This window comes from Streptomyces sp. NPDC031445 (assembly GCF_055581365.1).
On sequence record NZ_JBVIJO010000001.1, the window covers coordinates 223,334 to 338,676 of the forward strand.

The window sequence follows — 115,343 nt, forward strand, 5'->3', positions numbered from 1 at the left end:
AGGGTGCGCATGGCCGGGACCGGGGCGAACACCAGGGGAAGGCAGCTCAGCACGCCGCCGATGACGGCCAGCCAGAGCGCGCTGCGCAGCCCCAGCGGGCCGTGGCGACCGGGCGTGCCCCGACCCTCCGGCGCTCAACCCGGCCCGTGCGCCGCCTTCCCCCGTCCTCGGTGAGGCCCTCGAACCGGCGGCTGCGGGTGGGCGGCGTGCGGTTGTTCACTCGGCCTGGTCCGGCAGGGTGCGCATGGCCGGGACCGGGGCGAACACCAGGGGAAGGCAGCTCAGCACGCCGCCGATGACGGCCAGCCAGAGCGCGCTGCGCAGCCCCAGCCACGTGCCCAGACCGCCGGCGGCCAACGCGCCGACGGTGCGCACCCCGTTGATCAGCCCCAGATAGGCACCCTGCACCCGGGACCGGAGGCGGTCCGGTGTCAGGGCCTGCTGGATCGAGGAGCCGGCGATGTCGCAGAGCATCAGGCCCATGCCGGAGAGGAACTCGGCCATGACCACCAGGCCGAAGGCCACCCACTTGTCCTGCGTCGCGAACGGCACCAGGGCCAGCGCCCCGGGGAAGACCACCGAGCCCAGCAGGAACGTCGGCCCGATGCCGAGGCGCCGGGTGAACCAGCCGGTGACGAAGGAACCCAGCAGCGCGCCGACGGCACCGAGGCCGAGGGCCACACCGATCATTCCGGACGTCAGCTTCAGTTCGCGTGCGATGAACAGCAGGAAGAGCGTGAAGTAGACCGTGTAGAAGAGGTTGAGCAGACCCCCGCCGAGGAACTTGGCCCGCAGGACCGGGGTCCGGGAGACGAACCGCAGCCCGTCCCTGATGTGCGAGGACGACTCGTGCTTCTCTGGAGCCGGTTCCTGCGGGGAGATCGACCGCAGCAGGGACGCGGATCCGAGGAAGGACAGCACGTCGGCGAGGAGCGCCCCGGGTGCCGACACGATCTGCACGAGCACACCGCCGACGCTGGGGCCCACCACCCAGGAGAAGGAGAAGCTGCCCCGGGACAGCGAGGTGCCCTGCACGTAGTCCTCGCGGTTCACGAGGGCGGCGAACAGACTGTTGCTGGAGACGTTGAACAGCATGGCCAGCGTGCCCGTCACGAAGGCCACCACCCACAGGTGGGTGAGCGTCAGCGCGTCCAGCGCGTAGGCGACGGGCACGGTGAGCAGCACGGCCGCGCGTCCCAGGTCGCAGAGGATCATCGTGCGTCTGAGCCGGCCGTGGCGGTCCACGAAGCCGCCCACGTGCAGGGCGAACAGCAGGTTCGGCAGGGAGACCAGAGCCCCGAGGAAGCCCATGCCCGCGGCGGAGGCGTTCAGCGCGAGCACCGCGGTGAGCGGGAGCGCGATGGTGGACACCTGGTCCCCGAGGAAGGAAATGGTCTGCGCTGTCCAGAACCTGCGGAACGCGACCTGGTGCAGTAAGCGGGGCAGGCGGTCCATGAGCTGATTGGTCATTCATAACCGTTTCGGTCGCGAGAGGCGGCTGCCGAAGCCGTCGGCCTGGCCGCGACATTGTTCCCGCACAACCAGGTGCAGGCAAACGCGGCCGGGCGCCCGGGCGTCCGACTGAACGGATCGAGCCATCCGGCGCCGAACACCTCGCCCCGGCCGCGCTGTTGGTTAGGGTGACCGGTGGCTCCCGCGCGGGCCGAGTCGGACACGACGGGGGGCTCGTCGGTGGGCGGTGGGCAGCAGCAGAAGCCGGCGGCCGGTGCGCGCGGTCCCGCCCGCCTCCGCCCGGACCGGCCGGCGCCCGAGGTGCTGCCCCCGTCGCTGCGCATGCGGCTCGGACCGGTCGCGGTCCTCGCCGCGCTGGTGGTGGCCGTGCTCGGGGTGCTGTACGCCGGCCACGGCGAGTCCGGCACGGCGGACCGGTGGATCACCCCGCCGACGGCGGACAGTGTGCGGCCGCCGTGGCGGTACGTCGCCCTCACCCTGGACTGGCTGGGGGAGCCCGTGGGAGCGGTGGTGCTGGTCGTGGCCGTCGTGACCGGCTGCCTGCTGCTCCGGCGGCCCCGGGGCGCGGTGCTCGTCGTCGCCGTCGCCGGTGCGGCCGTGGGGACGGCGACCCTGCTCAAGCACCTGGTGGGACGCACCATCCACGGCGACGGCAACCTCTCCTATCCGAGCGGGCACACCGCCTTCGCCACCGCGCTCGCCTACGCGGTGGCGCTGCTCGCGGCCGGCCGTCCCGGCAGGACGGCCGGCGCGTCAGCCGTGCTCGCCGCGGCACTGGTGGCCGGCGCCGCCATGGGGTGGGCGGAGGTCGCCCTGAGCGCGCACTACCCGACCGACGCCCTCGGCGGCTGGTGCACCGGGCTCGCGGTGACACCGGCGACCGCGTGGCTGGTCGACCGGGCGGCCGGCGCCGGCCGGCGAGAGCGTGGCTGACGCCGCGTCAGGCCCGTCGGCGGAACACGGGCTTCACCGGCCGTCCGCCCAGCCACGGGGTGGGGTCACCGGCGTCCAGTGCCTTCCGGTACACCCCGCACGCCTGGGCGACCACGTCGACGGTGTGGTCGATGTCGGCGTCGCTGAGCGCACTGCTCACCACGAACGACGGGGCCAGCACCCCGCCCATGAGGAGCCGGCGCAGGAACAGGGTGCGGTACCGCTGCGACGGCTGCCCCTTCTCGTCGAGGGTGGCGAAGACCAGGTTGCTGGCCCGGCCCCGGACGACGACGTGGTCGCCGACGCCCGTGACGGCCGCGGCCTCGCGGACCCCGGCGGCCAGCCGCTCGCCGAGCGCGTGCAGCCGTGCGGTGACGCCCTCTTCGACGTAGGTGGCGAGCACGGCCATCGCGGCCGCCAGGGAGTGCGTTTCCGCGCCGTGCGTGGTGGACAGCAGGAAGACCCGGTCGCCAAGGTGCCGCAGCCCGCCCCGCTCCATCAGCTCCCGGCGCCCGGCCAGCGCCGAGACGGCGCATCCGTTGCCCAGCGCCTTGCCGAACGTGGACAGGTCGGGGACGACGCCGTACAGGCCCTGGGCGCCCGCCTCGGACCAGCGCAGGCCGGTGATCATCTCGTCGAAGACCAGGACGCAGCCGTGCCGGTCGGCCAGCTCGCGCAGGCCGGCGAGGTAGCCGGGCGGCGGCTCGGTGTGGGTGGCGGGTTCGAGGACCAGGCAGGCGACCTCGCCCGGGTACCGGCTGAGCAGCTCCTCCGTGGCGGCCAGGTCGCCGTAGGGGAACGCCACGGTCAGCTCGGTGGTCGACTCCGGGATGCCGGCGGACATCGGTGTGGTGCCGATGAACCAGTCGTCGACGGAGAAGAACGGATGGTCGGCGCAGAGCGCCACCCGCGGGCGTCCGGTGACGGCGCGGGCCAGGCGCACCGCTGCGGTGGTGACGTCGGAGCCGTTCTTCGCGAACTTCACCATCTCCGCGGTCGGCACCGTGGCCAGGAAGCGTTCCGCCGCCTCGACCTCCACCACGGACGGCCGGACGAAGTTGCCGCCTCGGTCGAGTTCCCGCCGCACCGCCTCCGTCACGCGCGGATGGGCGTGGCCGAGGCTGACCGACCGCAGGCCGGAGCCGTACTCGACGTAGCGGTTGCCGTCGACGTCCCACACGTGGGCACCGCGGCCGTGGCTGATGACCGGGGCCAGGTCCTCGGGGTACTGGTCGTCGCCCTTGGCGTAGGTGTGCGCGCCCCCGGGAACCAGGGCGTGCAGCCGTTCGTTCATGGCCCGCGAGCGGGGCAGGCGGAACTCCTCGGTGTCCAAGCCGGTTTCACCCTTCCATCTGCTTCAGGACCTCGGCGAGGCTCGGCGCCTCCCGGTCCCGCTGGGACATCGATGTGACCGGCAGCGGCCACGGGACGGCGAGGTCCGGATCGTCGAAGGCGATCGTGACGTCCTCGGCCGGGTCGTGCGGGCGGTCGATCCGGTACGAGGTGTCGGCGGTGTCGGTGAGCGCCTGGAAGCCGTGCGCGCACCCCGCCGGGACGTACAGGGTCGCCTGCGTGTCGCCGGACAGCTCGAAGAAGGCCCGGCCCAGGTAGGTCGGCGAGGCGGGCCGCAGGTCCACGACGACGTCGAAGATCCTGCCGTAGGAGCACCGCACCAGCTTGGCCTCGCCGGCGCCGGAGCGCAGGTGCAGTCCGCGGAGCACGCCCCGCACCGAGCGGGACACGCTGTCCTGGACGAAGGAGTCCGGGTCGAGCCCCACCGAGCGGACCAGGCCGGCGTCGAAGGTGCGGCAGAAGAAGCCGCGCTCGTCGGCGTACGGCGTCGGCTCGAACAGGTACGCGCCGGCGATCTGCGGGACTTCGGTCGCTTTCATGAGGCCTCCTGCCGGGCGGGGGTGCGGGCACGGCCGGCCGCCGGGAACAGGGCCGTGGTCAGGGCGGTGAACTGGTGGTCGAGCTGCCGGGCGGCGGCCTCGTTCCGCTCGGCGAGGATGCGCCGCAGCTCGGCCGATCGCTTCTCCAGCTCCCGGAACTGGGCGAGCAGCCGGCCGGCGTCGAGCGCGCGCGCCGGGTGGCAGTACGTGCCGAGGCCCATCCGCTCCATGAGCGCCTCGCTCTTCGCCGCGTAGGTGACGGCGAGCGTCGGTGTCCCGGTCTTCAGCGCGCAGATCAGGTTGTGGTACCGGATCGCCACCATGGTGCCGGCGGCCGCCGTCTCCTTCATCAGGTCGGCCAGGCAGGCCGTCTCGGCGGCGGTGACCAGCGGTGAGTCCACCGCGTCGAGGACCGCGGCGACCACCGGCGCGTCGCACGCGTCGCCGGTGAGCAGCCGGACCGCCCTGCCCTCCTCGGCCAGCGCGCGGACGAACCGGATCGTCCCGTCCAGGTACTGCCGGTGGATCTCCTCGGCCCGGGCCCGGTCGTCGTTGCCGCCGTGGAAGTCCATGACCCCGACGCAGACCGGGCCCGGCGGGTCCGAGGGCGCGTTCGGTCCCGGTGCCGGCAGGACGAACGCGAGGTCCGGGTAGACCTCGTCGCGCGAGGTGTCCACGCCCATCGCCCGCATCGCGTCGCGGGACCGGTCGTCCCGGTACGACCGGTACGCGGCCAGCCGTGCCGACCAGCGCACCAGGGCCCGGGTCGGCCGGTCGCCGATCGTCGCGGCGCCGACGCTGACCAGCGCGACCCGCGTGCCCAGCAGCCGGCCGCTCGCGCAGAGCAGGAACAGCGCGTACGGGAAGCCCCACGGCCGCAGCGGCAGCGTGGCCTCCAGGACGCCCATGCCCGGCACGATCACCACGTCGTGCCGGCGCACCCAGGCGGCGGTACGGAAGACGTCGACGAGCTTGCCCAGGCCCTTGGACACGACCGCGCCCGCGCGCGACGCGGTCCGGTACTCCCCGCGGTACCAGTGCAGCCGCGTCGCGGGGATGCCGAACCGGGCCGTGACGGCCTCGGGTCCGCCGCACAGCGCGTCCACGACCGCTCCCGGGTGCTCGGCGCGCAGGTAGCCGAGCAGGGCCTCCAGCGACCCGTCGTTGCCGAGGTTGCCGGAGCCCAGCAGGCCGAACACCCCGACGCAAGGCCCGGTGTTCATGCCCGCCGCCCCTCACGGCCGGCGACGAGGGCGTCGACCGAGACGGTGAGCGCGGCCGGGTCGACCGGGGCGCGGTCCTCGACCCGCTCGCCGGCGCCCGGCCGGGCCCGGCTGGTCATCCACGCGGCCAGGTGGCGGTAGCAGGCACGCCGGTCGGCGGGGGACAGCGGCGCCCGCCGGATCGCCGAGACGAAGCCCCAGACGTACTCGGCGAGCAGCCGGGGCGTCGGGTGCAGCGGACCGGCCCGGCGCGGGTCCAGGTTGACGCACCGGGCCCGCTTGGACGGGTTGGCCCGCTCGGCGCGGGTGGGGTGGTCGCGACGGAAGTACAGCAGCTCCGGCACCTGGTGGAAGGGCCCGTGCAGGCCGATCTCGGCGACGAACGTGCGGTCCGCGTGGTGGTAGCTGTCCATGGGTTTCACCCGGCGCAGCACGTCGGCCCGGATCACCCCGTAGAAGTCGTCGCCGCCGGGCTCGAACAGCATGCTGCGGAAGCGCTCCGGCGCGTGCGGGGAGGCCGTGGCGAGCGTGTACTCGTACGGCACCTTCACCTGGCCGTCGCCGTCGATGACCGCCTGGTCGGCGTGCGCGAGGATCACGTGCGGCCGCTCGTCCAGCGCCTCGACGCAGCGGCGCAGCAGGTCCCGGCCGTACAGGTCGTCGTGCGAGGCCCACTTGAACAGCTCGCCGCGGCACTCGGCGAACACGAGGTTGTGGTTCGGGGTGGCGCCGATGTTCCGGGGCAGGCGGACGTACCGGATGCGGGAGTCCTTCGCGGCGTACGCGCGGCAGATGTCCTGGGTGCCGTCGGTCGAGGCGTTGTCGGAGACGACCAGCTCGAAGTCCTCGTAGGTCTGGCCGAGCAGGGCGTCGAGCGACTCGGCCAGGTACTCCTCGCCGTTGTAGACGGGCAGGCCGATGCTCAGCCTGGGTCGGTCGGTCATGTGGTCCTCACTTCGGGAACGGAGTGGTGGTGCCGCTCGCGCAGGGCGGACCGCAGGTGCAGCCACCACACGGCCGAGCCGCTGACGGTCGCGGCGGCGACCCCCCAGGCCGAGCCGACCGTGCCCGCCGCGGCCGCCCCGCCGAGCCCGCCGCCGACATAGCAGGCGGAGGCGAACAGCTGGGAGCGCAGGCTGCGCCGGGCCGCGCCGAGCGCGCGCAGCCCGGCCGCGGCGCCGGTGCCGAGGCCCGCACCGGCGACGCTGAGGGTGATCGGCACGATGAGCTGCGAGGCGGAGTGCCAGACGCCGCCCAGCACGAGGTCGCCCAGCCGCTGCGGCAGCAGCAGCAGCGACCCCCCCCACAGCAGCGCGGCGGCGGCCTGCCCGCCGCCGAGCAGCAGGCAGAACGTGCCGAGGCGGTGCGGGGCCTGCCGCAGCACCCGTGCCGCCTCCGGGACGGTCACCAGCGACAGCCCCATCAGCACGGCGAGGAAGGGGCCCATCAGGAGCTCGGCGCCGCGCACCGCGCCCACCGCGCCGACGCCGGCGATCGCGCCGAGCCCGTACGCCCGCAGCTGGCTCGCGCCGCTGAGGCTGACGTTCTCGACCAGGTAGCGGGAGCCGAGGTCGCGGTGCTCGCGCAGCCACACGCGTACGCCGCCCGCCTCGGGCCGGATCCCCGACTGCAAGCAGCCGTACCCGGCGGCCACCGCGGCGGAGACCCCCCAGGCGAGCACGAACGCGGCCACGCTGCCGACGCGTGCCGCCAGCACCATGGCCGGGACGAGCGCCACGCACCACACGAGGTCGTTGACGAAGGCCTTCCGCCCGGTGCCGGCGGCGAAGAACGAGAACCGCCAGGCGTCCTGCAGCAGCAGCCCCGGCAGCACCACGCCGAGGCAGGCGAACGCGGGCCCCACACGGCCGCCGAGACCGAGCCCGGCGGCCAGGCACGCCGCGCCGATGACGGCGCCCACGCCGAGCGCGGTACCCGAGGACCGGGCCACCGCCGTGCGCCAGGACGCCTCCGGCGCACCGCTGAAGCGCACCACGAGGGGGTCGGTGGCAAGGCCGCGCGAGACGTTGAGCACCACGCCGTAGGTCACCCAGGCGAGGCTGAACACGCCGAACGCGGTCACCCCCAGCGAGCGGGCCACGTAGATGCCCACCGCGAAGTTGCTGATGCTGGAGGCCGCCTGGTCGGCGAGCCCCCAGGACAGCCGGCCGGCGACGGCCCGCCGGGCGGAGCGCCGGGCGTGCGCGGCCCGGGCCGCCGGTGGCGCCGTTGTCCGCGGGTTCTCCCCCTCGGTGGTCATCGGCGTCATGCCTTGATCAGTCCGGCGCCGTGCAGGGCGTCGGCCGCGGCGGCGACGGTGTCGAACGGCAGCCCGGACCGCTCGGCGACGTCCAGCAGACCGTGCCCGCCGTCGGAGAGGCTGAGCACCCAGAGCATGGCCATCTGTGCCTGCTTGGTGTCGCTGCGGCCGCCGAGCGCGTCGTACAGTCCCCGCCGGCCCAGCTGTGGTTCGCCGTAGGGGCTGAGGTTGACGTACCGCCGGTTGCGGTCGAGGACGGCGAACGCCTCGCGGCAGACGGCGAGCGTGTCGGCCATCGCCTCGGGGGAGACGAAGTCCAGGTCGTCCGCCGAGGTGTGGTACTCGGGATAGCCCGCGTACGGCGTCCGGGTGAGCGAGCCCACCCCGAGGTCGAAGCCGGGCGAGCAGTACTGCCGCTCGTCGTAGCCGTAGGGCGTGAACTCGGTGACGCGGTGCGGGCGTTCGGAGGCGGCCAGGACGTGCCGCATCACCCGGTCGATCTCCGCGTCGCCGCGCCGGCTCTGCTTGTACGTCAGCCGGCCCGGGTCGCCGGCGCAGGCCAGCACCAGGCCGTGCCTGACCCGGTCCACCCGCTCCGCGTTGCGGGCCAGCCAGGTGATCGCCCCGATGGTGCCGGGCGCGAAGACGAACCGGTAGGTGTAGTACGGCTTCCGCTCCGCCAGCGCCCGCGCCAGGAACGTCGCCACCGCGATGCCGGCCAGGTTGTCGTTGGCCAGCGACGGGTGGCAGACGTGGCAGGAGACGAGCACCTCGTCGGGGACCTGCCCGGGGACCACGTGCTCGGCGTAGCTGAGGTGGCCGTCGGCGAGGGTGGAGTCGATGCGGACCTCGTAGTCGCCGTCCTCCATCGCGTCCAGGGTCTGCTGGGCCAGGCAGAACCCCCAGTCCGGCTTGTAGTAGCTGGTGCGGTACGGCACCCAGGCCGGCTGCTCCGGCAGGGTGTGCAGGTGCCCGCGCAGTTCGGCCAGCGGCATGGTCGCCGACACCGGCACGCTGTAGCCGAGCACGTGCAGGCTGGACGCGGCGAAGTCGACGACCCGGTTGCCGGCGGTGTCGGCGATGTACGCGTCGCGGATGTTCCACTCCTGCGGCACGGTCCAGTCGAGCACCTGCGTGCCGGTCGGCACCTCGTGCCGCTGGAGCGGGATGTACTCCCCGACGATGTCCAAGGTGGCGCGCACACCGTCGCCGGTGATGCTCCGGCACAGCGGGTACATCCGCTCCACCAGCGCGTACATCTCCTCGCCCGCCCCGGTCACGGGCGCCACCGCAGGGTGTCGTCGACGGCACCGGACCCGGACGCCGCGCGCAGCACGGCGAGGCGGGTGAAGCGCTGCTCGAAGTCCTCCCGGGTGAGGCCGCACTTGCGGTAGGCGTCGGCGAGTTCGAGCGCGCCCCGCTTCACCGTCCACGCGCAGTCGAAGCCGGGCACCGCGGCGCGGAAACGGGAGAAGTCCACCCGGTACGACCGCGGATCGGCACCGGTCTCCCCGGTGATCACCACCTTCGCCCCGGGCACCGCCTCGGCGACCTGCCCGGCGATCTCGGCGACGGTGACGTTGTTGGTCTCGCTGCCGATGTTGAACGCCCGGTCGTGCACCGCTTCCCGCGGCGCGCTCAGCGCGGCCGAGAAGGCCCGCGCGATGTCGGCGGCGTGCACCAGCGGGCGCCAGGGGGTGCCGTCGGAGAGCACGAGGACCTCACCGGACAGCAGGGCGTGGCCCACCAGGTTGTTGAGCACGATGTCGGCGCGCAGCCGGGGCGAGAAGCCGAAGGCGGTGGCGTTGCGCATGTACACCGGGGTGAAGTCGCCGTCGGCGAGGGAGTGCAGGTCGTCCTCCACCCGCACCTTGGACTCCGCGTACGGCGTCACCGGGCGCAGCGGGGCGTCCTCGGCCACCAGGTCGTCACCACCGGCGGCGCCGTAGACGGAGCAGGTCGACGCGTACAGGAAGCGCCGCACCCCGGCGTCGCGGGCCAGCCGGGCCAGCCGCACGGACGCGTGGTGGTTGATGTCGTAGGTGAGCTCCGGTGCCAGCGATCCCAGCGGGTCGTTGGAGAGCGCGGCCAGGTGGATCACGGCGTCCACCCCGGCCAGGTGGTCGGCCGTGACGTCACGCAGGTCCACCCGGTGCCCCGGCGGGTCGGCGGGCGCGGGGCCCAGGACGCAGTCGGCGAACAGGCCGGAGTCGAGGCCGACGACCTCGTGCCCGGCGGCCGTCAGGACCGGCGCCATGACGGTGCCCAGGTAGCCCTGGTGCCCGGTGAGCAGTACGCGCAAGGTTCATTCCCCCAGGTCGAGCGTGAGTTTGGTGACGGCGAACGCCTCGGCGTAGCGCTCGTGGCATTCGATGCCGCGGATCCGGGCCAGGCCGAGGAAGGCCTCCCGGTCGTACCAGGGCCGGTGCCGCTGCGAGGGGTAGTGCTCCTGCAGCAGCCGCACCTTCTGTTCGGCGGTCCGCGGCGACAGCGGCTGGTAGGCGGACGGCCGGCCGAGATCGCCGTCCCACTTGACGATCTCGTAGCCGAGGACCAGGTGGTCGCGGAACGCGGTCGGTACCAGCCGCGCCAGGCCGCGGTGGTCCTGGTGCGCGTCGTCGGTGCGCGGGGCGAGGACCAGGTCCGGGTCGGACCGCTCGCGCAGCTCCTCCACCGCGGACTTGGCCTCCTCCCAGTGCGCGGGAAGCCGGCCGTCCGGCAGCTTGTGCACGGTCAGCCGCAGGTCGGCGCCGGGGCAGAAGGCGGCGAGCGCGGCCCGCTCCTCCTGCTCGCGCTCGCCGCCGCCACCGGAGAGCACCAGCGCGTCGACACGGACACCCGGCCGCGCCTGGCACAGCGTCAGCAGCGTGCCGCCGGCGCCGATGGCGATGTCGTCGCAGTGCGCGCCCACCGCGACGATCCGCTCCAGGGGTCCCGCCCCCAGCCGGATCACGCGGTCACCCCCGCGCCGTCCCGCTCCCACACGGCCCACGGACGGTCGCCCCGGGCATAGGCGGCGTCGAGCGCGGCCCGCTCCTTCACGGTGTCGGTCGGCTTCCAGAAGCCGCGGTGCCGGTGCGCGACCAGCCGTCCGCGCTTGGCCAGCTGGGCGCATCCGTCGGCGACCAGGTCCCCGTCCTCGGGGATGTGGTCGAAGACCTCCTGGCGGAGCACGAAGTAGCCGCCGTTCTCCCACAGCGGCAGTTCGCTCACCGCGGTGATGCCCCCCACCAGGCCGTCCTCGCCCAGCTCCACGCAGTGGAACGACGACTGCGGCGGCACCACCATCATCGACGCGCCGGCGTCGCGCCGGGCGAAGTTCTCGACCATCTCCGGCAGCGGGGCGTCGGTGAGCACGTCGGCGTAGTTGGCGAGGAACATCTCGTCGCCGTCCAGGTGGTGCCGCACCCGGCGCAGCCGCTCCCCGATCGGCGACTCGATGCCGGTCTGCGCGAACGTGATCGTCCAGTCCGAGATGTCGGTGGACAGCAGCTCGGTCCGCCCGCCCCGCAGCACGAAGTCGTTGGACGTCGTCTCCTCGTAGTTGAGGAAGAACTCCTTGATGTGGTGGGCCCCGTACCCGAGGCACAGGATGAACTCCGTGTGGCCGAAGTGCGCGTAGTAGCGCATGACGTGCCAGATCAGCGGCCTGGGGCCGACCATCGCCATCGGCTTGGGCACGTCGTCCGCGGCACCGTTGCGCATCCGCATCCCGTAACCGCCGCAGAACAGAACGACCTTCATGCTGTGACCTCTCACGACGCGGCCTCGACAATGCTCAGTTCCGGGATGGGGAAGACCAGCCGGCCGCCCCAGTCGTGCACGTAGGACAGCTGCTCGACCAGTTCGGCCCGCAGGTTCCACGGCAGGACCAGCACGTAGTCCGGCTTGTCGGCGGCGATCCGCTCGGGCGGCAGGATCGGGACGCGGGTGCCCGGGGTGAACCTGCCGTGCTTGTAGGGGTTGCGGTCGACCGTGTACGCGAGCAGGTCGGGCCGGATGCCGCAGTGGTTGAGCAGGGTGTTGCCCTTGCCCGGCGCGCCGTAGCCGACGACCGTCTCGCCGCGCTCGGCCGCCTCGACGAGGAACCTCAGCAGGTCCCGGCGCACCTTGGCCACCCGTGTGGAGAATTCGGTGTACCCGGACAGCTCCTGGAGCCCGGCGGCCTTCTCCCGGTCCAGCACGTCGGCCACCCGCCGGGACGGCTCGCCGGCGGCCTCGGCCGGCCGGGCCCACAGCCGGATGGAACCGCCGTGCGTGGGCAGCAGCTCGACGTCCACCAGCGCGAGTCCGCCGCCGGCCAGGGCCCGGATCGCGGAGGCGACCGTGTAGTACTGGAAGTGCTCGTGGTAGATCGTGTCGTACTGGTTCTCCTCGATCAGGGTCAGCAGGTGCTGCACCTCGATGGAGACCCAGCCGTCGTCGGCGACCAGGGCGCGCAGTCCCCGGGTGAACCCGACGACGTCGGGGATGTGCGCGTACACGTTGTTGGCCACGACCAGGTTCGCCGGGCCGTGCCCGGCACGGACCGCCGCGCCGGTGTCCGGGCTCAGGAACTCCGTGAGCGTGGGCACGCCCGCGTCCCGGGCCGCGGCGCCGACGTTCACCGACGGCTCGATGCCGAGGCAGCGGATCCCCCGGTCCACCACGTGCTTCAGCAGGTAGCCGTCGTTGCTCGCGACCTCGACCACGAAGGCGTCCGGGCCGAGTCCCGCCCGCCGCACGGCGTCGGCGACGAACATGCGCGCGTGCTCCACCCAGGACGTCGAGTACGAGGAGAAGTACGCGTACTCCTTGAACGTCTCCTCCGGCGTGATCAGCGGCGGGATCTGCGCGAGCCAGCAGTCGGTGCAGACCCGCAGGTGCAGCGGGTACGTCGGCTCCGGTTCGTCCAGTCGGTCCGCCGCGAGAAAGCTCTCGCACGGCGGCGTCGCCCCCAGGTCGACGACGCTCACCAGCGCCGCCGAGCCGCAGAGTCGGCATCGTGTCATCCAGTGCCCCCCATTGGTTCCGTCCCCCCTCGATGCGCCCGCCCCGCGATCGCGGCGCGGTACTCCTCTTCCAGGCGCTCCAGCCCGACGGCCGGGCTGAAGCCCTTCTCGTAGCGGCGCCGGGCCGCCTGGCCCATCTCCCGGCCCAGCTCCGGCCCGGTCGCGATCCGGCGTATCCGGTCCGCGAGCGAGACGGGGTCGCCCGGCCGGTGCAGCAGCCCGGTCACCCCGTCCTCGACGAGTTCGACGAACCCGCCGTGACCGGCGGCGACAGCCGGCACGCCCGCCGCCATCGCCTCCGCGACCACCAGGCCGAACGTCTCCATGGCCATCGACGGGGCCACCACGGCGACCGACCGCGCGACGGCCTGCCGCACCTGGGCCGGTTCGAGCAGACCGGCGTAGCGCACGTCGTCCCGGCCCGCCGCCCACGCGGTCACCTCCCGCTCCAGCGGCCCCGCGCCGGCGAGCACGAGCGGCACGCCGACACCGCCGTCCGCCGCGAGTGCGTCCCACGCGGCCATGAGCAGCCCCACCCCCTTGGCCTCCGCCAGCCGGCCGAGGAAGAGCAGGTGCTCGCCGTCGCCCTCCCGGCAGGCGCCGGGATCGGGTACGAAGTTGTGCTTCACCGTCAGCAGCCCGGCCGGCAGGCCCGACCGCACCAGGACGTCGCGCTGCGCCGCGGAGATGCACAGGAACCGCTCCACGCCGGACCACCACCGCCGCCGGTTGACCGACAGGCTCACCGCGAGCGGCACCGTCGCGAGACGGGAGCCCCGGTAGCAGCCGTGCCGGACGGCGGGCAGCGGCACCGCCGGGCCGACGCACTCGGTGCACAGCCGGCCGTCCCGTTGCAGCGTGCCGGGCGGGCAGACCTGGGTGTAGTTGTGCAGCGTCGCGACGACGGGCACGCCCGCGTCGGCGCAGGCGGCGAGGACCGCGGGGGACAGGAGCGGGAAGACGTTGTGGACGTGCACCACGTCCGGCCGCCCGGCGCGGAGCCGGGCGGCGAGCTCCCGGCGCACCGCCGGGTTCCACGGCACGAGCAGCGGCACCGCGGCCTTGCCGGGCAGGGACCGGCCGGCGATGTCGTCGCTGCGCCGCTCGAACACCCCGACCCGGTGGCCGGCCGCGCGCAGCAGCGCCACCTCCTCGTCGACGACCCGGTTCTCGCCGCTCGGCTGCGCCGAGGAGTAGCGGTTGTGCACCACGAGGACGTGCATGGTCAGCTCACCTCCCGGTCCCGGACCCAGCGCGGGACACCTGGCCGGGGCGGCGGGAGCGCAGGCGGCGGGGCCGTGGCGGGCGCCACGAGCAGCGAGGCGGCCAGGGCCAGGTGCAGCAGGTACGGCGAGGCGTCGCCGAGGCCCGCCTCGGTGTACGACGAGATCGCGACGTAGCTGATCAGGAAGATCGCGCAGGCCCTCGACAGCGACGGCGGCCGCAGCAGCGCGACCCCGCCGAGCACGAGGATGACCGCCGCCACGAGGGCGACACCGACCAGGCCCTGCTCGTTGTAGACGGCCAGCCAGCTGTTGTCGATCGGCAGCCCGCCGAACGACTTGTCGCCCAGGCCCACGCCGAAGAACCGCTCCCCGGTCGTCCGGGGCGCCGCCAGCAGGGCGTCCCAGACCTTGGCCCGGCCGGTGAGGCTGGAGAAGTTCTCCTTGCTCTGTCCGCGCAGGAACCACGCCTGGAGCGCGGAGGCGAACCCCACCGCGGCCACCGTGGCGCACAGCACCGCCCAGGAGAAGAAGCGGCGGGCCGCGGCGCTGGTGAGCATGAGCGAGCCGATCGCCAGTGCCAGCCCGGCGAGCAGGCCGACGGTGGCCGTCCGGGTGTGGGTGAGCGCGAGGAGGACGAGTGAGGGAACGATGACGACCACGGCGCTCCTCCTGTCGACCTGGCGGCCCAGGAGCAGCAGCACGGTCAGCCCGGTGATCACCGCCGTGTACTGCCCGATCTGCGGCGGGGTGAGCGGCCACAGCGCGCCGACGAGGCGTCCGCCGTAGAGGTCGGGCATGGCCGCGCCCGGTGAGATGGCCAAGCCCGCGGCCACCGACACGAGCACCGCGAAGTACATGCGGATGTGGTGGCGGACGAATGTCACACTCCCGTCCCACCAGCGGCTCACCAGCCACAGCGTGCCGATGAAGAGGGCCAGCCGGGTGCAGCGGAACAGCGCGCCGAACCCGGACTCCAGGTGCACGCTGGAGAGCACGCTCGGCACCAGCAGCAGGGTGAGCAGGAACACGAAGGCGCTGGGTCTGACGCGCAGCCGCACATTGAGGGCGAGCGCCAGCGCGAACGCGGCGACCAGCGAGCCCATGGTGACCAGCTGGATGAGGGAGCGCGGCAGCTGGACGATGGTCTTCGCCCCGGCGGAGCCGAGCGTGTTGAGGCCCAGCAGCAGCCAGACGATCCCGACGGCCTTCGGTGTGGTGGCGGGGGCACGGTCCATCTCAACCACCGGCCCGCTTCGTCGCGAAGGTGCTGCCCGTGTCCTGCCGGTACGGCGGGCCCTGCCACTGCCACCGGTCGAGCACCCTGCTCGGGTCCTGGACGACGAACTGCCACGGTCCGCGGTAGGTGTTGTCGTGCCAGCGGTTGTGCTGCTCCAGGGTGATCGCCTCGGCCACCCGCTTGCCCTTGTACGGCGACCAGTCCGGATAGGTGCCGTAGTTGGCCAGCACCGCCATGCGGTCGCACTTCTCCGTGCACTTGACGACGGACCTGTCCAGGACGAAACGGTTGTCGTGGATGTCCACGCGCTGCGTCTTCCAGCGGCAGTCGGCGTACAGCGGTGCCCTGGCGATCGCCGGTTTCGCGCAACGGGCCTTGTCCTTCACCAGCAGCGTGCAGTCACCGGAGGAGGTGTTGGCCGGACTGTTGCAGAACCGGTCGGCGTTCTCCCACAGGGTGATCCCGTTCCAGTTGTTCTCCAGCAGGTTCCGGTAGATCTCGATCTTGTCCGTGCGGGCCGCGACCCGTGGCTCGCCGCCGGCCTCCGACAGGTAGACGGTCCCGAACGGGAAGTCGTCGCCGCGCTCGGCGCCGCCGCGGCCCTCGACCCAGTTGTTCCGCCGGATCGTGTTGTTCCGGATGACCGCGTTGTAGCTGATCTCGTAGATCAGCGCCGCGCCGTCGTTCTTCTCGATCAGGTTGTCCTCGAAGCGGAAGTCGTTGTTGTTGGTGTCCGCCCACAACCCGGCCCCGCGGTTGTCGTGCACCCAGTTGCCGCGCACCTCGGCGCCGTCGACCGACCAGAACTTGACGCCTCCGGTGCAGCCGCAGCCGGGCTTGCGCCGCTCCCAGTCGCCGGTGTTGTTGCCGGTGATCTCGTTGCCCTCGACCACCAGGTCGCGGATGGTGTTGCCGGTCTTGTACGCGTTCATCCCGTACTGGCCGTTGTCGCGCAGGCAGTTGGCGCGGACCTGCTGGCGGGCGCCGGCCATCAGCCCCGCGCCGTCGTTGTCCTGGATCGTGCTGTGCTCGATCACCCACCCGTCGGCCATGTCGTGGTTGACCACGCCCTCGTCGGTCGGGGCGACGAAGCGCCGCACGGTCAGGTAGCGGATGGTGACGTCGGGGGCGGTGCCGCTGAACGCGTACGCGTTCTTCCTCCCGCCGTCGAGGACCGCGCCCGGCGCGCCGAGGTAGCGGTCCCCCTTCTTGGGCATGACCTGGGCGTAGCGCTCCGGATCGAGCCGATGCGTGCCCGGCCGCAGCCAGAACGTGGTGCCCGCGGGGCTGTTCCTCGTCTTCTCGGCCAGGTCGCCGACCACGTCGGGGTCGACCGTCACCGCACCCGCCGGAGCCTTCGCGGGCCCGGTGCCGGGCTTCGCGCACACCCGGGCCACGGCTGAGGCGGCCCCGGACCCGGACGGCGCGGCGGCCGGCCTGCCCGGAGTGTCCGGCGAGCTCGTACAGCCGGCCGCCGCCAGCAGGGCCAGCGTCAGCGGTGCCGCGGGCCACGCCCGACGCCGGCACTCGATCCCCACAGGTCCCCTCCCCCCTAGTTGCGGAACGTCAGTACGGTCGTGAACCCCCGCACGCCGTCGGCGACACCGGTGCCGACCAGCGTGGTGGCGGGTTCCTTGCGCCCGAAGCCCGCGGAGTACCAGCCCAGCGGCGGCTCGGTCTCGCCGCGGTGCGCCCGCCAGGACAGTTCCCCCGGCAGCACCAGCACCGCGGAGCGGTCCTCGCCGTCCCGGGTCCAGGTGAGCTCCGCCCGGTTCCCCACCAGCTCCGCGCCGACCGCCGGGCCCAGGTGGAAGGCGAGCCGCACGGGCCGGCGCGGGCCGAGCACCTCGTCGACCACCCTCAACTCCCGCTCCACGGCGCTCAGCTCCACCCGCCGGCGGTGCGTGGAGGGGCGGTAACCGTCGTGCTCGGCGCACCAGCGGGCCGTGCCGTGCGAGGAGGCGCCGGAGGTGTCCGCGGCCAGGACGCGGCTGCGGGCGTGCCGGGTCCACAGGAACGGGCCGCCGGAGACGGACTGGTCACCGCCGTCCAGTTCCAGGGTGTTGTGGCCGAGCGTCGACCGGAAGTACCGCCGCCACTCGGGCTGCCCGTGGTAGCAGTACGTCCCCGGGTCGGCGAGCACGTCGATCCCGTCGTGCCGGACCTCCACGGACAGCGCGTCGGCGTGGGCGTGCGCGGCGATGGACAAGAAGCCGTGCGGGCCGCCGTCGCAGCGGCACCAGATCCCCGCCGGACCGCGCAGGATCGTCATGCCCGCGTCGGCGAAGTGGGCCGGCCGGCTCGCCGGGCGGGACACGGACAGCCGGGCGGGTCCGCAGAGCGCGGCCAGCAGCGGGGTGCGCACGTCGGTGCCGGTCACCTCCGGCCACCAGGCGAGGCGGCCGAACACGGCGTCGCCGGTGGCCAGCAACGAGGCCCAGCGGTCGGTGCCCGCGCCGTCCACGACCAGACCGTGCCCGTCGTCCGCGTCGCCCTGGCGCGGCGGGCGCAGCCGGTCGTCCACGACGGCCGCGAGCGCGTCGGTCATCCGCAGCAGCACCAGGCGGACCGCCGCGGGAACCGGCACGCCCGCGGCGTCCGCCTCGGCCACCGCGGCCAGGCCGAGCTCCAGCACGAGTCCGTGGTACTCGGAGGCCAGCTCGCGGTTGAGACCGGAGGGGAAGGTGTTGGCGCGCAGGTGCCGCTCCAGCGACCGCAGCGCCTCGGCCCGCCAGCGCGCCGAGGCGGGGAACCAGTCGAACGCGCAGGCCGCGGCGAACTGCCCGGCGGCCTCGGCGATCACGTGGTTGTTCGCCGACGACCCCCGGCTGGGGAAGGCGGCCAGCCAGCGCTGGTGGTGCCAGATCTGGTGCAGCGCCACCGGGTCGCCCTCGAACAGGGCGGCCGCGCCCGGCCAGCCGTCGAGCAGCCGGCGGATCCACACCCACGACAGCAGCCGGATGCCCAGCTCGATGCCGCTGGTCCAGTGCACCCCGCGCAGCGGCGGGTTGGCCGCCCACCACGACCGCAGGTGCGCGGCCACGCGTTCGGCGTACCGCTCGTTCCCGGTGACCGCGTAGGCGGCGGCGAGCACGGTGAGGTACTGATGCCGGGACGGCTCCCAGATCTGCTTGATGTCCCCGACCGCGTCCTCGTCCCGGTACGGCACGTCGAAGGCGTAGCCCTGCGGGGCCCGGCGCCCGGTCTTCGGGTCGTACCGCCAGTCCGGGTCGGCCAGGTCGTCGCGGACCACCCCGAAGAACTCGGCGTGCCCGTCCATCAGCCGGTCCGCCTCGGCGACGAGTCGTTTGGCGGCGTCCGGCGGCACCGCGGCGACCGTCCCCGCGGGCAGGACCGCGGTGAACCGGGCGCCGGTCACGCTCGGGCAGTCCGGCGGCGCCGCACGCCACCGCCGTCTGCGCACCGCGTCGCCCGCCCGGCCCGCGACCTCCCGCGGTCCCATCCGGGACAGCCGCCGCAGGTACCAGCCCGCGCTCATGGTCATCGCGCCCGCTCCAGCGTCGCCGGCGCACCGGCGGCCAGAGCGGTCCGCACGGCGAGGGTGGCCGCCGTGGTGGCGGCCAGCGACGGGAGCGGCACCGGCATCGGCCCGCCCGTCCGCACGGCCTTGACGAACGCGGCCAGCTCGGCGTTCTGCCCCTTGTCCCGGGCCTTGGGCAGCCGCGAACTGACCCACCGCTTGCGGTCGTACACGAAGGCGCGGACGAAGTCGTCGAGCCGCAGCGCCTTGCCGTCCGCGACCAGGTCCAGCGTCTCCTTGGGGAAGCCGGCCGGGCCGCCGGTGACGTAGCTGATGGTGGCGGTGGACCCGTCCGGGTAGCGCAGGACGACCTGGAGGTCGTCGTTGCCGGGCGAGGCGACCGCGTACACGGAGACCGGGTCGGCCCCGAGCAGCCAGCTCGCCGTGTCGATGAAGTGCCCGCCCTCGCCGGCGAACCGCGAGCCCTCGGTGTCCTGCCGGAGGTACCAGCTGGTGTGGTCCAGGCGGCCCGCGTTGACCAGGTACCGCAGGTTCGCCGGGCCGGTCCGGGCGCCGAACCGCGCCCTGGCCTCCCGCAGCAGCGGCGCGAACCGGCGGTTGAAGCCCACCTGCAAGCGGTCGTTGCCGGACTCCTCCACCGCCGCGAGCACCCCGGCCAGCTCCTCCTCGGTGAGGGCCAGCGGCTTCTCCACGAACACGGCCTTGCCGGCCAGCAGCGCCCTGCGGGTCAGGTCGGCGTGCGAGCTGTGCCGGGTGACGACGAACACCGCGTCGACGGACTCGTCACCGAGCACGGCGTCGAGGTCGGTGGTCGCCCGGGCGAAGCCGAACTTGCGCTGCGCGTTGGCCGCGGACAGCGCCGTCGTGGTGACGACGGTCGCCAGCTCGACGCCGTCGCGCTGCGCCAGGTGCGGCAGCAGCATCGACGTCGCGTAGTTGCCCGCGCCGACGAACGCCAGCCGCACCGACGCGTTGGCCGCCCGGACCGGACGCCGCCGCACGTTCACCGCGGGCACGGCCACCGCCGGCGCCGCCGCCTTTTCGGTCCCGCCCTCCTGCCGGGGGTAGCGGAACAGCACGGCCACGGCCTTCAGCTCGCCGTCCTTCAGCCGCCGGTACGTCTCGACCGCGTCGTCGAAGCCGGCGACGTGCGACACCAGGGGCTCCACGTCGACGCTGCCGCGGGCGAGGAGGTCGAGGAAGCACGCCAGGTTGCGGCGCTCGGTCCAGCGCACGTAGCCGATCGGGTAGTCGCGCCCCTCCAGCTCGTACTCCGGGTCGTAGCGCCCGGGGCCGTAACTGCGGGAGAACCGGACGTCCAGCTCCTTCTCGTAGTACGCGTTCCACGGCAGGTCCAGGCGGCACTTGCCGATGTCGACGACCCGGCCGCGGTCCCGGCTCAGCCGGGCGGCCAGCTCGACGGGCTGGTTGCTGCCGCCACCGGCGGCCAGGTACACCTGGTCCACGCCCAGACCGCCGGTGAGTTCCGCGACGGCGCTCTCCACGGCCGCGGACGCGGGATCGCCGCAGGCCGCGGCGCCCAGACGCCCGGCCAGCTCGCAGCGCACCGGGTCGGGGTCGACGCCGACGACACGCACCCCCGACGCGGTCAGCAGCTGCACCACCAGCTGCCCGATCAGCCCGAGGCCGATGACCAGGGCCACTTCGCCGAGCCGCGGCTCACCCTGGCGGACGCCCTGGAGGGCGATCGACCCGACGGTGCCGAAGGCCGCGTGCCGCGGCGCGAGGCCGTCCGGCACCGGGACGTACAGGTTCCTCGGCACCCAGTTCACCTCGGCGTGCAACGCGTGCTCGTTGCCCGCGCAGGCCACGAGGTCGCCGGCCTTCACATCGTCGATCCCGGCGCCGACCTGCTCGACCACCCCGCACAGCGAGTAGCCCAGCGGCGTGTAGGAGTCCAGCTTGCCCATCACCTTGCGGTAGGTGGCGGGCACCCCGTTGGTGGCCACGCTCTGCATGACCTTGGCCACCTGGTCGGGACGGGAGCGGGCCTTGCCCAGCATCGACATGCCGGCCTCGGACACCTTCATGAGCTCGGTCCCGGTGGAGATCAGCGAATAGGCGCTGCGGACCAGCACACCGCCCGGCTTGCACCCCGGCACCGGCACGTCGAGCACCGCCAGCTCGCCGCTCTTGTAGTTCTGCACAACCTGTTTCACCCGAACTCCTCTGAATTCCTAAGCCGTCATCCGAGTGCGCTGGCCGGACCCAGAGGTCGCGTCGCGATACCAGTACTCGAGCGTCAGTACGTGCCACAGATGCTTGGAGAAGTCCCGCTGCCCGGCGGCGTCCTCGGCGACCATCCGCCGCAGCGCGCCGCGGCGCAGGAACCCGGACCGGACGAGCTCCCCGTCGTCGACCACCTCACGCACCAGCGGTGCCAGGTCCCGGCTCATCCAGGCCCGCAGCGGCGCGCTGAACAGGCCCTTGGGCCGGTACACGATCTCCCGTGGCAGGACGGAGGCGGCCGCCTCCTTGAGGACGGCCTTGCCCTGCCGTCCGGCGATCTTGCGGTCGCCGGGCACCGCGAAGGCCGCCCTGACCACCTCGACGTCGACGTACGGGACCCGCACCTCGGTCGACGCGGCCATGCTGGAGCGGTCCGTGTACGCGAGGTTCAGACCCGGCAGGAACATCCGGGCGTCGGTCAGGCACATGCGGTTGACGAAGTCGTCCAGGTCGTTGTCCCGGTAGGTGTCCGCGTGCTCGGTGAGCACGTCCTCGACCGTCCCCGCCAGGTCCGGATCGAGGAGGGCGAGCAGCTCGTCCCGGTCGTACATGGTGTAGCTGCGCCGGAACGCGGTCTCCTCCGGCAGGTCGGCGAAGGAGAGGAACCGCTTCGCGAAGCGCACCGACCGGTACCCCCGGCGGGACGTGGCGACCGGCAGCCGGTCCACGGCCGCGGACACCCCGCGCCGCAGGGGCCGCGGGACGCGCTGGTAGCGCAGCGCGAGCAGGTTGGCCAGGTGCTTGCGGTACCCGGCGAACAGCTCGTCGGCGCCCATCCCCGACAGCAGCACCTTGACCCCGGCCTCCCGGGCGGCCGAGCAGATCAGGAACGTGTTGATCGCGGCGGGGTCGCCGATCGGCTCGTCCAGGTGGTACGTCATCCGCGGCAGCAGGTCGAGCACGTCCGGAGCGATCTCGATCTCGTGCAGGTCGACGCCGAACCGCTCGGCCACCTGCCGGGCGTAGCGCAGGTCGTCGGGCATCGCCTCGAACCTGGCGTCCTCGGCGCGGAACCCGATCGTGTAGGCGGAGATGCCGGGCCGGTGACGGGCCGCCAGCGCGGTCAGGTAGCTGGAGTCCAGCCCGCCGGAGAGGAAGGTCGCCACGGGCACGTCGGACAGCAGGTGGCGCCGGGTGGACTCCTCGACGACGGCGGCCAGGTCCGGCCGCTCGCCGGCCCGGGCCCGCTCCCGGCCCTCGGCGGCGACCTCCCGCAGGTTCCAGAACCGGCCGCGCTCCACCGAGCCGTCGGCCCGGCACCGCAGCCAGCTGCCCGGCGGCAGCTTCTCCGCCTCGCGGAACGCGCACCGCGAGTCCGGCACCCAGTAGTACAGCAGCGAGGCCACCAGCGCCGCGTGGTCCACCTCCAGCGGCCCGCCGGTCACGGCGGCGAGCGCCTTGAGCTCGGAGGCGAACACCAGGCCCGCGCCGCGCCGCAGCAGGAACAGCGGCTTGATGCCGAGCTGGTCCCGGACGAGGACGAGGTCCCCGGTGCGCTCGTCGAAGATCCCGAACGCGAACATGCCGCGCAGCCGGGGCAGGCAGCCGGTGCCCCAGCGCCGCCAGGCCTCCAGCAGCACCTCGGTGTCGGAGGTGCCGCGGAAGCGCACCCCGGCGGCCGCCAGCTCGGCACGCAGCTCCGGCGCGTTGTACAGCTCGCCGTTGTACGTCAGGGCGAGGCCGCCCGAGACCATCGGCTGGGCGCCGGTCTCCGACAGGTCGATGATGGCCAGCCGGCGGTGCCCGAGGTGCACCTCGCCGTCACCGGCCCGGTGGCTGTACCGGCCCGACCCGTCCGGACCGCGGTGGGCCAGGGCGCCGGTGAGCCGGTCGGTCACGACCTTGCCGTCCGGCCAGCGGTACGTACCCGCGATGCCACACATCTCCTACCGTGCCTCCTGGTCGTTGTCCGCGCCCCGTGCGGCCCACATCGGCTGCCGCTCCGTGCGCCGCCGGCCCGTCTGCTGGGCCGGGCGCTCGCTGCGGCCGCGGAGCGCGGTGTGCAGCCCGTCCCACAGCGTGCCGTCGGTCCGGTCGCGCGGATCGGGGTCGATCAGCACCACACCGATCACCGCGATGTGCTGGTCCGCCAGCTGCCGCGCCACGGTGTGCAGCCATGCGGCGCTGCCGTGGCCGGCCCGCACGACGAGCACGGTCTGCGTGCCCAGGTGGCGCAGGTCGGTCCACGCCGTGCCGGGCGCCACCGAGCCGACGCCGAGCCGGCGTTCCTGGGGCGGCACGGCCGCGGCGCGCTCGCCGCTGACCACGGTCGGGTCTCCCGGCTTCGGGCGGCGGTCCGCGAGCTGCGGGCCGGGCAGGGCGTCGACGACGGTCACCGCCCCGTCCGCCGCCATCGCCCTGGCGAGGTCGAGGGCGATCGCACCGGTGGCGCGCGCACAGCCGAGTTCCAGCAGCGACACCGGTTCCGTGGAGCCGCGCACGGTACGGGCGAGGTGCGCGGTGAGCCGTTCGCGCGACAGCCGGGTCCGTCGGCGCTGCCAGGGCCTGCCCGGCCGGCGGGGCAGCTCGGCGATGACCGAGGCGCCGAGGTTCGCCGCGATGTCCCGGCGCAGCACGGGGCGGTCGGCGACCACGACGCCCACGGCGGCGACGGAGAGGCCGAGGACGAGGCCGAGGACGAGTCCGATCGCGGCGTCGGTGGCCGCCGACTTGGGCAGCGAGTGCTTCACCGGGCGCGGGGCGTCCACGATCTCCGTGCCGGCGACGACCTGGGGCGTGCCGACACGCGCCTCCTCGGCACGCTGGTTGAAGTCGGCGATCCGCGTCGTCAGTTCGGCCCGCCGGGCGAAGAGCGACTCGATGCTCGCCGACTCCTGCGGGTCGGCCGCCGTCTGCGGTGACCGGTCGCCGATGTCCTTGTTGACCTGGGCGAGTTCGTCCTTCATGCGGTCACGCTGGTCGAGCAGCGCCTTGGCCTCGGCGTTCGCCGTCGCCCGCATCCTGCGCACGTGGTCCGCGACGAACGCGTCGGCCAGGGCCCTGGCCCGGGCCACCGCCTCCGCGTCGCTGCCGCCGGTGACGGTGATCTCCAGCAGGTTGTTGGTGACGCCGGCGCCCCGGTAGTCCCGCAGGAAGTCCTCGGCCTTCTCGGAGGACTTGAGCGACCGCAGGGCGCTCTCGGCGATCCGCGTGGTCCCCAGCACCTCGACGTCGGTGCGGATCAGCGTTCCGGTGTCGTTCGGCTGGTCCTCCTTGTGCGCGACCAGCACCTTGGTGACCGCGGTCGGCGGCGGTGGCATCAGGACCGCCACGGCCGCGCCGGCCAGCAGTCCGAGGAGTGCCAGGGCGCACCAGAGACGGCGGCGCCTGCGCACCGCGACCACCAGTGCCTGGAGGTCGAGGAGCGGGGTGGTGGCCGACGGCTCCGGTGCCGTGCTCGTCGTCACGCCGAACCCCCCGTCGCGTGGCCGCGTACCGCGAGGGCCAGGGTGGCCTCGTCCGAAGGGCGTGCGGCCGTCTTCGTGGGCCGGGTGCGGACCAGGCCGGCGACGACGATGCCGACGACCTCGTGCCCGCCGTCCGCGCACGCCTCGGCGATGCCGGCGAGCTCCTCCGCGGTCCAGCTCCCCGCGCTCAGGACGACCAGGGCGCCGGACTCGGTGTCGCGGTCCGGCACGACCGGCCGGTCCACCGGGACCCGCACCACCCGCAGCTGCGGGTCGCTCTTGGCCTCGGCGGCGAGCTGTTCGGCGGCCCGGCCCCCGATCTCGTCGCCGTCCGGTACGACGGCCAGCAGACGCCGGGGAGACGGAACCCGGGTCCGGAGCCGGGCGCACACCCGGCGGTAGCGGATCCGCCGGCCGGCCTCGTCGCCGGATGCCTGCGGGGCCGGGAGGTCCCACCGGGTGTCGACGCCGAGGAGCCGGCGGATCCGGGCGCGTGGGCCGCGGCCCTGCGGCCGGTGCCCGCCCCGCCGTTCGCCGGGCACGTCGACGGTGCCGAGGAGCGCCGAGCCCAGCGCCGCGGCGATCTCCGGCTCGGTGCGCAGCCGGCGATCCGCCCGAGCGGCGACGAGATGGCCGATGACCGCGAGCAGGAAGAACAGCAGCGCCCCGGCGACGACGAGCTGCACCCTGGTCGGCGGCGCCTCGCCGGTCGGGCGGGCCGCCGGCCCCATGACGACCATGCCGGCCACGGTGTTCGCCGGGTCGGCCTGGTCCAGCTTCGTCATGGCCTCCTCCAGCGACGTGCGCAGCTTCTCCAGCTCGGTGCGGGCCTGCACGCTCTCCACGGTCTGTCCCGGATCGGCCGCCTTCGCCAGTTCGCTGATGCGGCGGTTGGTCTCCTCGACCTGCTTCCGCAGCGCCGCGGGCCCGGTGGCCGCCTTGACGTCGGTGCCGCCGCCCGCGATCCGCGCCGCGAACTTCACGAACTGGTCGGCCACCTGGTCGGCCAGGTGCTGCGCGCGCTCCGGGGTGTCGGCCGTGCCCGAGATCTTGATGATGTTGCCGTCGGAGGCCTTGGCGGCCACCTGGTCCCGCAGCTCCGTGCCGCTGACGCCGGGCCAGCCGAGCGCGGCGGCGGCGCGGTCGACCACCGTCGAACTGGTCGCGATGTCCACCTGGGTGAGCAGTTCGCGCTCCTCCCACTGACCGGGCAGCAGGACCGAGGCCGACGTCGTGTAGCGCGGCGGGAACAGCAGGGAGGCGCCGTAGCCGGCGAGCGCCCCCACCAGGGCGAGGACGGCGAGGAGCCGCCAGCGCCGGTGGAATATCCGCCCGATCGCGACCAGGCGTATCGTGTCGTCGCTCAACGTCGCGGCCTCTTCCCCGCCCGGACCGGACCGCCCGCCGACACCGGGGCGCGGTCACGGCAGGCAGCGGCGTAGGCGGCGAGCAGCGACGCCTGCGAGTTGCGCCAGGAGAGCGGCCCGCTGATCCGCTCCTGGCCGAGCTTGCCCATCCGGGCCCGCTGCTCCGGATCGTCCAGCAGCAGCGCGATGAGCCCCGCGAACTCGGCCTCGTCGTTGGCGCGCGCGTAGACGGCGGCGTCACCGGCGGAGACCCGCGCCTCGCGGAGGTCGAACGAGACGATGGGCCGGCCCATCACCATGTACTCCAGGACCTTGTTCATGGTGGACACGTCGTTGAGCGGATTGAGCGGGTCGGGGGAGAGGCACACGTCCGCGGTGGACAGGTAGCGCACCAGGTCGGCGTCCGGGACGCGCCCGGTGAACTCCACCTGGTCGGCGAGCCCGAGCCGGCGGGACAGCTCCACCATCGCGTCGAAGGTGTCGCCGGCGCCGACGAACACCGCGTGCCAGTCGGTCCGCCCGAGCTCGTCGCGCAGCTTCGCGAGGGCCCGCAGGGCGTAGTCGACGCCGTCCTGCGGACCCATGACGCCCAGGTAGCACAGCAGATGAGGCTTGCCGCGCTTCAGCTCCGGCTCGGCCGGCACCGGCTGGAACCGCTCGGTGTCGGGCGCGCTGCGTACCACGAAGACGTCCTGCGGACGCCGGCCGCCACGGCGCAGCGCGACGCCCCGGTAGCTCTCGTTCGTGGCGAGCACGACGTCCGCGGCCCGGTAGGTGAGCCGTTCCAGCGCGCACACACCGCGGTAGAGCAGGTCCTTGCCGCGGTCGAACCGGGACAGGTACAGCTCGGGCACCAGGTCGTGCTGGTCGAACACGAACCGCGCCCCGCGCCGCTTCAGCCACAGCGCCGGCAGGAACAGCAGGTCGGGCGGGTTGCAGGCGTGGACCACGTCGACCGGGCCGACCTTCCGGGCCAGCCGGACCGTGTGCCACAGCGCCGATCCGTACTCCCGCAGGTAGCCGGCCGGTCCTCCGGTGGCGGCGCGCAGCGGGTAGCGGTGGATGCGCACCCCGTCGATCTCCGCCTCCGGCTCCGTGTCCCGCTTGGTCCCCCGGGGGCAGATGACGTGCACCTCCCACCCGGCGTCGCGCAGCGTCGTGCACTCCTGCCACACCCGCCGGTCGAACGGCACGGACAGGTTCTCCACCAGGATCAGCGCGCGCCGGGCCGGGCCGGCGCCGCCCGTCATGTCACCAGGCAAGGCCCACGTACCCCGGTTCGGCCCGGCGCGCCTCGGCGTCGGGGAGGCGGACGAGGTCGACGAGCACCGGTCCGCCGCCCTGGGGCAGGGCCGACAGCACGGCCGGGTCCCTGGTGCCGACCAGGCACACCTCGGCGTGTTCCAGCACCTCGCCGACGGAGTCCGCGAGCAGCTGCGCGAGGTGCGGCAGCCGGTTCTCGATGTACTCGCGGTTCGCGCCGATCAGCCGGGACAGGTTCACGTTGGCGTCGTAGATCCGCAGGTCGTACCCCTTGCCGAAGAGCCTCTCCGCCAGCTCGACGAGCGGGCTCTCGCGCAGGTCGTCGGTGCCGGGTTTGAAGGAGAGCCCGAACATGCCTATGCGTCTTCTGCCGGTCCGCTCGACCAGGTCCACCGCGCGTTGCAGATGGTCGGAGTTGGAGGGCAGCACGTGCGCGAGGATGGGCACCGAGACGTCGGCCCGCCGCGCCGCGTGCACCAGGCTGCGCAGGTCCTTGGGCAGGCAGGAGCCGCCGAAGGCGAAGCCGGGCCGCAGGTAGGCGGGGCTGATGTTCAGCTTGCGGTCGGCCAGGAAGACGTCCATCACCTGGTGCGAGTCGACCCCGAGCGCCTGGCACACCGCGCCCAGTTCGTTCGCGAAGCCGATCTTGAGGCCGTGGAAGGCGTTGTCCGCGTACTTGATCGCCTCGGCCGTCGGGACCGGCACCCGGAACACCTCTCCGGGCAGGCCGTCGTACAGCGCCGCCACCGTGTCGCCGCTCGCCGTGTCCAGCTCGCCGATGACGGTCTTGGGCGGGTCGAAGAAGTCCCGCACGCTCGTGCCCTCGCGCAGGAACTCCGGGTTGACCGCGACCCCGACGTCCACGCCGGCCGTACCGCCGACGTACTTCTCCAGGATGGGCACCAGCAGGTTCAGGCAGGTGCCCGGGAGCATGGTGCTGCGGAAGACGACGGTGTGCCGCCCGCCGCGCTCGGCCAGCGCCGCGCCGATCTGCTCGGTGACCCGCTCCAGGTACGTGGTGCACAGACTGCCGTTGGGCTCCGACGGCGTCCCCACGCAGACCAGCGACACCTCGCTGTTCTCGACCGCCTCGCGGACGTCGCCGGTGGCGCGCAACGCCCCCGTCCGCACGACCTCGGCGGTGAGCTCGCCGATCCGCTCCTCGACCACCGGGGCCTTGCCGTCGTTGACCAGGTCGACCTTCACCTGGTTGACGTCCACCCCGATGACCTCGTGCCCCATGCTGGCCAGGCACGCGGCCGACACGCAGCCCACGTAGCCGAGCCCGAAAACGCTGACTCTCATGACCCGTTCCTCCCCCCAGGCAGGCCTGGTGGCCTGCGGTCCGCGCGTCCGGCCGGACGACGGCCCCCGCACATCAGTAGGCGCCCTGCCCGTAGAGCACCGCACGCAGCGTCTTCCACAAGATCACTGTGTCCAGGGCGAGCGACCAGTCCTCCACGTACCGCAGGTCCAGGCGGACCGCTTCCTCCCACGACAGGTCGCTGCGCCCGCTGATCTGCCACAGGCCGGTGAGTCCGGGCTTGACCAGCAGCCGACGCCGGATGTCCGGGTCGTACGCGGCGCACTCCTCCGGCAACGGAGGCCGCGGACCGACGAGCGACATCGATCCGGTGAGCACGTTGAACAGCTGCGGGAGCTCGTCGAGCGAGTACCGGCGCAGCACGGTTCCGACCCGGGTCACGCGTGGATCCCGGCGGAGCTTGAACAGCGGGCCGGCGCCCTCGTTGCGGTGGGCCAGCTGGGCACGCGCCCCGTCGGCCCCGACGACCATGGTGCGGAACTTGTACATGGTGAACTCGCAGCCGTCCTTGCCGACCCTGCGCTGGCGGTAGAACGCCCCGCCCCGGCTGTCCGCCACCACGAGCAGCCCGACGAGCACCATCAGCGGCGCGAACAGCAGCAGCAGGAGCGCCGCGCCCATCCGGTCGACGACGCCCTTGACCGCCCGGCGGCCCCCGGTGAAGGCCGGCATGCTGACCCGCAGCAGCGGGATGCCGAGCACCGCGTCGACGTGCAGCCGGGGACCGGCCACCTCCATCAGCACGGGTGCGACGACCATCTCGGCGTCGCTGCCCTCGAGGTTCCAGGCCAGCCGCTGCAACCGGGCCGGTGACCAGTGCGGGTCCGGTGTGACCGCGACGACACGGTAGCCGTCGTGGTGGACGTGCTTGGCGACGTCCGCGAGCCGGCCGACGACCGGCACCCCGTCCAGTTCGTCACCGTCGAGACCGAGACCGTCCGTCGTGCACACGGCGTCCACGCGCCAGCCGAGGTGTGGGAACTTGCGGGTCCGGGTGATCAGGTCGCGCACGGTGGCCACGCTCCCGGCGGCGAGCACCGGTCGCAGGCACTGACCCTCCTTGCGCTGCCTGTGCAGCCACAGGCGCAGCAGGTACCGCGCGGTCATGGTGACGAGCGCGATCGCGGGGACCGCGACGAAGATCCAGAGCTTGATGTTGCGGGAGGTGAGGGCTATCCCGCCGAGCGCGAGTACGACGGTCGCCGTGAACAGCGAGCGTCCGAGCCGCCGGAACTCCTCGGCTCCCTGGCCGAGTACGGCCGGAGCCCACGCCCGGCTCACCGCGAGCGCCCCGAGCACCAGCAGTTCGGTGCCGAAGGCGAGTATCCCCCACTTCTCATGCCAGTTGGCCGCGTCGCGGGCCCCGAAGAAGTTGCCGATCGCCGCCACCACGCAGGCCGTGGCCACGGTGTCGCTGATGATCACGGTACGGCGGTACCGCTGCTCCCAGTCGGTTATGGACCGGCTGGCCGCCCCGTTCGCCAGACGCTCGCGCGCAGACGGAAACGGGCTGACAAGTCCCCCTTGCCGCACAGAACCCCCCCAGGTCCCAGTGGTTCGACGTGTTCGCCCAACACTGTTCGTCCCCCTCGGGAGGCCCCCGCCTCCCGCATTGTTCCTCCCCCGGGGGCCCCCGCCCCCGCGCATGCCGTCCCGGACTCCCAGAATTGATCATCAATACGTCCGGCACAGGGGACGCGACTACCGGCCTTCCATTGCGCCGGTCTTAAAGATCATTAATTGGCTGCCAAGTGTCCGAACGGCTGAAGCACGGTCAATCTAGACCATCAAGGCCGATCTGAAGAGAGGATGTGTGGAATTTGTGCTCAGGCTTTTGGGGCTCGGTCCACCGCCCGGTGACCGCCCACGGGCGCCTTTGCGCCACCGCGCGCCCAGCGGCTCATCGGGCCCCGGCAGCGGCTTCCACGCGACGTGATCGTGTCGGCGGAGCTCCTCTGACCTGCGGTTTATGTCGCTGACCGAGGGAGGTGGGCGCCGTGCCGATCATGGCGCGGGCCGTCCTGAATGCCGCCGGGCGCCCGTGCGGTGGGCGACCGGCGTGATCGAAACCAGCGCTGCGCGGTATGGCCGGTCTTCACTGGTTACCGCCCGACCCCGCCCACCACTTCAGGAACTGACGTTCATATATCCGCGCGTTTGTTCGCGCCGCGCGCTTCCCCTGATTCCCGGATCGCACACCCGGGTCCATTCCACGGAAGGGATTTTTACGCGGTACCGCCGGTGACCCGTCGTACCGCCGGGTCCCGCCGCGCCGAAGGGACGCGGCGGGCCCGGCGTCGCTCAGCCCTCGGCCGGAAGCGCCGTACGGCCCTCGAAAGCCGCCAGGATGCGCTCCGCCGCCAGCGTGGCCGTCAACCGGCCCTCCCTGACCTGCTGTTCGAGGTCCGGTGCCGTCGCGCGGACCGCTGGGTCGGCGTGCAGGCGGCCGAGGAGTTCGTCGCGGACCATCGCCCAGGTCCAGCCGACCTGCTGGTCCCGGCGTTTGGCGGCCAGCCGGCCGGTGGAGTCGAGCAGGGCGCGGTGCTGCTCCAGACGCTCCCAGACCGTGTCGAGGCCGGCCGGCTCGCGGGCGCTGCAGTGCAGCACCGGCGGGGTCCAGAAGGCGTCCTTGCCGTGCATCAGGCGCAGCGCTCCCGCCAACTCCCGTGCCGCCGCCCGCGCGTCGCGCTCGTGCGGACCGTCCGCCTTGTTGACGGCGATCACGTCGGCCAGCTCCAGGACGCCCTTCTTGATGCCCTGCAACTGGTCACCGGTGCGGGCCAGCGTCAGCAGCAGGAAGGAGTCGACCATCTCGGCGACCGTCGTCTCGGACTGGCCGACGCCGACGGTCTCGACCAGGATCACGTCGTAGCCCGCCGCCTCCATCACCACCATCGACTCCCGGGTGGCCTTCGCGACCCCGCCCAGCGTGCCCGCGCTGGGGGAGGGACGGACGAAGGCCGCCGGGTCGACCGCCAGACGCTCCATCCTGGTCTTGTCGCCCAGGATGGAGCCGCCCGTGCGGGTGGAGGACGGGTCGACGGCGAGGACCGCCACCCGGTGGCCCAGCGAGGTCAGCATCGTGCCGAACGCGTCGATGAACGTCGACTTGCCGACACCCGGCACCCCGCTGACGCCGATCCGCCGCGCCCGGCCGCTGTGCGGCAGCAGCTCGGTGAGCAACTGCTGCGCCAGCGCCCGGTGCTGGGGCCGGGTGGACTCGACGAGGGTGATGGCGCGGGCCACCAGGGCCCGCTTCCCGTCGAGCACACCCTTCACATAGGTGTCCAGACCGATCGCGGCCATCGCGGCCCTACAGCTCGTGGCCGAGGTCGGCCGCCAGGCGCTTGACCAGGTCGTGGGCGGCGTCCGGGATCACCGTCCCCGGCAGGAACACCTCCGCCGCGCCCATCTCCCGCAGGGCCGGCACGTCCTGCGGCGGGATCACCCCGCCGACCACGATCATGATGTCCTCGCGGCCCTCCTCGGCGAGCTTCTCGCGCAGCGCCGGGACGAGCGTGAGGTGACCGGCGGCCAGCGAGGAGACCCCGACCACGTGCACGTCCGCCTCGACGGCCTGCCGGGCGACCTCCTCCGGCGTCTGGAACAGCGGGCCGACGTCGACGTCGAAGCCGAGGTCGGCGAAGGCGGTCGCGATCACCTTCTGGCCGCGGTCGTGGCCGTCCTGGCCCATCTTGGCGACCAGGATGCGCGGCCGGCGCCCCTCGGCCTCCTCGAACGCGTCCACCAGCGCCCGGGTGCGGTCCACGGACGGGGACTGGCCTGCTTCGTTGCGGTACACGCCGGAGATCGTACGGATCTGGCTCGCGTGCCGCCCGTACACCTTCTCCAGGGCGTCGGAGATCTCGCCGACCGTCGCCTTCGCGCGGGCCGCGCGCACGGCCAGCTCCAGCAGGTTCTCCGTGCCGTCGGCCGCGCGGGTGAGCGCGTCCAGGGCGTCCTGGCAGGCCCGCTCGTCCCGCTCCGCCCGCAGTCGGCGCAGCTTCTCGATCTGCTGCGCCCGCACGGAGGAGTTGTCGACCTTGAGGACCTCGATCCGCTCGTCGCTGTCGACGCGGAACTTGTTGACGCCGATCACCGGCTGCCGCCCGGAGTCGATGCGGGCCTGGGTGCGGGCCGCCGCCTCCTCCACGCGCAGCTTGGGGATGCCCGCGTCGATGGCCTGCGCCATGCCGCCCGCCTGCTCGACCTCCTGGATGTGCGCCCACGCCTTGCGGGCGAGGTCGTACGTCAGCCGCTCCACGTAGGCGCTGCCGCCCCACGGGTCGATGACCCGGGTGGTGCCCGACTCCTGCTGGATGAGCAGCTGGGTGTTGCGGGCGATGCGCGCGGAGAAGTCGGTCGGCAGCGCCAGGGCCTCGTCGAGGGCGTTGGTGTGCAGCGACTGGGTGTGGCCCTGGGTCGCCGCCATCGCCTCCACGGCCGTGCGCGTGACGTTGTTGAAGACGTCCTGCGCGGTCAGCGACCAGCCTGAGGTCTGCGAATGGGTGCGCAGCGAGAGGGACTTGGCGTTCTTCGGGTCGAACTGCCGCACCAGCTTCGCCCACAGCAGCCGGGCCGCGCGCAGCTTGGCGATCTCCATGAAGAAGTTCATGCCGATCGCCCAGAAGAAGGACAGCCGGGGCGCGAACGCGTCGACGTCCAGGCCCGCCTCCCGGCCCGCGCGGATGTACTCCACCCCGTCCGCGAGCGTGTACGCCAGCTCCAGGTCGGCGGTCGCGCCGGCCTCCTGGATGTGGTAGCCGGAGATGGAGATGGAGTTGTAGCGGGGCATCCGCTGCGAGGTGTACGCGAAGATGTCGGAGATGATCCGCATCGACGGCTTCGGCGGGTAGATGTAGGTGTTGCGGACCATGAACTCCTTCAGAATGTCGTTCTGAATGGTCCCGGCCAGCTTCTCGGGCGGTACGCCCTGCTCCTCCGCCGCCACGATGTACAGCGCCAGCACCGGCAGCACGGCGCCGTTCATCGTCATCGACACGGTCATCCGGTCCAGCGGGATGCCGTCGAACAGCCGGCGCATGTCGTAGATCGAGTCGATGGCCACGCCCGCCATGCCGACGTCACCGGTCACGCGCGGGTGGTCGCTGTCGTAGCCCCGGTGGGTGGGCAGGTCGAAGGCGACCGACAGGCCCTTCTGGCCGGCCGCCAGATTGCGCCGGTAGAACGCGTTGGACTCCTCGGCGGTGGAGAAGCCCGCGTACTGGCGGATCGTCCAGGGCTGGTTGACGTACATCGTCGGGTAGGGGCCGCGCAGGTACGGCGCGATGCCCGGGTAGGTGCCCAGGAAGTCCAGGCCCTCCAGGTCACGGCCGGTGTACAGCGGCTTGACCCCGATGCCCTCCGGGGTCTCCCACAGCGGCTGCGGGCCCCCGGTGGCCCGCTCCAGGGCCGCACGCCACTCGCCCTCGGTGGCGTCGGCGGCCGGGGTCCCCAGCTCGATGCCGGAGAAGTCGGGGATTCCCATCAGGACACTCCCATGCGGTCGAGGGTCGCGGACAGGACGTCCACGGCGTCACAGCCCGCGAAGACGTACGAGTCGATGCCGGCGTAGTCGCCCCGGCCCGCCAGGAAGACGTGCCGGGCACCGGCCGCGCGCAGCGCCCGCGCGGTCTCCTCGGCCTGTTCGGCGTAGAGCGCGTCGGTGGAGCACAGCACGGCCTCGGTGGCGCCGCTGTCCTCGAAGCGGCCCTCGGCGACCGGCTCGATGCCGCCGGCCTGGAAGAGGTTGGCGGCGAAGGCCGAGCGGGCGGTGTACTCGGCGGCGGAGCCGATCGTGGCGAGGAAGACGCGCGGCCGGGCGCCGGTCGCCGCCAGATGGGCGTCGGAGCGGGCGCGCAGCTCCTCGAACGCCTCGTCGCGGCGCACGCGCGGCAGCCCGCCGGACGGCGGCTCGGGCGCGGGCGCGCGCTCCACCGGCTTCTCCGCCAGCAGCGGGAACTCGCTGACCCCGGTGATGGGTTCGCGCCGCTTGGCGAGCCGCTTGGAGCGCTCGGCCCAGGTCGTCGCCAGGTCGGTGCGCAGCCGGCCGGAGCGCAGGACGGCGGCCTGGCCGCCGTCGCGCTCCACCGACCGGAAGAACTGCCAGGCGGCCTCGGCGAGTTCGTCGGTCAGCCGCTCGACGTACCAGGAGCCCCCGGCCGGGTCGATGACCCGGGCCAGGTGGGACTCCTCGATCAGGATGGAGGAGGTGTTGCGGGCGATCCGGCGCGCGAACGCGTCCGGGAGGCCGAGCGCGTGGTCGAACGGCAGCACGGTCACGGAGTCCGCCCCGCCCACCCCCGCGGCGAGCGTCGCGACCGTCGTGCGGAGCATGTTCACCCAGGGGTCGCGGCGGGTCATCATCACCGGCGACGTCACCACGTGCTGCACCTGCGCGCCCGCGTCCGGGGCCCCGCACACCTCGGCGACCCGCGCCCACAGCCGGCGCGCTGCCCGCAGCTTGGCGATGGTCAGGAACTGGTCGGCGGTGGCCGCGTAACGGAACTCCAGCTGGGCGGCGGCCTGGTCGACGCCGAGCCCGGCCTCGGTCAGCTCCCGCAGGTAGGCCACGCCGGTGGCGAGCGAGGCGCCCAGCTCCTGCGCGGCCGAGCCGCCCGCCTCGTGGTAGGGCAGCGCGTCCACGGTCAGCGCGCGCAGGCCCGGGTACCGCTCGGCGCAGCGGACGGCCAGGGCGGCGAAGGGGGCGAAGTCCAGTGCGGTGCCGGTACGGGCCTCGTACCCGAGCGGGTCGCCGCCCAGGGTGCCGCGGGCGGCCTCGGGGTCGACGCCCTTGTCGTCGTACAGCCGCAGCAGCGCCTCGGCGGCGGCCTCGGTGTCACGGCCCGCGTCCAGGGCGACCGCCGCCAGATCGAGGTAGACGCCGTCGAGGGCGCGGCCCAGCGCGGAGACCGGGATGCCGCCCTCGCCCAGCACCAGCCACAGGGAGGTGCCGCCGTTCTCCAGGTCGGCGAGCACGGCGTCGGCCGTGCCGTCGGCGAGTGCCGTGTGCCGCTGCCGTACGTCCCAGCCGCTCGTGCTGGTGCCCTGCGCGCGGCTGCCCCGCACGAAGGGGGCGAAGCCCGGCAGGCCGGGGTCGGGCGCGCTGTCGCGCGCGGTGTACAGGGGCCGGGTGCGCAGCCCGTCCTCCAGCGTCGTGGACAGGGCGTCCTCGGCTGCCGCGCCGGTCAGTTCCTTGCCGGACTTGCGCAGGACGCCCTCGACCAGGCGTTGCCACTGCTCATGTGTCGCGTCAGGGAACTCGGCGGCCAGTGAGAGCCCGTCGTCAGGCAGGACCGTCATGGCTCGGATGCTAGGGCAGGCTGTCGGAGCAAGCGCGGAGCACGGGCTGTGAGGTTTCTCTTCTTGCGGTGGTGACGTGTGTCTCTCCGTGCCCGGCGGCTCAGCGGGTCCCGGTCTCCAGATCCGGGACGAGGGCGCACACGGCCGCCCGCTGCTCGGGGCCCATGGAGTCGGCGAGGGCCTGACGGACGGTGCCGGCGAGCAGGGCGGAGGTCTCGCGCAGCAGGTCGCGGGCCTTGTCGGTGAGGGCGACCTGCACGCCCCGCTTGTCGCCGCACACGGTCGTGCGGCTGACGAGACCGGCCCGCTGGAGGCAGGCGATCTGGTAGGTGAGGCGGGTCTTGGGGCGGCCGAGGAGATCGGCGACCTGGGTCATCCGCAGTCCGGTGCGCGGCTGCTCCGCCAGCAGACACAAAATCAGGAACTCGTCGTGGGAGACGTCGAGGGTCTCCTTCACGGCCGACCGCAGCCGCTGCTCGACGGCGCCGGTCGCGGCCAGCAGGACCATCCAGGCGCGCAGTTCGCCCGGGAGCAGCCCGTCGCCGTGCCCGAGGGGGCAGGAGGGCTGGTCGGCGGTGTGCGCGTCGGAGGCGGACATGGGTCGAGTCTACCTGTTGTCCAAATTTGTACGAGTGCACCCGGGCGCTGTTGTCCAAATTTGGATGAGGGGCTAGCGTGAGATCCGGTCATCCAAATTTGAATCACCTTTGAGCCCCTGGAGTACGACATGACCGTCGCCGTGGAGACAGGCCTGTGGCAGCTCGACCCGACCGCGTCCACCGTGGGTCTGCGGCACAAGACCCTGTGGGGCCTGGTCACCGTCAAGGGCGCCTTCACCGGCGTCGGCGGCACCGGCGAGGTGCGGCCCGACGGCTCGGCCACCGGCACCGTGACCCTGGACGCGGCCTCCCTCGACACGAAGAGCGCCAAGCGGGACGCGCACCTGCGGTCGGCCGACTTCTTCGACGCCGAGCGTCACCCGGAGATCACCTTCGCCGTGCGCGGCGCGGACCGGCTCGAAGACGACACGGTCCGGGTCACCGGGCAGCTCACCGTCCGGGGCGTCAGCCGGCCCCTGTCCCTCACGGCCCGCCTGACCGGCGTGAGCGCCGACGCGCTGACCCTGGAGACGGAGTTCGGCGTGGACCGCGGGCAGTTCGGCATGGGCTGGAACCAGCTCGGCATGATGCGCGGCCTGACCACGGTCACGGCCGCGCTCCGCTTCACCCGCGCCGCGGACTGAGGCCCAGCGCCGCCCGGGGCACGTCCTGGGTGGACAGCGTCTGCGGGTCCGCCGTGAAGGCGCGCAGCCGGTAGCGGGTACCGGGCTTCACCGGCGCCTGGACATCACCGGACGGCGCCCACAGTACGACGGTCGCCGTGCGGTGCGCGGTAATCGTCGCCGGGCCGCGCATCAGCGACCAGTAACGGCCCATCCCCTGGCCGGCGCTGAGCATGTAGTGCGGGGTGAGCGCGGTGCCGCCCGTGTTGGTGACCCGCAGGGTCAGCCGGGACAAGGTCTGTGCCGGGGTCCGCCGGGCCGCAGTGACGTCCATCCGCAGCGGCGGCGTCCCCGTCACCGCCAGGGCCGCGCTCACCAGCGCGGGCGTGACCAGCGCGGCGCCGGCCACGGCCAGTGCCGCCCGGCGGCGCGGACCGGTGAACGGGCGGGGCCGCGGCTGCCAGGCGTGGGCGAACTCCGGCAGGGGCGCGGTCACCGCCGCCGCCAGCCACAGCGGGGTCATCATCAGGTAGTAGCCGTCCTGGGACCGGGTCGCCAGGTAGAACGCGCACCAGGGCAGCACGGTCGCGGCCGGCCCGAGCCGCCGGACGAACAGCGCGAACACCGCCAGCAGGGCGGCGGCGAGCAGCACGCTCGCCCGGCCGTACCAGTCGAGGCGGTCGCTGCCGTGGGTGAAGTACAGCGAGACGTCCACCAGCCCCTGGCCGTGCAGCACCGCGCCCTGGGTCAGCGGCAGGGCGATGCCCCGCAGCCACCGGCCGGGCTCGCTCACGACGAAGTACACGTTGATCAGCAGCCAGGTGAGCACCGCGGTCCCCGCGATCCGCAGCAGCACCCGCGCCGCCGCCCGGCCGCCCAGCTCCCCGCGCCGCACGGCGTAGATCCCGGCCAGCAGGAACGGCGCGACGAACCAGGGCAGTTGCTGGGCGGCGCACGCGGCGCCCAGACACGCGGCGCGCGCGAGCCCGGCCGCGCCCAGCCGGCCGCGCGCGCCGAGCCGGGGCCAGCGCACCACCACCGGCAGCAGCAGGACCAGGCCGATGATCGCCGGGTAGCCCTGGCGGGCGTACATCGGCAGGAAGCCGAAGCCGAGGCAGACCATCGTCGCCGCCGAGCGCCAGGGCACCGGGAGCAGCCGCCACAGCACCACCGCGCCCACGACCAGCGCGACCGTCGCCGCCGCCGTCGCCGGGGCGCCGCCGTGACCCAGCCACAGCAGGGGCGCGGTGAGCAGCGGGGCCAGCGGGGGGTAGCCGTAGGTGAAGTCGTATCCGCCGCCCATGGTCGGCGTCAGCGCGACGCCCTCGGCGTGGAACAGCCAGGGCCAGGGCTGCTCGTACACCGGGCGCCCGGCGACGAGTTCCCGCGCGGCCTGGGTGGTGAGGACCGCCTCGTCACCGCCGCCGTGGTTCAGGGCCCAGGCGCACAGGGCGAGGGTGACCGCCGTCGCCAGCACCACCAGGTCCAGACGGGCCAGCGAGCGCGTCCGGCGGACGGTGAGGGCGAGCACGCCGGTCACCAGGATCGAGGCGTAGCAGACCGAGACGACCCCCGCGAGGACCAGCTGGTGCGTCGCCGCCTGGGTCCACACCGAGCGCGTGCCGATGAACAGGCTCACGTCGGCGAGGAGCGTCAGTACGCGGTGCCACTGCGCGGGGCCGTCCGGCACCGCGGCGCGGGCCCCCGGATCGGCGGACACCACCGACGATGTCCGCCGTCCGGGTGTCACCTGCTGTGTCTCTGCCAAGTGCACGGCACGCGACGCTAGCGGGGAGGAGTGAGCGGGGCGCGCGGACCGATGAAGAGTCGGGTATGAGCCCGGTAAGAAGCGGGCGTATCCGTACATCTGACGCAGGGTGTGACGCGCGAGATACGGCCGGCCCGGTCGCGCACCGTGTCGTTGTTGGGCCGAACGGGTGACTTGGCGTAAGAATTGGCAGGTGCAGGGAACAAGTGCGAGTCAGGTCAGGGGGAGCCGGTGAGCCGTTACGACGTCACCGATGAACAGTGGGAAGGGCTCGCCCAGGTCGTGCCGCTGCGGGGCCGGGACGCCTGGCCGTCCGCGGTGGACCACCGCTCGCTGCCCGACGCCGAGACCGAGACTAGGCGCCGGTTCGTGGTCCTGCGTGTCAACGTCTTCGCGGACGCCCGGGAAGTCGCCGAGACCCTGATGGCCGGGGCGCCGGTGCTGCTCGACCTGTCCGGCGCGGAGGGCGACGTCGCCAAGCGCGTCCTCGACTTCAGCACGGGCGTCGTCTTCGGCCTGGGCAGCGGCATGCACCGCGTGGACCGCAACGTCTTCCTCCTCACCCCGCCCGGGACGGAGGTCAGCGGACTCATGGAGGGCGCGGCGATCTCGGGCGGCTGACCCCGGCGCCGCGCCCTGCCGGGGGGTGCGGGAGCGCCGCGCGCCGCGCGAGGACGCGTGGCTGGAGTCCCGGTCGTGAAGCCGGAACCGCACTCGTGACGCTGGACCCCACCCGTGCCGCTGGAGTCCGGCAGGGCGTGATGCGGCTCGGCCGTGCGCGTTACGGCCCCCTTGGCGCGCGATGGAGGTATGACGCGGCGCCGGTGCGGGACGTGGCTCAGGCGGTGCGTGACACGGGCGCGGCCATGCGCGACGCGGCTCGGCTCGTGTGAGATGCGGTCCCGGCCGCGCGCGAGGCGGTCGCGGGGATGCGTGGCGGGGCCCTGGCGGCGTGCGAGGCGGCTCCGCCGGTGCGTGACGCCGCCCCGGTGGTGCGTGACATGGCCCCAGTGGTGCGTGACACGGCTCCAGTGGCGCCCTAAGGGCTTGGCGGCGCCCTACGGGCACGGCGCTGCGCCGTGCGCGGCCGTACCCGGTGCGCAGTGATGCCCGCGGCCGCCCCCTGGGGTGGCCGCGGGACGCCTGTGTCAGTGCCGTGCGGCGCCCGCCGCGGGGTTCGGCGTGCGGGCGGTGAACACCCACACGCCGTGCGACTGCGTCGCGCCCATGACGCGTCCCTTGGTCAGCAGCCAGGGGCTGTCCTTCTGGAACGGGGCGAAGTTGTCGTTGGAGACGATGATGCCGCCCACTTCCTCGGCGATGCTGATGACCAACGCGTCACCCCGGCCCTCCGTGCCGGCCGGCGGCTGGACCACCTGGTGCTCCGCGACCGCCTGCTCCACCAGCGGCCGTTCCTCCACGCTGACCTGGTGCCGCAGGGAGGCGTCCACGACCACGTGGATGTCGCGCTGCGGATGCTTGAACCGGAGCGCGGTCACCGCCGCCTGGAGCGCCGCGAAGCTCGGCCGGCCGCCCTGCGCGCGCGGCGGCCTGCCGTTCCATGCGAGGTTGGAGCCGTCCACGACCAGCGGCTCGGTGGACTCGCCGGGCTGCCGCGGCCTGCCCTGCGGGGTCTGCGGATGCGTGGGCTTCGGCACCGGCCGGGAAGCGGGGGACAGGGCCAGCAGCCGTTCGAGCTCCTTGGTCACCTCAGGCTCCACCGCGCCGTCGCCGAACACCTCGACCTCACCGTTGAGCACGACCTCGCCGGTGCGCTGAAGGGTCGCCTTGACCGACAGCAGCCCCTCCTTGCTGTAGGTGAACTCCAGGTCGAAGACGCCCTCGCTGCGGTCACGGCAGGGCTCCGGGTACGTCAGCCGCAGCTCGGTCAGCTTGACGTTGTCCGGGTGCTCGACCGGCCGGTCCGGCGCCCCTTCCCAGACCTCGACCGTCAGCTTGGTGACGTTGTCCTTGTTGGGCTCGTACGACTTCACGCGCTGCTGGGGCAGCCTGAGGTTGCGCGGGATCAGGGTGCTGAACCGCCTGTCGCCGTCGCTCCCGGTCGTGACCGTGCCGAGCGCGTGCGTGTTGACGACCCGGATGACGCTGCTCAGCTCCCCGGCCATGGCGGCGGCGCAGATGGCGGCGCCCTCGGCCACCGCCGTCATCGGGTCGAACGCCTCGACGGACACCGGATCGCGGTCGAGGGCCTCGGCGACCGCGGCGCGTACCGCCGGGATCTGGCTGCTGCCGCCGATCATCAGCACGGCGGTCAGGTCCTCCGGATCGAGCTGCGCCTGGGCGAGACACTCCTCGACGGGCTCCAGCGCCCGGGTGATCAGGTCCTGGATCTCGTACGAGAACTCGTCCTGGCCGATCTCCACCGACGCCCCGTCCGGGGTCAGCACGCTGACCGACTCCTGCTGGGACAGCAGAATCTTGCTGCGCTCGATGTCGAGCCGGAACTGCCGTTTCTCCGACTCCGTCCACGCCCGCCGCGCGGGGGACCGCTCCAGGACCATGCGGCGCAGCCGTTCGTCGATCTCCAGACCGCCGAGCCGGTTGACACCGCGGCTGGCCTTCTCGTCGAAGAAGCCGTCGTCGTGCAGCAGGAGGGTGGCGTCCATGGTGCCGCCGCCCCAGTCGAAGACCAGGAACTCGCCCTCCTCCTCCAGGTAGTGGGCGTAGGCGATGGCCGCGGCGGTCGGCTCGTTCAGCAGGGTGCGCACCCTGATGCCCGCCGCACGGGCGGCCTCCCGGGTACGGAACCGGGCCGCGCCGGTGGCGTTGGCCGGCACGGTGATGACCGCCTCGTCGATGTCCGTGGCCGCCTCGTCCCAAGCGGCGACGGCCATCGAGCGGAACACCGCGGCCGCGGCGGTGGTGGCGGCGAACCGTTCGCCCCCGATGGTGACGAGCGGTTCCTCACGCAGCATCCGCTTGCACGCCTCCACGGCGCGCTCGGAGCGCAGCTTGGCCTCCCAGCCGAACAGCGTGCCGGCGCGCAGCGAACTGGTGCCGACCACGGACGGGTACAGGCGCTCGAAGCCCGGACGGCGCCAGGTGGCGTCCAGTCCGTGGCCGCCGATCTCCAGCACCTCGGCGAACTCGCCACCGGTCCACTGCGCGGCCACCGAGTTCGTGGTGCCGAAGTCGATACCGGTGGCCGTCATGCGTCTTCTCCCGTGGTGTGCTGTGCGGCGTCCGCCGCGATCCGCCGGAGCTGACCGGCGAGGATGACCTTGCCCGTCAGTTCGTCGACGTAGGCGGGGCGGAGCAGTTCGAAGGCGTCGCCCGCCCCCTCCGTGACGACGAACGCCTCCGCCTGCTCCGGTGTGTCCAGCCGCCGGATCCCGAGGGCCTTGAGGTGGTCCGCCATCGAGGCGCGGACGGCCGGGCCGCCGTGGTCCGGCTGGGTCCACAGCAGGGCGTCCATCTCGGCCACGCGTCCGGTGAAGGCCGCGCGGGTGCGGAACTCGTCCAGCACCGCCTTGCGCACGGCGGCCGTGAGCGCGCTCGACGCGGGCGCGTCGCCCGCCCCGGACTCCGCCAGAGCGGCGGGGACGCGTTCGACGATGCCCTTGATCAGCGTGGGCGCGTCCACCGGGACCCGGGCGGGTGCCGGCGCCGGGGTCTCGGCGGGCGCGGACGGTCCGGCGGACTCGACGGGTGCCCCGGCGGGGTCCGGGCGTTTCGCCGCCGCGGCCGGTGCCGGCCGGGCGGTGGCCGCGCGGCCGGCCTGGCGGATGCGCAGACCGGTCGGCTTGGGGCCCTTGGCGCGCCCCTCCGTCCCGGGCTGCACACCGCCGCACGCCGGGCAGATGCGCCCGGGGCGGTCGGCCTTGTCGACCCTCTTCCTGGCGGCGGCCTTCCTCGGCGCGGCCTTCTGGTCGGCTGACCGGCCCCGGGAGCCGGTCGATCGAGAGGGGTTGTTGCTGGGGGACATCGCGGACGGTTACCTCGCAGAGAGGGTGTGGAGCAGGGCGGGGAGAGGCGGCCGGGCGGTGATCAGGCCCGTCGGTCGTGGCGGTCGAGACGCGGTGGCGTGCTGCGCAGGTCCTCCAGGAGCTCCACGGCGGCGCGCGCCCGGATCCGCTCCAGCTCCGCTCCGCTGACCGCGGGCGTGCGCCGGGGCAGCGGCGCCGGCGGCGGTACGAGCGTGACGGGAACCGAGTCCGGCATCAGATAGCGGTCGGGCTCCAGCGGGATGCGGAAGAAGACCGACAGACCGGCGTCGGTGCCCTGCGCGGCGCGGATGCGTTCCTCCGCGTCGTTGATGCGCGCCTGCTCGGCGTGGTCGCCCTCGGCCTCGCGGAACAGCTCCCGGCAGTGCTTCTCCCACCGGAACGAGCCGTGGTCCAGACCGAGTTCGATGAAGGGGTTGGAGACCCGGTCGCGGCTGTTCTTCGGCGTGGCCCGCCAGCGGCGCACCAGCGCCAGATTGGCCTGCGCCTGCTCGCCCAGACCGGTGGCGGCCTCCGCGAACGCCTCGGCCTGAGCGAGGTCGCCCTCGACCGCGGCGACGTACGCCCTGATGACGAGGGCCTCCTGACGCAGTCCGGTGCCCGCCTTCCTGCCGGTGCCGCCCTTCTCGAACCGTGCCGCCTGCTGCCCGGCCTCCTCCAGCCGGCCCGCCTTCAGCAGGTCGTACGCGCGGTTCAGCGCCACCAGCGCGTGGAACGGGCTCAGTTGGGGGCTGACGCTCTCCCGCGGCTGCCACAGACTGGCCATCAGCAGCCACAGTCCCGCGTCGGCGACCGTCTCGCGCGGCCATTCCCCGTTGATCGCCCCGGACCTGAGGTCGCGGAGCTGGATCTGCTGGGTGCGGGGCAGCAGGGCGTCGAGTTCGTCGATGCGCGTGACGTCCCCGTCGGCGACGACGTCGTACAGCAGGTCCCACAGGTCGGCGGGGTCCAGCCGCTCCAGGGGCGCACCGCTCAGGAACGCCTCGCGCCGCAGGTGGCCGGTCCATTCCAGGGCGGCCGCGTCCTGCGGAGCGATCGTGTCCGGCACGAGGCGTGCGCGCAGGTAGAGCGCCTCGTCCGGGTCCCGGTCCGCCCACGGCCGGTCCTCGGGCAGCAGACCGCCGTGGTCCACCAGGTCGTCCAGGACCGGCAGCGGCGCCCAGGGCAGGATGCCGGGCAGATGGCGGGTGGGCACGGGAACGGCGCCGCGGGTGGCGGCGGCGGCGAAGAGGGAGAAGGCCGGACCCCCGGATACGCCGCGCGCCCGGCCGCTGACGAGCAGCAGGCTCGGCGCGCTGGAGCAGATCACCCGGCAGCGCTCCGCGCCGGCGTCGGTCAGCCAGGGTACGTCCGCCTCCCACAGGACCCGTACGTGCGCCAGCACCTCTTCGGGAGCCGCGTGTTCCAGCGCCCTGCGCACCGCCGGGAGGAGCGCCTCGCGGTCCGGCGCGCCGTCGGCCGCGGCCCGCAGGACGGCACGCGGTTCCTCGGGCAGACCCGGTACGGCGGAGAGTTCGTCCAGGACGCCGTGCACGGCCGGGACGGCGTCCCCGGTCACGCCCAGCCAGGCCCACTTGCGGCGCAGGAAGCCGCTGACCGCCGTGCGGTCGCGGGACTCGCGCCGCTCGCGGTCGCGGGCCAGCCGCTCCTTCTCCGCCGCGATCGCCGCACGTCTGCGCGCCGCGGGATCGCCCGTCTCGAACTCCTCGTACACCCCGGCAGAGTAACGGTGGGCACCGACAACGACCACAAGAGCGTCATCTTTTGCAAAATTCCTGGTCCGCGCCGGATGTCCGCCGCGTCAGGTCCCCCGATCGTAGGAACGTCCCCGTAGTGAAACGGTTCGGCGTACGGGCGGAGCCGTACCGTCCGCATATGGCCGTGCCCTCCGTGTCCGCTGAGCCGCCGGCGGCCGACGCCGCCGTCCCCGCGCACTCCCGTCCGTCCCCGGACATCCGGTCCCGGATCACCGAACTGCGGCTGTCGGCCTTCGCCGGGCACCGGCGGGCCGGGTTCCCGCTCGGCCCGGTCACCGTGTTCGCGGGGCCCAGCGGGACCGGCAAGACCACCGCGCTCGCCGCGTACGAGGCGCTGGCACGGCTCGGCGGCGGCGCCCCGCTCGCCGAGGCGTTCCCGGAACCGGTCGCCTGCGTGCCGGAACGGGCCCGCCCCGACGCCGGGGGGCGGCGGGGATTCCGGATCGGCTGCACCGCCGACGGCGCCGAGGGCCCGGTCCGGCTCGACCTCGCCGTGCAGGCCGAACCGTACCCGCGGATCGTGGGGGAGCGGCTGACCGCGCGCGGGGTCGTCCTGCTGGAGACCGCCCTGCGCGACCCCGGACGCCGTACCGTCCAGGCCGCCTGGCACACCGCCGGCTCCGCCCCGGTCACCCGCGCCCCGCTCCCCGACGACCGCCTGGGCACCGCCCTGCTGCCGCTGCGCGTGGCCGGCAAGACGGACGGCCAGCGCCATGTGCTGGCCGCGGCCGAGCAGATGGTCGTCGCCCTGCGCTCCGTCTTCCCCTGCGACCCGCGCCCCGAGCACATGCGCGCCCCCGTCCCGACCGGCTCGGGCCGGCTGCTGCGCGGCTGCGGCAACCTCGCCGACGTACTGTGGCGCACGCGCGCGGAGTGCGGCCGGCGGCACGGCCTGCTGGTCGAGGCGCTGCGCGCGGGCTGCGCCGGGCGGGTGGCCGACCTGGTCGCCGAGCCGCTGGCCGACGGCACGGTACGGGCGCTGATCGACCGCGGCGACGGCTTCCGCAGCGAACTCGCCCGGCTGGGCGACGGCGAACTGCGCTACCTCGCGCTGACGCTGGTGCTGCTGACCGGGCCGGGGGTCCTCGACGTGGACACCCCCGGCGAGGTGCCCGACGCGCTGCGGACCCTCACCGTCCTCGCCGACGGTTTCGACCGCGGCCTGGATCCGCGGCAGCGCCGGGAGGTGCTGCGGACGGCCGCGCGGATGGGCGAGCGGGGGCACATCCGCTGTGTGGCCGCGGTGAGCGACGCGTCATGGGCCACCGGGACCCCCGGTGTCACGGTGGTACACCTGAACCCGTGACCGAACACCCCGATCCCGGCCTGGCCCGACTCCAGCGCCGACTGGCCGAGTTCGCCGCCGCGCGGAACTGGCAGCCCTACCACACGCCCAAGAACCTCGTCGCCGCCCTCTCGGTGGAGGCCTCCGAACTGGTCGAGATCTTCCAGTGGCTGACCCCCGAGGAGTCGGCCCGGGTGATGGACGACCCCGGGAGGGCCCACCGCGTCACGGACGAGGTCGCCGACGTCCTGGCCTATCTGCTCCAGCTCTGCGAGGTCCTCGGCGTCGATCCGCTCGCCGCGCTGGCCGCGAAGATCGACCGCAACGAGCTCCGGTTCCCGCTTCCCGGTGCCGGGCACGGCGGCCTGGACGACGATCCGGACGGGGAAGAGGGACGGAGCCGAGGCCGGGGCCAACAATCGGAGTCCTGAACTCCGCTATTACTCTCCGGAGTCAAACTGCCGGTCGAATCCGAATTGTTGTCCACAGATTTCGGTCTTCCTCTGGCTTTTCGCCCTACCGTCCCTCACGCTGGGTAGTGAACAAGAGAGTTCGGCTGGCCGTATGAGGCGGCGCGGCGGAGGGACGGGGGCACCGTATGGATGCGGTACGGCTCATTCTCACGAGCAGGCGGGCCCTGGCGGGCGGCGCCGACGCGGCGGAGATGATGGCGGAGGTCTGGCAGGCACAGGCCCTGGCGCAGGCGATCGGGAGCCGCCTCGCTGTCTCCGGCCCGCCGGAACTGCGCGGCGAGGCACTGGGACTGACGGAGCTGGCGGGCCGGGGCTGCGGAGTGCTGGACCCGCCCGAACTCGACCCCGGCGACCTGCGCGCCGCCCAGCTCACCCGGCTGGACGACGCCCGCGAGACCCTGCTCTGCCTCGGCGGCCTGCTCGGCGAGGTCGGCATGGCCCTGGTCGGCATGGCCAGCGCCGCGGCCGACGAGACGACGTACTGGCAGTGCATGGAGGCGATCGACGCCGCCGACGAGTCGCGTGACCGCGTCCTGGAGATGCTGCGCAAGCTGGCGGCCCGGGAGGAGATGCTGCCGGGCGGCATCCAGGACAGCCCGTCGGGCGTCTGACCGGCGGCCTGCCGCGTGGTCACCGCGCGCGTCGCCGAGCCGTCCGCCTCATCGCGCCTCCTCGGCCGCGCCCGGCGCCGGCGCCCCGGCCTGGAGGTCCGCCAGGGCCGACAGGTCCGCGTTCAGTGCCGCCATCAGCTCCTCCATCCGCTCCAGCAACCCCTTCGGCCGGCCGGCGGGGCCCTCCGGCAGGGGGACGGACTCTTCGGACATGACGGCCTCCTCGGCCCCGGCCCGCCGGGGCCGGCGCGGTGACGCGCGACGGAGGACACGGTCCGGCGCGGGGCGCCGGACGGTCCGGCTCCGACAGCCCAACGATCACCGCCGGAGCCGGTCACCGGCCCGCGACGGGACCCGCGCGCGGGACGGAAGGATTTCACCCGGCCGGGGACCGCCGTGCCGGACGGGACCGGCGCGGTTGACGCGGACGGCGCCGTGCAGGATAGATGTATGGACCTTCGAATCTTCACCGAGCCCCAGCAGGGGGCCACCTACGACACCCTGCTCACCGTGGCCAAGGCCACCGAGGACCTGGGCTTCGACGCCTTCTTCCGTTCCGACCACTACCTCCGCATGGGCAGCGTGGACGGTCTGCCCGGCCCGACGGACGCCTGGATCACCCTGGCCGGCCTCGCCCGCGAGACCAAGCGCATCCGTCTCGGCACGCTGATGACCGCCGGCACCTTCCGACTGCCCGGCGTCCTCGCCATCCAGGTCGCCCAGGTCGACCAGATGTCCGGCGGCCGGGTCGAACTCGGCCTGGGAGCGGGCTGGTTCGAGGAGGAGCACAAGGCGTACGGCATCCCCTTCCCGAAGGAGAAGTTCGCGCGGCTGGAGGAGCAGCTCGCGATCGTCACCGGGCTGTGGGCGACCGAGGCCGGCAAGACCTTCGACTTCCACGGCACGTTCTACGACCTCACCGACTCGCCGGCGCTGCCCAAGCCCGCCCAGAAGAAGGTCCCCGTGCTGATCGGCGGCCACGGCGCGACCCGGACCCCGCGGCTCGCCGCCCGGTACGCCGACGAGTTCAACATCCCGTTCGCCTCGATCGAGGACAGCGAGCGGCAGTTCGGCCGGGTGCGGGCCGCGGCGGCGGAGGCGGGCCGCGACGCGGACGACCTGACGTACTCCAACGCGCTCGTCGTCTGCGTCGGCAGGGACGACCAGGAGGTGGCCCGGCGCGCCGCCGCGATCGGCCGTGAGGTGGACGAGCTGAAGGCCAACGGGCTGGCCGGTTCCCCGGCGGAGGTCGTCGACAAGATCGGCCGGTACGCCGAGATCGGTTCCCGGCGGATCTACCTCCAGGTGCTGGACCTCGGCGATCTGGACCACCTGGAGCTGATCTCCAGCCAGGTCCAGTCCCAGCTGTCGTAGCCACCCGGCGACCCGGCCCCGGCCCACCGGGGCGGGCGGCGCCGAAAGGCGGGCCAGGGCGGGGGCGCCGGCCGCGCCGGGACTGCCACGGCTGCCCGCGCGGCCCGGCCGACCGGCCCGACGCGGGTGCCGGGGGGACCCGTGGATCCCCCCGGGCCGGCTCAGCCCCGCTGGGTGAAGCCGTAGTCCAGGATCTTCGCCGCGTCCTTGAAACGCTGGTCCGCCGACGTGTCCGCGAGGATCGTGCCCACGACCGTCCTCGAATCACGGGTGGCCGCGAACACCAGGCAGAACTTCGCCTCCGGACCGGAGCCGGTCTTCACGCCGAACGCGCCCCGGTAGGAGGCGAGGAGCTTGTTCGAGTTGTTCCACGGCTTCATGGCGTGCGTTCCGCCGCCGGGCCGGTACGACCGCATGTCGTCGTAGACCTTGGTGCCGACGACCTTCTTGAACGACTTGTTCTTCAGCGCGACCCCGGCCAGCTTGGCCAGGTCGCGCGGCGAGGAGTAGTTCTTCCCGTTGGACACCCCGTCGAAGGAGTCGAAGTGGGTGTTCTTCAGGCCGAGTTCGCGCGCCTTGGCGTTCATCTTGCCGATGAACGAACTGGTCCGCCGGGCCGTCGTCGAGCCCGTGCCGTAGGTGTCCGCGAGCGCGTAGGCCGCGTCGCAGCCCGAGGGGAGCAGCAGGCCGTACAGCAGGTCGCCCGTCGTCATCGAGTCGCCGAGGATCAGGTTGGCGCTCGAGTAGCGCTGGACGTGCGTCACCGGGTCGATGACGTAGTCGGTGTACTCCTTCTTGATCTTCACTTTCTTCCCGAGGTCCACGTTCCGCTGCGACAGCACCACCAGCGCCGTCATGATCTTCGTCGTGGAGCCGGTCCGCAGCCGCCCGTCCGGCGCCTTGCCGAAGAGCTGCTTGCCGGTCGCCGGGTTCATGGCGTACGCGCCCTGCGCCGACACCTGCGGTGCCGCGGCGGCGGTGCGCTGCGCGGAGGCCGCGCCCCGTGCCGTGGCCGCCTGGGCGGGAGCGGTCGCGAGGACGCCCGCCCCGAGGACGGCACCGGCCGCCACGGCGACGGCGGCTCTGCGGCGTACCCGGGTTCCCTGGCCGTTGGTCATGGTTCCCCCTTCTGTCAGTGGTCAGTTGACGGGGGCTCACTCCATCAGACCCGGGCCGGGGCGGCCGTAATGGAGATCACATGGGTCTTCTGTGCGCACCATGTGCCGGAACTATGGCTTCCGTCACAGCGCACATGATCCCTGCCTGGTCATATGACCGCGTGCGTAAAATCCTCCCCCTCGCCCTCACCGGCCTGCTCGCCGTGTCGGCGTGCCAGTTCGCCGGCGGCGACGACCCCGGCGACGAGGCCCACCGCCTCAACACCATGGAGTCGTTCCCGCTGCACGCGTACGTACCGGACGCGACGTCCCGCGACGGCAAGGCCGTCGGCACGGCCCAGTGGATCCTCGCCAAGCGGTGCATGGTCCGGCTCGGGTTCACCGGTTTCAGGACGCTCGACATCAGGACCGTCGAGTCGACCTACCCGGTGCGGCAGGGCACCTTCGTGGGCGGAGGCAAGGTCGGGGACGACAGCCCGTACGGTGTGGACGACCCCGGCCGGGCGGCCGAGCACGGCTACCACAACGTGGTGCGGGACCAGTCCGACGACCAGCCCATGGAATGGCCCGCCGACCAGTACGCGGCCCTCACCGGCACGTTCGAGTCCGGCGACAGCCACCGGGCGCACGGCCACCCCATCCCCGCGAAGGGATGCATGGGCGAGGCCTTCCGCAGCATCTACGGCCCCGAGCCCAAGCCGGCGAAGGTCGGCGGCGTGCGGCTCAGCGGCTACTACTCGCTCCCCGTGCAGTACTGGTACCAGGCGCACAAGCAGGCACGGAAGGACCCCGCCTGGAAGAAGGCCGAGCGCGAGTGGTCCACCTGCATGAAGGACAAGGGCTTCCACTACTCCGACCCGGACCAGGCGTCCACCGACTCCGACTGGTTCCGCGGCGACGAGCCGTCGGAGAAGGAGAAGAAGACCGCCGCAGCGGACGCCCGCTGCAAACTCGACACCGGCTTCATCCAGGCCGTGCACGCCGTCGAGAGCCGCGCGCAGAAGACCGCCATCGGCAAGAACAAGAAGGCGCTGGACGCACGGCTCGCCGACGACCGGCGGGCCATGGCGAAGGCGCGGAAGATCGTCGACGACGAGTCCTGAGCGGGCGGGCCCGGCCGCGCGGCCGGGCCCGCGGGCCATCGCCGCACGGAAAACCTGTGGTCGGCGAGGTCCCGGCCGGGGAGACTCGGCGGCATGTTCCTGACGATCTCCACCACCGGCACGGCCGGGAACCCGGCCACCGACCTCGGGTACCTGTTGCACAAGCACCCCGACAAGGCGCAGGCGTTCTCCACGTCGTACGGCACGGCGCACGTCTTCTACCCCGAAGCCGACGCCGAACGCTGCACGGCCGCCCTGCTGCTGGAGACCGACACGCTCGCACTGCTGCGCCGGGGCAAGGGCAAGGGCCGCGGCGGCGCCCCCGACGCGGCTCTCGCGCAGTACGTCAACGACCGTCCCTACGCGGCCTCCTCGCTGCTCGCCGTCGCGCTGAGCAGCGTCTTCTCCAGCGCCCTGCGCGGTGTGTGCGCCGCCCGCCCCGAGCGGGCGGCGGCTCCGCTGCCGCTGCGCGTCGAGGTCCCGGCGCTGCCCGCCCGCGGCGGAGCCGACCTCGTACGACGGCTCTTCGAGCCGCTCGGCTGGACGGTCACCGCCGACCCCGTGCCGCTCGACACCGCGTTCCCGGAGTGGGGCGACTCGCGGTACGTCCGGCTCGTGCTGGAGTCGGAGCGGCTGACCCTCGCCGCGGCACTGCGCCACCTGTACGTCCTGCTGCCGGTGCTGGACGACGCCAAGCACTACTGGGTCTCCGCCGACGAGGTCGACAAGCTGCTGCGCGCCGGTGAGGGCTGGCTCGCCGGCCACCCGGAGCAGCAGCTGATCACCAGCCGCTACCTGTCCCGCCGCTGGTCGCTGACCCGGCAGGCACGCGAGCGGCTGGAGCTGGTGCGGCTGGCCGAGGCCGACGACAGCGAGGTCGAGGACATCGACAACGCCGTCGCGGAGGAGACCGAGGCGGAGGAGAAGCCGGCCCCGCTCGCCGAGCAGCGCCGGGCGGCGATCCTCACCGCGCTGCACGCCTCCGGCGCCGCGCGCGTCCTCGACCTCGGCTGCGGGCAGGGGCAGTTGGTGCGGGCGCTGCTCAAGGACACCCGGTTCACCGAGATCGTCGGCGTGGACGTGTCCGTACGGGCCCTGACCATCGCGGCGCGGCGGATCAGGCTCGACCGGATGGGGGAGCGGCAGGCGGCCCGCGTCCGGCTCGTCCAGGGCTCCCTCGCCTACACCGACAACCGGCTCAAGGGGTACGACGCCGCCGTGCTCAGCGAGGTGATCGAGCACCTCGACCTGCCCCGGCTGCCCGCCCTGGAGTACTCCGTGTTCGGGCACGCGCGTCCCCGCACGGTCGTCGTGACCACCCCGAACGTCGAGTACAACGTCCGCTGGGAGAGCCTGCCCGCCGGACACGCCCGGCACGGCGACCACCGCTTCGAGTGGACCCGCGAGGAGTTCCGCGCCTGGGCGGCGACGGTGGCCGGACGCCACGGCTACGACGTCGAGTTCGGTCCCGTCGGCCCGGAGGACCCCGAGGTCGGGCCGCCCACCCAGATGGCCGTGTTCCACCGCGACGACCGCGACGACACCGAGAAGGAGGCGAAGGCCGCATGAACGCAACCCGCCGGCCGGGACGGGAGCTGCCCGTCACCGACCTGTCCCTCGTCGTCCTCGTCGGCGCCTCCGGCTCCGGCAAGTCCACGTTCGCCCGGCGGCACTTCAAGCCCACCGAGGTGATCTCCTCCGACTTCTGCCGCGGTCTGGTCGCCGACGACGAGAACGACCAGAGCGCCAGCCGGGACGCCTTCGACGTCCTGCACTACATCGCCGGCAAGCGGCTGGCCGCCGGCCGCCGCACCGTCGTCGACGCCACCAGCGTGCAGCAGGACGGCCGGCGCCAGCTGATCGAGCTGGCCAAGCGGTACGACGTGCTGCCCATCGCCATCGTGCTGGACGTGCCGGAGGAGGTGTGCGCCGCGCGCAACGCGGCCCGCACCGACCGCGCCGACATGCCCCGCCGGGTCATCCAGCGGCACATCCGCGAACTGCGCCGCTCACTGCGCCACCTGGAGCGCGAGGGCTTCCGCAAGGTGCACGTCCTGCGCGGCACGGAGGAGGTGGAGAACGCCACCGTCGTCACCGAGAAGCGCTACAACGACCTCACCCACCTCACCGGCCCCTTCGACATCATCGGCGACATCCACGGCTGCTCCGCCGAACTGGAGGCGCTGCTGGCCAGGCTGGGGTACGCGGACGGGGCGCACCCCGACGGCCGTACCGCCGTGTTCGTCGGCGACCTGGTCGACCGCGGCCCGGACAGCCCCGGCGTGCTGCGTCGGGTGATGTCCATGGTGAAGTCGGGCAACGCCCTGTGCGTCCCCGGCAACCACGAGAACAAGTACGGCCGCCACCTCAAGGGCCGCCGGGTCCAGCCCACCCACGGACTCGCCGAGACCATCGCGCAGATGGAGGGCGAGAGCGAGGAGTTCCGGTCCCAGGTACGGGAGTTCATCGACGGACTGGTCAGCCACTACGTCCTGGACGGCGGCCGGCTCGTGGTCTGCCACGCCGGCCTGCCGGAGAAGTACCACGGCCGCACCTCCGGACGGGTCCGCTCGCACGCCCTGTACGGGGAGACCACCGGCGAGACCGACGAGTTCGGGCTGCCGGTGCGCTACCCGTGGGCGGAGGACTACCGGGGCCGGGCCGCGGTGGTCTACGGCCACACACCCGTGCCCGAGGCCACCTGGCTCAACAACACCATCTGCCTGGACACCGGTGCCGTCTTCGGCGGCAAGCTGACCGCGCTGCGCTGGCCGGAGCGGGAACTGGTCGACGTACCGGCCGAGCGGGTCTGGTACGAGCCGGCGCGGCCGCTGCGCACCGAGGCGCCCGGCGGGCAGGACGGCCGGCCGCTGGACCTGGCGGACGTGCACGGCCGCCGGGCCGTGGAGACCAGGTACGCGGGCCGGGTGGCCGTCCGCGAGGAGAACGCGGCGGCGGCCCTGGAGGTCATGAGCCGCTTCGCGACCGACCCGCGCCTGCTGCCGTACCTGCCGCCGACCATGGCGCCGACGGCCGCCTCACGGGCCGAGGCCCGCGACGGAGCCGCTGACGGACACTTCCTGGAGCACCCCGAGGAGGCCTTCGCGCAGTACGCGCGGGACGGCGTCGCGCGGGTGGTGTGCGAGGAGAAGCACATGGGCTCCCGCGCGGTGGCCCTGGTCTGCCGGGACGCGGAGACGGCGCGCAAGCGGTTCGGTGCGGACGGCCCCACGGGGTCGCTCTACACCCGTACCGGGCGGCCGTTCTTCGACGACGCCGAGGTGACCGAGGAGATCCTCGGTCGGCTGCGCTCGGCGATCGGGGACGCCGGTCTGTGGGACGAACTGGACACCGACTGGCTGCTGCTGGACGCCGAGCTGATGCCCTGGTCGCTGAAGGCCACGGGGCTGCTGCGCGGCCAGTACGCGGCCGTCGGCGCCGCGTCCGGCGCGGTGTTCCCGGGCGCGCTCGCCGCCCTGGAGGCCGGGGCGGCGCGCGGTGCCGACGTGGGCGCCCTGCTCACCCGGCAGCGCGAACGCGCCGCCGACGCACGGGCGTTCACCGCCGCCTACCGCCGCTACTGCTGGACCACCGAGGGCCTGGACGGGGTCCGGCTGGCCCCCTTCCAGCTCCTGGCCGTCCAGGGCCGCAGCCTCGCCGCGCTCCCGCACGACGAGCAACTGGCCCTGATCGACCGGCTGGTGGAGCACGACGGCACCGGACTGCTGCAGACCACCCGGCGGCTGTACGTCGACACCGGCGACCCGGAGTCGGTCCGCGCGGGCGTCGACTGGTGGCTGGAGATGACCGGCCGGGGTGGCGAGGGCATGGTCGTCAAGCCGGTCGGCGCGCTGGTCCGCACCCCCGAGGGGCGGCTGGTGCAGCCCGGCGTCAAGTGCCGGGGCCGCGAGTACCTGCGGATCATCTACGGTCCCGAGTACACCCGGCCGGAGAACCTGGCCCGGCTGCGGCAGCGGTTCCTGAACCACAAGCGGTCCCTGGCGCTGCGCGAGTACGCCCTCGGTCTGGAGGCCCTGGACCGGCTCGCCGCCGGGGAGCCGCTGTGGCGGGTGCACGAGGCGGTGTTCGGGGTGCTGGCGCTGGAGTCGGAGCCGGTCGACCCGCGGCTGTAGCCACCGCACGGCGCACCGCCTCCCGGCACCGGCGCACGCCTTCCCGACGCGCCGGTCACACGACGCCCTTGTGTCGCGCACATCTTCGTCCATATGGTGGACAGCCGTGCGGCGCAGGGGCGTTGGCGTGTCCTGGGGGGAGTGGCGAGCGTGGAGATCAAGAAGATCGTGGTCCGCGAGGACCAGCGGGACACCACCCGCAGGCCGGCGATCCTGGAGAAGCGGCCGACCCGCTGAGCATGCGCGTCCACCTGGTCACGATGCCGTGGCACCCCCTCGACCTGCCCTCGCTGCAACTGGGTCTGCTCCAGCGGATCGTGCGGCGGTCCCGCCCCGGCGACGAGGTGAGCGAGTTCCACGGCTCGCTGCGCTGGGCGGAGTACCTGCTGGAGGGCTCCGGCGGCCGGCTCCGCCCGGGCGACTACGTCGCGGTCGGCAGCGACGCCGTCTTCCACGGCCTCGGCGACTGGGTCTTCTCCGGCGTCCTGTACGGCGACCCCGGCTGGGGCGAGGCCCGGCTGAAGGAGTACGCGGCCGACCGGGACGTCCCCATCGGCACCGCGCTCGCGATGCGCCCGTACGCGGCCGGCTTCATCGACGCCTGCGCCGCCGAGATCCTGGCCGCCGGACCGGACGTGGTCGGGTTCACCAGTACCTTCATGCAGAACGTGCCGTCCCTCGCCCTCGCCCGCGAACTCAAGCGAAGACGCCCCGGGGTGACGGTCGTCCTCGGCGGCAGCAACTGCGACGGCCCGATGGGCCACGCCCTGCACCGCAACCACCCCTTCGTCGATCACGTGGTCCGCGGCGAGGCCGAGTACGCCCTTCCCGCGCTCCTGGACCACCTGGAAGCCCGTACCGCCCCGGCGGACGTCCCCGGACTGTGCTGGTGGGACGGCACGGTGTCCCGGGCCAACACGGAAACCCGGCGGACCGTGGCCCCGGCCGACATACCCTCGCCCGACTACGACCAGTGGCAGGCAGCCCTGGACGCCTCCCCGGTCCAGGAGCACATCCATCCGAAGCTCGTCGTGGAGGGCGCCCGTGGCTGCTGGTGGGGCGAGAAGCACCACTGCACCTTCTGCGGGCTGAACGGCACGGCCATGGCCTTCCGCGCCAAGCCGGGGGAGCGGCTGTGGACGGAGATCGACCGGCTGGTGCGCCGCCACCGCCTCCTCGACGTGGTCACCGTCGACAACATCATCGACATGGCCTACTTCCGCGACTTCCTGCCCCGCGTGGCCGGGAGCGGCTGGGACCTGCGGCTGCACTACGAGGTCAAGTCCAACCTCACCCCCGCCCAGCTCGGACTCCTCGGCGCCTCCGGCGCCGTGCACATCCAGCCCGGCATCGAGAGCCTGGGCAGCCGCGTCCTGGGCCTCATGGACAAGGGGGTCACCGGCGCCCGCAACGTCCGCACCCTGCGCGAGTGCGAGAACCACGCCCTGACCTGCTCCTGGAACCTGCTGTACGGCTTCCCCGGCGAGAGGGCGGACGACTACGCGCCCGTCATCGACCAGCTGCCCGCGCTGGTCCACCTCCAGCCGCCGAGCGGCGCCCACCGCATCCAGCTGGAACGGTTCAGCCCGCACTTCACGGACCCCGGCCTCGGCTTCGGCGAGCGCCGCCCGGCCGCGATGTACCAGCACGTCTACGACCTGCCCGAGGACGAACTCGCCGACCTGGTCTACCTGTTCGACACCGAACCGGCGGGCATCGGCGGCCCGGTCGAACGGCGGCTGAAGGACGCGGTGGCCGACTGGCGGGCCGGGCACGCGGACTCCCGGCTGCTGTTCGAGGAGGACGGCGCGGAGCTGCTGGTGCACGACCGCCGCTCCGGCCGCCCGCCCGCCACCCACCGCCTCACCGGCTGGCGGGCCGCGGCCCTGCGCCTGCTGGAGGACGGCCGGACCGTGCCCGCGCTGCACCGCCTGCTCACCGCCGACGGCCACGAGGTGCCGGCCCGGTCCCTGGACGCCTGGGTCGACCACGCGTACTCCCTGGCCCTGCTGTTCCGTGACGGCACCACATACGTCTCCCTGCCGACCTGGCAAGAGCCGGTCCGGCTACCCGAGGGGGCTGGCTGAGGGGCTGCCGGGGGACGGGGCGAGTGGGCCCATGGTGGGCCCCGCGACTGAGCGGCCGGCCAAGGGAACGGGATGAGCCGGCTGCCGAGAGGGAGGGTGTGAGCGTGCCGATCGGGGGCGTCGGGAGCGTGTCGACCGAGGGGGACCGGGCGAGCGGGCCCACCGGGGAACGCGGGCTGCCCGGCTCCGTTCCGCACCGGCGTGCCGGGCGCCGGGTCGAGGTCGCCGGGGCCCTGGACATGAGCGGCACGGGCCGTGCGACGGCGGAGGCGGTGCGGTTCCTGCGCGAGTGCCAGGGGCTGGGCCTCGGCGTGAGCTGGCGGGCGACGGGCACACCGTCGTACGACCCCCGCCTGCTGTGCCACCTCCCGCCGCCCGCCGAACCGCCCGGCGAGGAAGGCGTGCCGGCGTCCTGGCGGGCCTCTCACGCCCACGGCATCCTCTACCACCGGCGCGGCCCGGACTTCGTCGCCGTCCTGGACCGCAGGGAGCGGGGCACGGCCGTCCGCCTGACCCTGGACCACCCCGCGCTGCACGCCACGTTCCTCCGGCTGCTGGAGCCCACGCCCGTCGCGGAGCTGGACGCGACCGCGCGGGAGGCGCTGGGGCTGCTCACGGCCGAGCGGCTGGTCCTCGCCGCCGGCGGCTGGGCCGTGACCCTGCCCCCGCGCATCCGCCGGTGGCCGGTGCCCTGCACCGCGATCTGACCCCGCCCGGCGCGGCACGGCGGAAACCGGCGGGCGCGGAAACCGCCGGGCGGAGGGTGAAGAGGGGTTCCGGTGGTCAGGATGGAGGCATGGGATTCCACGTCGACTCCGAGGCCGGGCGGCTGCGCCGCGTCATCCTGCACCGGCCGGATCTGGAGCTCAAAAGGCTCACCCCCAGCAACAAGGACGCCCTGCTCTTCGACGACGTGCTCTGGGTGCGCCGGGCGCGCGCCGAGCACGACGGCTTCGCCGACGTACTGCGTGACCGGGGGGTCGAGGTGCACCTCTTCGGGGACCTGCTCGCCGAGACCCTGGCGCTCCCCGAGGCCCGCGCACTCGTCCTGGACCGGGTCTTCGACGAGAAGGAGTACGGCCCCCTCGCCACCGACCACCTGCGCGCCGCCTTCGACCGGATGGCCCCGGGCGAGCTGGCCGAGGCCCTGGTCGGCGGCATGACCAAGCGGGAGTTCCTGGCGGAGCACGCGGAACCGACCTCGGTCCGCTTCCACGTCATGGAGCTGGACGACTTCCTGCTCCGCCCGCTGCCCAACCACCTGTTCACCCGCGACACCTCGGCGTGGATATACGACGGCGTCTCCATCAACGCCATGCGCTGGCCGGCCCGGCAGCGGGAGACCGTCCACTTCGAGGCGATCTACCGCCACCACCCGCTGTTCCGTGACGAAACGTTCCACGTGTGGTCCCGGGGGCAGGCGGACTACCCCTCCACCATCGAGGGCGGCGACGTCCTGGTGATCGGCAACGGCGCCGTGCTGATCGGGATGAGCGAGCGCACCACCCCGCAGGCCGTGGAGATGCTGGCGCACAAGCTGTTCGCGGCCGGTTCCGCGCGCACGATCGTCGCGCTCGACATGCCCAAGCGGCGCGCCTTCATGCACCTCGACACGGTGATGACCATGGTCGACGGCGACACCTTCACCCAGTACGCGGGCCTCGGCATGCTCCGCTCGTACACCATCGAACCGGGCGTCGGCGAACGCGAGCTGAAGGTCACCGACCATCCGCCGGAGCACATGCACCGCGCGATCGCCGCCGCGCTCGGCCTCGGCGAGATCCGGGTGCTGACCGCCACCCAGGACGTGCACGCCGCCGAGCGCGAGCAGTGGGACGACGGCTGCAACGTCCTCGCCGTCGAGCCGGGTGTCGTCGTCGCCTACGAACGCAACTCCACCACCAACACGCACCTGCGCAAGCGGGGCATCGAGGTGATCGAGATCCCGGGCAGCGAGCTGGGCCGCGGCCGGGGCGGCCCGCGGTGCATGAGCTGTCCGGTGCAGCGGGACCCCGTATGAGAGGGCGGGGACATGCGGATCGCATAGAAATGTGAAGGGTCGTATAGACTTACAGGGTCCCTTGCAGTCATACATCTGGAGCGCCCCCCATGGCGACAGTCCCGACCGCCCTCGCCGGCCGCCACTTCCTCAAGGAGCTGGACTTCACCGGGGAGGAGTTCCGCGGCCTGGTCGAGCTGGCCGCCGAGCTGAAGGCCGCCAAGAAGGCCGGGACCGAGACGCCGTACCTGCGGGGCAGGAACATCGCGCTGATCTTCGAGAAGACCTCGACGCGCACCCGCTGCGCGTTCGAGGTCGCCGCAGCCGACCAGGGCGCCCACACGACCTACCTCGACCCCTCGGGCTCGCAGATCGGGCACAAGGAGTCGGTCAGGGACACGGCGCGCGTGCTGGGCCGGATGTTCGACGGGATCCAGTACCGGGGCGACAGCCAGGCCAAGATCGAGGAACTGGCCGCGTACGCGGGCGTGCCCGTCTACAACGGACTCACCGACGACTGGCACCCCACCCAGATGCTCGCCGACGTGCTCACCATGACCGAGCACAGCGCCAAGCCGCTGCGGAAGACCGCCTTCGCCTACCTCGGCGACGCCCGCTTCAACATGGGCAACTCCTACCTGGTCACCGGCGCCCTGCTCGGCATGGACGTACGGATCGTCGCCCCCAAGTCCTACTGGCCCGCCCCGGAGATCGTCGACCGCGCCCGCGCGCTCGCCGGGACCAGCGGTGCCCGCGTCACCCTCACGGAGGACATCGCCGAGGGCGTCCTGGGCGCGGACTTCGTCGCCACCGACGTCTGGGTCTCGATGGGCGAGCCCAAGGACGTGTGGGACGAGCGGATCGCGGCCCTCGCCCCCTACGCCGTGACGATGGACGTGCTCCACGCCACCGGCAACCCGGACGTGAAGTTCCTGCACTGCCTGCCGGCCTTCCACGACCTCGGCACCACCGTGGGACAGCAGATCCATGAGACCCACGGCCTGGCGTCGCTGGAGGTGACGGACGAGGTCTTCGAGTCCGCCCACTCGATCGTCTTCGACGAGGCCGAGAACCGCCTGCACACCATCAAGGCGGTGCTGGTCGCCACACTCGGCCGGGAAAGCCTTGCCTGACCCGCCTCACCAGGCCTTATCCTGACCGGCGGCCCCGAGCCACCCCTTCTCGGCGCCGACGCCGCGCCCCTACGCCGGGCGCCCGCACCACCAGAAACGAGCACCACCCGCATGCCCGCTCCCCGCATCAAGTCCCCGCACCTGCTCGTCGCCGAATCCGGAGCCGACCGCGAGGGACACGGCCTGAAGCGCACCATGGGCCTCTTCCAGCTCATCTGCTTCGGCGTCGGCGCCATCGTCGGCACCGGCATCTTCGTCGGCCTGTCCGACTCCGTCGCACAGGCCGGTCCGGCCGTCGTCGTCTCCTTCGTCCTCGCCGCGCTGACCTGCGTCTTCACCGCCTTCTCCTTCGCGGAGCTGGGCGGCGCCATCCCGGTCTCCGGCTCCTCGTACTCCTTCGCCTACGCCGGCCTCGGCGAGTCCACGGCCTTCCTGGTCGGCTGGTGCCTGCTGCTGGAGTACGGCATCTCCATCTCCGCCGTCGCGGTCGGCTGGAGCGAGTACGTCAACGAACTGCTGCACAGCCTCACCGGACTCCAGCTCCCGGCCGCCCTGTCCGCCGGCCCCGGCGACGGCGGTCTGGTCAACCTCCCCGCCGTGCTCGTCATCGCCATGGCCTCCGTGCTGCTGGTGCGCGGGGTGCGCGAGAGCGCCCGCGCAACCGCCGCGATGGCCGCCGTGAAGCTCGCGATCCTCCTCGCCTTCTGCGCCATCGGCTACAGCGCGTTCAAGCACGGCAACCTCACGCCGTTCTCCCCGGCCGGGCTCGGCGGCATCGGCGCGGGCACCACCGCCGCGTTCTTCTCCTACATCGGCTTCGACGCGATCACCACCGCCGGCGAGGAGGCGAAGAACCCCCGCCGGGACATCCCGGTCGCGATCATGGTGTGCATGGGTCTGGTGACGCTGCTGTACTGCGCGGTCGCGCTCGCGGCGATCGGCGCCATCGGCGGCGACCAGGTCGCCGGCCGCCCCGCCGCCCTGTCCTACGTCGTCAACGAGGTCACCGGCTCCACCGTCGGCGGCGGTGTCATCGCCTTCGGCGCGGTCGTCGCCATCGCCTCCGTGGTCCTCGCCGTGATGTACGGCCAGACCCGCATCCTGATGTCGATGTCCCGGGACGGCCTGATCCCGCGCGTCTTCGAGAAGGTCAGCCCGCGGACCTCCACGCCGGTCGCCGGCACCCTGATCGTCGCGGTCGTCTTCGCGCTCCCGGCGGCCTTCGCCTCCCTCGACGCCGTGATGAACCTGTGCACCATCGGCACGCTCGCCATCATGGCCGTCGTCAACATCGTGGTGATCGCCCTGCGCCGCCGCGAACCGGGCCTCGCCCGCAGTTTCCGGGTGCCGCTCTACCCGGTGGCCCCGCTGCTCGGCGTCGCCTTCTGCCTGTACCTGATGTACGAGACCGGCTGGCGGACCTGGCTCCAGTTCGCCGTGTTCCTCGCGGTGGGCCTGCTGGTGTACGGCGTCTACGGCCGCCGGCACTCCACGCTGGCGCGACCGGCCGCCGAGGTCACGCCGGCCGTCGCTGAGCGGGAATCACAGGCAGTCTGAACCACACCGCCTTGCCCGAGGGGGTGGGGCGGTGCCCGCAGGACGAGCTGAGGGCGCGGATCAGCAGCAGCCCGCGCCCGCCCTCCTGCCAGACGTCGGGCTCCTCGATCACGGGCCGGGTCAGGTGCCCGGGCGGCGCCGGGTCCGGGTCGTGCACCTCGACCTGGCAACCGGTCGGCGCCAGCTCCACCACCAGCTCTATCGGGCCGTGCCCGGCGGTGTGCTCCACCGCGTTGGCCACCAGCTCGGCCGTGAGCAGCTCCGCCGTGTCGCAGTCGGCCACGTGCTCCACCTCGGTGAGGGCCGAGCGCACCAGGGCACGCGCCACGGGCACCGCCGCCGCGGTGTGCGGCAGGGCGATGCGCCAGGAGGCCGATTCGGCGGGGCGTTCGTGCAAGGCGAGTCCGTTCATGGAGCAGGCTGTCCTGCTTTCGACTGTAGGAATGGTACGGGCCCGGCCGTCCAGGGCCGTCGCCGGGCTTCGTCCGGGACCCCCAGGCCCCGGCACCAGGCGGCCTACCCAGGCGAACGGCCCGCCTCGCCCGCGCGGCCGCACTGTTACGGCGCTGTCGACGACCGGTGACCCGCGTGCCGACTGCCTTGTCGCGCCCTGGTGACGACAGTCACAAACAGGTGATAACTTCGTGGGACAGAGCAACGTACGGCACCGCCGCGCTAGGAGGCCGCACGTCATGAGTCCCTTCACCGGCTCCGCCACCCGCACCGCCGACTGGGCCCACCTGCGGGTCGAGATCGCCGACGGGGTGGCCACCGTCACCCTCGCCCGCCCCGAGAAACTCAACGCGCTCACCTTCGGCGCCTACGCCGACCTGCGCGACCTGCTCGCCGAGCTGTCCCGGGAGCGCTCGGTGCGTGCCCTGGTCCTGGCGGGGGAGGGCCGCGGCTTCTGCTCCGGCGGCGACGTGGACGAGATCATCGGCGCCACGCTCGCCATGGACACGGCCCAGCTGCTCGACTTCAACCGGATGACCGGCCAGGTCGTCCGCGCGATCCGCGAGTGCCCGTTCCCGGTGATCGCGGCGGTGCACGGCGTGGCGGCCGGCGCCGGCGCGGTCCTCGCCCTGGCGTCCGACTTCCGGATCGCCGACCCCTCGGCCCGCTTCGCCTTCCTCTTCACCCGGGTCGGCCTGTCCGGCGGCGACATGGGCGCGGCCTACCTGCTGCCCCGGGTCGTCGGTCTCGGCCACGCCACCCGCCTGCTGATGCTGGGCGAGCCGGTGCGGGCCCCCGAGGCGGAGCGCATCGGCCTGATCAGCGAGCTGGCGCCGGAGGGCCGGGCGGACGAGACGGCCGCCGGACTGGCCCGCCGCCTCGCCGACGGCCCGGCCCTCGCCCACGCCCAGACCAAGGCGCTGCTCACGGCCGAGCTGGACATGCCCCTGGCGGCGGCGGTGGAACTGGACGCCTCCACCCAGGCCCTGCTGATGAACGGCGAGGACTACGCGGAGTTCCACGCGGCCTTCACGGAGAAGCGCCCGCCGAAGTGGCGGGGGAGGTGAGGTCCGGTGCGCGTGGCGATCATCGGCGGAGGCCCCGGCGGGCTCTACGCCGCGGCCCTGCTCAAACGCCTCGACCCCGCCCGCGACGTCACCGTCTGGGAACGCAACGCCCCCGGCGAGACCTTCGGCTTCGGCGTGGTCCTCTCCGACGAGACCCTCGGCGGCATCGAGCACGCCGACCCCGTCGTCCACGAGGCCCTGCGGCGCGACTTCGTACGCTGGGACGACATCGACATAGTGCGCCGCGGCACACGGCACCGCTCCGGCGGCCACGGGTTCGCCGCACTGGGCCGGCACCGGCTGCTGGAGATCCTCCAGACGCGCTGCCGCTCGCTGGGCGTGGAGCTGCGGTTCTCCACGCAGGCGCCGCCCCTCGACCGGCTCTCGCGGGACCACGACCTCGTCGTCGCCGCCGACGGTGTGCACAGCACCACGCGCGAGACCCGCTCCGATGCGTTCCGCCCCCGAGTGACCGAGCACCGCTGCCGCTACATTTGGCTCGCCGCCGACTTCGCCTTCGACGCCTTCCGCTTCGAGATCGCCGAGACCGAACACGGCGTGATGCAACTGCACGGTTACCCGTACGCCCGCCCGTCTCCCGGCCAGCACCCCTCGACGAGGCCCTCCGGGCCGCAGAGCCCGTCCGGCTCCTCCACCGTCATCGTCGAGATGCGCGAGGAGGTCTGGCGGGCCGCGGGATACGACGAACTCACCCCCCAGGAGTCCGTCGAACGCTGTGCCAAGGTCTTCGCCGACGCGCTCGGCGGACGCCCCCTGCGCTCCGGCACGTCGGCCTGGACCAGGTTCCGCACGGTGGTCAACGAGCGCTGGTCGCACGGCAACGTCGTCCTCCTCGGCGACGCCGCCCACACCGCCCACTTCTCCATCGGCTCCGGCACCAAGCTCGCCGTCGAGGACGCCCTCGCGCTGGCCGCCTGCCTGTCGGAACAGCCGGACGTGCCCCGCGCGCTGGCGGCCTACGAGGAGGAGCGCAAGCCCGTCGTCGCCTCCACCCAGCGGGCCGCCCGGGCCAGCCTGGAGTGGTTCGAGAACCTGCGGCTGTACCTGGACCAGCCGCCCCGGCAGTTCGCCTTCAACCTGCTCACCCGCAGCCGCCGGGTCACCCACGACAACCTCCGGCTGCGCGACGCCCGCTTCACCGGGGCCGTGGAGCGCGAGTTCGGCTGCCCGCCCGGCACGCCCCCGATGTTCACGCCGTTCCGGCTGCGCGGCCTGACCCTGCGCAACCGGGTCGTCGTGTCACCGATGGACATGTACTGCGCCACCGACGGCGTCCCCGGTGACCTCCACCTCGTCCACCTGGGCGCGCGGGCCCTCGGCGGGGCCGGCCTCGTGATGACCGAGATGGCGTGCGTCAGCGAGGAGGGCCGGATCACCCCCGGCTGCGCCGGCCTCTACACCGGCCGGCAGGCCGAGGCGTGGCGGCGCGTCACCGACTTCGTGCACCGCCAGGCGCCGGGCGCCGCGATCGGCGTCCAGCTCGGGCACTCCGGACGCAAGGGCTCCACGAAGCGGATGTGGGAGGGCATGGACGAGCCGCTGCCCAGCGGCAACTGGCCCGTCGTCGCCCCCTCCCCGCTGCCGTACAAGCCGGGCAGCCAGGTCCCGCGCCAGCTCTCCCGCGCCCAGCTCACCGACATCCGCGAGCAGTTCGCGGCGGCCGGCTGGCGGGCCGCCCGGGCCGGCTTCGACCTGCTCGAACTGCACTGCGCCCACGGTTATCTGCTCTCCGGTTTCCTCTCCCCGCTCACCAACCACCGCACCGACGCCTACGGCGGCTCCCTGGAGAAGCGGCTGCGGTTTCCGCTGGAGGTCTTCGACGCCGTCCGCACGGTGTGGCCGGCCGAGCGGCCGATGACGGTGCGGATCTCGGCGACCGACTGGGCCGAGGGCGGGACGACCGCCGAGGACGCCGTCGAGATCGCCCGCGCCTTCGCCGCGCACGGCGCCGACGCCATCGACGTCTCCACCGGGCAGGTGGTGGCCGAGGAACGGCCCGAGTTCGGGCGGTCGTACCAGACGCCGTTCGCCGACCGCATCCGGCACGAGGTCCGCGTCCCGGTGATCGCGGTCGGTGCGATCTCCTCGTGGGACGACGTCAACTCGCTGATCCTGGCGGGCCGCGCCGACCTGTGCGCGCTGGCCCGGCCGCACCTGTACGACCCGCACTGGACCCTGCACGCGGCGGCCGAACAGGGTTACGACGGCCCCGCCGCACCCTGGCCCGCCCCCTACCGCGCGGGCAGCCGCCGCCCCCGCACCGGCCGCACCGACGCCCCCCGCCCCCGGCTCTCGCTCGGCGGCTGAGCGACACCGGGCCGGTCCCCTGGCGAGCGCCGGGTGTCACAGCCCGGCGAACTCCGCGCCCGCGTCGCGGAGTCGTTCGTGCAGGCGGTGGAAGACCCGGGCCGAGCGGACGCCCGGCCAGTTCGCCGGGAGGAGGCGGGCGGGCAGGCCCGGGTCGGTGTAGGGGAGGTGGCGCCAGGAGTCCAGGGCGAGGAGGTAGTCGTGGTACGCCTCCTGGGGCGGGGTGTCCGGCCGGCGCTCCCAGGACTGGAGCACGGGCTCGTGCGCGTCCAGGAAACGCTCGTGCTCCTTGGCGATCGCGGCCAGGTCCCACCAGCGGCCCACCGCCTCGGCCGTGGCCGCGAAGCCCAGGTGCTCACCGCGGAAGAAGTCCACGTACGGGTCCAGGCGCAGCCGCCGCAGGGTGTGTTCCGTCTCCTCGTACAGCCGCGCCGGGGCGATCCACACCCCCGGGGCCGCGGTGCCGAAGCCCAGTCCGGCCAGCCGGGAACGCAGCACGTGGCGTTTCTGCCGCTCCGACTCGGGAACCGAGAACACCGCGAGCACCCAGCCCTCGTCCGCGACCGGCGCCCCGGCGTAGATGCGCCGGTCGCCGTCCTCCAGCAACTGGCGTGCCTCGGGCGAGAGTTCGTACGCCGCCGCGCCGGACTCCGTGCGGGCCGGCGACAGCAGGCCGCGCCGTTTGAGCCGGGACACCGAGGAACGCACCGAGGGGGCGTCCACGCCGACCGCGGCCAGGAGCCGGATCAGCTCGGCGACGGGCACCGGGCCGGGCATGAAGCGGCCGTACGCGCCGTAGAGCGTGACGATGAGGGACCTGGGTGCGTGCTGCTCGGACACGTTGATCATTTTAGGTCGTCGGCATCACTGCTGGTCACTTCCGGTGCGCAGCCGGAACCGCTGCAACTTGCCGGTGGCCGTGCGCGGCAGCGCGTCGAGGAAGACGAACTCGCGCGGGCACTTGTAGGGCGCCAGCTGGGAGGTGAGGAACGCGCGCAGCGCCGCCGGGTCGCGCGGGGCCCCGGCGCGCAGCACCGTGTAGGCGATCGCCACCTGGCCGCGGGCCTCGTCGGGACGGCCGACGACCGCCGTCTCGGTCACGTCCGGATGGCGCAGCAGCGCCTCCTCCACCTCCGGGCCCGCGATGTTGTACCCGGCGGAGATGATCATGTCGTCGGCGCGGGACACGTAGCGGAAGTAGCCGTCGGCCTCGCGGACGTAGGTGTCGCCGGTGACGTTCCAGCCGCCCCGGACGTAGTCCCGCTGCCGGGGGTCGGCCAGGTAGCGGCAGCCGACCGGGCCGCGCACGGCCAGCAGGCCGGGCTCGCCGTCGGGCACGGGCCTGCCGTCGGCGTCCTGGACGCGCGCCTGCCACCCCGGCACCGGCAGGCCCGTGGTGCCGGGCCTGATCAGCTCGTCGGCGGCGGAGACGAAGATGTGCAGCAGTTCCGTGGCCCCGATGCCGTTGATGACGCGCAGGCCCGTGCGCTCGTGCCAGGCCCGCCAGGTGGCCGTCGGCAGGTTCTCGCCGGCCGACACGCAGCGCCGCAGGGAGGAGACGTCGTACGTGTCCAGCTCGTCCAGCATGGTGCGGTAGGCGGTCGGCGCGGTGAACAGGACCGAGACGCGGTGCTCGGCTATCGCGGGGAGCAGCTGGCGCGGGCCCGCCTGTTCGAGGAGCAGGGCGCTGGCGCCGGCCCGCAGCGGGAAGACCACCAGTCCGCCGAGGCCGAAGGTGAAGCCCAGCGGGGGACTGCCGGTGAAGACGTCGTCCCCGTGGGGGCGCACCACGTGCCGGGAGAACGTGTCGGCTATCGCCAGCACGTCCCGGTGGAAGTGCATGCACCCTTTCGGGCGACCCGTCGTGCCGGAGGTGAACGCGATCAGGGCCACGTCGTCGGAGGCGGTGTCGACCGCCCGGTAGGGGGCGGCGGGGGCCGGCCGGCGCAGGAGGTCGTCGGGGGTGTCACCGCCGTACGTCGTGATCCGCAGCCCGGGTACCGCGGCCTTCGCCAGGTCGTCCACCACCCGGATGTCGCACAGCGCGTGCCCGACCCGGGCGATGTCGCACAGGGTCGCCAGCTCGTACGGGCGCTGCTGGGCCAGCACGGTGACCGCGACCGCGCCCGCCTTCAGCACCGCCAGCCAGCAGGCGGCCAGCCAGGGCGTGGTCGGGCCGCGCAGCAGCACCCGGTTGCCCGGGACCACGCCCAGGGTGCCGGTGAGGACGTGCGCGATCCGGTCGACCCGCGCGCGCAGCTCCCCGTAGGTCCAGGTGGGGCCGTCCGGGGTGTGGAAGGCCGGGCGGGCCGGATCGGCGTGGGCCAGGAGCTCGGCGGCGCAGTTGAGCCGTTCGGGGTACCGCAGTTCCGGCAGGTCGAACCGCAGCTCGGGCCACTCGTGCGGCGGGGGCAGATGGTCGCGCGCGAAGGTGTCGACGTGGGCCGAGCGATGCATGGCGGTCCGCCCCCTTGCCGTGACAGAGGTCCGGGACGTCCGGGACGGATGCCCGGACGGGCTTCCTGGTGGGCTCGCGCTCCCCCGGAGCGGGGATCCTCAGCGTATCGTGTCGGTGACGACAGTCAACTGTGCGCGATAACGTCGGGAGATGGGTAGGGAAGGGCGTGGGGACGGCCACGGGCCCGCCCCGGAGGGAGGACCGGCTGTGTCCGCATTCTCACTCGCACCGGAGCAGACCGCCTGGTGTGCCGAGCTGCGCGAACTGGCCGCGGGACGGCTGCGCCCGCTCGCCGACCGGGGCGAACCCGGCCGCGTCAACCGGCCGCTCCTCGCCGAACTCGGCCGGCTCGGCCTGCTCGCGCGGCTCTTCGGCTCCGGTGCCCTGGACCTGTGCCTGATGCGGGAGTCCCTGGCCCAGGCCTGCACCGAGGCCGAGACCGCCCTCGCCCTCCAGGGGCTCGGCGCCCACCCGGTGCACGCCCACGGCACCCCGGCCCAGCGGGAGCGCTGGCTGCCCCGGGTCGCCGACGGCAGCGCGGTCGCCGCCTTCGCGCTCAGCGAGCCCGGCGCCGGCTCGGACGCGGCGGCGCTCGCCCTCGCGGCCGAGCCCGACGGCGACGGCTGGCGGCTCACCGGCGCCAAGTGCTGGATCTCCAACGCCCCCGAGGCCGACTTCTACACCGTCTTCGCACGCACCACGCCCGGCGCCGGCGCCCGCGGGGTGACCGCCTTCCTCGTCCCCGCCGACCGGCCCGGACTCACCGGGGAGCCGCTGGAGATGATCTCGCCGCACCCCATCGGCGCCCTCGGCTTCGACGCCGTGCCGGTCACCGCCGCCGATCTGCTCGGTGAACCCGACCGCGGCTTCGCCGTCGCCATGGGCACCCTCAACCTCTTCCGCCCCAGCGTCGGCGCCTTCGCGGTCGGCATGGCCCAGGCCGCGCTGGACGCCACCGTGGCCCACACCGGCCGGCGCGAGGCCTTCCACGGCAGACTGATGGACCTCCAGGCCGTGTCCCACCAGGTCGCCGAGATGGCCCTGCGCACGGAGGCGGCCCGGCTCATGGTGTACGCGGCCGCGGCGGCCCACGACGCCGGAGCCGCCGACGTGCCCCGGCGGGCCGCGATGGCCAAGCTGCTCGCCACCGAGACCGCGCAGTACGTCGTCGACACCGCCGTCCAGCTGCACGGCGCCCGCGCCCTGCGCCGCGGCCACCTCCTCGAACACCTCTACCGGGAGGTGCGCGCACCCCGCATCTACGAGGGCGCCAGCGAGGTCCAGCGCGGCATCATCGCCAAGGAGCTGTACGCCACGGCGCAGAAGGAGGCACGGTGACGACCGAGCGCGTCAACCCGCCCGGGCTGTCCCCGCCCACGGGCTTCTCGCACGCCGTCGTCGCGGCCGGCTCCCGCGTGGTGTTCCTCGCCGGGCAGACCGCCCTGGACGCCGACGGCAAGATCACCGGCGACTCGCTGCCCGAGCAGTTCGCCAAGGCCCTCGGCAACCTCCTCACCGCCCTGCGCGCGGCCGGCGGCACCCCCGCCGACCTCGCCCGGATCACCGTCTACGCCACGGACGTCGCCGCCTACCGCGCCCACGCGCGGCAACTCGGCCGGATCTGGCGGGAGTCGGCGGGCCGCGACTATCCGGCGATGGCCGTCGTGGAGGTCGTACGCCTGTGGGACGAGCGGGCGCTGGTGGAGCTGGACGGGTTCGCCGTCCTGCCGTAGCCCCGGCGTCCTCCGGGCGTACCCGGCGTGACCTGGCCCGTTCGGTTTCATGACGCGCCACCGATGGGGTGACGGTCACGTTCGCGGGCCCGGCCGCCCGGTACCAGTGGAGGCCCTCGAACCCCTGGAACCGGGAGGTACCCCATGTCCGTACGCCGCCCCCTCCTCGCCTCGGCCCTCGGTGCCGCGGCCCTGCTGTGCGCCGCCGTCGCCCCGGCCTGCGCCGACCCCTCCGAGCTGATCACCGTCGACCCCGTCGGCCGGATCGCGCCCGACGGCACGGTGACGCTGTCCGGCACCTACCGCTGCACCGGCGGCACCGGCCCGGTGTTCGTCAGCTCCTCGGTCAGCCAGGGCGACGCCCGCCTCAAGCAGGGCGTCGGCGGCGGCATCGCCCGGTGCGACGGCGCCGAGCACCGCTGGGAGAACTCCGGCGAGGTCACGGCCGGGACGCCGAAGGCGGGAACGGCGCGGGTGCAGGCCACGCTGACCGAGCTGCGCCCCTCGGGCATCATGCTGCTGCCGGCCTTCCACGCGGTGACGGACCGGACCGTCACGCTCACCCAGGAGTGACGCCGGGCCCGCCGTCCCGTCAGGCGCGGGCCGTTCCGTCCGGGTCCGCCGCAGCCGCCCTGCGCCGGAGCACCGGGGTCCCCGGCCGGCGCAGGGCGGCCACGAACTTGTACCGGGAACCCCGGTACACCGAGCGCACCCACTCCACCGGGGTGCCCGCCGCGTCCCGCGAGTGCCGGGACAGCAGCAGCATCGGCAGTCCCACGTCGGTGCCGAGCAACTGCGCCTCGCGCGGGGTCGACAGCGAGGTCTCGATGGTCTCGTCGGCCTCGGCGAGATGGACGCCGTACACCTCGGCGAGCGCCGTGTAGAGCGAGGGGTACGTGGCGAGGGACCGGCGCAGGCCGGGGAAGCGGTGTACGGACAGATGGGTCGTCTCGATCGCCATCGGGTCGCCGCTGGCCAGCCGCAGCCGCTCGATGCGCAGCACCTTCCCGCCGATCCCGATACCCAGCAGACCCGCCAGCTTCTCGTCCGCCGGGACCTCGCCGATGTCGAGCACCTGCGAGGCGGGCGTGAGCCCCTGGGCCCTCATGTCCTCGGTGTGCGAGGTGAGTTGCAGCGTGCGGTACAGCTTGGGCTGGGCGACGAAGGTGCCCTTGCCCTGGATCCGGTCGAGCCGGCCCTCGCCCACGAGTTCCTGGAGCGCCTGCCGGACGGTGGTGCGGGAGGTGTCGAACCGGACGGCGAGCAGACGTTCCGCCGGCATGGCCGAACCGGGCTGGAGCGCCTCGGCCATGGAGAGCAGCTGCTGCTTGATCCGGTAGTACTTCGGCACGCGCGCGGTGCGGCCGGACGCCCCCCTGTACGGCTGGGCGCTGCTGACGTCGGTGGTCATGCCTGCCTTCCCGGCTGTGTCGACGGTCTCCCGTTATAGCGACCAACTGCCTTATGGTCTAGTCCAACTGAACGGTCCGGACGAAAGGGCCGGAATGCGGACGGACGCGCTCCGGTGACTTTCTCGTAACGGCCCGGACCGGCTTTCCGAACCACCCTTGACACTCCAAAAGGTCTAGGCCAAGCTCCACCGTACTGGTCTACACCATTAGTGGCCAGGTCCCGAGCCCTACGTGCAACAGCGTCGTACGCAGGTCACCGCCGAGGGCGTGGGGGGTTAGTGGCATCCCTGAGGAGGGTGGCGTGAAGCGCAAGCTTGCGGCCGCGATCGTGATCGCGGGCATGATGGTCTCCGTGTCGGCGTGCGGCGGGGACGACGGCGACGACAGCGGCAAGAACGCGGGACCGGACAGCTTCAAGGGGCAGACCCTGACGGTCTGGGCGATGGACGGCTCCACGCCGGACCAGTGGGTCAAGGACGTCACGGCCGCCTTCGAGAAGAAGACCGGCGCCAAGCTGAAGTTCGAGACGCAGAAGTGGGACGGGATCCAGCAGAAGATCACCACCGCCCTCTCCGAGTCCAACCCGCCGGACGTGCTGGAGGTCGGCAACACCCAGACCCCGGCCTACGCGGCCACCGGCGGCCTCGCCGACCTGAGCGACCTGAAGAAGGAGATCGGCGCCGACTGGACGCCGTCGGTCTCGCAGTCCTCCGTCTACGAGGGCAAGCAGTACGCCGCCCCCTGGTACTTCGCCAACCGCGTCGTCATCTACAACAAGAAGATCTGGGCCAAGGCCGGCATCAAGGACACCCCGAAGACCCGGGACGAGTTCTTCAAGGACCTGGAGACCATCGGCAAGAAGACCGACGCCGAGCCGCTCTACCTGCCCGGCCAGAACTGGTACTTCTTCGACGGCCTGACCATCGGCCAGGGCGCCGACCTGGTGAAGAAGGACGGCGACAAGTACGTCTCCAACCTCGCCGACCCCAAGGTCGCCCAGGCCATGGAGGTCTACAAGAAGTACGCCTCCTACTCCAAGGCCCCCAAGGACAAGGACGAGGCCACCCCGCAGCAGGCCGAGGTCTTCGCCAAGGGCAAGACCGGCGCGTTCATCGGCATGGGCTGGGAGGCCGGCACGGCCGTCACCGCCAACAAGGCCATCGAGAAGGACCTCGGCTACTTCACCATCCCCGGCCAGACCGCGGACAAGCCCGAGGGCGTCTTCCTCGGCGGCTCCAACCTCGCCGTCGCCCAGGGCAGCAAGAAGCAGGCCCTGGCCAAGGAGTTCCTGAAGATCGCCCTGTCCGACCAGTACGAGGGCGAACTGGCCAAGCTCAACGGCGTCATCCCGAACAAGCAGGCCCTGGAGTCCAACCTCAAGGGCAACGCCGTCGCCGAGGCCGCCGCCCCCGGTGCCGCCGTCGGTGGCACCACCCCGCTGATCCCCGAATGGGGCGCGGTGGAGAACAACCCGAACCCGATCAAGTCGTACATGACGGCCGTGCTCAACGGCAAGTCCCCGGCGGACGCCGCCAAGCAGGTCGAGGGCGAGATCAACAAGCGCCTGGCCCAGCAGAACTGATGACCGCGCCGGGGGCGCCACGCCGGCGCCCCCGGCTCACCAGTGTCGTCCGTACGGCCACGGAAGAGATGGCAACTCATGTCAGTGCAGACCGAAGGCACGGACACGGCCGGGGGGCCCGCTGTCCGCAAGGCCCGGGTGCCGGCCCCGCCGCGCGGTGACAGCCGCACCACCGGCGCCCCGTCCCGGCGCGGAGCCGCCGCCCCCTACCTGCTCCTGCTGCCCGCGCTGCTGGCCACCGCGGTGCTGCTCGGCTGGCCCCTGGTCAAGAACGGCCTGCTGTCGTTCCAGAACCTCAACCCGCGCCAGCTCATCCAGCACCTCACCGAGTGGAACGGCGTCGACAACTACCAGGAGGTGCTCAGCGGCGGGGACTTCTGGCACGTCGTCGAGCGCTCCGTCGTCTTCACCGCCGTCAACGTCGCACTGATCATGCTGATCGGCACCCTGGTCGGCCTGCTGCTGGCCCGCCTCGGCGCCAGGATGCGGCTGCTGCTGATGATCGGGCTCGTCCTCGCCTGGGCCATGCCGGTCATCGCGGCCACCACCGTCTACCAGTGGCTGTTCGCCCAGCGCTTCGGCGTCGTCAACTGGGTGCTGGACAAGCTCGGCTGGCACTCCATGGCCGACCACAACTGGCTCCAGACCCAGTTCTCCACGTTCGCCGTGATCACCCTGCTCCTCGTCTGGCAGTCCATACCCTTCGTGGCGATCAACCTCTACGCCGCGACCACCACCATCCCCCGCGAGCTGTACGAGGCGGCCTCCCTGGACGGCGCCGGAGCCTGGAAGAGCTTCACCTCGGTGACCCTGCCCTTCCTGCGGCCCTTCCTGTACGCCACGACCTTCCTCGAAGTCATCTGGATCTTCAAGGCGTTCCCGCAGATCTTCGCGATGAACGAGGGCGGCCCCGACCACCTCACCGAGACCCTGCCGATCTACGCCTACGTCGAGGGCGTCGGCAACCAGCACTTCGGAGTCGGCGCCGCCATCTCCTTCCTGACCATCCTGGTCCTGCTCCTCATCACCTCGTACTACCTGCGCATGGTGCTCAAGCAAGAGGAGGACGAGCTGTGAAGCGCTCGCTCTTCGGCCGCTTCTGGCCCAACGCGACCGCCGTCGTCCTCTTCGTCGGCTTCGTGTTCCCCGTGTACTGGATGTTCGCCACGGCCTTCAAGCCGACCGGTGACATCATCTCCGAGAACCCGGTGTGGTTCCCGACCGACGCCACCCTCGAACACTTCAAGAAGGCCGTCGACGCCGACCACTTCTGGACCCTGGTCGTCAACTCCGTCACCGTCACGGTCCTGTCGGTCGTCTTCTCGCTCGTCATCGCCCTGTTCGCCGCCTTCGCCCTCGCCCGGCTGCGGTTCAAGGGCCGGCGCGGCCTCATCGTGACGTTCATGCTGGCGCAGATGGCCCCCTGGGAAGTCATGATCATCGCCATCTACCTGATCGTCCGCGACAACGACATGCTCAACAGCCTGGTCCCGCTCACCGTCTTCTACACGATGATGGTGCTGCCGCTGACCCTCCTCACACTGCGCGGTTACGTCGCCGCCGTGCCCAAGGAGCTGGAGGAGTCGGCCATGGTCGACGGCTGCACCCGCACCCAGGCCTTCGTCAAGGTGATCTTCCCGCTGCTCGCGCCCGGTCTGATGGCGACCTCGCTGTTCGGCTTCGTCACCGCCTGGAACGAGTTCCCGCTCGTCCTGATCCTCAACAAGGACATCGAGAAGCAGACCCTGCCGCTGTGGCTGTCCCAGTTCCAGACCGCCTTCGGCGACGACTGGGGCGCCACCATGGCCGCCTCGTCCCTGTTCGCGCTGCCCATCCTGATCCTCTTCATCTTCCTGCAACGCAAGGCTGTCAGCGGTCTGACCGACGGCGCCGTGAAGGGATGACGCCCCCGATGACCACCATCGCCACCGCCGCGTCCGGCAGCGGCTCCGCGGGCGGCGACGCCCTGTCCCGGGACGCCCTCGCGGTGCTGCAACCGGGGTTCGACGGCACCACCGCGCCCGACTGGGTGCGCCGCCGCATCGGCGAGGGCCTCGCCTCCGTCGCCCTGTTCGGCCGCAACGTCGTCAGCGAGGAGCAGGTGACCGCGCTGACCGGCCAGTTGCGCGCCGAACGCGACGACCTGCTGGTCGCCATCGACGAGGAGAGCGGCGACGTCACCCGCCTCGACGTGCGCACCGGCTCCTCCTTCCCCGGCAACCACGCCCTCGGCGCCGTCGACGACCCCGATCTCACCCGGGCCGTCTCCCGCGAGCTGGGCCGGCGCCTGGCGGCCTGCGGCGTCACCTTCGACTGGGCGCCCTCCGCCGACGTCAACGCCAACCCCGACAACCCCGTCATCGGCGTCCGCTCCTTCGGCGCGAGCCCCGATCTGGTGGCCCGGCACACGGCCGCGTGGGTCGAGGGCCTGCAGTCCACCGGCGTCGCCGCCTGCACCAAGCACTTCCCCGGCCACGGCGACACCAACGTCGACTCCCACCACGCCGTACCCCGCATCGACGTCGACGCCGACACGCTGTACGCACGCGAACTGCCCCCGTTCCGCGCGGCCATCGCCGCCGGCACCCGGGCGATCATGAGCGCGCACATCCTCGTGCCGGCGCTCGACCCGGACCGCCCGGGCACCCTGTCCCGGCGCGTCCTCACCGACCTGCTGCGCGGCGAACTCGGCTACCAGGGCCTGATCGTCACCGACGGCATGGAGATGCGCGCCATCTCCGGCACCTACGGCCTGGAGCACGGTGTGGTCCTCGCCATCGCGGCCGGCGCCGACGCCATCTGCGTGGGCGGCGGACTGTGCGACGAGGGCACCGTGCTGGGGCTCCGGGACGCCCTCGTGGCCGCCGTACGCTCCGGTGAACTGCCCGAGGAGCGGCTCGCCGACGCGGCGGCCCGCGTCCGTGACCTGGCCGCCTGGACCGTCGCCGCCCGCGGCGACGCGGCGGCGACCCCGGCCGACCCCGAGATCGGCCTGGTCGCGGCGCGCCGCGCGCTGACCGTGACCCGGGCCGGCGCCGCCGCACCGGTCACCGGAGCGGTGTACGTCGCCCAGTTCAACCCCACGCCGAACATCGCCGTCGGCGACCGGACCCCCTGGGGCGTCGCCGACGAACTGGAGCGGCGGCTGCCCGGCAGCGCCTCCGGTTCCTTCACCGGCGAGGACGCCGGTGCTTCCGTCCTCGCCGCGGCCGAGGGCCGCCGGATCGTCGCCGTGGTCCGCGACGAGCACCGGCACGACTGGATGCGCTCCGCGCTCGACACCCTGCTCGCCGCCCGGCCCGACACCGTCGTGGTCGAGATGGGCCTGCCCCAGGCCCCGCCGCGCGGCGCCCTGCACATCGCCACCTACGGCGCCGCCCGGGTCTGCGGTGTGGCGGCGGCCGAAGCGGTCGTCGCGGGCTGACCCACGGGCTCACCGGCCGCCCGCCGCAGCGGGCGGCCTACTCGCTCTTGCTCTTTTCCCGGATCTCCACCGCACTTCGTGTTCAAGTTCCAGAGGAATCGCATGCAGACGCCCCACCCCTTCCTCCACCGCGCGGCGACGGGCCGCCCCTACTTCAGCGCCGACGGTGAGACCTACCTCGCCCCGACCCCCCTGCGCGACCTCGAGAAGACCCAGCCGCTGCGCGTGCTGTCCGAACAGGACCTCGCCTTCTGGCAGACGTACGGCTACGTCGTCGTGCGCGAGGCCATCACCCCCGGCGAGGCCAAGCAACTCCTCGACTTCGCGTGGGAGTTCCAGGGGCTCGACCCCGACCGCCCCGACACCTGGTACGAGGAGCCGCGGTTCCGCAGCGAACTCGACCGGCACCTCTACATCTACGGCTTCGTCGAGGCCTACCACCACCAGCTCCTGTGGGACAGCCGGCAGAACCAGCGCGTGTACGACGCCTTCGCCGACATCTGGGACAGCCCGGAGCTGTGGGTCACCCTGGACCGCCTCAACCTCAACCCGCCGAACATCCGCACCCGTTCGCGCTCCCTCATCGAAGCCACCGACGAGGGCTTCGACATCGAGCTGCACTGGGACGTCGACACCACCCTCGCCGTCCTCCCGCAGCGCGTGCAGGGCATCATCGCGCTCACCGACACCCGCCCCGAACTCGGCGGCTTCCAGTGCGCGCCCGAACTCTTCCGCCGCTTCGAGGAGTGGCGCGTCACCCAGCCGCCCGGCCGCGACCCGGTCCGCCCCCACACCGACCGCGCCGAGTTCCCGGTGGTCCGCCCCGACCTCCAGGCCGGCGACCTGCTGATCTTCAACGGGCTGCTCGCCCACGGCGTGGCGCCCAACCTCTCCGACAACGGTGTCCGGGCCGTCCAGTACCTGTCGATGATGCCCGCGCTGGAGGAGCACGCCACCCTGCGGGACTCCCGCGTGGACTCCTGGCGCACCCTCGCCACCCCCGACTGGAACGCCACCCTGCTCGGTGACGCCCGCGAGCCCGAAGCCCTCCGCTACGGCCCCGCCGAACTGAACGGCCTGGGGCGCAAGCTGCTCGGCCTCGACTCGTGGGCCACCGCGGCAGGTGCCCGGTGAACCGCGTCTGCCTCACCCTGCCCACCAACCGGGCCTGCTCCGCGACCATCACCGCCCTGCACGCCGAAGCGGCGTACGCCGCCCGGCACCACGGCGCCGACGTCCGGCTGCTGATCCTGGACTCCGCCGACGACCGCACCCGCGGCGAGCACACCCGCACGGTCGCCGCCCTGCCCCCGCACCAGGGCGTGACCGTCCACCACCTCGACGAGGAGGCCCAGCGCGACTTCCTGCGCCGGGTCGTCCGCAAGGCGGGCCTGCCCGAGCCGGACCGCATGCTGCGCCTCATGCTCCCGCCCGCCGTCTCCTACGGCGCCTGCACCAACCGCGCCTTCCTGCTGGCCGCCGCCCTCGGCTGCGACTCGGTGCACCGCCGCGACTCCGACAGCACGTACCAACTCCACGCGGGGCAGCCGGTGTTCCCCGTTCACCACGAGCTGCCCTGGCTCGGCCGCCCCGCCGCCGAGGCCGCGGCCGCCGTCACCCGCACCGACCTCGCACCGGCACTGGCCCACCGCCCGGTCTCGCTGGCCGGAGCCTCCTTCATCGGCGAACTCTCCGTTGACGTCGCGGAGATACGGCGCCTGGACGAGGCGGTCTACCACGACGTGGTCGGCCTCTGGGCGCCCGGCGACTGGCCGGAGGACCGCAGGCGCGCGCTGGTCGAGGAGTCCTTCACCGGCGCGGGCACGGCCCCCTTCACCGGCGACCACTCCACCCTCACCCTGGTGGACCCGATGCGCGTCGACATGTGCAACGTCGCGTTCGACCGCGCGGTGTACGAGCGCGTCCCCCTCCCGCCCGCCACCGACACCATCGGCAGCGACTACTTCCTCCTCCACCTCGTCCACGACGCGGGCCTGCCCGGCATCCTCCACAACCGCCACATCGAGAACTTCCACACCCCCGAACGCCGCACGGACGCCGGCTTCCCGGCCTACCAGCGCCGCTTCGTGAAGTTCCTGCTGTCGATGCTGTACTTCCACGCCGTCTACGACCGGATGGCGGCCGAGGGCCCGGGCCTGCTGGACGAGCGGCAGCGGGTCCGGCCCGACCGGATCGTGGAGTTCCTGCGCGAAAGCACGGCTGTGGACCGAGCCGAGAACATCTGGCGCCTGGACCGGGTGGACACGGCGTACCGCAAACTGGGCGGCCGGTACGCGACCTTCGCTGACCAGCTCTGCGAGGAGCGCGAAGGGTTACTCGGCCAGGCCGAACAGGACATCGAGGACTTCGCCCACCTGATCGTCTCCTGGCCCGCCCTGATAGAGGCGGCCCGGTCATGAGCGCCCCGCAGGGGCGCGGGGCCCCGTCCGGCATGCGGCTGCCGCCGCGTGGGCGCGACCAGCCACGACGGAGCGGCAGCCGCACGACGGACCGCCTCCTCTACGACCTCACCGGCATAGAGCATCAGTACGACACCCTGGTGAGCGAGCTGCCCGGAACCCGCATCCGCTTCGCACTCAAGGCATGCCCGGTGGACGAGGTCCTGCGCTGCCTGACCGCCAGAGGCGCCGGCTTCGACGCGGCCGGCCCCGCCGAGATCGAGCAGGCCCTGCGCGCCGGTGCGCACCCCGACCGCATCCACTACGGCAACACCATCAAGTCGGACCAGGACATCGCCGAGGCCCACCGCCTGGGTGTCCGCACGTTCGCCACCGACAGCGTCCAGGACGTCACGGCCATAGCCGCGCACGCCCCCGGCGCCCGCGTGTTCTGCCGACTCTCCACCAGCGGGGACGGCGCCCTGTGGGGTCTGAACCGCAAGTTCGGGTGCGCTCCGGACGACGCCGTCCGCGTCCTGGACACGGCCCGCGCCGCCGGCCTCGTCCCGGCCGGCCTGTCCGTGCACGTCGGCTCCCAGCAGATGACCGGCGAGGCCTGGCAGCAGGCCCTGGACACCCTCGCCGTGACCCTGACGGCACTGGCCGGGCGAGGGATCGCCCCCGACCACGTGAACCTCGGCGGCGGGCTGCCGGCGCTCGGCTACCTCGACCGGCGCGGCAACCCCCTCGACCCGCCGCTGGACAAGATCTTCACCGTGCTCCGCGAGGGCATGGAACGCCTGACCGCGCTGGCCGCCGCCCCGCTCCGCTTCGTGCTGGAGCCGGGGCGTCACCTGGTCGCCGATCACGGTGTGGTCCACGCCCGCGTCGTCCGGCTGACCGAGCGGACGCAGCCGGACGGCGCGCGGACCCGCTGGCTGTACCTGAGCGTCGGCAAGTACAACGGCCTGTACGAGATGGACCAGGTCACCCACCCGCTGGTCTTCCCCGGGCGGGAGACGCAGGAGCACGTCCCCGCGATCGTCGCCGGACCCACCTGCGACAGCGACGACGCCTACGGCGCCGGCCGGTACCCGGTGCCCGTGCCCCGGTCCGCCGGCTCCGGCGACCCGGTCCTGATCCTCTCCGCCGGCGCCTACGCCAGCAGCTACATGACCCAGGGGTTCAACGGCATCCGCCCGCTGCGGGCCGAATGCACCCGCGGCCAGGAAGGACACCACTGAGATGACGGGCCTCGTACGGGGCATCACCGAGGCCGACTGGCCGCAGGTCGCCGCCCTGGAGGCCGGGGCGTACGCGGACACCCCGCTCACCGAGGGGGAGGCCGGCCTGCGGTCCCGGGCCCCGGCGGGCACCAGCTTCGTCCTGGAACTCGACGGGCGGATCGCGGGCTACGTCCTCGCCCTGCCGTACCCGCGGTTCCACTGCCCCGACCCGGCCCGCCCGGAGCGGGTCGCCCACCACACCACCAACCTCCACCTGCACGACCTGGTCGTCAGCGCGCCCGTGCGGCGCCGGGGCCTGGGCACCCGCCTGGTCCGGCACCTCACCGACGCGGCCCGCGCCCGGGGCTTCGCCACCATCTCGCTGGTCGCGATCGCCGGCCGGGAGCCCTTCTGGCGGGCCAACGGCTACCGCCCCCACCACGAGGCGCGGGTGCCGGCCGGCTACGGCGGCGGCGCGGTGTACATGTCGGCCCAGGTGGCCGCCCTGCGGAAGGCGGGCTGATGAGCACACCCACCGCCCCCTCCTTCCGGCGCGCCAAGTGGTCGATCGCCGCGCTGTTCTGCTTCCTCGGCTTCCAGTACGGCACCTGGGTGTCCCGGCTGCCCGCGCTGAAGACCCGGCTGGACCTGGGCGCAGGCGAGGTGGGGCTGCTGCTGATGGCCTGCGGGGCCGGAGCGGCCGCCTCCTTCCCGCTGGTCGCCGTCCTGATGCGGCGGCTCGGCTCCCGCCTGCTGTCCCTGGCCTCCGCCGCCGCCCTGATCGCCGTCCTGGCCGCCCTGTCCACCGTGCCGGACTACCCGCTCGCGCTGCTGGCCGTGTGCGCCGACGGCGTCGCCGTCGGCTGCCTCAACGTGGCCATGAACGCGCAGGGCGCCGCGCTGGAGAGCGCCCACGGCCGTACGGCCATGTCCCAGTTGCATGCCACCTTCAGCGGCGGGCTGCTCGCCGCCGCCCTGCTCACCTCCGGCGCGACCACCCTGACCGCGTCCGTTCCGGCGCACTTCGCCGTGGCCGGTGCGCTGCTGCTGCTCCTGCTCGGCGGCGCCCGGCCGGGCCTGCTGACCCACCGGGAGCCGGACCCCGCGGCCCAGGACGGGCCGAAGCGCCGCGGCCGCCGCGGCCTGCCCTCCGGCACGACCCTCCTCATGGGCTGCGCCATGGCCTTCGGCACGATCACCGAGGGCGCGATGAACGACTGGTCGACGCTCTACATGAAGGACGTCGTGCGGGCGTCGGCGGGCGTCGCCCCGCTCGGCATCGCGGTCGTCTCCGTGATGATGCTGCTGGCCCGCGCCCGCGCGGACCGCTGGCGCACCCGCTGGGGCGACGGACGTGTGGTGCGGGCCGGCAGCGCGGTGGCCGCCGTGGGCCTCGCCCTCGCGCTGCTCGCCGGGGGAGTGGTGCCCACGCTGCTCGGCTTCGCCTGCGTCGGCCTCGGTGCGGCGGCCGTCACCCCGTGCGTGTACGTGGCGGCGGCCGGCCACGGCGCGGACGCGCTGGCGCTGGTCGCCGCGATGGGCACCACGGGCCTGCTGGCCGGCCCCGCCCTGATCGGTTTCGTCGCCGGCGCGGCGAACCTGACCGCGGGCATGGCCACGGTGGCGGCCTGCGCCCTGATCGTCACGGCGACCGCCTTCCGCATCCCGTGGCGGGCCCGCACGCCGGAACCGGTCGGCTGACGCCCGACTGCCCGGGCGTGACCCGACCGGCTCCCGCCGAACCGCCCCTCCGCTACGCCCTGCGGCGGCGTCCCGGCGCGCGTGACGCGGAGTTCTCCTCCCAGGCGGTGGGCACCTGGGCGGAGTCCAGCAGGTGCTCGCCGTAGAGGTCCTGCAGCCAGTTGCCCTGGTAGATGGTGTCGAGGTAGCGCTCCCCGAGGTCGGGGGCTATCGCCACCGCCGTGAGGTCACGGGTGCCGTGCCGGGCCAGCCAGTCCGTCGCGGCGCTCACCACAGTGCCCGTGGAACCGCCGAACAGGAAGCCCCGCCGGGCCAGGCGGTGGCAGGTGCGGATGGTGTCCGCCTCCTCCACCCGGACCACCTCGTCCACGTACCTCTCGTCGAGCAGCGGGGGGCGCATGCTCATGCCCAGGCCGGGGATCATCCGGCGGCCGGGGGTGCCGCCGAAGGCCACCGAGCCCACGCTGTCCACGGCGACGATCCGCACCGGCCGGTGCCACGTGCGGAAGTAGCGGGCGCAGCCCATCAGCGTCCCGGCGGTGCCCGTCCCGACGAACAGCACGTCCAGGCGCGGGAAGTGGACGGCGATCTCCGGTGCCGTCGTGCGGAAGTGCGCCCGCCAGTTGCCCGCGTTGGTGTACTGGCTGAGCCACACGTAGCGGTCGTCGGACGCGCACAGCGAGCGGACGTACTCCAGCCGCGTGCCCAGGAAGCCGCCGCCCCCGTCTAGGTCGGTCACCACGTGCACGTGGCTGCCGAGGGCTTCCATCAGCAGTTTCGTCGACAGGTTGCACCGGGGGTCCGTCACGCACAGGAACCGGTAGCCCTTGCTGGCGGCGATCATGCTGAGGGCGACGCCCAGGTTTCCGGACGAGGACTCCACGAGGATGGAATCCGGCGTCAGGGATCCTTCCCGCTCGGCGCTCTCCACCATCTCCTTCGCGGCCTTCAACTTGATGGAGCCGGCGAAGTTGAAGCCCTCGCACTTGAGGTAGAGGCGGTGTCCGAAAATCGACTCTAGGTCGACGAAGAGACTTCCTTCGTTGAATGCGTGGGGAGCGGAGATGACGGGCACGGCAGGCCTCCTGGTCCCAGGGCTGAGGGCAACGGCCTCAGCCGTACCGGCGCAGATCGTGGAAGAAGTCGTCGATGAGGCGGAGTTCTCCCGCCCTGGCCACTTGCTCGTAGACGTACTTGCCGACGGCCAGGTCGAGCACGCCCAGGCCGAAGGGCGAGAAGATCACCGGCTGGTCGCCGGGCGGGGCGGCCCGTCCTTGCAGCACGTCGTAGAGGGTCCCGTTGAGGAAGTCGCGGTTGCCGGTGCGCTGCTCGACCAGGTGCGGGGAGGTGTCCGCCTTCAGGCAGTGCTCCACGTCGTCCACGAAGTTGGCCGAGGCGAGCAGGACCTCGGGCGCGAGGTCGCGCAGCGACACGTGCAGCACCAGGGGGTTGTGGGCGAACCAGCCGGGGGCCGTGACATGGGGCCGGCCGGCGATGGTGGCGAAGACCACGAGGTCGCTGGAGCGGACGAGGTCCTCGGCGCTGTCGTGGACGGTGACCTGACCCGTGGCGCCCGCCTGGCGCAGGTAGCCGCGGAAGCCGGCGGTGCTGTCGGGGGACACGTCGTGCACGCCGACGGCGTCGAAGGTCCAGCCGGAACCGGCCAGGAACGTGTGGATGTACCGGGCGATCAGACCGGTGCCGAAGAACCCGACGCGGCGGGGGCGGCTCCGGGTGCGGCTGAGCCAGTCGGCCGCCAGCGCGGCGGAGGCCGCGGTCCGGGTGGCGCTGATGACGGAACTCTCCAGGCACGCGAACGGGTAGCCGGTGTCGTGGTCGTTGAGGATGAGCACCGCGGAGGCCCGGGGCAGCCCGGTGCGCACGTTGTCGGGGAAGCTGGAGATCCACTTCAGGCCGTCCACCCGCGTGGAGCCGCCGATGGAGGCGGGCAGCGCGATGATCCGCGCCGTCGGGCGGTCGGGGAAGCGCAGGAAGTACGAGGGCGGGTTGACCGAGTCCCCGGCTCCGTGCAGCCGGTAGGTGGCCTCCACCAGGTCCACCAGTTCCTTCTCGCGCCCGCCGAGGGCCTGTTTCACCTGCTTGCCGGAGATCACCGCGAAGGAGGGCGCCGGCCCCCCGTGGGGCGTGTCCGCCTCGGTGGCGGTCGACAGCATGTCGGTCATCGACGGCTCGCCTCCCCCGTCGGGCAGGAGTCGGCCAGGCGTCGCGGCTCGGCCATGCCCACCAGCACCTGCCGGTCGCCCGTGTACGCCTCCCGGCTGTGCGCGGAGCCGATGTTGTCCACGAGCATCAGGTCGCCGGCCTGCCAGGGTTCGCGCCGGGTGTGCTCCTCGTAGGTGGCGTTCAGCAGCTGGACGACGTCCTCGCCGATCGGGCTGCCGTCGCCGTACCGGGTGTTGAACGGCAGGCCGTCGGCGCCGTACTCGTCCACCAGGTACTCGCGCACCTCCGGTGCCAGCGTCCATTCGTTGAGGAACGCGATCTGGTTGAACCAGCACCGCCTGCCGGTGACCGGGTGCCGCACGACCGCGCAGCGGCGCTGCTCGGTGCGCAGGGACCCGTCCGGCTGCCAGTGGAAGTCGATGGCGTTGGCCCGGCAGTAGCGCTCGATCGCGGCACGGTCGTCGGTGCCGAAGGACTCCGCCAGGGACGCCCCGATCTCCTCGTTGTAGCTGCGGGTCAGCAGCCAGCCCTCCCGCTCGAACCGCTCGGTCAGCTCGGCGGGCAGGGCCTGAAGGACCCGCCCGGCGTCGGCGACCCCGGTCGCCCCGCCCTGTCCGGGCGCGGTCAGGCACGCGAACAGCAGCAGGCCGGGCACCTCCAGCGGGTAACTCAGCTCGTGGTGCATGCACATCGGCTGGTTGGCCGGCCACGGAGTGGAGGAGTACAGGCCGTGGCCGTGGTCCTGCCGGGGGGCGAAGGCCTCCCGCTCCGGCATGAGCGTCCCGGCCAGCCGTGCGAAGACGGCACCGACCTGCTCCGCGTCGCGCAGGCCCAGCCCGCGCACGAGCAGCGCCCCGTGCTCGGTGACCTGTGCCCGCAGCGCCTCGCGGTGTTCGGCCGCCCAGCTCGCGGCGTCGGCGGGCCGGTCCACGCGCAGCAACGGTGGCCGGTCCGGCCGCAGCTCCACGTCGAGCGGTGCTGCCAGGGATGAGGACGGCATCTCGGTTTCCTTTCGGTCGCCCGTCGTGTGGACGTACGGGTCAGGTGGAGGCCAGGGGGACGGCCGCGCTCAGCACCGCGTGCGCGGCCTCGGCGGGCCGGGTGCGCAGGAAGTAGTGGCCCCCGTCGGCCAGTTCGTGCAGGTCCACGTGGTCGGCCAGCAGCAGCCAGTCGCGGTGGTGACCGGCGTGGCCGGCCGTGTGCGGGTCGTCGGCGGCGACCACCACCGTGACCGGCGCGGCCAGCTTCACCGGCGGCGGGGCCTTCAGGACCGCCTGGAAGTAGCGGTGGGCGGACACGCAGTCGTGCCGGTAGGCGGCACCTATGTGCTCGGCGTGCCGCGCGTTCAGTTCGGCCAGTTCGGTGTAGCCGCCGTCCGCGGTCAGCCGCGCCGCGATCTCCGCGTCGCTCAGGCCCGTCAGCTCGGCGACGGCGGCACCGCGCTCCTCGGCCGTGCCGAGCAGTTGCGCCCCGAGGAACACCCGGGTGACCCGCACCCCGCGCTCCTGGAGCGTCCTCGCCGTCTCCAGGGCCGGTGCGGCGCCCGAGGAGTGGCCCCACAGCATGACCCGGGTCAGGCCGCGCGCCGTGATCTCGTCGGCCACCCGCGCGGCGACGTCCGCGATCGACGCGAACGGCTCCCGGTGCGCCGCCAGGTCGTGGCCGGGCAGGTCCACCGCGAGGACCGCCGTGCCGCTGCCCGCCAGCGCCGCCGCCATCGGCCGGTAGTTCACCGCGTTGCCGCCCGCGTACGGGAAGCAGACCAGTGCGCACTGAGGGGAGCCGTCCGCCTCCGACAGCGGCTGGAGCAGCTCCGGGCGCTGCCGGGCGGCACCGTCGAGGAGGGCGGCCAGGTCGGCGAGCACCGGGTGCCGGGTGATGTCCCGCAGGGAGACCGCGCGGTCGAGCGCGATGCTGAGCTTGACGGCCGACAGGGAGGTGCCGCCCGAGTCGAAGAAGTTGTCCGTCCGGCCGATCCGGTGCTCGGGCACGCCCAGCAGTTCGGCCCAGGCCGCCGCCAGCCGCCGCTCGCCGGGGCTGAGCGCCTCCCGGTCCCCGCCGGCCGCCGCCTCGGGGCCGGGGCCGGTCCGCGCGGCCTCGGCGGTCAGGGCCTTGCGGTCGATCTTGCCGTTGGCGGTCAGCGGCAGGCTCTCCCGCCAGTGGAAGGCCGCCGGGACCATGTAGGCGGGCAGTGCCGCCGCGAGCGCCTCGCGCAGCACGTCCGGCTCGTGACGCCGGCCGGAGTGGAAGGCGATCAGCTGCGTGTTCCCGCCGCCCCGCTCGACGACGACCACCGCACCGTCGCGCACCCCGTCCACCCGCAGCAGGGTGTTCTCGATCTCGCCGATCTCGATCCGGAAGCCGCGGATCTTGACCTGGCTATCCCGGCGGCCGAGGAACTCCAGCTTGCCGCCGGGGTGCCAGCGCCCCCAGTCACCGCCCAGGTACAGCCGCTCCCCGGGCCGGTACGGGTCCGTCCGGTAGGCCTCCCGGGTCCGCTCCGGATCGTTGACGTAACCCCGGCCCACACAGACCCCGGAGAACGCGATCAGCCCGGGAGCGCCCAGCGGCACCAGCGCCAGCTGCTCGTCCACGACGTACACGCGCACGTTGTTGACCGCGCGCCCCAGCAGCACGCGGTCGGGGACGCCGTCCAGGACCTCGTGGTTGGTGTCGTCCGAGGTCTCCGTCAGCCCGTAGGCGTTGAGCAGCCTGATGCCCGGCTGGAGCGCGAACCAGCGCTGCACCAGCTCCCGTTTCAGCGCCTCACCGGTCACCGACACCCACCGCAGGTCCGGCAGCTCCCGCGGGCGCTGTTCCAGGTACGAGACCACGACCTCCAGGTAGGAGGGCACGAGCTGGGTCACGGCGACCCGGCCCCGCACCAGCGTGTCCACGAACCGCTCCACGTCCACGACCACGTCCTGGCCGATCAGCAGGGTCCGCCCGCCGACCAGCAGCGCGGACACCAGCTGCCACAGGGAGATGTCGAAGCACTGCGGGGCGGTCTGCGCCACCACGGAGCCCTCGCCGATCCCCAGGTCGTCGATCTTGGCGTACAGGTGGTTGAGCAGACCGGCGTGCTCGCACATCGCGCCCTTCGGCTCGCCGGTGGAGCCGGAGGTGAAGAAGAGGTAGGCCAGCTGACCGGGGTCGACCCGCACCCCGAGGTCGTCGTCGGCGTGCGGTTCCGCGTACGCCGTTTCGACCAGCAGCTTCTCCGCCTCCGGCACGGTGGCCAGCGCCTCGTCGAGGGTCCCGGTGCTGCCGGACTCGGTGAGGACCAGCCGGCACCCCGCCCGCGACAGCGTCGCCGCGATACGGCCGGCCGGGAAGTGCGGCTCGATCGGCAGGTACGCCCCGCCCGCCTTGAACACCGCGAGCGTCGCCGCCAGCCAGTCGAGGTTCCGCTCGGTGACGACCGCGACCACGTCCTCCCGGCCCACCCCGCGCGCCACCAGCGCCCGCGCCAGCCGGTTGGCCCGCGCGTTCAGCTCCCCGTACGTCCACTCCCGCTCGCCGTGCACCGCGGCCACCGTCCGCGGATGCGCCCGCACCCGCTGCTCGAACAGCTCGTGCGCGCGGGCGTCCGGCAGCGGCCGGTGCGGCCCCGCCAGCCCTTCCAGCTGCTCGCGCACCTCCGCGGCCGACAGCAGGCTCTGCTGGGTGTGGTCGGCGTCCGGATCGGCCGCCAGCAGCCGCAGCGCCTTCAGGTGGTAGCCGCCGATGCGGTCCGCGCCCTCCGCGTCCAGCACGTCCGTGCGGTGGCGCAGGCGCAGCTTCAGCCGGCCGCCCAGGTCGCACCAGCGCACCTGGAGCACACCGTCGTCGTGGTGGTCGTCCTCGGCGTCCATGGGGCCGAACACCACCTCGTACGACGGCTCGGTCACCCCCAGTTCCCGCCGCAGTTCCGGCACCGGGAACTCCCGGTGCGCCAGCACCTCCGCCTCGGCGCGCTCGGCGGCCGACACCAGGGCCCGCCAGGACCCCGACGGCACGGTCAGCCGGAGCGGCAGCGGCTCGCCGCGCACTCCGGCGGCGTACCCCGTGACCACCTCGCGCTCGCCGGACAGCGCGGCCAGCACCTTCGCGTGCGCCGCCAGCAGCAGCGCGCTCAGCGGCAGGCCCGACCGGCGCACCAGTGCGCGCACCGAGGTCACCACGTCGTCCGGGACCGGCGTCTCCTGCTCCGCCGCTCCCGGGGCCGGCTCCCGGACCCACCGCGGCACGGCGGTGCTGCCGCCCGCGGTCAGCACAAGGCTCCAGAACTCCCGGTCCGCTTCCACCGCTTCCACGCGCGTTCCCATCGAAATGTCCTTCCTCATCCCGTGACGGACGCGGGGGCGTCGGTCGCTTCCAGGGCCCGGACCGTGCCGCCGGGCCGGTGGCCGGCCCCGGGCATGTCCACGGCCGGGTTGCCGCCCCACCGCGCGTGCGGGGGGACTTCCTCGCCTTTCATGAGGAAGGAGTCGGGTGCCAGCACCGCGCCGTCGCCCATGGTCACGCCGTAGTGCACGTGGGCGCCGACGCCGAGCGTGCAGCCCGCGCCGAGCGTGGTGCCGTCGGACTTGAACGTGCCGTCCTCCTGGGAGTGGCACTGGATCTTGCTGCCGGCGTTGAGGGTGCACTCATCGCCGACGGTGGCCAGGGTCCGTTCGGTCATGTAACAGCCGTCGTCGAACACCCGGCGGCCGATGCGCACGCCCAGCAGTCGCCAGACCAGGGCCTTGAAAGGAGTCCCGTTGAAGATGTTGAGGTAATGGCTCGGCATTTTCCACACGCGCTCGTGCCACCAGAAAATCGGGTGGTAGATGGAGCACAACTGGGGAGTGAGTGCGCGGAACCTCGTCAGGCAGCGCTCCACCAGGATGTAGTAGCCGGTGGAGAACGCGAGCGTCATGGCCAGGTACAGGGCGATGACCACGTGCCCGACCACGCCGTACAGGTCCACGGAGAGAAGCCCGAACAGGGTGAGCGCGAAGACGAGGAACCAGCGCATGCACAGCATCAGGGCCATCGAGCGCAGGTTGTAGCGGTTCTTCGCGCTGAGGTGGCGGTGCAGTTCGTCGCCTTCCCGCAGATGGTCGAACCGGGCGTCCCGGTCCACCGAGCGGGGAATCTCGAAACACGGCGAACCGAGCAGTCCCACGCCTTCCCGTACCTCGCCGTCGAGGGGAATCATCACCTTGGTGGCGAGAAGGCAGTTCTCACCCGTCCTGCCGCCCACGGGATAGGCGATGTTGTTGCCCAGGAAACTGCGCGGACCGATCTCCACCCGGGACACCCGGAAGGACGTGCTGGAATAGTCGGCGTTGACGACGGAGAGGCCGTCGGCGATCATCGTCCCGCTGCCGACCGTGACCATGAAAGGCGTCTCGTGCTGCATCTCGGTGCCGAAATTCGAGCCGGTCTGCTCCACCCGTGACAGGTCGTAGCCGAGCCCGCGCAGATAATGCACGATGTACGAGCTGTCACCGAAGAGCCAGGCGAAGAACTTGATGTTCGTCATGCGTGCCGCCGCCCGGTGCAGGGTGTAGTGGAACCCGTAGAGCGGATACACCCGGTCGGGTTTGACGAACAGGCCCAGCAGACGGGGAACGGTGTACAGGACCACCAGGCCCAGCACCAGGAAGCCGCAGAACAGGGCCAGCGAGATGCCGAGCGCGTCCGGGATCAGTTCCGGCCGGGTCAGCACCGCCGTCTGCGGATCGAGCCGCTTGCCGATCGCCGGGACCTCGGTGAACAGCATGTAAACCCCGCCGAGGGTCAGCGGCAGGTACAGGAAGAGCGTCTGCAGCAGCGTGACGGCACCGAACCAGGCCCGGCGCGCGGTCCCGCACCTGGCCGGCGGGACCCGCAGGTAGTCGACCTGGGCGGGTTCCGCCGGGGAGCCGTGCCAGCGCTCGCCGTCCGGCACCGCCTGGCCGCTGTGCAGCGCGGAGGAATGGCCCAGCTGGGCGCCGTCGCCCAGCGAGGTGTCGATGTCCAGGACGGTCTTCTCACCGATGTACACGTCCCGGCCCAGCGTGACCCGGCCGGTCTGGATCCGGCCCGCGTGAGCCCGGTAGCAGAGGAAGAACGTGTCCTTGCGGATCACCGTGCCGGCGCCCACCGTCAGCAGGTCGGTGCAGACCGGGACCGTGCGGGAGAGGATCGTGACGCCCTTGCCGATCCGCGCGCCCAGCGCCCGCAGATACAGCACGTACAGCGGGGTTCCGACGAAGAACACCATCGGATTCGCGTGCAGCAGTACCTTCACCAGCCAGAAACGCAGATACGCCGCTCCCCAGACGGGGAACTCATCCGGTTTCCAGCGGCCGACGAGCAGCCATTTCGCGATGACCGGAAAGGTGCACAGGGCGAGGAAACCGATACCGCCGAACAGCAGCGACCGCACATATATGCCGACGAAGCCGGAACCGGCGGCGATCCATTCGTACCCCCGGGCGGTGACGAATCCCCAGACGAGTGAATATATGAGGAAGACCAGCAGCTGGGCCGTCCCGCACAGAAAGTGGTGGACGGGATTCACACGCGTCACCGGGGCGGGGGAGACCGCCGGCTCCGGCACCGGCGCCGGCGCGGCCGTGCCGGCGGGAGTCACCTGGACGAGGGCCGCTGTCAGGCTCCGTATCGTGGGATGCCGGTAGATGTCCCGCATGGACGGTGAGGGAAGATCCGGGTTCTTCCTCAGCCGCGCGCAGAACTGCGCCATCACCAGGGAATTCGCCCCGAGGTCGTTGAAGAAGTTACTTTCGGCGGGAACGTGGTCGCAGCCGGTGACCTCGGCCAGGATTTCCGCGAGTTTCCGCTCGGTCCACTCCGTGTCCGACCCTATGTCGCCCAGGGAGACGGCAGGTTCGTCGGGCCGGGATATGGGGACCTCGGAGGACTGCTCCACCATTACATCTCCTGAGGGCGTTCGGATCGCCATTGGCCGGCCGGACGGTCCCTGATCAGGAACCATCGGTTTCAGTCTGGCGAGGCGCACAGCAGGCTGCCACTTCGCATCGCCCCGATTCGCCGCCCCGGGAAGCGCGGATGGCTCCGTATTCCTTTGGTTTCCGTGCGGAGCCCTCCCCCTCAGGCCTCACCCGAACGGCCGCGCCCCGGATCACCCACCTGTCCCAAGGAGCACCGCCGAGGGCATGACCCGGCGCCGGACATGCCGCGGCCCTGGCCGAGGTGCCCCGCACACCGTGCCCCAGGGCATTCAGGCACGGCGGGTGTCACCTTCCCGGAACTCCCTCACCCTGGGCGGCGGAGCCGCCGATGCCCAGGGCCCACGCATCGTCGGTGCTCTCGCCGGACGTGTCGGGCCCGGCGCGCGCCCCAGGACGTGCGGGCCGACAAGCCGCCGTCGCCGCTTCAGGAGGACGGCGACCGCATCGAGACGCGCATCCGCCCGGTGACCGGGGAACGGAGCCGGCGGTGCGCCTGAGGGAACACCGGCCGGACATCGCGTACTCGGTGCCGGCGAGCCGCGCCCGGCCCGCCTGGCGGCCCACACCGTGCGTGCGCGCGGTCATCCGGCCGGGCGGCTGACCCCGTCCTGCCCCGTTTGCGGCCGGTGGGGGTGGGGACCCGGCCGACCATGAGCACAAGGTCACGCTACCCCCGGACAGGGCGCAACCGCCTTCTGCGGCTGCTGGACCGCCTGGAGCGGGAACCCAGGGCCGACGCGGTGATCGACAGAATCCGCAAGGGGGTGCAGGCCCTGCCGCTCGGCGACGGGCGCGACCTCCTGCACGGCAGGTGGCTGGGGCACCCGGTGCATCCGCTGATGGTGCAGGTGCCGATCGGCAGCTGGCTGTCGGCGGCGGTACTGGACGTGTACCCCGGCCGCTCCCGCGAGGCGGGACTCCTGGTCGGCGTCGGCCTGGCCTCCGCCGCGCCCGCGGCCCTGGCGGGCTGGGTCGACTGGGCGGAGCTGCACCCCCAGCAGCAGCGTGTCGGACTGGCGCACGCCCTCGCGAACTCGGCCGCCGTCGGTCTGTACGCCGCCTCGCTCGGCTGCCGCGTCAAGGGACGCGGCGCGGCAGGCCGGGCCTACGGCTACCTGGGCCTGACGGCGGTCGCGCTCGGCGGCATGCTGGGCGGCCACCTGGCCTACCGCCAGGCGTCCGGCGCCAACCACGCCGAAGAGGTCCCGCACGTCGTCACCGAGGGCTGGCACCGGATCGGGGCCGTGGCCGAGTTCCCGGCCGACCAGCCTGTGCGGCGCAGCGTGGACGACGTCCCGGTCCTGGTCGTCCGGGAGTCCGGCGGGACGATCCACGCCCTGGCCGAGCGGTGCAGCCACCTCGCCGGGCCGCTCTCCGAGGGCACGGTCAGCGACGGCTGCGTCCAGTGCCCCTGGCACGGAAGCGTCTTCCGGCTCTCGGACGGCTGGAACGTCCGCGGCCCGGCCACCGCACCTCAGCCGGCCTTCGACACCCGCATCACCGACGGCCACGTCGAGATACGCCTGCGTCGGCAGGACCGGGACGGGCAGCCTTACGACGCGGCCGATGCGGGACGGCGACGCACGGGAACGGGAGCCCATGGGTCCGACAGTTGACGGCCGTCCCGCGGGACGTCTGCACGGGCTGCTGCGGCGGACCCGAAGGCGGTACGCGGCAGGGCACGACCGCCCGCTGGGCGGCTACCTGGCTGCCATGGCGGGCTTCGCCACGTACACGACGGCCTGGGCCACCGCCGTACGGCTGCGCGGCCGGCCGCTGCCCGACCGGCCCGAGCCGTGGGACGTGGTCCTGACCTCGGTCGCCACGTTCCGGCTCAGCCGACTGCTGACCAAGGCATCGGTCACCAGCCCGCTGCGCGCCCCCTTCACCCGGTACGTCGCCCCGCAGGGCCCCGCCGAACTGCACGAGGAGGCGCGGCCCGAGAAAGGCAGGCACACCGTGGGAGAGCTGGCCACCTGCCCCTTCTGCATGAGTGTCTGGGTCGCCTCCACCCTCACCGCCGGCCAGCTCCTCTGGCCGCGCGCGACCCGCACCGCCATGGGCGCGCTCACGGCCCTGGCCGGTGCGGACACCCTGCAACTGGCGTACGGCGCGCTGGTCGGGAAGACGACCGCCGCTGAATGACCCGCCGGCGAGGGAGCGGAGGGGACCGGCCGCGCGGGTGAGGGCGGTCGTCGCGGGTACCCGCCGGGGCATGCTCAAGCGCGCACTGTGGCAGGGACTGCTCGCCGGCGCCGCCGGAGGGGTCGTGATGACCCTCGGTGAGAAGGCCGAGCAGGCCGTCACCGGCCGGTTCGGCTCCCACGTGCCCGCCCGGGTGCTCCAGCGGCTGACCGGCCTGCCCGAACGTCCCGGAAGACAGCCGCTGCCGGTCAACTGGGCCATGCACTACGGCCAGGCCGCCCTCCTCGGGGTGCTGCGCTCGGTGATGGCCCAGACCGGACTGCGCGGACCCCTCGCCTCCGCCGAGTTCGCCGTCGTCCGCCTCACCAACGACCAGATCCTCGAGAACGCGACCGGCGTCGGCGCCCCACCCGGCACCTGGCCCCGCCGGGAACTCGCCGTGGACCTTCTCCACAAGGCCGTGTACGCCTTCACCACCGGTGCCGTCGCCGACGCACTCGCCGCCCGCGGTGGACCCGGCCCCGGACAGCGCCATGCCGCCGCCCGCCCCGGCCGCCACGCCCACATCGGCCCCCTGCCCCGCGGACAGGCCTTCGGAGCGGACAGGCGAAGGTGAGCACGCCGGCCGGCACCCCTCAGGGCGTGGTGCTCTGGGCGAGGATCAGGTCGGTGACCGCGGGCAGGCCGCCTTCGGCAAGGGCGGCGCGCTGCCGGTCCGCACCGGTGCCGTCCTGCAGAAGCCGGTGCACCAGGGCCGTCACCTGCCGGTTGTCGCCGGACGCGTCGAGCGCGGGGGCGACGTAGCGCAGCAGCTCGTACAGCATCTCGCCGGCCCGGCGCTGCCGGCCGCCCGGATCGACCAGGGTGCTGCTCAGCCCGTGACGGGCCGCGTGCCACATGCTCGCCTGGAGCAGCTCCTGGTCGCAGTCGAGCGCCGGAGCGCCGGCGGCGGTCTCCGCGAGCACCGTCTCCACCAGGGCCCGGACGAGACCCGCGAGCATCACCGCGTCGTCCGCGCGCAACTGCACGTCGAGGCACCGCACCTCGACGGTGGGGTACCGGGCCGAGAGCCGGGCCTGCCAGTACAGCTGGCCGGTGTCCGAGATCAGACCGCTGTCCAGGAGCTGCCGCACACGCCGGTCGTGGTCGGCGATGTCGGCGAAGTGCGGGGGCATGCCGCTGACCGGCCAGCGGCTGAAGATCACGGTGCGCCAGCTGGCGAAGCCGGTGTCGTGGCCGTCCCACAGCGGGGAGTTCGCGGACAGGGCGGTGAGGGCCGGCAGCCACACCCGGATGCGGTTCAGGATCTGCACACCGGTGTCCCGGCCGGGTACGCCGACGTGCACGTGCATGCCGTTGACCAGCTGCTCCGCCACGAGCTGGGGCGCCTGGACGAGCATGGCCCGGTACCGGGCCTGGTCGGTGACGGCCACGGGGCGGCCGTGGCGCAGCGGCGGTGTGGCGCAGGCCGCGACCCGGCAGCCGTGCTCCTCGGCGGCCGCCCCGACCGCGTGCCGCAGCCGGAGCAGATGCCCGCCGACCTCCTCCAGCGTGCCGCACACCGGGGTGGCCACCTCCACCTGCGCCTGCAGCAGCTCGCAGTGCACCTCCTGGTCGGCCACGAGATGCCCCAGACCGGCCGCGGCCCGCACCTTGTCCGCCACGGGTACCGGTAGCCCCGTGACCGGGTCGAGCAGCAGGTACTCCTCTTCGACACCGATCGTCGTCATCGATCGCCTTCTGTTCCGCCCGGCTGTGACACCGGACTGGCTCCCGATGCGCCTGGCCGGTGCATCGCACGGCGAGGACCCGTGGCGAGGGCCGCTCGCCGTGGCCGAGTGACCGCACCCGCTCCCCGCTAAACCACCGTCCGCCGCCGACGGGCCCGCCGCCGTGCCGCGCCCCTCGACCGGTCCCGTGCCCCGCGGATCCGCCGGCCGGCGGGCCCGCCGGGGCCACGGCCATCGCCGCGAGGTTGACGTGACCGGCGCCGAGGGTGGTGAGGCCCATCTGGGTGTCCAGCAGGTCGCGCAGGCACTGCTTGTCCGGCTCGAACGTGAGCACGTCGGGCAGCTCCGGGGCCAGGACCTCCCGGGCTTCGCCCCCGGTGTGCAGGTGCTCCAGCTCCATGAAGGAGCAGTACGGCAGGCCCCGGCGCCGCCCGTCGCGGGGTGGCCAGGACCGCTCGACGTCGTTGTCGGCGCGCATCGCCGGCAGCGCACCGTTTCCCGTACCACGGAGACTCGTCCCACGGCGCCCGTCGGGCGGGCCCGACGGGCGCCCGCAGCTTCGCCGAGGCCATTGGCGGCACGCCCGACGCCGAGTACGTACCCGGTGGCGGCCTGGCCTCGATGCCCGCCGCAGGGGACTGCACCGCAGCGCGGCGTCCGGAAGCAGCCGGGCCCGTCGGCGGCGGCCGTAGCCGAACAGCTCAGGCTTCGGACGGCACGTCGAGTTCCCTGCGGACATGCCCGGTGTCCAGCCGCAGGCGCCAGGCGTTACGGCGACGCATGCCTGTCAGTTCGCACTCCAGTGGGGACGGTGGTACCGCGAGGACGGGGCAGGTGGCCTGGGCGAGGCAGTAGCGGCTGACCGACGGCCTCAGCGCGCGGTGCAGACGGCCACGTCGTCCGGCGCCGATCACGAGGAGGTCGTCCTCCCGGCCGGCGATCCGCAGCAGCGCCCGTCCCGGAGTGCCCCGGGCGATGAGCGCCTGCCCGGGCAGAGCGAGGTCGGCGCCGCCGAACACGTCACGCAGGGCCTGGAGCAGTCTCTCCCGGGCCAGCCGCTCCCAGTCGTCCATCGTGATCACCGGGGCCGGGGACCGGCGCGCGGCGAGCTCCCCTCCGGGCGGCTCCCATGCCAGCACCGGCCAGAGCTCGGCTCCGCGACACCGGGCCTCCTCGGCGGCCCGGCGCAAGGCGACGAGACTGCCCGGAGAGCCGCTCACCCCCACCACGACACGAGCGGCCGAGGGCGCGTCGGACTGGGACATCTCTTCACCGTTCTCCCCACGCCAGTGGTTCCGTTCCCGCCGGCGATCTCGTCGAAGCGGCTTCCATCTCACTCGCGGACACGGCGTCGGAGAAGGCCGCGAGCCAGTTCTTGGCGCTCTTCTGACGGGCCTTGCCGGGGCCGCCGACCAGGCATGTCAGCAAGCCGTCAATGTCGTCCCGGGCGCCGTCAGCATTCCGTCAGGAGGGGCCGGGACCGGACGCGGACGGGCATAGCGTCGATGGCGAGCCCCGGTCCGCCTCCCCGCGTCCGGGGCACTTCAGCTCTCCTTTTCCGGAGGTATTCCATGGAAGAACTCCTGTACGGCGAAGACCCCGAGCCCTCCGATCGGTTCCCGGCCGGACCCCTGTACGTCCCGGTCCGGCCGGGCCCCTACGGGTGTGCGGCCCGCCTCTTCCGCACACCGCTCGGCGACCGCACAGCCGTCGGCTTCACCTCCGAGCGCAGGCTCGTCGTGACGCTCGGCGCCGGTCAGGCGTGGATCCGCCTCGCCGAGCCCGCACTGCGCGCACTGACCGCACCGCTGGGCGTCACCAGCGTCACGATCGACCCGCTGCTGACGGCCCCGGCCCCGGCCCCGGTCGGGCCGGCCGTCCTGGAGGCGGCACTGGCCGCCCCGGCCCAGCGGATCGGCTGAGAGGAGAGCAGGCGATGACCACCGTTCATGAACCCGCCGTCCCCGCGGCCCTCGCCGGACTGCCGGTGTGGCCCGCTTCGGCCACCGAGTCCGGCCCCGGCCACCTGGAGGTGGGCGGAGTACCGCTCGCGGAGATCGCCGACCGCTTCGGCACCCCCGTCTACGTCCTCGACGAGGCCGAAGTGCGCCACCGCTGCCGCACCTACCGGGACGTCTTTCCGGACGCCGAAGTCCTCTACGCGGCCAAAGCGTTTCTGTGCCGGGCCATGGTCCGCTGGATGGACGAGGAGGGCCTCGGACTGGACGTGTGCTCGGCCGGCGAGCTGGAGCTCGCGGTCACCGCCGGCTTCTCACCGCAGCGGATGGTGCTGCACGGCAACGCCAAGTCTCCGCAGGACCTGAAGGCGGCTCTCCGCCTGGGCGTGGGCCGTATCGTCATCGACAGCCCCTCGGAGATCGCCCGGCTGGCCGCCGCCGTGGGCCCCAGCGGCAGGCAGAAGGTCATGGTGCGCGTGGTGCCCGGCATCAGCGCGGGCGGCCACGAGAAGATCCGGACCGGCACGGACGGCCAGAAGTTCGGCCTTTCCATCGCAGACGGCTACGCCCAGCACGCCATCGCCCGCATCCTCGACCAGCCGCAACTCGAACTCACCGGCCTGCACTGCCATCTGGGCTCGCAGATCACCAGCGTCAAGCCGTACCTCGCGGCCGTGCGCCGCATGGTCGGCCTGATGGCCCGCCTGCACGAACAGCACGGCCTGGTCCTGCCCGAACTCGACCTCGGCGGCGGGCACGGCATCGCCTACCGGCCCGGCGAGGACGCCCTCGACCTGACGTCACTGGCCCGCAAGGTCCGCGCCGAGCTCGCCGACGCCTGCGCCTCGGCCGGACTCCCCGTGCCCCGGCTGGTCATCGAGCCGGGGCGCGCGATCGTGGGCCCCGCCGGGATCGCTCTGTACCGTGTCCTGTCCGTGAAGCACTCGGGCGAGACCGTGTTCGTGGCCGTGGACGGCGGCATGAGCGACAACCCCCGGCCGGCCCTGTACGGCGTCCGCTACGCACCCCGCTTGATCGGCCGGCACAGCAGCGCGGCCTCCGCCCGGGTCACCGTGGTGGGGCGGCACTGCGAGGCAGGCGATGTCCTGGCCGCCGACGCCGAACTCCCCGCCGACGTACGCCCAGGCGATCTGCTCGCCGTACCCGTGGCCGGCGCTTACCACCTCTCCATGGCCTCCGGCTACAACCTGGTCGGCCGCCCGCCCGTGGTCGCCGTACGCGCCGGCCTGGCCCGCCTCCTGGTCCGCCGCGAATCGATGGAGGACATCCGCAGCCGAGACGTTGGCCTGTAGGCGCGCGCCCGTACGGGAGTCGGGAGTGTCCGACCCGAGGCGCGGCACTGGCCGCTGACAGGGGTGGCAGAACAGGGAACGCCTGGTCGGTGCACATGCGTGCCACCAAGCCCTCTGCAACACCCCGCAGCTCGAAGTCTGAGCCCAGCAAAAGTCCCAGAGGCACGTAAGAGTCCCCTCCTGTCCTGCGTCTGCGCAGGCCAGGAGGGGCTTCTCGCTGCTTCTTCCCAGATCTCTCAGATGTCCCGGAAGATCTCGATCTGGGCCCCGATCGAGTTCAGGCGCTCGGCCAGGTCCTCGTAGCCGCGGTTGATGACGTACACGTTGCGCAGCACCGACGTGCCCTCGGCCGCCATCATCGCCAGCAGTACGACCACCGCGGGACGCAGGGCCGGCGGGCACATCATCTCGGCGGCGCGCCAGCGGGTCGGGCCCTCGACCAGCACCCGGTGCGGGTCCAGCAGCTGGAGCCGGCCGCCGAGGCGGTTGAGGTCGGTCAGGTAGATGGCCCGGTTGTCGTACACCCAGTCGTGGATGAGGGTCTGGCCCTGCGCCGACGCGGCGATGGCCGCGAAGAACGGGACGTTGTCGATGTTCAGGCCGGGGAACGGCATCGGGTGGATCTTGTCGATCGGCGCCTCCAGCTTGGAGGGGCGGACCGTGAGGTCGACCAGCCGGGTGCGGCCGTTGTCCGCGCAGTACTCCGGCGACCGGTCGTGGTCCAGGCCCATCTCCTCCAGGACCGCCAGCTCGATCTCCAGGAACTCGATGGGCACCCGGCGCACCGTCAGCTCCGACTCGGTGACCACGGCGGCGGCCAGCAGGCTCATCGCCTCGACCGGGTCCTCGGAGGGGGAGTAGTCGACGTCCACGTCGATGTCCGGCACACCGTGCACGGTGAGCGTGGTGGTGCCGATGCCCTCCACCCTGACGCCCAGGGCCTCCAGGAAGAAACACAGGTCCTGGACCATGTAGTTGGAGGAGGCGTTGCGGATGACCGTGACGCCGTCGTGCCGGGCGGCGGCCAGCAGCGCGTTCTCGGTCACCGTGTCGCCGCGCTCGGTCAGCACGATCGGCCGGCCGGGACGCACGGAGCGGTCCACCCGGGCGTGGTAGTGGCCCTCGGTGGCCGCGACGTCCAGACCGAACCGGCGCAGCGCGATCATGTGCGGCTCGATGGTCCGCGTACCCAGGTCGCAGCCACCGGCGTACGGCAGCTTGAAGCCGTCCATGCGGTGCAGCAGCGGGCCGAGGAACATGATGATGGAGCGGGTGCGGACGGCGGCCTCCGCGTCGATCGCGTCCATCTCCAGCTCGGCGGGCGGGACGAGTTCGAGGTCGACCCCGTCGTTGATCCAGCGGGTGCGCACGCCGATGGAGTTGAGCACCTCCAGCAGGCGGTACACCTCCTCGATCCGCGCCACGCGGCGCAGCACCGTGCGCCCCTTGTTCAGCAGCGAGGCGCACAGCAGCGCCACGCACGCGTTCTTGCTGGTCTTGACGTCGATGGCGCCGGACAGACGGCGGCCGCCGACCACGCGCAGATGCATCGGACCCGCGTAGCCCAGCGACACGATCTCGCTGTCCAGGGCTTCACCGATGCGGGCGATCATCTCAAGGCTGATGTTCTGATTGCCGCGCTCGATGCGATTGACGGCGCTCTGGCTGGTGCCGAGCGCCTCCGCGAGCTGCGCCTGTGTCCACCCCCGGTGTTGCCGGGCGTCACGGATGAGCTTGCCGATGCGTACGAGGTAGTCGTCTGACATGAGGTCGAGGTTATCTCAGATATGAGATGGCGCCCGTCAGGGGGTCCATTCGAGTGATGTCGGTGACGGGCTGTCAGGGACGGTCGCTCCAGGGCACGCTGGGTGACCGGAAAGGGGCAGATAAATCCACCGATGTCGTCTGATTCGGGGCTCGGTGCGGGAGGCGGTCGCCTGCTGCGCGCCCCGGCCGCCGAGGGCCCCGCGGGCCGGGCGGGTCCGCCGTCGTGGTGCGGCGTGTGGTGTACGGGCACACCGGGACCGGGTCGGGCATGACCGGACCGCGCCCATGTACTAGAGTTATCTCGACATCGAGATATCTGCCGAGGCGCACCGTAGCCGCCACTCCAGTAAGGCATGCCTAACTTAGCCTGACCTTACTGGTTCGGCCAAGCCGGCGAGGCGGCACGATTGACGGTGGTACGCGCACATCAATGAAGGAGACTGTCGTGTCGGCGAACAGCTTCGACGCCCGCAGCACGCTGCAGGTGGGCGACGAGTCGTACGAGATCTTCCGGCTGGACAAGGTGGAGGGCTCGGCCCGCCTGCCGTACAGCCTCAAGGTCCTGCTGGAGAACCTGCTCCGCACGGAGGACGGCGCGAACATCACCGCCGACCACATCCGCGCCCTCGGCACCTGGGACTCCCAGGCCCAGCCCTCCCAGGAGATCCAGTTCACGCCGGCCCGCGTGATCATGCAGGACTTCACCGGCGTGCCCTGTGTCGTGGACCTCGCCACGATGCGTGAGGCCGTCAAGGAGCTGGGCGGCGACCCGGCCAAGATCAACCCGCTGGCGCCGGCCGAGCTGGTCATCGACCACTCCGTCATCGCCGACAAGTTCGGCACGAACGACGCCTTCAAGCAGAACGTCGAGCTGGAGTACGGCCGCAACAAGGAGCGCTACCAGTTCCTGCGCTGGGGCCAGACCGCCTTCGACGAGTTCAAGGTCGTCCCGCCGGGCACCGGCATCGTCCACCAGGTGAACATCGAGCACCTGGCCCGTGTCGTGATGGTCCGCGACGGCAAGGCCTACCCGGACACCCTGGTCGGCACCGACTCGCACACCACCATGGTCAACGGCCTCGGCGTCCTCGGCTGGGGCGTCGGCGGCATCGAGGCCGAGGCCGCCATGCTCGGCCAGCCGGTGTCCATGCTGATCCCGCGCGTCGTCGGCTTCAAGCTCACCGGTGAGCTCCAGCCCGGCACCACCGCCACCGACCTCGTGCTCACCATCACCGAGATGCTGCGCAAGCACGGCGTCGTCGGCAAGTTCGTCGAGTTCTACGGCGAGGGCGTGGCCGCCACCTCGCTCGCCAACCGCGCCACCATCGGCAACATGTCGCCGGAGTTCGGCTCCACCGCCGCGATCTTCCCGATCGACGACGAGACCCTGAACTACCTGCGCCTGACCGGCCGCTCCGCGCAGCAGGTCGCCCTGGTGGAGGCCTACGCCAAGGAGCAGGGCCTCTGGCTGGACCCGGCCGCCGAGCCCGACTTCTCCGAGAAGCTGGAGCTGGACCTCTCCACCGTCGTGCCGTCCATCGCCGGCCCGAAGCGCCCGCAGGACCGCATCGTCCTCGCGAACGCCGCCGAGCAGTTCAAGCTGGACGTCCGCAACTACGTCGACGACATCGACGAGGCGGGCAAGGAGTCCTTCCCGGCCTCCGACGCCCCGGCCGTCGCCCCGAACGGCTTCCCGAGCAACCCGGTCCCGGTGACCGCCCCCGACGGCACCACCTACGAGCTGGACCACGGTGCGGTGACGGTCGCGGCCATCACCTCCTGCACCAACACCTCCAACCCGTACGTCATGATCGGCGCCGCCCTGGTCGCCAAGAAGGCGGTCGAGAAGGGGCTCTCCCGCAAGCCGTGGGTCAAGTCCACCCTCGCCCCGGGTTCGAAGGTCGTCACCGACTACTTCGAGAAGGCCGGCCTCACCCCGTACCTGGACAAGCTGGGCTTCAACCTCGTCGGCTACGGCTGCACCACCTGCATCGGCAACTCCGGCCCGCTGCCGGAGGAGGTCTCCAAGGCCGTCAACGACCACGACCTCGCGGTCACCTCGGTCCTCTCCGGCAACCGGAACTTCGAGGGCCGCATCAACCCCGACGTCAAGATGAACTACCTGGCGTCCCCGCCGCTGGTCGTCGCCTACGCCATCGCGGGCTCCATGAAGGTGGACATCACCCGCGACGCCCTCGGCACCGACCAGGACGGCAACCCGGTCTACCTGAAGGACATCTGGCCCACCGAGGCCGAGGTCAACGACGTCGTCGCCAACGCCATCGGCGAGGACATGTTCGCCAAGTCCTACGAGGACGTCTTCGCCGGCGACGCCCAGTGGCAGTCGCTGCCGGTCCCGACGGGCAACACCTTCGAGTGGGACCCGGAGTCCACCTACGTCCGCAAGCCCCCGTACTTCGAGGGCATGGGCATGGAGCCGGTCCCGGTCGAGGACATCTCCGGCGCCCGCGTCCTGGCCAAGCTGGGCGACTCGGTCACCACCGACCACATCTCCCCGGCCGGCGCCATCAAGGCCGACACCCCGGCCGGCAAGTACCTCACGGAGCACGGCGTCGAGCGCCGCGACTTCAACAGCTACGGCTCCCGCCGCGGCAACCACGAGGTCATGATCCGCGGTACGTTCGCCAACATCCGCCTGCGCAACCAGATCGCGCCGGGCACCGAGGGCGGCTACACGCGTGACTTCACGCAGGACGGCGGCCCGGTCGCCTTCATCTACGACGCCTCGCAGAACTACCAGGCCGCCGGCGTCCCGCTGGTCGTCCTGGCCGGCAAGGAGTACGGCTCCGGCTCGTCCCGCGACTGGGCGGCCAAGGGCACCGCGCTGCTCGGCGTCAAGGCCGTCATCGCCGAGTCCTACGAGCGCATCCACCGCTCCAACCTCATCGGCATGGGCGTGCTCCCGCTGCAGTTCCCCGAGGGCGCCTCGGCCCAGTCCCTCGGCCTGACCGGTGAGGAGACCTTCTCCATCGCCGGCGTCACCGAGCTGAACGAGGGCCGTACGCCGCGCACGGTCAAGGTCACCACCGACACCGGTGTCGAGTTCGACGCGGTCGTCCGCATCGACACCCCCGGTGAGGCCGACTACTACCGCAACGGCGGCATCATGCAGTACGTGCTGCGCAGCCTGATCCGCAAGTAGGCGGCGGGGCACGGCACAGCCGTCAGGGCCGTATCCCCGGTGCCGGGGGTACGGCCCTTCGCCGTGCCCGTGGCCGGGGCCGCTGCGGCGAGAGCGTCCGTCACCGCTTCACGCGCGCGCGGGCTGAACTATCAGTCCCCGAGGTCTCCCAGGTCCCCGAGGTCTTCCAGGTGCGCGAAGTCCCCGAGCAGCCGGGTGGGGTCCGGCGCCGCCAGCTCCGCCCAGATCACCTTGCCCTGGGGTGTGTAGCGGGTGCCCCAGCGCTCGGCGAGCCGCGAGACCAGGAACAGGCCCCGGCCGCCCTCGTCGGTCGTCGCCGCGTACCGCAGGTGCGGTGAGGTGCTGCTGCCGTCGGCCACCTCGCAGATCAGCGTGCGGTCGTGGATGAGCCGCACATGGATCGGGTCGGAGCCGTACCGGATGGCGTTGGTGATCAGCTCGCTCAGCACCAGCTCCGTCCCGAACTCCAGCTCGGACAGTCCCCACTCGGCCAGCTTCACCGAGACCACCCCGCGCATCCCCGACACGGCGGCCGGGTCGCGCGGCACGTCCCAGTCGGCGACCCGGTCGGCCGGCAGGGCCCGGGTGCGCGCGACGAGCAGGGCGACGTCGTCACCGGGACGCTCGGGCAGCAGTTGCTCCAGCACCGCCCGGCAGCTCTCCTCCGGCGAGCGGCCGGGGTGACCCGCCAGGGCCCGGCGCAGCAGCTCCATGCCCTCGTCCAGGTCGCGTCTGCGGTCCTCGATCAGACCGTCGGTGTACAGGACCAGCTGGCTGCCCTCGGCCAGCTCCAGCTCGGCCGTCTGGAACGGCAGGCCGCCCAGGCCCAGCGGGGGACCGGCCGGCACATCGGGGTAGGTGACGCTGCCGTCGGGGTGGACCAGCGCGGGCGCGAGGTGCCCGGCGCGGGCCATCACACAGCGGCGCGTGACCGGGTCGTAGATCGCGTACAGGCAGGTGGCGCCGACGATCTCGCCGGACTTCTCCGGGCAGGGCTCGTCCTGGTCGAGGCGGCCGACCAGCTCGTCCACGTGCTGGAGCAGCTCGTCGGGCGGCAGGTCGAGCGTGGAGAAGTTGTGCACCGCGGTCCGCAGCCGGCCCATCGTCGCGGCCGCGTGCAGACCGTGTCCGACCACGTCGCCGACGGCCAGCGCCACCCGGCTGCCCGACAGCGGGATCACGTCGAACCAGTCCCCGCTCACCCCGGACTGCGCGGGCAGATAGCGGTAGCCGACCTCCAGGGCGCTCTGCTCGGGCAGGGCCCGGGGCAGTAGGCTGCGCTGCAGGGTGACCGCGAGGGCGTGCTCGCGCGTGTACCGGCGGGCGTTGTCGATGCTGACCGCCGCCCGGGTCACCAGTTCCTCCGCCAGGGCCAGCTCCTCCGTGTCGAAGGGCTCCCGCTTGGACCGCCAGAAGTTGGCCATGCCCAGCACGACACCGCGCGCCCGGATGGGAGCGGCGATGAGCGAGTGGATGCCGAACTCCAGGATCTGCCCGGTCCGCTCGGGGTCCTGCGCCCGCCAGCCCTCGGCCCGCGACAGGTCGGTCACCAGCTCCGCCCGTCCGGCGCCGTAGCCGCGCGCCTGCGGGGTGGAGGGCAGGAAGTCGATCAGCCGGCCCAGCTCGTAGAGGGGGTGGTCGTCCTGGATGCCGCTCACGACGACCCGGCGGATGTCGTGCGCCGTCGGCGCCGGTTCCTCGCCGTGCAGGACGGCGTCGGCCAGGTCGACGGTGACGAAGTCGGCGAACCGGGGCACGGCGACCCGCGCGAGTTCGTCGGCCGTGCGGACCACGTCCAGGGTGCTGCCGATGCACAGCCCCGCGTCGTACAGCAGCTCCAGCCGCTCGCGGGCGGCCTCGGCCCGGCCGGACACCGCCTGGAGCTCGGTGGAGTCGCGGAGCGTCACGACGGTGCCCCGGGGACCGCCCGCGTACTCCGTGGGCCGCTGGTTGACCGCCAGCAGGCGTCCCTTGGCGAAGTGCACCTCGTCGCTGGCCTCGCGCCCGGAGGCGAGCAGTTCCGCCGTCGCCGGGTCGAGTTCCCCGAGCTCCCGCACCGTGTGCCCCTCGGCGTCGGGGGGCAGCTCCAGCAGGCGCCGGGCCTCGTCGTTGACGAGCAGCAGCCGGCCGTCGGGGCCGACGATGAGGACGCCCTCCCGCACCGAGTGCAGGACCGCGTCGTGGTGCTCGTACATGCGGGTCATCTCGTCAGGGCCCAGGCCGTGGGTCTGCCGCCGCAGCCTGCGGCCGACCAGGGCCGTGCCGCCGGTCGACACCACGAGCGCGCCGGCCCCGGCGGCGAGGATGATCGGCAGCTGCCGGTCCAGCTCGCTGGTGACGTGCTTGACCTTCAGCCCGGCGGAGACGAGGGCGACGACCTTGCCGTGGGCGTCGTCCACGGGCACGGTGGCCTGGACCTCGTGGCCCAGCGGGCCCTGGACGCTCTCGGTGTAGACCTTCCCGGCCAGCGACGGCCCTATATTGCCCACGAACCGCTCGCCGATCCGGGCGGGTAGGGGGTGGGTGTAGCGGGTGCCGTGCGTGTCCATGACCACGATGAAGTCCACGCCCGCCGATCTGCGTCCCGCCTCGGTCAGCGGCTGGAGGACACGGGACGGGTCGGGGCTCCGCAGGGCGCGCAGCAGGCCGGGGGAGTGGGCGAAGGTCTGCGCGACGGCTATGGACCGCCGCCTGGCCTCCGTGCTGGTGTCCCGCCTCGACTGCAGTACGAGAGCGACGACGGCGCAGATCACGAGCAGCACCACCAGCGCCACCTGGAGCAGGAAGACCTGTCCGGCGACGCTGCGGGGGCTCTTGCCGATCACAGTGCGCCAGGAGAGGCGCCTGAATCGGGCAGATGCGTCCGACATGCGGCATTTGTAGCACCGCGTTCCGCCGGATGGCTACGGTCCGTCCATGAGATGGACAGGCCGGACCTCCGGCCTGCCGACCGCACGCGGGTCCGTGGGCGACCGGTACGGCACCTCACCTGCGCCGGCGACACCGTCCGGGCGGCGCGCGTCCGCGCCTGGCGGCGGTGGCTCTGCGGGCGGTTTCCGGTCCGGGTGCGTGGGGCGCGGGTCGGGCCGGACGCCGGGGTGGACGGTCGCGGCGGCTCGGTGCTCACCCGGAAAGCCTCCGCTCCTCAGAGCCCCCTCGCCCGCCCCCCGGGGTCACCGCCCCCGCCCCCGGGCTCACGGCGGTCCCGTCACCGTCACGCGGGCGGGGCGCAGGAGGCGGTCGCCGATGCGGTAGCCGGGGTGCAGGATCTCCGCGCAGACCAGCCGCCGCGCGCCCGGCGCCGCCTGGTGCGCGATCGCCTCGTGGCACGCCGGGTCGAACGGCTCGCCCTCCTCCCCGAACGTCTGCAGCCCCAGCGAGCCCAGCTGGGTCCGCAGGGTGTCGGCGATGTCCTTCAGGCCGGGGGTCAGCGGCTCGTGCGCGCACGTCCGGTCCACGGCGTCGACCACCGGCAGGAGGGCCGTCAGCACGTTGGCCACGGCGATCTCCCGCACGGCCATGCGGTCCCGCCGCACCCGCTTGCGGTAGTTGTCGTACTCCGCCTTCACCCGCTGGAGATCGGCGGTGCGCTCCCGCAGCAGGCGCTCCACCTCGTCCGAGCTCCGCGTCCGCGCCCCGTCCATCGTCAGCCCGCCTCCGGCTTGTCGTCGTCGACGATCTCGGCGTCCACCACCTCGTCGTCCCCGCCGGAACCCGTCGCACCACCGGCACCGGCACCGGCACCCGCACCGGCCTGGCCGCCCTGGCCCGCCTCCCCGCTCTGCGCGGCCTGCTCGCTGCGCGACCGCTCGTACAGCGCCGTACCGATCTTCTGCGCGGCCTGCGCGGCATGGTCCAGGGCCTGCCGGATGCCCGCCGTGTCCTGCGACTTCAGCTTCTCCTTCAGCTCGGCCAGCGCCGTCTCCGTCTCGGACTTCGCGTCCGCCGGGATCTTGTCGCCGTTCTCCCTGATCAGCTTCTCGGTGGAGTAGACGAGCTGCTCGGCCTGGTTGCGCGTCTCCGCCGCCTCCCGCCGCTCGCGGTCCTCCTCCGCGTGCTGCTCCGCCTCCCGGACCATCCGGTCGATGTCGTCGCGGGGCAGCGCCGAACCGCCGGTGACGGTCATCTTCTGCTCCTTGCCGGTGCCGAGGTCCTTCGCCGAGACGTGCATGATGCCGTTGGCGTCGATGTCGAAGGCCACCTCGACCTGCGGCACCCCGCGCGGGGCGGGCGCGATGCCGCTGAGCTCGAACATGCCGAGCTTCTTGTTGTACGCGGCGATCTCCCGTTCGCCCTGGTAGACCTGCACGGTCACCGAGGGCTGGTTGTCCTCGGCCGTCGTGAAGATCTCCGCACGCCGGGTCGGGATGGTCGTGTTCCGCTCGATCAGCTTGGTCATGATGCCGCCCTTGGTCTCGATGCCGAGGGACAGCGGGGTGACGTCGAGCAGCAGGACGTCCTTGACCTCGCCCTTGAGCACACCGGCCTGGAGGCTGGCGCCGACGGCCACCACCTCGTCCGGGTTCACGCCCTTGTGCGGCTCCTTGCCGGTCAGCTCCTTCACCAGCTCGGTCACGGCCGGCATCCGCGTCGAACCGCCCACCAGGACCACGTGGTCGATGTCGGACACCTTGATCCCGGCGTCCTTGATCGCGTTGTGGAACGGCGCCTTGCAGCGCTCCAGCAGATCCGCGGTCAGCTGCTGGAACTGGGCCCGGGTGAGCTTCTCGTCCAGGTGCAGCGGGCCCTCCGCGGACGCGGTGATGTACGGCAGGTTGATCGAGGTCTCACTGGACGACGACAGCTCGATCTTCGCCCGCTCCGCCGCCTCCCGCAGCCGCTGCACGGCCATCTTGTCCTTGGCCAGGTCCACGCCGTAGTTGTTCCTGAACTGCGTGACCAGGTGGTCCACGACCCGCTGGTCCCAGTCGTCGCCGCCGAGACGCGTGTCGCCGTTGGTGGCCTTCACCTCGATCACGCCCTCGCCCATCTCCAGCAGCGACACGTCGAAGGTGCCGCCGCCCAGGTCGAAGACGAGGACCGTCTGGTCGTTCTCCTTGTCCAGCCCGTACGCCAGCGCCGCCGCCGTCGGCTCGTTGATGATCCGCAGGACGTTCAGGCCCGCGATCTCACCGGCCTCCTTGGTCGCCTGGCGCTGGGCGTCGTCGAAGTACGCGGGCACGGTGATCACCGCGTCGGTGACGTCCTCGCCGAGGTACGCCTCCGCGTCCCGCTTCAGCTTCTGCAGCACGCGCGCGGAGATCTCCTGCGCGGTGTACCGCTTGCCGTCGACGTCCCCCTGGTCGGGGAACCGCCACGCATGATCCCCCATGTGCCGCTTGACCGAGCGCGCGGTGCGCTCCACGTTCGTCACGGCCTGCCGTTTGGCGACCTCGCCGACCAGCACCTCGCCGTTCTTGGCGAACGCGACGACCGACGGCGTGGTTCGTGCGCCCTCCGTGTTGGTGATCACGGTGGGCTCGCCGCCCTCCAGGACGGAGACCACCGAGTTCGTCGTACCGAGATCGATTCCGACCGGACGCGCCATCTGCGTGCTCCCTCTTGTTCGTCGGCTCCTGTGCCCTACGGCCGTTCGCCGGGTTCCCAGTGCACCGGTCCCGCGCGCAGCGGCGGCTCGGCAGCCGTGCCGCCCGGTACCAGGAGGTACCGGAGGCGGGCCGGCGGGCTCGCCGCGGCGGCGCCGGACGGGGCGCGGTGCCGCCGCCGGGACGACCGCTCGTACGCCCGGTCGTAGGCCGCGCGCCGCACCGGGTCCCGGAGCGTCTCGTACGCCGTGCGCACCTCGGCGAACCGGGCCGCGGTGACCGCGTCCACCCGGGTGTCCGGCCGCAGTTCCCACGCTCTGCGGCGGAAGGCGGAGGTGATCGCCTCGGCCGGGGCGGAGGGCGCCACACCGAGCACCGCGTACAGGTCCAGCTCCACCGTGCGGGTCACCTCCTCACCCACCGCGAGCTGCGCGTTTCAAACCGAATTGCCTATCAATCGGGATAAAACTTGAGTTGACTCATGTCAAGGGTGGCCTGTCACCGAAGCCGGACCGGCCGCTCCGGTACCCTCCGTCGCCGCAGGCCGCCGAGCGGCTCGCCGGCCTGCTTGGGCGGCGGTCGCCGTCGAACGGCCGGGTACCCACTCCGCAGCACCACGAAGTCCCGTCCGCGCGGATGCCGCCACTCGCCCGCTGGGCGCGGCCGTCGCGGGCGGCACTCCGGCACCCGGCGGCGGGCGCCACCGGTCGGGGTGGTTTCGCGCGTCCTTGATCGCCACGTCCGGTCACGAGGGGACCGGCAGGTCCATGAGCGCGAGTCCGGCCGGATCGAGGGCGGCGTCGCCTCGGGTGTGCCACGGAGCCGGGCGGCGAAGGGCGGGCCCAGGGCCGGCTACCGGTGCTGCGCCGGCCACGGGAACACGGCGGCGCGCTCTGGGCGGACCCGGTGGCATACGCACCGGGTCCGCGAGCCGGGCAGGCGAGGGGGTGGGCTGCCTGTCCGGAGGGGAATGACCTGAAACCGCGTGGCTTGTGCGGCGAGATGGCGTGCGACATCGTTGTCAGTCGTCGTGCTCATGACTCTACCGCCTCAACCGACAACGATGTCAACCCACTTGGCTGGGCCGGCCGGGTGATGAGGGCGTACGCCTCCCGGCGCGCACGCGGTCTTCCGTGGTACGGGTGGCGCACGTTACTGTCCCTGCGGCTTGTGCGACCTGTGGTGCGCGACCCGTCCGTTAGGAGGAAGGGCCGCGTCATGCGTTTCAGACCCGCTTCCCTGCTGCTGTCCGCGCTCCTCGCGACCGCCGGCACCGCGACTCCCGCCCTGGCGGCGACCACCGCGCCCCCCGGCCTCGTCAAGGACCCGACCCCGTACGTCGATCCGCTGATCGGCACCAGGAACGGCGGCGACGTCTTCCCGGGCGCCGTCGTGCCGTTCGGCATGCTCTCCTGGAGCCCGGAGAACACGCGCGGCGACGCCACGAGAACCGCGGCGCCGGGCGGCTACCAGTACGACGCCACCCGCATCCGCGGCTTCAGCCTCACCCACATGTCCGGCACCGGCTGCGCCGGCGGCAGCGGGGACATCCCGTTCTTCCCGTACGCCGGCGAGGTCACCTCCTCCCCGGCGAGCGACACCAAGGACGCCGTCTACGCCTCCGACTTCCGGCACGCCGACGAGACCGCCGAACCCGGCCACTACGAGGTCGGCCTGGCCTCCGGCGTCACCGCCGACCTCACCGCCACCGCGCGCACCGGCTCGGCCCGCTTCACCTACCCGGCGGGCAAGCCCGCCTCCCTGCTCGTGCGCACCGCCAACTCCGAGGTCGGCTCGGAGGACTCGACGGTCACGATCGACCCGGACACCCGGACCATCTCCGGCTCGGTCACCTCCGGCAACTTCTGCGGCTACCTCGACCCCGAGGGCCAACGCTCCTACTACACCCTCTACTTCACGGCCCGCTTCGACCGCGCCTTCCAGGCCACCGGCACCTGGCACGACGACCGGCTCGACCCCGGCTCGCGCGAGGCGTCCGGCGGCACCGGCGGCTTCTCGCACGGCGGGCGGCCGGTCGCCGGCAAGGGCGCGGGCGGCTACGTCGAGTTCGCGCCCGGAGACGGCCCGGTCAACGTCAAGGTCGGCATCTCCTACGTCAGCCGGGAGGCCGCCGCCGCCAACCTGGCCGCCGAGAACCCGCCCGGCCGGTCCTTCGACGCGGTCCACCAGGCGGCCCGGCGGGCCTGGCGGGAGCGGCTCGGAGCCATCCGGGTCGGCGGCGGCACGGACGCCGACCGCACCACCTTCTACACCGCGCTCTACCACGCGCTGCTGCACCCCAACGTCATCAGCGACGCCGACGGCAGGTACCGGGGCGCCGACGGCCGTGTGCACAGGGTCGACCGTCGCCGGCACGCCCAGTACGGCACCTTCTCCGGCTGGGACGTCTACCGCGACCAGGTCCAGCTGCTGACACTGCTCGACCCGCGCACGGGCTCGGACATCGCGCAGTCCCTGTACGAGCTGGCCCGGCAGAACGGCGGTGTCTGGGACCGCTGGCTGCACGGCGCGAGCGGCACCCACGTCATGAACGGCGACCCCTCGCCGACCGCGCTCGCCGGCATCCACGCCTTCGGCGGCACCGACTTCGACCTCGAAGGAGCCCTGGGGTCCCTCGTGCGGGCGGCCACCGTCCCGACCCCGCAGGACCTGTCCCCGGCCGGCAAGCCCGTGCTGTCGGCGGGCCAGCGCCCCTCCCTCGACAAGTACCTCGAGTTGCACTATATGCCGAGCGTGTCCAACGCCTGGGGCGGGGCCGCCGAGACCCTGGAGATGTCCACCGCGGACTTCGCGATCTCTCAGCTGGCCCGAGCCGCCGGGGAGAAGGGCACGGCGGACACCTTCGCCCGGCGCGCCCAGTGGTGGCAGAACAACTTCAACGTCGCCGCCGCGCCGGACGGCGGCTACATCGCGGGCCGCAAGGCCGACGGCAGCTGGGTCACCGGCTTCACCCCGGACACCGGCAACGGCTTCGTCGAGGGCACGGCCGCCCAGTACACCTGGATGGTCCCGCACGACCCGGCGGGCCTCTTCGCGGCGCTGGGCGGCCGGGACAAGGCGCTCGCCCGGCTGGACGACTTCTTCCACGACGCCGACGGCGGCTGGGCCTTCACCGGCAACGGCGGCACCAAGTCCGAACTGGACAACGAACCCTCGATCAACGTCCCCTACCTGTACGACTACGCCGGCGCCCCCTACAAGGCGCAGCAGACCGTCCGCGCGGCGATGCGGCAGCTGTGGTCCACCGAGCCCGGCGGCATCCCGGGCAACGACGACCTCGGCGCGATGTCCGCCTGGTACGTCTTCTCGGCCCTCGGCATGTACCCGCAGGTGCCGTCGCGCGCCGAACTCGTCCTCGCCTCACCGCTGTTCGAGCGGATCGAGATCGACCGGCCGCACGGCAACGACATCTCCGTCCGCGCCACGGGGGCGGCGGCCGACGCGCCGTACGTCCGGTCCCTGAAGGTGAACGGCCGCAGCAGCGACCGGCCGTGGCTGCCCGCGTCCTTCGTCCGCGACGGCGGCCGGCTCGACTACACGCTGTCCGCTACCCCGGACCGGAACTGGGGCGTCGGCAGCCCGCCGCCGTCCTTCCGGCAGGGCGAGCAGCCGTACCAGATCGGCGTCGGGCCCACCACGGCCACCCTCGCCCCCGGTGACAGCACGAAGATCGGCATCCGTGCGCTGTCGCTGACCGGCGGCACCGGCCCCGAGGTCCGCTTCCGGGTGGAGACCCCGGCTGGGGTGACGGCCACGCCCGCCGAGGGCAAGGTCACCGACGGCGCCCAGGAGATCACGCTCACGGCGGCCCGGGACGCGGGGCAGGGCTTCGCCGACGTCCGGGTCACGGTGACCTCGGGCGACTCCTCCTACGAGCAGCCGGTGGCGCTCACCGTGGCGGCCCCGGGCACCCTGCTCGCCGCCTACAACAGCACCGGCGTCTCCGACGACGACGGCGACCACGACGAGGCCGACTACGACGGTGGCGGCTGGAGCTACTCCCGGCAGGCCCTCGCGGCGGCCGGCCTCGCCCCGGGCAAGCAGGCCACGGTCGGCGGTCTCGCCTTCACCTGGCCCGCCTCGCCCGCCGGCCGCCCGGACAACGCCTCGGCGTCCGGCCAGACCATCCTGCTGGACAGCCCGGCGGACGAGCTGTCCTTCATCGGCAGCGCCGTCAACGGCAACCAGCAGACCAAGGCGACCGTCGCCTACACCGACGGCACCACCGGCACCGTCGACCTGTCCTTCACCGACTGGACCGTGGGCGGCGGCGGGGGCTCCGTCCAGTACGGCAACGAGGTCGTCGCGAAGACCGCGTACCGCAACGTCGCCGGCGCGGACAAGGACCCGGTGGCCACGTACGTCTTCGCCACCAAGCCGTACCAGGCCCCGACGGGCAAGCAGATCAAGAGCGTCACGCTCCCGCGCGACACGGACCTGCACGTGTTCGCCCTCGCCACGCGCTGAGCGCACAGGCTGAGCGCACCGGCCGGGCGCGGACACGGCACGGGGGCGGGCCCATCCGGGCCCGCCCCCTCTTCCGGTGTCCCCGGTCAGCCCAGCAGTTCCACCTCCGCCAGGGTCGACTCGCCGTCCAGGACCAGGCGGTACTTCGTGTAGGCGCCCGGTGCGGCGATGGTGAAGGCGCGGGTCTGGCGGTCCCAGGTGAACGATTCCCCGGAGCGGTGGTCCAGGGTCCGCCAGGTCGTGCCGTCGGTGGAGCCCTCCAGGGTCCAGCCGGCCGGCGCCTTCGTGTGGTCGGCTCCCGAGGTCAGCGTGTACTGGACCGGCCGTGCACCGGCCTTGGCCGGGAGGTCGGCCGAGGTGAGCGTCGCGCTCGTCGCCGAGGTGTCGTCGAAGAGCGGGCCGTCACCCTTCAGCACGTCCGCGCGGGGCGTCGGCACCTTGTCGTCCTGGGTGACCGAGGCCGGCGCCGCGTCCTTCCCGGTGCCCCACGCCGACGGCTTGGAGCCCATGAAGAAGTCCAGCACCCCGCCCTTGGACAGCAGCGAGTGCGGCAGCGACGTCGACTTCCAGGGGCGGCCGTTGAACATGACGCCCTGGACGTAGACGTTCTTCGCGCTGTTCCCCGGCGCACGTACCACCAGGTCCCGGCCGTTCTCCAGGTGCACGGTGACCTTCTTGAACAGCGGGGAGCCGATGGCGTACTCGCCGCCGCCCATCACCAGCGGGTAGAAGCCGAGCGCGGAGAAGAGGTACCAGGCGGACTGCTCGCCGTTGTCCTCGTCGCCGTGGTAGCCCTGCCCGATCTCGCTGCCGGTGTACAGCCGGGACAGCGCCTCGCGGACGTTCGCCTGCGCCTTCCACGGCTGGCCGGCCGCGTCGTACATGTAGATGACGTGGTGCGCGACCTGGTTGGAGTGGCCGTACATGCCCATCCGGACGTCCCGCGCCTCGGTCATCTCGTGGATGACACCGCCGTAGGAGCCGACGAGGTCGGGGGAGGCCGTCTCCGGGGTGGCGAAGTACTCGTCCAGCTTGTCGGCCAGGCCCTGCCGGCCGCCGTAGAGGTTGGCCAGGCCGCGGCTGTCCTGCGGGGCGGTGAAGGCGTAGCCCCAGCCGTTGGTCTCCGTGTAGTCGTAGCCCCACACGCGCGGGTCGTACTTCGCGGAGTCCACGCGCCAGTCGCCCTTGGCGTCGCGGCCCTGGAAGAAGCCGGCCTTGGCGTCGAACAGGTTCACGTAGTCGCGGGCCCGGTTGAGGAAGTACTCCGACTCCTCCTGGTAGTGCTTCTCGCCGGTCTTCTTGTAGAGCGCCTCGCCCATCTTCGCGATGCCGTAGTCGTTGACGTAGCCCTCCATCGCCCACGACAGGCCCTCGTGGGTGTCGGTCGAGGTGTAGCCGAGGAAGGGCGAGGTGGACATGCCCTTGCGGCCCACGCCCGACATCGGCGGGACGACGGTCGCGTTCTTCACGGCCGCGTCGTACGCCGCCTTCGCGTCGAACTTCACGCCCTTGACGTAGGCGTCGGCGAAGGCCACGTCCGAGGAGGTGCCGGTCATCAGGTCGGCGTAACCGGGGGAGGACCAGCGGGAGGTCCAGCCGCCGTCCTTGTACTGCTGCACGAACCCGTCGACCATCTCGCCCGCCTGGGACGGCGTGAGGAACGAGTACGCCGGCCAGGTGGTCCGGTAGGTGTCCCAGAAGCCGTTGTTGACGTACACCTTGCCGTCGACGATCTTCGCGCCGGTGTGCGTCGGGGTGTCCGGGCCCGGCATCGCGGAGAACGGCGAGGCGTACCGGTCCTTGCCGTCGACCCGCTCGAAGCCCGAGTTGGGGTACAGGTACAGCCGGTACATGCTCGAGTACAGCGTGGTGAGCTGGTCCGGGGTCGCGCCCTCCACCTCGACCTTGCCGAGCAGCTTGTCCCAGACCCGCTGCGCGTGGTCCTTGACCGTGTCGAAGGAGGTGCCGTCCGGAATCTCCTGGCGCAGGTTGTCCTTCGCCTGGTCCACGCTGATGAGCGAGGTCGCCAGGCGCAGGGTGACGGTACGGTCGGCGCCCGCGTCGAAGCGCAGGAAGCCCTTCACCCCGCTGGAGCCGCCGTCGGTGACCGGCTTGTCGAACTCGCCGTACACGAACAGCCGGGTCGCGCCCGTCGACAGGCCCGACTTCACGTCGGAGTAGCCGGTGACGGTCCCGTGCTCCTTGTCCAGCGTGAGTCCGGCCTGCTCGGTGACGTTGTCGAACAGCACGCTCGCGTCGTCACCGGGATAGGTGAAGCGGAGGGCGGCCGCGTGGTCGGTCGGGGCCATCTCGGCCTTGAGGCCGTTCTCGAAGCGGACGCCGTAGTAGTACGGCCGAGCCGTCTCGTTCTCGTGCCGGAAGGGCAGTTCCCGCGCCTCGCGGCCGGTGTCCGGGGTGCCGGACGCGGCCGACGGCATCAGCTGGAAGGTCTGCCGGTCGCCCATCCAGGGGCTCGGCTCATGGCTCGCGCTGAACGCCTGGATCGTCGGCAGGTTGTCCGCGTTGTTCGCCCGCGCGTACTCGTACAGCCAGCTCAGCGAGGAGGCGTTGGTCACCGGGGTCCAGAAGTTGAAGCCGTGCGGCAGGGCCGTCGCCGGGAAGTTGTTGCCGCGCGAGAAGCTGCCGCTGGAGTTGGTGCCGCGGGTGGTCAGCGCGTAGTCCGACAGGTGCGCCTTCGGCTTCTCGGGCGCGACCGGCTTCAGGGCCACGTCGTCCAGCCAGCCGCGGAACTTCGCCGGGCCGGCGGGGGAGTCGTACGCCACCAGGATCCGGTCGACGGTCTTGCCGGCCGCGACCGAGCCGATCCGCGCGGACACGTTGTTCCACTGGTTGACGTACAGGGCCTTCGACGCGCCCTGCCCGCGCGGGGTGAGCGGGAAGCCGTGCTGGTCCAGCGCGCCCAGGCCGCTCAGATAGGTGCCGTCGGTGAAGGCCAGGTCGACGGAGACGTTGGTGGCGTCGTAGTCGCGGTCGCCGTCGGCCATCGACGGGAAGACGCGGTACGACAGCTGGGTGTCGCCGCCCACCTTCACGTTCACGTCGAAGACCTTGTTGTACGAGTAGGCC

86 protein-coding genes (1 of these 86 cut by a window edge) are annotated in these 115,343 nt (G+C 72.8%); 37 read left to right on the top strand and 49 right to left on the bottom strand.

What is annotated here, in order from left to right; genetic code table 11:
* Positions 1-216 precede the first annotated feature (216 nt).
* Entirely contained in the window at positions 217-1,470 is a 1,254-nt protein-coding gene (locus ACZ5DC_RS00880; RefSeq protein ID WP_468648032.1) for an MFS transporter, read from the bottom strand.
* Positions 1,471-1,794: 324 nt separating this feature from the next.
* Here ACZ5DC_RS00880 and ACZ5DC_RS00885 point away from each other — a divergent pair, with 324 nt between their 5' ends.
* Positions 1,795-2,406, top strand: coding sequence for a phosphatase PAP2 family protein (locus tag ACZ5DC_RS00885; protein ID WP_468649881.1), 612 nt, complete (start codon positions 1,795-1,797; stop codon positions 2,404-2,406).
* 7 nt (positions 2,407-2,413) lie between these two features.
* Here the strand turns inward: ACZ5DC_RS00885 and ACZ5DC_RS00890 are convergent, their stop codons facing one another.
* The 25 genes from ACZ5DC_RS00890 to ACZ5DC_RS01010 all read right to left on the bottom strand — a co-directional run bounded on the left by ACZ5DC_RS00890 (position 2,414) and on the right by ACZ5DC_RS01010 (position 36,248).
* Entirely contained in the window at positions 2,414-3,739 is a 1,326-nt protein-coding gene (locus tag ACZ5DC_RS00890; RefSeq protein ID WP_468648034.1) for a glutamate-1-semialdehyde 2,1-aminomutase, read from the bottom strand.
* 7 nt (positions 3,740-3,746) lie between these two features.
* On the bottom strand, positions 3,747-4,298 hold the full coding sequence (locus ACZ5DC_RS00895) for a dTDP-4-dehydrorhamnose 3,5-epimerase family protein (protein WP_468648036.1): 552 nt from the start codon (positions 4,296-4,298) through the stop codon (positions 3,747-3,749).
* Complete coding sequence (locus ACZ5DC_RS00900; RefSeq protein ID WP_468648038.1) at positions 4,295-5,521, bottom strand: polysaccharide pyruvyl transferase family protein; 1,227 nt, start codon at positions 5,519-5,521, stop codon at positions 4,295-4,297. The genes ACZ5DC_RS00895 and ACZ5DC_RS00900 overlap by 4 nt, the downstream gene beginning before the upstream one ends.
* On the bottom strand, positions 5,518-6,465 hold the full coding sequence (locus ACZ5DC_RS00905; protein WP_366748272.1) for a glycosyltransferase family 2 protein: 948 nt from the start codon (positions 6,463-6,465) through the stop codon (positions 5,518-5,520). Before ACZ5DC_RS00905 ends, ACZ5DC_RS00900 begins: the two co-directional genes overlap by 4 nt.
* Complete coding sequence (locus tag ACZ5DC_RS00910) at positions 6,462-7,781, bottom strand: hypothetical protein (protein WP_468648041.1); 1,320 nt, start codon at positions 7,779-7,781, stop codon at positions 6,462-6,464. The genes ACZ5DC_RS00905 and ACZ5DC_RS00910 overlap by 4 nt, the downstream gene beginning before the upstream one ends.
* Positions 7,782-7,786: 5 nt before the next feature.
* Positions 7,787-9,070: a DUF4910 domain-containing protein gene (locus ACZ5DC_RS00915; RefSeq protein ID WP_468648043.1), complete on the bottom strand. Its 1,284-nt coding sequence runs from the start codon at positions 9,068-9,070 to the stop codon at positions 7,787-7,789.
* A complete protein-coding gene (locus ACZ5DC_RS00920) occupies positions 9,058-10,083 on the bottom strand; it encodes an NAD-dependent epimerase/dehydratase family protein (protein WP_468648045.1) in 1,026 nt (341 codons plus the stop codon). The genes ACZ5DC_RS00915 and ACZ5DC_RS00920 overlap by 13 nt, the downstream gene beginning before the upstream one ends.
* Positions 10,084-10,086: 3 nt before the next feature.
* The gene (locus tag ACZ5DC_RS00925) at positions 10,087-10,734 is read right to left on the bottom strand and encodes a PIG-L deacetylase family protein (RefSeq protein ID WP_468648047.1); all 648 of its coding nucleotides are present in this window, start codon (positions 10,732-10,734) and stop codon (positions 10,087-10,089) included.
* On the bottom strand, positions 10,731-11,525 hold the full coding sequence (locus tag ACZ5DC_RS00930; protein WP_468648049.1) for a sugar phosphate nucleotidyltransferase: 795 nt from the start codon (positions 11,523-11,525) through the stop codon (positions 10,731-10,733). The genes ACZ5DC_RS00925 and ACZ5DC_RS00930 overlap by 4 nt, the downstream gene beginning before the upstream one ends.
* An 11-nt stretch (positions 11,526-11,536) precedes the next feature.
* A complete protein-coding gene (locus ACZ5DC_RS00935; protein ID WP_468648051.1) occupies positions 11,537-12,772 on the bottom strand; it encodes a class I SAM-dependent methyltransferase in 1,236 nt (411 codons plus the stop codon).
* Entirely contained in the window at positions 12,769-13,995 is a 1,227-nt protein-coding gene (locus tag ACZ5DC_RS00940; protein ID WP_468648053.1) for a glycosyltransferase, read from the bottom strand. Before ACZ5DC_RS00940 ends, ACZ5DC_RS00935 begins: the two co-directional genes overlap by 4 nt.
* Positions 13,996-13,997: 2 nt before the next feature.
* Positions 13,998-15,233 carry an O-antigen ligase domain-containing protein gene (locus tag ACZ5DC_RS00945; protein WP_468648055.1) on the bottom strand — a complete coding sequence of 412 codons (1,236 nt, stop codon included), beginning with the start codon at positions 15,231-15,233 and terminating at the stop codon, positions 13,998-14,000.
* 1 nt (position 15,234) lies between these two features.
* Positions 15,235-16,773 carry a right-handed parallel beta-helix repeat-containing protein gene (locus tag ACZ5DC_RS00950; RefSeq protein WP_468648057.1) on the bottom strand — a complete coding sequence of 513 codons (1,539 nt, stop codon included), beginning with the start codon at positions 16,771-16,773 and terminating at the stop codon, positions 15,235-15,237.
* A 14-nt stretch (positions 16,774-16,787) separates the two neighbouring features.
* Positions 16,788-18,740, bottom strand: coding sequence for an alginate lyase family protein (locus ACZ5DC_RS00955; protein ID WP_468648059.1), 1,953 nt, complete (start codon positions 18,738-18,740; stop codon positions 16,788-16,790).
* Positions 18,737-20,917, bottom strand: coding sequence for a bi-domain-containing oxidoreductase (locus ACZ5DC_RS00960; RefSeq protein ID WP_468648061.1), 2,181 nt, complete (start codon positions 20,915-20,917; stop codon positions 18,737-18,739). The genes ACZ5DC_RS00955 and ACZ5DC_RS00960 overlap by 4 nt, the downstream gene beginning before the upstream one ends.
* 18 nt (positions 20,918-20,935) lie before the next feature.
* On the bottom strand, positions 20,936-22,870 hold the full coding sequence (asnB, locus tag ACZ5DC_RS00965) for an asparagine synthase (glutamine-hydrolyzing) (protein ID WP_468648063.1): 1,935 nt from the start codon (positions 22,868-22,870) through the stop codon (positions 20,936-20,938).
* 3 nt (positions 22,871-22,873) lie between these two features.
* On the bottom strand, positions 22,874-24,394 hold the full coding sequence (locus tag ACZ5DC_RS00970) for a Wzz/FepE/Etk N-terminal domain-containing protein (protein WP_468648065.1): 1,521 nt from the start codon (positions 24,392-24,394) through the stop codon (positions 22,874-22,876).
* Positions 24,391-25,761, bottom strand: a complete 1,371-nt coding sequence (locus tag ACZ5DC_RS00975) for a Wzz/FepE/Etk N-terminal domain-containing protein (protein ID WP_468648067.1) — start codon at positions 25,759-25,761, stop codon at positions 24,391-24,393. The genes ACZ5DC_RS00970 and ACZ5DC_RS00975 overlap by 4 nt, the downstream gene beginning before the upstream one ends.
* The gene (locus ACZ5DC_RS00980; protein ID WP_468648069.1) at positions 25,758-27,011 is read right to left on the bottom strand and encodes a glycosyltransferase family 4 protein; all 1,254 of its coding nucleotides are present in this window, start codon (positions 27,009-27,011) and stop codon (positions 25,758-25,760) included. Before ACZ5DC_RS00980 ends, ACZ5DC_RS00975 begins: the two co-directional genes overlap by 4 nt.
* 1 nt (position 27,012) lies before the next feature.
* Complete coding sequence (locus ACZ5DC_RS00985; RefSeq protein WP_468648072.1) at positions 27,013-28,329, bottom strand: nucleotide sugar dehydrogenase; 1,317 nt, start codon at positions 28,327-28,329, stop codon at positions 27,013-27,015.
* Positions 28,330-28,402: 73 nt separating this feature from the next.
* The gene (locus tag ACZ5DC_RS00990) at positions 28,403-29,881 is read right to left on the bottom strand and encodes a sugar transferase (protein WP_468648074.1); all 1,479 of its coding nucleotides are present in this window, start codon (positions 29,879-29,881) and stop codon (positions 28,403-28,405) included.
* Between the two features lie 768 nt (positions 29,882-30,649).
* On the bottom strand, positions 30,650-31,654 hold the full coding sequence (gene meaB / locus ACZ5DC_RS00995; protein ID WP_468648076.1) for a methylmalonyl Co-A mutase-associated GTPase MeaB: 1,005 nt from the start codon (positions 31,652-31,654) through the stop codon (positions 30,650-30,652).
* 7 nt (positions 31,655-31,661) lie between these two features.
* Complete coding sequence (gene scpA, locus ACZ5DC_RS01000) at positions 31,662-33,836, bottom strand: methylmalonyl-CoA mutase (protein ID WP_468648078.1); 2,175 nt, start codon at positions 33,834-33,836, stop codon at positions 31,662-31,664.
* A complete protein-coding gene (locus ACZ5DC_RS01005) occupies positions 33,836-35,650 on the bottom strand; it encodes a methylmalonyl-CoA mutase family protein (RefSeq protein ID WP_468648080.1) in 1,815 nt (604 codons plus the stop codon). Before ACZ5DC_RS01005 ends, scpA begins: the two co-directional genes overlap by 1 nt.
* Before the next feature lie 100 nt (positions 35,651-35,750).
* Positions 35,751-36,248: a MarR family winged helix-turn-helix transcriptional regulator gene (locus tag ACZ5DC_RS01010; protein ID WP_468648082.1), complete on the bottom strand. Its 498-nt coding sequence runs from the start codon at positions 36,246-36,248 to the stop codon at positions 35,751-35,753.
* Positions 36,249-36,377: 129 nt separating this feature from the next.
* Between ACZ5DC_RS01010 and ACZ5DC_RS01015 the strand changes: the two genes are divergently transcribed.
* The gene (locus ACZ5DC_RS01015) at positions 36,378-36,893 is read left to right on the top strand and encodes a YceI family protein (RefSeq protein WP_468648084.1); all 516 of its coding nucleotides are present in this window, start codon (positions 36,378-36,380) and stop codon (positions 36,891-36,893) included.
* Here ACZ5DC_RS01015 and ACZ5DC_RS01020 read toward each other — a convergent pair.
* A complete protein-coding gene (locus tag ACZ5DC_RS01020; RefSeq protein WP_468649883.1) occupies positions 36,874-38,595 on the bottom strand; it encodes a hypothetical protein in 1,722 nt (573 codons plus the stop codon). The genes ACZ5DC_RS01015 and ACZ5DC_RS01020 overlap by 20 nt on opposite strands.
* A gap of 276 nt (positions 38,596-38,871) precedes the next feature.
* Between ACZ5DC_RS01020 and ACZ5DC_RS01025 the strand changes: the two genes are divergently transcribed.
* On the top strand, positions 38,872-39,261 hold the full coding sequence (locus ACZ5DC_RS01025) for a cell division protein SepF (protein WP_132783268.1): 390 nt from the start codon (positions 38,872-38,874) through the stop codon (positions 39,259-39,261).
* Positions 39,262-39,788: 527 nt separating this feature from the next.
* Here the strand turns inward: ACZ5DC_RS01025 and ACZ5DC_RS01030 are convergent.
* From ACZ5DC_RS01030 to ACZ5DC_RS01040, 3 genes are all read right to left on the bottom strand, one after another.
* Positions 39,789-41,813, bottom strand: a complete 2,025-nt coding sequence (locus ACZ5DC_RS01030; protein ID WP_468648086.1) for an Hsp70 family protein — start codon at positions 41,811-41,813, stop codon at positions 39,789-39,791.
* Positions 41,810-42,586, bottom strand: a complete 777-nt coding sequence (locus tag ACZ5DC_RS01035; protein WP_468648088.1) for a hypothetical protein — start codon at positions 42,584-42,586, stop codon at positions 41,810-41,812. Before ACZ5DC_RS01035 ends, ACZ5DC_RS01030 begins: the two co-directional genes overlap by 4 nt.
* Before the next feature lie 62 nt (positions 42,587-42,648).
* Positions 42,649-44,319 (bottom strand): hypothetical protein, encoded by a 1,671-nt coding sequence (locus tag ACZ5DC_RS01040; RefSeq protein WP_468648090.1) that lies wholly within the window; start codon positions 44,317-44,319, stop codon positions 42,649-42,651.
* Between the two features lie 161 nt (positions 44,320-44,480).
* On the opposite strand from ACZ5DC_RS01040, the gene ACZ5DC_RS01045 reads away from it, so the two are divergent.
* The 3 genes from ACZ5DC_RS01045 (at position 44,481) to ACZ5DC_RS01055 (ending at position 46,731) form a co-directional block, all read left to right on the top strand.
* Positions 44,481-45,668 carry an AAA family ATPase gene (locus tag ACZ5DC_RS01045; protein WP_468648092.1) on the top strand — a complete coding sequence of 396 codons (1,188 nt, stop codon included), beginning with the start codon at positions 44,481-44,483 and terminating at the stop codon, positions 45,666-45,668.
* Positions 45,665-46,078 (top strand): nucleotide pyrophosphohydrolase, encoded by a 414-nt coding sequence (locus ACZ5DC_RS01050; RefSeq protein WP_468648095.1) that lies wholly within the window; start codon positions 45,665-45,667, stop codon positions 46,076-46,078. Before ACZ5DC_RS01045 ends, ACZ5DC_RS01050 begins: the two co-directional genes overlap by 4 nt.
* A 167-nt stretch (positions 46,079-46,245) precedes the next feature.
* Positions 46,246-46,731, top strand: a complete 486-nt coding sequence (locus tag ACZ5DC_RS01055; RefSeq protein WP_468648097.1) for a DUF6099 family protein — start codon at positions 46,246-46,248, stop codon at positions 46,729-46,731.
* 48 nt (positions 46,732-46,779) lie between these two features.
* On the opposite strand, the gene ACZ5DC_RS01060 is transcribed toward ACZ5DC_RS01055, so the two are convergent.
* The gene (locus tag ACZ5DC_RS01060; RefSeq protein ID WP_468648099.1) at positions 46,780-46,944 is read right to left on the bottom strand and encodes a hypothetical protein; all 165 of its coding nucleotides are present in this window, start codon (positions 46,942-46,944) and stop codon (positions 46,780-46,782) included.
* Between the two features lie 237 nt (positions 46,945-47,181).
* On the opposite strand from ACZ5DC_RS01060, the gene ACZ5DC_RS01065 reads away from it, so the two are divergent.
* The gene (locus tag ACZ5DC_RS01065; protein WP_468648101.1) at positions 47,182-48,105 is read left to right on the top strand and encodes an LLM class F420-dependent oxidoreductase; all 924 of its coding nucleotides are present in this window, start codon (positions 47,182-47,184) and stop codon (positions 48,103-48,105) included.
* Between the two features lie 161 nt (positions 48,106-48,266).
* Here ACZ5DC_RS01065 and ACZ5DC_RS01070 read toward each other — a convergent pair whose 3' ends face one another.
* Positions 48,267-49,223 carry a D-alanyl-D-alanine carboxypeptidase family protein gene (locus tag ACZ5DC_RS01070; RefSeq protein ID WP_468648103.1) on the bottom strand — a complete coding sequence of 319 codons (957 nt, stop codon included), beginning with the start codon at positions 49,221-49,223 and terminating at the stop codon, positions 48,267-48,269.
* Between the two features lie 161 nt (positions 49,224-49,384).
* Here ACZ5DC_RS01070 and ACZ5DC_RS01075 point away from each other — a divergent pair, with 161 nt between their 5' ends.
* The 9 genes from ACZ5DC_RS01075 to ACZ5DC_RS01115 all read left to right on the top strand — a co-directional run bounded on the left by ACZ5DC_RS01075 (position 49,385) and on the right by ACZ5DC_RS01115 (position 61,235).
* Positions 49,385-50,326 carry a hypothetical protein gene (locus ACZ5DC_RS01075; protein WP_468648105.1) on the top strand — a complete coding sequence of 314 codons (942 nt, stop codon included), beginning with the start codon at positions 49,385-49,387 and terminating at the stop codon, positions 50,324-50,326.
* Between the two features lie 93 nt (positions 50,327-50,419).
* On the top strand, positions 50,420-51,895 hold the full coding sequence (locus ACZ5DC_RS01080; protein ID WP_468648107.1) for a 3' terminal RNA ribose 2'-O-methyltransferase Hen1: 1,476 nt from the start codon (positions 50,420-50,422) through the stop codon (positions 51,893-51,895).
* Complete coding sequence (locus ACZ5DC_RS01085; protein ID WP_468648109.1) at positions 51,892-54,459, top strand: polynucleotide kinase-phosphatase; 2,568 nt, start codon at positions 51,892-51,894, stop codon at positions 54,457-54,459. The genes ACZ5DC_RS01080 and ACZ5DC_RS01085 overlap by 4 nt, the downstream gene beginning before the upstream one ends.
* A 93-nt stretch (positions 54,460-54,552) precedes the next feature.
* The gene (locus tag ACZ5DC_RS01090) at positions 54,553-54,696 is read left to right on the top strand and encodes a hypothetical protein (RefSeq protein WP_468648111.1); all 144 of its coding nucleotides are present in this window, start codon (positions 54,553-54,555) and stop codon (positions 54,694-54,696) included.
* Positions 54,697-54,698: 2 nt separating this feature from the next.
* Entirely contained in the window at positions 54,699-56,546 is a 1,848-nt protein-coding gene (locus ACZ5DC_RS01095; RefSeq protein WP_468648113.1) for a RiPP maturation radical SAM C-methyltransferase, read from the top strand.
* 98 nt (positions 56,547-56,644) lie between these two features.
* Positions 56,645-57,253 carry a DUF5825 family protein gene (locus ACZ5DC_RS01100; RefSeq protein ID WP_468648115.1) on the top strand — a complete coding sequence of 203 codons (609 nt, stop codon included), beginning with the start codon at positions 56,645-56,647 and terminating at the stop codon, positions 57,251-57,253.
* An 89-nt stretch (positions 57,254-57,342) separates the two neighbouring features.
* On the top strand, positions 57,343-58,566 hold the full coding sequence (locus ACZ5DC_RS01105; RefSeq protein WP_468648117.1) for an arginine deiminase: 1,224 nt from the start codon (positions 57,343-57,345) through the stop codon (positions 58,564-58,566).
* Positions 58,567-58,655: 89 nt separating this feature from the next.
* Positions 58,656-59,678 (top strand): ornithine carbamoyltransferase, encoded by a 1,023-nt coding sequence (gene argF / locus ACZ5DC_RS01110; protein ID WP_468648119.1) that lies wholly within the window; start codon positions 58,656-58,658, stop codon positions 59,676-59,678.
* Positions 59,679-59,789: 111 nt separating this feature from the next.
* Positions 59,790-61,235, top strand: a complete 1,446-nt coding sequence (locus ACZ5DC_RS01115) for an amino acid permease (protein ID WP_468648121.1) — start codon at positions 59,790-59,792, stop codon at positions 61,233-61,235.
* Here the strand turns inward: ACZ5DC_RS01115 and ACZ5DC_RS01120 are convergent.
* Entirely contained in the window at positions 61,195-61,647 is a 453-nt protein-coding gene (locus ACZ5DC_RS01120) for an ATP-binding protein (protein ID WP_468648123.1), read from the bottom strand. The two genes, ACZ5DC_RS01115 and ACZ5DC_RS01120, sit on opposite strands and share 41 nt — an antisense overlap.
* 280 nt (positions 61,648-61,927) lie before the next feature.
* Between ACZ5DC_RS01120 and ACZ5DC_RS01125 the strand changes: the two genes are divergently transcribed.
* Positions 61,928-62,755: an enoyl-CoA hydratase family protein gene (locus ACZ5DC_RS01125; protein ID WP_468648125.1), complete on the top strand. Its 828-nt coding sequence runs from the start codon at positions 61,928-61,930 to the stop codon at positions 62,753-62,755.
* Between the two features lie 6 nt (positions 62,756-62,761).
* Positions 62,762-65,083: a bifunctional salicylyl-CoA 5-hydroxylase/oxidoreductase gene (locus ACZ5DC_RS01130; protein ID WP_468648127.1), complete on the top strand. Its 2,322-nt coding sequence runs from the start codon at positions 62,762-62,764 to the stop codon at positions 65,081-65,083.
* A 36-nt stretch (positions 65,084-65,119) separates the two neighbouring features.
* Here the strand turns inward: ACZ5DC_RS01130 and ACZ5DC_RS01135 are convergent, their stop codons facing one another.
* Positions 65,120-65,932, bottom strand: a complete 813-nt coding sequence (locus ACZ5DC_RS01135; protein WP_468648129.1) for a PaaX family transcriptional regulator — start codon at positions 65,930-65,932, stop codon at positions 65,120-65,122.
* Positions 65,933-65,947: 15 nt separating this feature from the next.
* Positions 65,948-67,540 (bottom strand): AMP-binding protein, encoded by a 1,593-nt coding sequence (locus ACZ5DC_RS01140; RefSeq protein WP_468648131.1) that lies wholly within the window; start codon positions 67,538-67,540, stop codon positions 65,948-65,950.
* A gap of 208 nt (positions 67,541-67,748) precedes the next feature.
* Between ACZ5DC_RS01140 and ACZ5DC_RS01145 the strand changes: the two genes are divergently transcribed.
* The 3 genes from ACZ5DC_RS01145 to ACZ5DC_RS01155 all read left to right on the top strand — a co-directional run bounded on the left by ACZ5DC_RS01145 (position 67,749) and on the right by ACZ5DC_RS01155 (position 69,847).
* The gene (locus ACZ5DC_RS01145; protein ID WP_468648133.1) at positions 67,749-68,879 is read left to right on the top strand and encodes an acyl-CoA dehydrogenase family protein; all 1,131 of its coding nucleotides are present in this window, start codon (positions 67,749-67,751) and stop codon (positions 68,877-68,879) included.
* A complete protein-coding gene (locus ACZ5DC_RS01150; protein WP_468648135.1) occupies positions 68,876-69,274 on the top strand; it encodes a RidA family protein in 399 nt (132 codons plus the stop codon). Before ACZ5DC_RS01145 ends, ACZ5DC_RS01150 begins: the two co-directional genes overlap by 4 nt.
* A gap of 144 nt (positions 69,275-69,418) precedes the next feature.
* Positions 69,419-69,847, top strand: a complete 429-nt coding sequence (locus ACZ5DC_RS01155; RefSeq protein WP_468648138.1) for a DUF6299 family protein — start codon at positions 69,419-69,421, stop codon at positions 69,845-69,847.
* A gap of 19 nt (positions 69,848-69,866) precedes the next feature.
* On the opposite strand, the gene ACZ5DC_RS01160 is transcribed toward ACZ5DC_RS01155, so the two are convergent.
* Positions 69,867-70,685 carry a GntR family transcriptional regulator gene (locus ACZ5DC_RS01160; protein WP_468648140.1) on the bottom strand — a complete coding sequence of 273 codons (819 nt, stop codon included), beginning with the start codon at positions 70,683-70,685 and terminating at the stop codon, positions 69,867-69,869.
* Between the two features lie 302 nt (positions 70,686-70,987).
* Between ACZ5DC_RS01160 and ACZ5DC_RS01165 the strand changes: the two genes are divergently transcribed.
* The 9 genes from ACZ5DC_RS01165 to ACZ5DC_RS01205 all read left to right on the top strand — a co-directional run bounded on the left by ACZ5DC_RS01165 (position 70,988) and on the right by ACZ5DC_RS01205 (position 81,018).
* A complete protein-coding gene (locus ACZ5DC_RS01165; RefSeq protein WP_468648142.1) occupies positions 70,988-72,268 on the top strand; it encodes an extracellular solute-binding protein in 1,281 nt (426 codons plus the stop codon).
* A 78-nt stretch (positions 72,269-72,346) separates the two neighbouring features.
* Entirely contained in the window at positions 72,347-73,345 is a 999-nt protein-coding gene (locus ACZ5DC_RS01170; protein WP_468648144.1) for a carbohydrate ABC transporter permease, read from the top strand.
* On the top strand, positions 73,342-74,172 hold the full coding sequence (locus tag ACZ5DC_RS01175; protein ID WP_366748226.1) for a carbohydrate ABC transporter permease: 831 nt from the start codon (positions 73,342-73,344) through the stop codon (positions 74,170-74,172). The genes ACZ5DC_RS01170 and ACZ5DC_RS01175 overlap by 4 nt, the downstream gene beginning before the upstream one ends.
* Before the next feature lie 8 nt (positions 74,173-74,180).
* A complete protein-coding gene (locus tag ACZ5DC_RS01180; protein ID WP_468648147.1) occupies positions 74,181-75,692 on the top strand; it encodes a glycoside hydrolase family 3 protein in 1,512 nt (503 codons plus the stop codon).
* A gap of 102 nt (positions 75,693-75,794) precedes the next feature.
* Positions 75,795-76,826: a phytanoyl-CoA dioxygenase family protein gene (locus ACZ5DC_RS01185; RefSeq protein WP_468648149.1), complete on the top strand. Its 1,032-nt coding sequence runs from the start codon at positions 75,795-75,797 to the stop codon at positions 76,824-76,826.
* Positions 76,823-78,112, top strand: coding sequence for a DUF6271 family protein (locus ACZ5DC_RS01190; protein WP_468648151.1), 1,290 nt, complete (start codon positions 76,823-76,825; stop codon positions 78,110-78,112). Before ACZ5DC_RS01185 ends, ACZ5DC_RS01190 begins: the two co-directional genes overlap by 4 nt.
* 32 nt (positions 78,113-78,144) lie before the next feature.
* Positions 78,145-79,335: a type III PLP-dependent enzyme gene (locus ACZ5DC_RS01195; RefSeq protein ID WP_468649885.1), complete on the top strand. Its 1,191-nt coding sequence runs from the start codon at positions 78,145-78,147 to the stop codon at positions 79,333-79,335.
* Position 79,336: 1 nt separating this feature from the next.
* Positions 79,337-79,840, top strand: coding sequence for a GNAT family N-acetyltransferase (locus ACZ5DC_RS01200; RefSeq protein ID WP_468648153.1), 504 nt, complete (start codon positions 79,337-79,339; stop codon positions 79,838-79,840).
* Entirely contained in the window at positions 79,840-81,018 is a 1,179-nt protein-coding gene (locus ACZ5DC_RS01205; RefSeq protein ID WP_468648155.1) for an MFS transporter, read from the top strand. Before ACZ5DC_RS01200 ends, ACZ5DC_RS01205 begins: the two co-directional genes overlap by 1 nt.
* 52 nt (positions 81,019-81,070) lie before the next feature.
* On the opposite strand, the gene sbnA is transcribed toward ACZ5DC_RS01205, so the two are convergent.
* From sbnA to ACZ5DC_RS01230, 5 genes are read right to left on the bottom strand one after another with little or no spacing between them, the layout of a single operon-like run.
* The gene (gene sbnA / locus ACZ5DC_RS01210; RefSeq protein WP_468648157.1) at positions 81,071-82,093 is read right to left on the bottom strand and encodes a 2,3-diaminopropionate biosynthesis protein SbnA; all 1,023 of its coding nucleotides are present in this window, start codon (positions 82,091-82,093) and stop codon (positions 81,071-81,073) included.
* A 37-nt stretch (positions 82,094-82,130) separates the two neighbouring features.
* Complete coding sequence (sbnB, locus tag ACZ5DC_RS01215; protein WP_468648159.1) at positions 82,131-83,201, bottom strand: 2,3-diaminopropionate biosynthesis protein SbnB; 1,071 nt, start codon at positions 83,199-83,201, stop codon at positions 82,131-82,133.
* Positions 83,198-84,202: a TauD/TfdA family dioxygenase gene (locus tag ACZ5DC_RS01220; protein ID WP_468648161.1), complete on the bottom strand. Its 1,005-nt coding sequence runs from the start codon at positions 84,200-84,202 to the stop codon at positions 83,198-83,200. The genes sbnB and ACZ5DC_RS01220 overlap by 4 nt, the downstream gene beginning before the upstream one ends.
* A gap of 40 nt (positions 84,203-84,242) precedes the next feature.
* A complete protein-coding gene (locus ACZ5DC_RS01225; RefSeq protein WP_468648163.1) occupies positions 84,243-87,509 on the bottom strand; it encodes a non-ribosomal peptide synthetase in 3,267 nt (1,088 codons plus the stop codon).
* Between the two features lie 14 nt (positions 87,510-87,523).
* Positions 87,524-90,106: a Pls/PosA family non-ribosomal peptide synthetase gene (locus tag ACZ5DC_RS01230; RefSeq protein ID WP_468648165.1), complete on the bottom strand. Its 2,583-nt coding sequence runs from the start codon at positions 90,104-90,106 to the stop codon at positions 87,524-87,526.
* A gap of 690 nt (positions 90,107-90,796) precedes the next feature.
* On the opposite strand from ACZ5DC_RS01230, the gene ACZ5DC_RS01235 reads away from it, so the two are divergent.
* The 3 genes from ACZ5DC_RS01235 to ACZ5DC_RS01245 all read left to right on the top strand — a co-directional run bounded on the left by ACZ5DC_RS01235 (position 90,797) and on the right by ACZ5DC_RS01245 (position 92,907).
* Entirely contained in the window at positions 90,797-91,762 is a 966-nt protein-coding gene (locus ACZ5DC_RS01235) for a Rieske (2Fe-2S) protein (protein WP_468648167.1), read from the top strand.
* On the top strand, positions 91,746-92,291 hold the full coding sequence (locus ACZ5DC_RS01240; protein WP_468648169.1) for a DUF1360 domain-containing protein: 546 nt from the start codon (positions 91,746-91,748) through the stop codon (positions 92,289-92,291). Before ACZ5DC_RS01235 ends, ACZ5DC_RS01240 begins: the two co-directional genes overlap by 17 nt.
* A 70-nt stretch (positions 92,292-92,361) precedes the next feature.
* Positions 92,362-92,907: a hypothetical protein gene (locus ACZ5DC_RS01245; RefSeq protein ID WP_468648171.1), complete on the top strand. Its 546-nt coding sequence runs from the start codon at positions 92,362-92,364 to the stop codon at positions 92,905-92,907.
* A 19-nt stretch (positions 92,908-92,926) separates the two neighbouring features.
* Here ACZ5DC_RS01245 and ACZ5DC_RS01250 read toward each other — a convergent pair whose 3' ends face one another.
* Complete coding sequence (locus tag ACZ5DC_RS01250) at positions 92,927-94,021, bottom strand: carboxylate-amine ligase (RefSeq protein WP_468648173.1); 1,095 nt, start codon at positions 94,019-94,021, stop codon at positions 92,927-92,929.
* Positions 94,022-94,722: 701 nt separating this feature from the next.
* The gene (locus ACZ5DC_RS01255) at positions 94,723-95,286 is read right to left on the bottom strand and encodes a universal stress protein (protein WP_468648175.1); all 564 of its coding nucleotides are present in this window, start codon (positions 95,284-95,286) and stop codon (positions 94,723-94,725) included.
* 306 nt (positions 95,287-95,592) lie between these two features.
* Here ACZ5DC_RS01255 and ACZ5DC_RS01260 point away from each other — a divergent pair, with 306 nt between their 5' ends.
* Both ACZ5DC_RS01260 and lysA read left to right on the top strand, forming a co-directional pair.
* Complete coding sequence (locus tag ACZ5DC_RS01260; RefSeq protein ID WP_468648177.1) at positions 95,593-95,943, top strand: SAV_915 family protein; 351 nt, start codon at positions 95,593-95,595, stop codon at positions 95,941-95,943.
* Positions 95,944-95,957: 14 nt separating this feature from the next.
* Positions 95,958-97,292 (top strand): diaminopimelate decarboxylase, encoded by a 1,335-nt coding sequence (gene lysA, locus ACZ5DC_RS01265; RefSeq protein ID WP_468648179.1) that lies wholly within the window; start codon positions 95,958-95,960, stop codon positions 97,290-97,292.
* 236 nt (positions 97,293-97,528) lie between these two features.
* Here lysA and ACZ5DC_RS01270 read toward each other — a convergent pair whose 3' ends face one another.
* Positions 97,529-99,058 carry a helix-turn-helix domain-containing protein gene (locus tag ACZ5DC_RS01270; protein ID WP_468648181.1) on the bottom strand — a complete coding sequence of 510 codons (1,530 nt, stop codon included), beginning with the start codon at positions 99,056-99,058 and terminating at the stop codon, positions 97,529-97,531.
* A gap of 446 nt (positions 99,059-99,504) precedes the next feature.
* On the opposite strand from ACZ5DC_RS01270, the gene acnA reads away from it, so the two are divergent.
* Positions 99,505-102,222: an aconitate hydratase AcnA gene (gene acnA / locus ACZ5DC_RS01275; protein WP_468648183.1), complete on the top strand. Its 2,718-nt coding sequence runs from the start codon at positions 99,505-99,507 to the stop codon at positions 102,220-102,222.
* A 131-nt stretch (positions 102,223-102,353) separates the two neighbouring features.
* On the opposite strand, the gene ACZ5DC_RS01280 is transcribed toward acnA, so the two are convergent.
* From ACZ5DC_RS01280 to ACZ5DC_RS01295, 4 genes are all read right to left on the bottom strand, one after another.
* Entirely contained in the window at positions 102,354-105,092 is a 2,739-nt protein-coding gene (locus ACZ5DC_RS01280) for a SpoIIE family protein phosphatase (protein WP_468648185.1), read from the bottom strand.
* Positions 105,093-105,416: 324 nt separating this feature from the next.
* On the bottom strand, positions 105,417-105,866 hold the full coding sequence (grpE, locus tag ACZ5DC_RS01285; protein ID WP_468648187.1) for a nucleotide exchange factor GrpE: 450 nt from the start codon (positions 105,864-105,866) through the stop codon (positions 105,417-105,419).
* Positions 105,867-105,868: 2 nt separating this feature from the next.
* Positions 105,869-107,770 carry a molecular chaperone DnaK gene (gene dnaK / locus ACZ5DC_RS01290; protein WP_468648189.1) on the bottom strand — a complete coding sequence of 634 codons (1,902 nt, stop codon included), beginning with the start codon at positions 107,768-107,770 and terminating at the stop codon, positions 105,869-105,871.
* Positions 107,771-107,805: 35 nt separating this feature from the next.
* Positions 107,806-108,177 carry a J domain-containing protein gene (locus ACZ5DC_RS01295; protein WP_468648192.1) on the bottom strand — a complete coding sequence of 124 codons (372 nt, stop codon included), beginning with the start codon at positions 108,175-108,177 and terminating at the stop codon, positions 107,806-107,808.
* 809 nt (positions 108,178-108,986) lie between these two features.
* On the opposite strand from ACZ5DC_RS01295, the gene ACZ5DC_RS01300 reads away from it, so the two are divergent.
* Positions 108,987-112,256 (top strand): GH92 family glycosyl hydrolase, encoded by a 3,270-nt coding sequence (locus tag ACZ5DC_RS01300; protein WP_468648194.1) that lies wholly within the window; start codon positions 108,987-108,989, stop codon positions 112,254-112,256.
* A gap of 86 nt (positions 112,257-112,342) precedes the next feature.
* On the opposite strand, the gene ACZ5DC_RS01305 is transcribed toward ACZ5DC_RS01300, so the two are convergent.
* A protein-coding gene (locus ACZ5DC_RS01305; RefSeq protein WP_468648196.1) for a GH92 family glycosyl hydrolase crosses the window boundary here: on the bottom strand, positions 112,343-115,343 show its 3' portion. 806 nt of this gene lie beyond the right edge of the window; only the last 3,001 of its 3,807 coding nucleotides appear in the window; its start codon lies beyond the right edge, outside the window; it ends in the stop codon at positions 112,343-112,345.

Coding starts and splice junctions, on each gene's coding strand:
- ACZ5DC_RS00955 (WP_468648059.1), bottom strand. CDS start 18,740: ATGACCATGAGCGCGGGCTGGTACCTGCGGCGGCTGTCCCGGATGGGA.
- ACZ5DC_RS01220 (WP_468648161.1), bottom strand. CDS start 84,202: ATGCCGTCCTCATCCCTGGCAGCACCGCTCGACGTGGAGCTGCGGCCG.
- asnB (WP_468648063.1), bottom strand. CDS start 22,870: ATGTGTGGCATCGCGGGTACGTACCGCTGGCCGGACGGCAAGGTCGTG.
- ACZ5DC_RS01195 (WP_468649885.1), top strand. CDS start 78,145: ATGCGGCTGCCGCCGCGTGGGCGCGACCAGCCACGACGGAGCGGCAGC.
- ACZ5DC_RS01255 (WP_468648175.1), bottom strand. CDS start 95,286: ATGTCCCAGTCCGACGCGCCCTCGGCCGCTCGTGTCGTGGTGGGGGTG.
- ACZ5DC_RS00910 (WP_468648041.1), bottom strand. CDS start 7,781: ATGACCACCGAGGGGGAGAACCCGCGGACAACGGCGCCACCGGCGGCC.
- dnaK (WP_468648189.1), bottom strand. CDS start 107,770: ATGGCGCGTCCGGTCGGAATCGATCTCGGTACGACGAACTCGGTGGTC.
- ACZ5DC_RS00880 (WP_468648032.1), bottom strand. CDS start 1,470: ATGACCAATCAGCTCATGGACCGCCTGCCCCGCTTACTGCACCAGGTC.
- ACZ5DC_RS01120 (WP_468648123.1), bottom strand. CDS start 61,647: ATGAACGGACTCGCCTTGCACGAACGCCCCGCCGAATCGGCCTCCTGG.
- ACZ5DC_RS01280 (WP_468648185.1), bottom strand. CDS start 105,092: ATGTCGGACGCATCTGCCCGATTCAGGCGCCTCTCCTGGCGCACTGTG.
- ACZ5DC_RS01235 (WP_468648167.1), top strand. CDS start 90,797: ATGAGCACAAGGTCACGCTACCCCCGGACAGGGCGCAACCGCCTTCTG.
- ACZ5DC_RS01095 (WP_468648113.1), top strand. CDS start 54,699: ATGCGCGTCCACCTGGTCACGATGCCGTGGCACCCCCTCGACCTGCCC.
- lysA (WP_468648179.1), top strand. CDS start 95,958: ATGACCACCGTTCATGAACCCGCCGTCCCCGCGGCCCTCGCCGGACTG.
- ACZ5DC_RS01300 (WP_468648194.1), top strand. CDS start 108,987: ATGCGTTTCAGACCCGCTTCCCTGCTGCTGTCCGCGCTCCTCGCGACC.
- ACZ5DC_RS01030 (WP_468648086.1), bottom strand. CDS start 41,813: ATGACGGCCACCGGTATCGACTTCGGCACCACGAACTCGGTGGCCGCG.
- ACZ5DC_RS01125 (WP_468648125.1), top strand. CDS start 61,928: ATGAGTCCCTTCACCGGCTCCGCCACCCGCACCGCCGACTGGGCCCAC.
- ACZ5DC_RS01005 (WP_468648080.1), bottom strand. CDS start 35,650: ATGACGGTCCTGCCTGACGACGGGCTCTCACTGGCCGCCGAGTTCCCT.
- ACZ5DC_RS01200 (WP_468648153.1), top strand. CDS start 79,337: ATGACGGGCCTCGTACGGGGCATCACCGAGGCCGACTGGCCGCAGGTC.
- ACZ5DC_RS01060 (WP_468648099.1), bottom strand. CDS start 46,944: ATGTCCGAAGAGTCCGTCCCCCTGCCGGAGGGCCCCGCCGGCCGGCCG.
- ACZ5DC_RS00985 (WP_468648072.1), bottom strand. CDS start 28,329: ATGAGAGTCAGCGTTTTCGGGCTCGGCTACGTGGGCTGCGTGTCGGCC.
- ACZ5DC_RS01170 (WP_468648144.1), top strand. CDS start 72,347: ATGTCAGTGCAGACCGAAGGCACGGACACGGCCGGGGGGCCCGCTGTC.
- ACZ5DC_RS01140 (WP_468648131.1), bottom strand. CDS start 67,540: ATGCATCGCTCGGCCCACGTCGACACCTTCGCGCGCGACCATCTGCCC.
- ACZ5DC_RS00895 (WP_468648036.1), bottom strand. CDS start 4,298: ATGAAAGCGACCGAAGTCCCGCAGATCGCCGGCGCGTACCTGTTCGAG.
- ACZ5DC_RS01205 (WP_468648155.1), top strand. CDS start 79,840: ATGAGCACACCCACCGCCCCCTCCTTCCGGCGCGCCAAGTGGTCGATC.
- ACZ5DC_RS00945 (WP_468648055.1), bottom strand. CDS start 15,233: ATGGACCGTGCCCCCGCCACCACACCGAAGGCCGTCGGGATCGTCTGG.
- ACZ5DC_RS01180 (WP_468648147.1), top strand. CDS start 74,181: ATGACCACCATCGCCACCGCCGCGTCCGGCAGCGGCTCCGCGGGCGGC.
- ACZ5DC_RS00905 (WP_366748272.1), bottom strand. CDS start 6,465: ATGACCGACCGACCCAGGCTGAGCATCGGCCTGCCCGTCTACAACGGC.
- ACZ5DC_RS01070 (WP_468648103.1), bottom strand. CDS start 49,223: ATGACCAACGGCCAGGGAACCCGGGTACGCCGCAGAGCCGCCGTCGCC.
- ACZ5DC_RS01185 (WP_468648149.1), top strand. CDS start 75,795: ATGCAGACGCCCCACCCCTTCCTCCACCGCGCGGCGACGGGCCGCCCC.
- ACZ5DC_RS01115 (WP_468648121.1), top strand. CDS start 59,790: ATGCCCGCTCCCCGCATCAAGTCCCCGCACCTGCTCGTCGCCGAATCC.
- ACZ5DC_RS01135 (WP_468648129.1), bottom strand. CDS start 65,932: ATGATCAACGTGTCCGAGCAGCACGCACCCAGGTCCCTCATCGTCACG.
- ACZ5DC_RS01160 (WP_468648140.1), bottom strand. CDS start 70,685: ATGACCACCGACGTCAGCAGCGCCCAGCCGTACAGGGGGGCGTCCGGC.
- ACZ5DC_RS00935 (WP_468648051.1), bottom strand. CDS start 12,772: ATGACACGATGCCGACTCTGCGGCTCGGCGGCGCTGGTGAGCGTCGTC.
- ACZ5DC_RS01010 (WP_468648082.1), bottom strand. CDS start 36,248: ATGTCCGCCTCCGACGCGCACACCGCCGACCAGCCCTCCTGCCCCCTC.
- argF (WP_468648119.1), top strand. CDS start 58,656: ATGGCGACAGTCCCGACCGCCCTCGCCGGCCGCCACTTCCTCAAGGAG.
- grpE (WP_468648187.1), bottom strand. CDS start 105,866: ATGGACGGGGCGCGGACGCGGAGCTCGGACGAGGTGGAGCGCCTGCTG.
- ACZ5DC_RS01260 (WP_468648177.1), top strand. CDS start 95,593: ATGGAAGAACTCCTGTACGGCGAAGACCCCGAGCCCTCCGATCGGTTC.
- ACZ5DC_RS01240 (WP_468648169.1), top strand. CDS start 91,746: ATGGGTCCGACAGTTGACGGCCGTCCCGCGGGACGTCTGCACGGGCTG.
- ACZ5DC_RS01250 (WP_468648173.1), bottom strand. CDS start 94,021: ATGACGACGATCGGTGTCGAAGAGGAGTACCTGCTGCTCGACCCGGTC.
- ACZ5DC_RS01225 (WP_468648163.1), bottom strand. CDS start 87,509: ATGGGAACGCGCGTGGAAGCGGTGGAAGCGGACCGGGAGTTCTGGAGC.
- scpA (WP_468648078.1), bottom strand. CDS start 33,836: ATGGGAATCCCCGACTTCTCCGGCATCGAGCTGGGGACCCCGGCCGCC.
- ACZ5DC_RS01270 (WP_468648181.1), bottom strand. CDS start 99,058: ATGTCAGACGACTACCTCGTACGCATCGGCAAGCTCATCCGTGACGCC.
- ACZ5DC_RS00940 (WP_468648053.1), bottom strand. CDS start 13,995: ATGCACGTCCTCGTGGTGCACAACCGCTACTCCTCGGCGCAGCCGAGC.
- ACZ5DC_RS01230 (WP_468648165.1), bottom strand. CDS start 90,106: ATGGTGGAGCAGTCCTCCGAGGTCCCCATATCCCGGCCCGACGAACCT.
- ACZ5DC_RS01045 (WP_468648092.1), top strand. CDS start 44,481: ATGGCCGTGCCCTCCGTGTCCGCTGAGCCGCCGGCGGCCGACGCCGCC.
- ACZ5DC_RS00885 (WP_468649881.1), top strand. CDS start 1,795: ATGCGGCTCGGACCGGTCGCGGTCCTCGCCGCGCTGGTGGTGGCCGTG.
- ACZ5DC_RS00930 (WP_468648049.1), bottom strand. CDS start 11,525: ATGAAGGTCGTTCTGTTCTGCGGCGGTTACGGGATGCGGATGCGCAAC.
- ACZ5DC_RS01015 (WP_468648084.1), top strand. CDS start 36,378: ATGACCGTCGCCGTGGAGACAGGCCTGTGGCAGCTCGACCCGACCGCG.
- ACZ5DC_RS00900 (WP_468648038.1), bottom strand. CDS start 5,521: ATGAACACCGGGCCTTGCGTCGGGGTGTTCGGCCTGCTGGGCTCCGGC.
- ACZ5DC_RS01090 (WP_468648111.1), top strand. CDS start 54,553: ATGGTGGACAGCCGTGCGGCGCAGGGGCGTTGGCGTGTCCTGGGGGGA.
- ACZ5DC_RS01035 (WP_468648088.1), bottom strand. CDS start 42,586: ATGTCCCCCAGCAACAACCCCTCTCGATCGACCGGCTCCCGGGGCCGG.
- ACZ5DC_RS01105 (WP_468648117.1), top strand. CDS start 57,343: ATGGGATTCCACGTCGACTCCGAGGCCGGGCGGCTGCGCCGCGTCATC.
- sbnB (WP_468648159.1), bottom strand. CDS start 83,201: ATGACCGACATGCTGTCGACCGCCACCGAGGCGGACACGCCCCACGGG.
- ACZ5DC_RS01080 (WP_468648107.1), top strand. CDS start 50,420: ATGTTCCTGACGATCTCCACCACCGGCACGGCCGGGAACCCGGCCACC.
- ACZ5DC_RS01155 (WP_468648138.1), top strand. CDS start 69,419: ATGTCCGTACGCCGCCCCCTCCTCGCCTCGGCCCTCGGTGCCGCGGCC.
- ACZ5DC_RS00980 (WP_468648069.1), bottom strand. CDS start 27,011: ATGACGGGCGGCGCCGGCCCGGCCCGGCGCGCGCTGATCCTGGTGGAG.
- ACZ5DC_RS01065 (WP_468648101.1), top strand. CDS start 47,182: ATGGACCTTCGAATCTTCACCGAGCCCCAGCAGGGGGCCACCTACGAC.
- ACZ5DC_RS01055 (WP_468648097.1), top strand. CDS start 46,246: ATGGATGCGGTACGGCTCATTCTCACGAGCAGGCGGGCCCTGGCGGGC.
- meaB (WP_468648076.1), bottom strand. CDS start 31,654: ATGGCCGCGATCGGTCTGGACACCTATGTGAAGGGTGTGCTCGACGGG.
- ACZ5DC_RS01245 (WP_468648171.1), top strand. CDS start 92,362: ATGCTCAAGCGCGCACTGTGGCAGGGACTGCTCGCCGGCGCCGCCGGA.
- ACZ5DC_RS01085 (WP_468648109.1), top strand. CDS start 51,892: ATGAACGCAACCCGCCGGCCGGGACGGGAGCTGCCCGTCACCGACCTG.